This is a genomic window from Parathalassolituus penaei (assembly GCF_026626885.1).
GTDB lineage: Bacteria > Pseudomonadota > Gammaproteobacteria > Pseudomonadales > Oceanobacteraceae > Oceanobacter > Oceanobacter penaei.
This window is the reverse complement of record NZ_JAPNOA010000058.1, coordinates 1-115,343: the sequence shown is the minus strand read 5'-3', so window position 1 is coordinate 115,343 and position 115,343 is coordinate 1. Positions and strand designations below refer to the sequence as shown.

Sequence of the window (115,343 nt, the reverse complement as noted above, 5' to 3'; positions counted from 1 at the left end):
ACCAATATAGAGAATCCTTGTATATTTATACCATTAGATAGAGGAATCAGTGAAAAACGGATTGAGTCTTTTATTAAATGAGATATACAACCAATCCTGCCAAACCTGAAATGAATATCGCCATTTATTTTAGTCAAGTAAACAATTGCATAAACAAGCCAAACAACTCTCGCGAACAACATTGATAAAGCTACTACTACAAAATCTTTTGAAACACTAACAGCAACAATAGATGAAACCCACTCAATCAATCTTGAGTTAACATCCCAATACACACCTGATGAATAGCGGTCATAGCACCTAAAAACAGCCTGTATTAAATTTCCACTCAGAATCAAAATCACATTCAAGCAAAGCACATATACAACCACATAAGACGCATCATCAAAATAAAAAATCCCCCCACCCAAAACGAAAGCAGCACTCAGGATAATAAAAAACAACGTCAATGTCCCGCCAAACAATTCATTAACAGCTGCCCACTCTCCTCTTGCCGACAACATATTCATTTGATTGGAAACAACATTTGCAATACCAAAATCAGACATCGACAAATATGATGGAATAGCAACCAGAAGCAACCACTTACCATATTCTTCTGCAGACCAGAAGAAAAGAAATACAGGGACAGAAACCAATTGAATTACTATATTTACAACTTGACCATATGAATTAGCTCCAATTCCAGATCTAAGCCCCTTGAATGTTTCAAATATACTCACAAAGCTCTTCCTATTTTATATCTAGTAATCACAAAAAATTAAAGCCCCGAGAAATCAATCAAGACTTTTATAGTCTGATAATTTTATAACGATACACCTAATGCCCCTCCGAGTAACATATGTCCGCTCTGGCAAGAGTACAGTCCCAAACCTGCAATACCGAGCAATCACCACTTCGAGGGGTGGACTGCAAAGCGTTTATCAGTGCTGGTAAACTTGAACAGGAGTCGCTATTTTTCAGCATTTGCTGCTTTGCTCATATACTCTGGAGAAGAATGACCTTATTCCTACCGTAAGCAGAGCCATCAGTAATGACGAAAACCAGTCAGAAATAAGCACACAGACTCCTATTAACATTATATGGATGATCATAAGCAGACATGCTCATCAATTGAAATTTGTTCAAACTCAATTTTCAATAGATGTTAAATACACTGAATAACTTTGCGCGAGTGCTGCACTGCGTGTGTGCAAGGTGACAAACGCAGTGAAATGACGAGTCCTTTTCAAGTTCGTCAACACCGCTCAAATGCCTTTTGGAGCTTTCGGGATTGTGATGAATCACGATAAGCCAGAGCGGCACTGAGTTATTCAAAGGGGCCCAGGGAAAATTAAGCCTGTTCCCTACATGTATACACTGCTGCATTATTAATCATCAGCTCGGTGAGTACTACTGTGCTGACATAAATGGCAACCAATGCACCCAACGGGCTACTGGTTACCTGCAGCAGAACCGCGGCAATTTCCCGCGTCAGCCCTACCGAATCCACCGCAGCGCCCAAGGCAAACGCACAAGCGATAACCAGAAGCACCTGATAATCCACTGACTTGCCAGCATCTTCGTAGCTGATGCAACGCATGGTAAGCATGGCCATGGCAGCCAGAATCGAGCTTTCAAAAATCGAGATAAAACCGGTAGCTGACGCCAGAATCATGGCCAGAAAAATCAGGATAGCCGGAATTGCCTTGCGTTCGTCGGCGGCTGGCGGTGTGCCCAGCTTGCTGACCAGCAGAAAGTCACGACTGTTGCGGTAGCGCATCAAAAAACCTTTCTGGCCTTCGATCAGTAAGGTATCACCTTCACACAGAATGATTTCGCCAACCTTGCCGCTCAGGCGCTCACCATGGCGAGAAACACTTAACACAACGGCACTGTAACGATGGCGAAAGCGCGAAGCCTTGATTGTCAAACCAATCATAGGATTGGAAGGTGACAACACGGCTTCAAACAGCCGACGATCAGAGCTGTTACCATCGAGTTTGAAACGCTGCTCATCGGCCAGTGTCAGGCCATGAATAGTATTCAGCTCCAGAACTGACTGCGGACTACCAGCAAAGACAAGGCGGTCACCTTCCTCCAGCAAGGTACGAGGGCGAACAGCCGACAGGACTTGTCCGGAGCGCTCTATTTCTACCAGATACAGACCAGGCAAATTACGCAACCCTGCATCCTGAATACTTTTACGGATCAGCTCACTGCCAGGCTGGATCAACATTTCAACCAGATATTCCCGCACCTGATCAAACTGTTCGATTGAACTTTCACGCTTGGGTAACAGGCGCGGTGCCGCCCAATACATATACGCCAAACCTACCAGCGCAATTGGAATACCGACCCACGCCAGTTCAAACAGGGAAAAACCATGGTGCCCACTTTGTTTAACCAGGCCATCAACAACCAGATTAGTGCTGGTACCAATCAGCGTACAAACGCCCCCCAGAATCGAGGCGTAACTGACGGGAATCAGGATACTGGAAAGCTGAATAGAGAAACGTTTGCTCTGGTCCTGCAGCAAGGTGGTGAACATGGCCACAATTGGAGTGTTGTTTACAAAGGCGCTTAATACCACTGTGACAGGTAAAACCCGTATGGCGGCATCGTGCTGGTTTTTTGGGGTTCCAACCAGATACCGCCGAATCAATTGGGTTGCTCCTGCTTCTTTTAACCCCGCGACAACGACATACAGAGCGGCAATGGTAAAAATACCGGTGTTGGAAAATCCGGCCAGAGTTTGTGCTGGAGTGAGCGTGCCGGAGAGCAGCAGTACCACGGCGACAAAAATGAAGAGTTTTTCGGGGGACAGCAGGTTGAAGATCAGGCCAGCCAGAGTGAAGACGAGCAGAAACACCACCAGCCAGAACTGGAGTGCATCGATGCCTGTTGTTAACACATCCGTCAGAATCACGTGTTTTTCCTTAACCTTACAGCTCCTGACCCGCTACCAGTGCCGATAACGGGTCGTGTGGTGACTGACACAGTTCACCATATGTGCTTTCGGCGCATTGACAGACAACGCCGCATCAACGAAGAGGCGCTATTTTGCACGAAAAAAACACGGACGGCTAATAACTTGTAAGTTTATGTAACTTCCGTTGGTCAGTTGTGCACGCATAGCCGCCAATGAGGTGGCTAACGCTTTCTGGTGTGGCGTCTGCGTAGACAATACCAGCAGATTATGTGCAGTGCATCACACGTATAGGGTAGACGTTGAACATGATTGTGGCAGAGGTAGCCGGGAAGTTGTCGGCCGCGATTGGGTGAACACCGCCGCACGTTATCAACGCCAATCCGCAGGATCGCAGAGGGATTGGCGAGGCTTCGCGGCTAACAGCCGCTCCCACAAGCACTCGAGCCGCTCCACAAAACACCGTGATTATCGGCTAACAGCCGCTCTTATAAAAAACCGTTGCTGCAGGAGCGGCTGCAGCGAAGCTGTCAGCCGCGATCTCACGCCATGATCGGCAGCCAGGCGCTGCGGATATTGCCGTCTTTGGCGAAGCGCCGCAGGCCGGGAAAGACGGTGCCCATGTCGGTATCCTGCAACCCGAACCAGCTGGCGATGGCGGCGCTGGTTTGTTCGGCGGCAAGGCCCGGAATAACACGGCCACGCTGGTCGGCGACCATGTTGGGGCTGTTTTCTCGCAGATCCGGCATGTTGCCGTATACACCGCGTTTGACTGCTCCGCCCATCACCAGCTGGTGTCCACCCCAAGCGTGATCGGTACCACTGCCATTGTTCTGCAGGGTGCGACCAAAATCCGATTGGGTAAACAGGGTGACCTGTTTTTCGATGCCCATGCTGTTGATGGCAGTCTGGAACTTCCACAGCGCCAGGCTCAGATGCCGCAGTAATAAAGGATGCTTGTCGGCCTGTACCGCGTGGGTATCGAAACCGCCCAGGGTGACAAAAAAGATCTGACGGCTGAGGCCATCCGATCGGCCAATCTCAATCAGCCGCGCCACGCTTTCCAGCTGGGCGGTAAGGTTACCGGGCAGGTTTTCACCCAGCCCTACCAAACGGTTATCCGGCAGGTCAAACAACTTTTCATCGTATGGGCCTGTGATCTTGCTGTAGTCGCGGGTTTGTGGCCAGCGTTCATTCAGCATGCTGGTGATGTTCATCATGCGTTGTTGCTGGCTTTGCATATAACCACGGAAGCGATCACTACCACTGACCGCCAGCATTTGCTGGTAAGCATCACCCAGTGCTTGATGCATCTTGTTATCGCCTTGCATCCCCACCACCAACGGCGGCTTGCCAGGTGGCAATACCAGTTCCTGTGCCTGATGAGAGGCAAAAATCGGCGAGTTATTGCCCATCGAGATATTCAGGCCAAACGGGTGTGCGGCATTAATACCGCCCTGCCCCGACATCCACACATCCGCCAAGCGCCCGGCCCAGCCGTAGCGCACCATACGTTCGGCATTGGCGGTGGTGAGCACGCGCTGCTGGTGATTATGCGCATACAAGAAATACGGCAAACGTGCAGAAGCCAGCGTTTCACGAGTCACCGGCTCCACCAATGTGCCGGTGTTGGCGACCCAGGCCAGTTGCTGTTGTTGCCATAATAACGCCAGTTCCGGCGCACAGCCGTTAATGCCCCAGCCGGTGTTATCCAGTTCGTACAGTCCTTTGAAGTACGACTCGGCGGCACTGCCACTTTTATAAGCGTTGTAATCCGGCGATGACCATTGCGGCTGGCCATTTTGCAGATTCAGGCTCAGACGTTCTGCCGCAACCGCCAGCTCTGCCCGCCGTTGCTGGTAGGTCTGATAACCAAAACCAACACCGGGGCCTGCACCCTGTTCATCAGCTGCCGGAATCAACAGGTTCCAGGAGTCGTTGCCGCCGTACAGAAACAGGCACACCAGTGCTTTGTAATCGTCTTTTGGCCAGGGCGTTTTTTGCGGTGCGGCAAAACTCATTTGGCTGACGGAACCCAGCGCCATCAGCTTCAGCAAATCGCGGCGCGAAACCTTTATATCAGGTGTTTTCATGTGTGTTACCTCTGCACCCAATATTCAGGGCTCATCACCAGCAGACGGATGCTGTCACGCACCAGTCGGTTAGCCTCCATCGGCGCATTTTTGGGGTAAACCGCCGGGCCGTTCAGATAATCCAGCACTACCTGCCTTGCTTTGGGCGCCAGTGGCACCACCAACAAGCGGCTTTGCAGATCATCCAACAGTGCACTGATCGCTTCCTGACGCTGCAAACTGAACGCTGGGTTATTGAGGGTGGCAAAATCGCCATTACTGTCCTGTTCCAGATACTGTTCAAAGCGCTGGGCAATCGGGCTGGTGTCGATCTGTACATTGAGGTCGCTGTTAAAGCCGTTACGTTGCAGCTGCTCCGCGAACTGGGCGTTCTGGAATGGCAACCGCGCCTTGTCACGGCTGTTCAGCAACAGGTCGATGCGGTTGTTAAAACCACTGAGCGATTGCACATCCAGAATCGCAGCTTCGGGGGCTACATCATCGGTATCACGGAAACCTTCAGCCACTGGCTGAAAATCCGGCTCAAAGAAGTTGAATACCGATGGCGAGTTCAACGGATTTTGCCCAATCGGTAGGCGTTTGATCCAGTACACGTCATGAATCTGGCTGTTCTGACGGCTATTAAAAGGCGCGGCTGGCTGTACGTTCAGAGTGCGCAGCAAATGACTCATGGCCAGAATCGGTTCACGTAACTTCAAAGGCGGATTGGCGGCGCTCGTATCTGGGTTCATAACCGGCTGGCGCGCTTCCGGGTCAAGCAAAATAGCTTTTACCACCGCCGCCAGATCACCTTTTATCCCTTTGCCGTTGTTATCAAACACGGCGCTGACGCGTTTGACGTACGCCGCCGACGGATTTGATGTGACCAACCGTTGAATCAGCTGGCGGCTGACAAAGGGCGCTACTTCTGGACGGGCAAACAGGATATCCAGCGCGGCTTCAACGTCGTCTTTGCCTTTTAACCCCGCCGGAATGGTTTTCCCCAGCAGGGTTTTGGAATCGGTATCGTGGAATTTTTCGGTAAATTCCATTGGTGTCATCAGGTTGCCAACATTCAATCCCTTACCACCGTAGTACAGATTCCCCACCATATCCCAACCGGTAAACACCCGCGCCAGCTCCATCACATCCTGCTGGGTGTACACAGGCACTGGCTGACCTTTGGAATCCAGTCTGGTTGAACCATCCGGGTTGACCTGATAGAGGCCAATTGCAAACAGTTGCATCAGTTCACGGGCGTAGTTTTCATCTGGTGAGGTCTGTTTTTTCGGGTCGGCCTTGCGGTTACCGTGATGGGACAAAAACACCCCCATGGCCGGTGAATAACTCACCGCCGACAACAGTTCACGATAGTTACCAAAGGCATGTTGAAGTAACAGGTCTTGCCAGGCCGCTAACGCTTCAGCGCGAATGTTCAGATACCCTTCAGTGGATGACACCACCAGTATTTCACTGAGCGCAAAGGCTACTCGTTGTCGCAACTGGTCCGGAGCCGTCAACGCTTGCTCCCACCAGGCAGCGTTCTGATAAACCCATAAGGGGGAGCTACGCGGTGGGACAAATCCCATAGAGCCAAACCACGGTGTTACTGGTTCACTCATCAGGGCAATTTCTACCGTGCGATTCAGGTTGCTGGGCCCCAATGGCATGGCCAATTGCTGGTTTATCCAGCCTTCAATACCTTGCTGACGCACACTTGCCAAAGTTTGGGAATCGGGGCCAAAACTGGCCTGATTCAGAAAACGTACGGCCTCCTGAAGCGACTCCGGTTTTTCCGTCGAAATCATGGTGGCAGCGATTTTCTGGGGTTGGGCTGACAGGGGCTGCTGTGTTTGCGCCGCAACCGGAGTGCTCAAGCAAGCTCCCACTAACCAGACCACCAAAACAGCGACAGCAGGCTTATTGTGAACTCGCCCTGCATGCTGTTTAACACCGGCTAATCGATACCGGTTCGTTGGAAAATCAGAATCAAGACGATTCGAATCACAATACATACCCAACTCCTTTGGCTGCCAGAAACAGATTCTGGCAAGGGTGATGGTCATAATAGACAGGAGAATCAGACAGTAATTCCCATCATCTGTTTTTTACAATAAATCCTTCTGTAACAAAGAGTTGACGCCATAAAGTTGTCATACACACACACGGCACAAACACGCCAGAAGAGAGAATTTGCCAGATATTCTCGCGGCTTCCCGAGAATTTGCCCTGCATAAAAGTCTGGTTTTATCGGACACCTGCAGGAATTTGGTCATATTGTCAGACCCAAACAGAGCCCGTTTGTCGGGACCATTACCGCCAGTCGCATAAGCGGTCATTTATTGTCCATTTTTTTTGTAACCGCGCTTTTAATTGGTAGTAAGCCGACGTTACAATTCCAGCGAAATTCTTCCTTCAAGGGATTACCTAATCATGATCATGCGCAAAATCGCCGTAGGCGTGCTGTTCGGGCTGAGCCTGTCTGCACACGCCGCATTCACCTCTACCATGTCTCCAACTGAACTGGCCGCTGAATATGCCGCTCAGGCTGCTGCCTGTGGCAACAATTGTGATGCAGAAATTGCTGCTCAACTGGCTGATCTGGGCTACGGCGCCGCTGACATTATTGCTGCTGCTATCAGCGCTGGTGTTGATGCTACTGCGCTGATTGCTGCCGCTTCCAATGCTGCTCTCGACGCTGGCTCCAGCATCGAAGCAGTCATGGCAGCTGTGCTGGCCATTCCAGGCGTGAGTGCAGACGTAGCCGTTGCTGGTGTTACCCAGGCAGCTATCTCTCACAACATCTCCGTTGCCAGCGTAATGACTGCTGCTGTTAATAACGGCGTATCTGAAGTTGTGGTTGTTCAGGGGGTTGTTGAGTCTGGTGCCTCCAGTGAGGTAGTCAGTGCTGCTGCCAGTGCTGCTGGTATTCCAGCCACAGTCGTCACTGCAGGTACTGCCGCCGCCGCCACTGGTACTGGCGCAACTGGAGCTGGTGGTAACACCAACTCTGGCCGTGTGGTAGTAGTTCCACCAGTCGTTACCCCAACCGTTCCAACCGGAAACCAGGGCTGATTCTGGCTTAGTTACGGTTTGAAAAGCCCGGCTTGCCGGGCTTTTTTATTGCAGCTCACCACACGATTCGTCCCAGTACCATCTTCCTGTTGGTATACCGCGTCGTGCCGGGGTATAAACCAGCCTGAGTTTTCCGATTGTTTTGGATCTTTGCATGTCGCAATGGCGTAATTTCCAGATTGTTACCTTCCTGTTGCCCCTGCCATTTGGTGCCAACGTTGATTGGGCATGGCCCGTTTTTGTGGCTGCCATACTAATGATGTTGGGGCTGGAATTACGTTTCCGCTGCCAGCAGGCCGAAGAACGTTTTTTGACCGCACCGGTATGGCCAGAGCCATTACGCCGCAGTCGTTGGCTGATCTGGGCCTTGTTTCTCGTGCAGGCATGGGTGGCAGTGCAGTGGCTGGTGATCAGTAACACGCCCTACGACACCTTGAGTGGATTGCTGAAAGGCCTGGGTTACAGTGCTTGGTTTGTACTGGCCTTGCTCATGCTGGATCAGCGTTCACATCTGGAACGTATTATCTGGATTGTCTCTATTGCCGCAGCCTTTCAGGCGTTTTATGGCGCCATGATGGTCATGACCGGTGCCGAGATGGTGCTGTATCTCGATAAAGCTGCTGTTCGATCTCACGTTGGCAGTGCCGTGGGTACTTTTATCAGCCGTAACAATCTGGCCGGTTATCTGGAGCTGGCGCTGGCACTGGGCATTGGTTCACTGCTGGCACAGTCAGCCCGTTACGAAGGCAGCTGGCGCGCTCGTATTCGTCAGTTCACCGCTGTGTTGTTAAGTCCCAAAATTATTCTGCGACTGTTATTGGCGGTAATGGTCATTGGTTTGGTGATGTCGCGTTCGCGTATGGGCAACTCGGCGTTTTTTGCCAGTATGTCCATTACCGGTGTTCTGGCGCTGGTGCTGATGCGTCATAAAACCACCGCCACCACCGTGCTGCTGGGCAGCCTGCTGGTGATCGATATTTTTATCGTGGGCGCGTTTTTTGGTATCGACAAAGTCGCTGAGCGTATCGAGCAAACCTCTGCAGAATCTGAACAGCGAGATGAAATGACTTTGGATGCCTACAATATGTGGTTGTCTGCCCCAATTACCGGAATAGGCGCTGGTGGAACAATGGCTAACTCATCCCAATTTAAAAAAGCGACAACATTCCCACTATGGGTCGATCATCCCCACAACGACTTTATAGAGTTCCTGTCGGAATATGGCGCACCGGCGTTTCTGGCCCTGTTGGGGGTTGTACTCACGGCCTTGTGGAATTCGCTTGTTGCCATGCGCACACGCCGCAGTGATTTCTATCGAGGTATGGGCTTTGCGGCCTGTATGGGGATTATTGCGTACGGCATTCACTCTACCGTCGACTTTAACCTGCAGATTCCATCCAACGCTCTGCTATTTATGATGATTCTGGCAATCGCCCAGATTGCCCGTTATGCCCCGCATGAATCTTCCAGTGAAGTCGGTGACAGCAGTTCGCGTCGTTCTTCCGGACGTTCACGCCGTTCTTCCGGGCATTCGCGCAGCAGTCATGCCGGTTAACATGCTGGTTCACTCACTGCTGGTTAGCCAGTAGCGGTTTATTATGTATTCAGAGTTATTTGTGTCAGGTTGCCAGTTGTTATGAAAATCAAACCGCGAGTGTTGCGTCTACCCGTTAACGAAAGTGGTCGGGATTTTGTGGTAGGTGATATTCACGGTCACGTCTCACGCCTGTTCAAACAGCTGGAAGGGATGGGATTCGACCGCAATCAGGATCGCCTGATTTGTGTTGGTGACCTGATCGACCGTGGCCCGGAATCCCAACAGGCGCTGGCGTTGCTGAATGAACCCTGGTTCTTTTCGGTGTTGGGCAACCACGAATACCTGATGGTGAACGCGCTGCGTTATGGCAATAGCGAACACAAGATGTTGTGGTTAACCAACGGTGGTGAATGGATTGCCAGCACCCGTAAGGATCAGTGGGAAGGCTGGTTTAACCAGATTGAAGAACTGCCATTGGCCATTGAAGTGAGTAACCGGAACGGTGTTCGTTACGGGATTATCCATGCTGAGTTCCCAGCGGATCACTGGTCGCAACTGGAAACTCTCGACGATAAACAGACCCAGGCCGCGATCTGGTCCCGTGGACAGTTCAAGGCCCGTTCCGAGCATGTGGTGCCGGGTATTGATGTGGTGATTCACGGCCACAACGTCAGCGACGGTGAGTTACACCTGGGCAACCGGTTTTATATCGAGCCGGGGGCATTTAAAGGCAATGATTTTATTATAAAGGTGTTGTGAGAAAGCAACGCTTGATGCGGGAGCCGATGAGGTTGCCAGGTTTTCGGGGCTAACAGCCCCTTCTACCGTTTAAATGTTATTCAGCCCGCTGGTACGGCCGGGCCGCGAGATTCGTCAGCTCACCCGCACGCCCCACTCCATACGCCCCAGCATGTCTTCAACGTCTATGCCCTCTTCCCGTAACCGCGCCACCTTGTAACGCAGAGTGCGCGGGCTGATGCCAAGGCGTTCAGCGGCATCCTTGCGACTGGGTTCTTCACGCAGGGCCTGGACGATCAATTCCACTTCGCGGTGACGCAAGTCCTGACCAAGGTCGCTGTCGTCACGTTCCGGTGCGTCGGACAACACGGCATGGCTGCTGGTGACCGCTTCCGAACGAGGACGAACTCGGGGGACCGGTGTCATCAACAGATCCCCCGCAAACAAACGCGGGCCGTTTTGCATGATCAACGCCCGTTGCATGCAGTTATCCAGCTCACGGACGTTACCCGGCCAGTCATGATCAAGCAGACGTTGTTCAGCATCGGCACTGAGCTGTGGTGCCTGACGTTTCATCTTGCCGGAATGATGTGCCAGCAAACGGTTAGCCAGCGGCAGAATATCGTCTGGGCGCTGACGTAATGGCAGCCACTCCAGCGGGAATACGCTCAGGCGGTAATACAGGTCTTCACGGAAGTGACCTTCGGCGACGTATTCGGCCAGATCACGGTTGGTCGTTGCAATAATACGCACGTTGAGATCCAGCGGCCGTTTGCCGCCCAGACGCTCCACCTGCCGTTCCTGCAAAACCCGCAACAATTTGGCCTGCAGACCAGGCTCCATCTCACTGATTTCATCCAGAAGCAGAGTGCCATTCTGGGCCTGCTCAAACTTGCCTGCAGATGAGTTGTAAGCACCGGTATAAGCGCCCTTTTCATAACCAAACAGCATGGCTTCGAGCATGTTCTCCGGGATCGCCGCACAGTTAATGGCCACAAACGGGCCTTGAGGACGATCAGAATGCTGGTGAATGTAACGCGCCAGTACCTCCTTGCCGGTGCCACTTTCACCGGAAATCAGTACGGTGGTATCGGTCATCGCGACCCGTTCAGCCAGCTGTAGTAACTGCCGCGAACTGGCGGCCTGACACACAGGCTCTTCGATATTACGCCGCACCGGAGGACGACTGCTGTCGAATGGCCTCAGCAGGTTTTCAAGTTCGCGTAGCTCAAACGGCTTCATCAGGTAATCATTGGCACCCCGCTGCATGGCCTGCACCGCCTGATTAACGTCACCGTAGGCAGTCATCAGTACCATAGGTAACCAGCGATGACTGGCGCGTACCCGCTCCAGCAAATCCAGTCCGGTCATTTGTGGCATATTGATATCCGACAGGATCAGGTCGGGCAATTGACGCTCCAGTAAACGCCAGGCTTCATAACCATTGGCGGCCTGGATAACCTGATGCCCCTGAATTTCAAGGCTGTCGGTCAGGGCTTCGCGCAGACGTGCATCGTCTTCCGCCAGCAGGATAATCATACGGCACCTCCTGTTGGGACAACCCGGGTCAAAACGTTAGTCGTCAGGGGTAAATGCAGATTCACACGCAAGCCACCAAGATCACTGTCGGCCAGGGTCATCATGCCGCCGTGAGCACGCACAACCGCCTGAACCACTGCCAGCCCCAGGCCGGTGCCATTGGCTTTGGTGGTGGTGAAAGGTTCCATCACACGGATTTTCTGTTCCCGATTCAGACCCGGACCGTTGTCACTGAGGCTCAGCAGGATACCAGGGCTGTTCATATCACCGGTGGTGCGCACAACCAGCTCCAGAAGGGTTGGGCCCCGTGGTGATTCCGCATCACTGCAGGCTTCCAGCGCGTTATTGACCAGATTCATCAGAGAACTGACCAGCGCTTCACGATTGCAGCGCAGCGTCAGATCAGAGCAAAGATCGTTAATAAAACATTCAGCGCTGTGCTGTTGTAACGGCAACTCCATCGCTGCCGCCAGCTGCTCCAGCAACTCAGAAACCGTGCACTCATCCTGACGGGGCAAGTCCCCACGGGCAAAAATCAACATGTCACGTACCTGACATTCAAGGTGATGCAAACGCTCCAGCAGTTTGTTAGCGAAGCGTTCACGACTGGGTCCATCCAGTTCCGGGCGCGCCAGGTGCCCAGCGTACAGAGTCGCCGCCGACAACGGCGTGCGTACCTGATGCGCCAGCGAGGCGACCATACGTCCCATAGCCGATAACCGCTGGTGATGTGCCAGCTTGGCCTGTAACGCCCGGGTTTCCGTCATATCGGTAATCAGCACCAGCTGACCAGGCTCCTGCTGCAACGCGGTGGTTTGCAGGGATACCCGCCGCTCGTTAATGAGCGACACTTCATGGCCGTCATCACTACGAGGGGAAAAACAGCGACGAATGACATCGCGCCAGCGCTGCCCACACAAAGTATGGCCATATAAAGGTGACAACATGAGTTCAGCTGCCGGGTTGGCACGAGCGATCATGCCGTCACTATCAAGAACAAGCACCGCCGCCGGCAACAAGGTCAGCAATTGCTGTAACTGATGCGCCAGCGCTTCTTTCTCTGCCAGCTCCTGCATTCGTTGCGCCGATACCTGCGCCAGCTCACCACTGAGCTGTTCAACCTGATGTTCGAGCATGACGCAGGAATCCGATAATTGCCGCGACATCTCTGTATACAAACGCATGGCATCCTGTAGAGACTCTGGTTGCGAAGCCTCGGCCAAATTGGCCAGAACCGGATCATTCAACGCCGGTATATCACCAGTGTGCAGAATGGATTCTGCCAAAATTGCCTGCAGAGACTGGCTATCGGGTTGATAGACCCGTGAAGTCATCGCCGTTGCCATAACTACCTCGTTGCTGAACCTGGGACTTACGCCACTAGTCATGAAGACTGCCAAAAAACCGATGATGGATTTCCGACGCTATATCGAGTGTTCAGCAAGCCCTGTGCCAGCCATACGGTGAGACTTCAAGTGATTGATATCAATAGGGTTTTATAAAAGACAGATGTACCTGATGGACGCAAGGCCAATAAATTGGCGAAGAGATATAGAACGTCGGGCGTCGGGCGTCGGGCGTCGGGCGTCGGGCGTCGGGCGTCGGGCGTCGGGCGTCGGGCGTCGGGCGTCGGGCGTCGGGCGTCGGGCGTCGGGCGTCGGGCGTCGGGCTAACAGTATCTAGTCAGCACCCAATCCTCAGCACAACTCCACCCAGCGCAGCTGGCCACCGTTAATTGCCCATCTGGGCGAGCCGGGATTCACCGCAACGGCCGACCCGGCCGGGGCGGATGCCCCGCAAGGCCCTATTTTTCCCGATAGACAGGGCACAGGGATGTGCCATCGGGCCGGGGTCGAATAGCTGTCGGTGAAAACCGGAGACACGAGCCCAGTCGGGCAAAAGCAGGGGGAGGCCCGCCCGGCCGGGGGACAAGGTCCCCCACGAGGGCAAGCAGCCTGACCAATTAACAAGCCGAGTAGCCACCAGATCCGATCGCGGCCCAGCCAGACGCCAGACGCCAGACGCCAGACGCCAGACGCCAGACGCCAGACGCCAGACGCCAGACGCCAGACGCCAGACGCCAGACGCCAGACGCCAGACGCCAGACGCCAGACGCCAGACGCCAGACGCCAGACGCCAGACGCCAGACGCCAGACGCCAGACGCCAGACGCCAGACGCCAGACGCCAGACGCCAGACGCCAGACGCCAGACGCCAGACGCCAGACGCCAGACGCCAGACGCCAGACGCCAGACGCCAGACGCCAGACGCCAGACGCCAGACGCCAGACGCCAGACGCCAGACGCCAGACGCCAGACGCCAGACGCCAGACGCCAGACGCCAGACGCCAGACGCCAGACGCCAGACGCCAGACGCCAGACGCCAGACGCCAGACGCCAGACGCCAGACGCCAGACGCCAGACGCCAGACGCCAGACGCCAGACGCCAGACGCCAGACGCCAGACGCCAGACGCCAGACGCCAGACGCCAGACGCCAGACGCCAGACGCCAGACGCCAGACGCCAGACGCCAGACGCCAGACGCCAGACGCCAGACGCCAGACGCCAGACGCCAGACGCCAGACGCCAGACGCCAGACGCCAGACGCCAGACGCCAGACGCCAGACGCCAGACGCCAGACGCCAGATCCGATCGCGGCCCAGCCAGACGCCAGACGCCAGATCCGATCGCGGCCCAGCCAGACGCCAGACAAAAAACAAAACCCGGCAAAAGCCGGGTTTTGAGATGTTGCGAAGAGGTCACCACAAGTGCGAAACGGATCAGGCGTAATCCTTTTCCTTGCGCTGCAGGTTGTACTTACGCATCTTCTCAACCAACGTGGTACGACGAATATTGAGCTTTTCAGCAGCTCGGGCAACCACACCATTAGCATCATCCAATGCTTGCTGAATCAGAGAACATTCAAGATCTTGCAAGTATTCACGAAGATCCAGACCGTTCACCGGTAACAGGGCTGCATTATCCCCAGTAACAACCTGAGCCGAAGTGCCTTCAACCGATGCCAGTACCGGAGTATCCATAGCAGTTTCTGGCACCATAATTTCTTCACCACCGTCAAAGTGGCGGAATTTTTTCGGTAATTCGTTTACGCCCACAACACCGTACGGATACAGAATGGCCAAACGTTCAACCAGGTTGGCGAGTTCACGCACGTTGCCGTTCCACTCGTGACGGCAGAGCGACATGATAGCTGCCGAGTTGAAGCGGATAGAGCCGCGTTTTTCATTTTCCATACGGGCGATCAGTTCGTTGATCAACAATGGCAGATCTTCGACACGCTCGCGTAAAGAAGGCATTTCAATCGGAAATACGTTCAGACGGTAATAGAGATCTTCACGGAAAGTACCATCCTCAATCATCTTTTCGAGGTCCTTGTGAGTCGCTGCCACAATTCGCACATCGGCTTTTAAGGTTTTGTTGCTACCAACCCGTTCATAGGTATGTTCTTGCAGAACCCGCAGGATTTTCACCTGCATGGTTAATGGCATGTCGCCAATTTCATCCAGGAACAGGGTGCCACCTTCAGCCATTTCAAAACGGCCGGGGCGACTGTTGATTGCACCGGTAAACGCGCCTTTTTCGTGGCCAAACAGTTCGCTTTCCAGCAGCTCGGCCGGAATGGCACCACAGTTAACCGGAACAAATGGCTTGTTACGACGACGGGAATGGTAATGAAGGTTGCGAGCTACCACTTCTTTGCCAGTACCGGACTCACCCAGAATCATGACGCTGACGTCTTTATCAGCCACTTGCATAATGAGCTCACGCACCAACTGGATCTGGCGACTGGTCCCCACCAGGCTACGGAACAGCTGGATATCACGGCGTTCACCGCGGCCTTCGGCATGGGTGTACTGCTCGCGATACAGATGGCAACGATGCAGACTGTCGAGCAAACGATTATAAGATGGTGGAACGTCCACTGAACCAATCACAGAGCGACGTGCTCCCTCCACAACACGAGGAGGAATCGGGTCATTACCCAAAACGATGATGGGTGCACCTTTGTCCCAGCTGACGAGATCCTGAATCAGGCTGTTATATTGGGGAAGGTGACCATCACCAACCAGCACGGCAGTTACATCAATACTGCTGTCAGTCACCTGTTCAACAATCTTGCGCCAGTTACCTGAATGGCAGCTGATCACTTCTTCACCCAGAAAATCGAGAATTACTTTCATGTCATGACGACGACTTTCGTCGTCATCAATCAGCAGTACCTTGATTTCTCTCCACATCGCCCGCCTTCCTTTTTAAGCAGCTGATAGCTGCCAGAAACCTGTTTCGGAAATTGAAGCCTGTAACCTGGCACTTTAGAAGAACCCGATACGGCGTTCTTCATTACATAACGCTGCCCATCGCCACAGCCCAGCACTGATAGTCTTGTCTTCCGTGACCTGTGCTTGATCAGTTAAGTCGCTTATTCACAGACTGTCAAACTAATGACATATTTTTCTGCAAATCCGACAATTTTATAATTTGAACCAGACTATCCCGAAACAACATGTCTGACAATCCATCAAATGTATACAGAAAATCCCGATAACTGACATTCCTGTCGAGCCTTTACACTTCGGATTCAGGCCGATAAATGACCACCACCAAGAAAAGTTGCATCACCGCTTTTCACCATTTCAGCAGGATTCTGCCCTCGCAGATATTCCTCACGGATACCATCCCAGCCACGTTTGATTTCCATCATCAGCGACATTACCTCGTCGACCAGATCGATATCGTTGGCGCTGGTCGCCTGTAGCAAACGCCGGTTCATATAGTCGTACAAACGCTCAAGATTACTGGCGAGATCGCCACCCTGGCTGTGATTGAGGCTGGATTGCAAGGCACTGATGATTTCCATCACCCGCCCCAGCAAGTTGGCTTTGGTGACCATATCACCACGCTCGATTGCCCCCTTGGCCTGCGCCATGCGGGTCAGTGATGCCTCCATCAGAATCTGGATCAGGCGATGCGGATCGGCATCCATGATTTCGGAGGTGGAATTAACCTTCTGGTACTGATTGGCACCGGAATGATACATGTTGACTGCTCCTGTACTGGGCCTTGAACGTCTCAATAGTGTTATCGGCGCCTGTTGGCAAAGCTTTACCCGATCAGTGGCAATTGCCGCACAGCGGCATGTTTTGTCCGCTCATTTGCCTGTACAACCGTCGGCATATTGCCGTTGGCTTCATAAAAACTCATATATTTCAGTACTTTAGAAAATGGCACAAAGAATGCTCAACAACGGGATCAACCTTGTCAGAATAAATAGGTATGCCCATGGCCAGTGCTCTTTTACGCGCCAATGCGCCGATTCCCGCTGACTCCGATCTCGCCAACCGTTCGGCGCGTGAATGGAAAGACATCTGGCTGGCAGCAGCCGAGCTGTATCGCCAGGCCAACGACAATGCCAGTCCGTTGCTGCTGGAACAGGCTGCGCGCCTGGCGGGCGATGATAACGAATGCCGTTATCTGCCCTTGCTGAACCTGCGTGCGCGGATTCGTCTGCGTCAGGGTCATATTGGCCAAGCCTGGCAATGGATCAATCGTGGTCTGGCCATCAAGCCTGATAGCGCCAGTCTGTTGTACACCGCCGGTTTGCTGGCGCTGGAACAGAAACACTTGGCCGATGCCGAGCAATATTTCAGCCGCTCCAGCAAGATTTCGCGAGTGTCTACCCGCGCGCCGGTGTATCTGGCACACGTGCATTGGTTACAAGGTCGTACGGTTGAAGCATTTGAGGAATACCGCGAGCTGCTCCGTACCCGTCGTGATGATTTGCTGTTACGCAGCCGTTTGCTGATGGCAGCCAACGTTATCAGTGCGGATTATTATTTGCCGGATCTGGCACAAGACCTTCAGGAATATCTGCAATGGCCAGACATCGATACAGCGCAATTACGCAGCCTGACGCAATCGCTGCTGCACCATCAGTTTCAGGAAAACAGCAACCTGACGGTTGAGTGGCTGGCGGATAACCCGCTGCTGCAAACAGCCCTGCGTTATCTGTTACTGGCCGATGCTGGTCTGGAGAATCTGTTAACCCGACTGCGCGCCAGCATTCTGGGCAGCTGTACCACCAGCCTGGCGATTCCTCAGGCATTGCTGGTGCTGGTGATCAACATCGGTTGGCAAACCCGCCTGAACGAAGGTGCCTGGTTTGAGAGCAACCGCGAAACCGGCTTGTTACAGTCTTTGGAAATGCTGTGCCTGAAGCTGATCCAGCTTGATATCAGTGATACCAATGCCAATGACCATCAGGAACAGCAGCGCGCCATTGCTGCCGTCACCGCGCTGTTTCTGATGTATCGGCCACTGGCTCGCAGCAGTCTGGGTGAAGCCCTGGCCTCCAGCCGAATCGACTGGTTGTTGTGGCCGGAAACCCTGCGTCAACGGGTTCTGGACGAACTGGCTGAGCAGCAAGCCTTGCAGGAACAGGCTATCCGCATACCTTCGTTTGCGGCGGTTACCGACGAAGTGTCCTGCCGGGTGCAGGCGCAGTATAACCAGCATCCGTACCCGCGCTGGACCGATACCGGCACCTGGCAGGTGTCGTCTTACCCAGATACCCTGCGCCATCATTTCCCGCAAGCGCTGGCCGACTGGCATCCGGAACAACAACACAAGCCGCTGCAAATGCTGGTTGCCGGTTGTGGAACCGGCCGTCATGCCCTGCGTCTGGCTCGATATTTCACGCCGCTGGCCATTACTGCGGTAGACCTTAGTCATCAGGCACTGGCCTGGGGCCGTTTGCAGGCAGAACGGTTACAGCAGTCGGTGAACTGGCAACAAGGGGATCTGCTGGAAATTGGTCAGCTGGGTCGCCACTTTGATGTAATTGAATGTTCCGGCGTGTTGCACCACATGGACAACCCGCTGGCGGGTTTAAAAGCCCTGTCTGCCGTGCTGGCGCCCGGAGGGTTGATCAAGATCGCGCTTTACAGCCGTACTGCCCGGCGCCGTATTACCGAACTGCGCGAGCAGTTAAAACCCTTGCCGAGCACCGATGCCAGCCTGCGCAAATTACGTGGCCACCTGCTACAAGACCAGCAACACTGGCAGCAAATACTCAGCGCTCCGGATTTCTACAGCCTCAGTGCCTGTCGCGATTTGCTCTGTCATGAACAGGAATGGTTGTTTGATATCTCCGCCATCGAAAGCTGGCTTGAACAGGCAGGATTACAATGGGTTGGGATGCTGGCACCAGACCAGCACAACACGCAGCCGCAGAAACAGCAGCAGCGCCCTGGTGATCTCAGCCCAGCGGAGTGGGCCGAACTGGAGAGCCACAAGCCCGATTTGTTTGCCGGTATGTACCAGTTCTACGCCCGCAAATTGTAAGCGTCGGGCCGCGTTCGAATCGGGCGTCAGGCGTCAGGCGTCAGGCGTCGGGCGTCGGGCGTCAGGCGTCAGGCGTCGGGCGTCGGGCGTCGGGCGTCGGGCGTCGGGCGTCGGGCGTCGGGCGTCGGGCGTCGGGCGTCGGGCGTCGGGCGTCGGGCGTCAGGCGTCAGGCGTCGGGCGTCGGGCGTCGGGCGTCGGGCGTCGGGCGAACAGTATCAATCAACATCGGCTTCACCCAGCGCAGCTGGCCGCAGAATGCCCATCTGGGCGAGCCGGGATTCACCGCAACGGCCGACCCGGCCGGGGCATGGATGCCCCGCCAGACCCGTTGGCACAGGGACGTGCCATCGGGTCGTGGTCGAAAAGCCGTTGTCGGGGAAAACCGGATAAACGAGCCCAGTCGGGCAAAAGCAGGGGGAGGCCCGCCCGGCCGGGGGACAAGGTCCCCCAAGAGGGCAAGCAGCCTGGCAAATTAACAAGCCGAGTAGCCGTCGGACGCCAAACGACCAGTATCAATCAACACCGATTTAACCCAGCGCAGCTGGCCGCAGAATGCCCATCTGGGCGAGCCGGGATTCACCGCAACGGCCGACCCGGCCGGGGGACAAGGTCCCCCAAGAGGGCAAGCAGCCTGGCAAATTAACAAGCCGAGAGACGCAAAGCGCCAGACGTCAGATCCGATTGCGGCCCGGCCAGTTAACAAGCAGATTCGGGTTACTGATGAACCCGGGTAATCCAGTCTGGTAAATCCGCACGTACTACCGACTTGCGTTTTTCCATGGTCAGGCGGAACGCCAGCATAAATCCGAACTCATTAAACTCCGGCGACATACCGTAAAACATACCACCACCAATCTGGGCATTGGTATCCGCTTGCACCATTCCCATCAATTCCAGTCCCATGTACATACCAGAGCCAGTACTTTCCAGATACAACTCCGAGCAGTTGGTACTGCTCAATGGCAGTAAGGGCGAACAGTTCTGCTTGTGTTGCTGGAACCCCAGATCCATCTTGCCGGCAACTACAAAATCACCCAGATCACCACTGATGGCACTGGCCGTTCCGCCGTATTTGAAAAGCTGCTGCGGACTGAAGTAACCACCATGGCCGAGGGTAAACTTCGACAGGTTTTCGTCAAAACGCTGGAAGGTGAAATTGGGGCCAATACTCAATTCGTCCCAGGTATCTGAGGTCCAGATTTTTTTGGCTCCAGCACTGAACTCCATCATTTTGTTATCAGCCACCATGGTACCGGTGTAACTGGCATTCTTGATGGCCACTGACATGCCCATATCGTCTTTCAGATTCAGATAGGTACTGGCGAGGAAACCACTGGCGTCGACCCCCCCCCAGGCAACACCGCTGTATGGATCGTAAGCACCAGTGTAGGACAAGATAGATTCCTTCACCGGGTGTCTGAACATTTCCAGTTTCAGCGAGCCACGTGTCATGCGGTAATCAAGGCCAAGATCTCCCTGAGTACGAGCCCCCAGCGCCCCCTTGCTTGGGGTTTGGCCAAAGTGCAGATATGGAGCGATGCTGCCGTCATAACGATAACCAAACAGAATCTCGGTACCATTACTCAGTTCAGTCGTGGGTTCGTATTGATAGCTCTGATCCAGACCAGGGTAGGAACCAACAACTTCCGACTCACTCATGTTACCGGCACTGAGACTGATACCAGACAGCTCCAGCGAAGCACGATGGCTGCTGTAGCCACCTTCAACAGCCAGAATCGGTACACGTTGAGTATCAAGCTGACTCAGGCCACTGTCGCCTGAACGGAAGTGGAACAACAGACCACCTAACAGCGCTGGCGAGTTGATACCGGACAGACCAGGATACTTTTCCGGTGCCTTGGCATAAGCCTTGTGGTAATCACCGGCGTTGTAGGCTTCTTCACTGGAGCGGGTCTCCAGGATTTCTTTTAATGGCCCCTGTTCTTCACGAGCAGTGCGCTCCAGCCGTGACATGTCGGTTTCTTTCAGGCTGTAGTACAGACCTTCTGCCACATCTGGTTGCGGATCGTCCTTGTAAGCTTTCTCGAAGGCTACTGATGACTTGTCGTATTGTCCCAGGTGATAAGCCGACCAGCCATAAACAGCTTCGTCGTCAAGACTGCGTGGTGTGTATTGATCAGCTTCATCAAAATACTTGAGGGTTGCTTCGTAGTTTTCCTCGTTAAAGGCTGTCAGCGCACGTTGTGTCAGGATGCTGCCAAGCAAATCTCTCATCGTTGGGTCACGCAAATCGGTACGCGCCAGGGATTCAGCTTCGTCCAGTCGTCCTGTACTGGAATACAGGTTGGCCATAGCCTTTATAGACTCCGATGACGGCTTCCACTGGTTGGCCAGCCGGAACCAGCGCTCGGCTTCCGTCATATTGGAAGCCCGGAATTCGGCCCAGCCGAAAATCATAGCAAAACCGGCATCCTGGTCGGCAGTTACTTTACTTGCCAGATCCGGAATCAAAGACAGGACAATCGCATCATTACCTTCGCGAGCAGCAATTAACACACGTGAACGGGTCATATTGGCTTCAATCTCAGCCAATGAACGTTTGCTCATGCGGTTACTGCTACGTTGTTGCTCACGGGCCAGCATGGATTCCAGTGTGGGGGGATCCAGTTGCAGTTGCGCTCGCTGAAAGGTCTGCAGGCGCACGTTGTCACTGGCACAGGTATTCATGATATTGCTGTAAACGCGTTCAACCGCGTCTTTGTCACCACTGGCGTCGTAGGCATCAGCCAGGCTCCAGAGATTGTAGTATTTTTCGCAATTAAAATACGACGGTTGTTCCTGAGCCATTTTCTGAATCGCTGCCCAATTGGAAGTGGCTTTGGCACGTTCCAGCTGTTTACGATTACGGTTGTCATCCAGCAACTCGATCATCTTGGCAGGTGGATTCCATGACGGAGATTCCATCTTGAGTTCTGCAATGCGTTTTTCTACCTTGTCATACTCAGTCAGACGCATCCATTGCCACAAACGCAATTCTTCTCTACCAAGCGCTTCTGACACCGGATTGGAAACAGATCCCTTGCTGGCTTGTACCCTTGGTGTAGTCGTGGCTGGCACTGCTGTGACTGGAGCCTGGGTATCCAACGTCGGAATTTCATTACCAATCAGATTACTCTGACGAGCCGCACGCGACTCCATCACTTCATCCTGCAAATTAGGCAACGCCTGGGTCTCGGTGCCATCAACTTCGGCCTGAGCGGGGATAGAATCAAGCAAGACGCCAGCGGTTCCCAATCCCATCAACAGGGATAACAAGGTGCGGCGATGAGTATGCTTTCCTGTATTCATCGTGAGAATCGTTCCTGCATTGCCATGCGTGATAACAGTGTCAAGCTGGCCGAGTAATAATCCTGCCCGTTGAGATCTGCCGATATCATGGCCACCCCACCCGTCGTGTTCTTGCCCAGGGCTTTTTCAGTCAGCTCCCATACGGCACGGAAACCGGCCGGTGCCGGGTACTCTGCACGACTACCATTCTGCAAATCCACCCAGGCTGGCATCACGCCTGTTTTACTGGTGGTTTCCCAAAAACGGGCACTGTTACTGACAACGGATTCATCGTAGTCACCAGACCACACCAGATACAGAGGTATGCGCACAGCTTCATAGCCAAAGCGAGGAGGCCGATTGGCAGCCATTACCGGTTCTTTACCGGCTGGCAAATCAACCCAATCTGGTGGCAACGCCCAACTCCCCTGACTGACCTGATGCGTCAGGCGCTTACCCGACGCTATCAGTTCTCGCCAGAGAGGATCAGCAGTAGCGGTTGCAATATCCTCAAGCGCTGGATAAACCCAATACGCAAGATTGATCTGTGTCAGGTCGTCACTACTGAAACCTTCGGCTCCGGGTAACAACACTGTGTTGTTACCAACCGTTTTCACCAGCAATCGGCGGATATCTGCCACGATATTACGCGCCAATGCAGTGTATTCATCGTTACCCCAGGCACGCCCAGCCTGATACAGAGCCCAGGCAATTAACAAATCACCATCGGTAGCATTGTTTTTGTCTTGCACCCCTTCCTGCGGTGTCCAACTCCAGGCAAAGAGATAATCGTCTCGCACCTGCAGGTGCGAGCGAGTCCATTGCCATAGTGTATGAAAACCTGCTTCATCTCCCCAGGCCACCGCCATCATCATGGCGTACCCCTGCCCCTCACTATGGCTGATGTTTTTGTTACCAGTGTCCAATACCGCGCCATCCGTACTGACAAACTGGCTGCGATACTGCTGCCAGCCGTTATCCGTCATGGCTGCCGGCTTATCAGCTCCACAAGCTGTTAACAAAGCCACCAGCACACAGCCGATGATGCCCTTAAGTCCTGTCATTGATGATGTTTTTCCCTGAAACGTTGCAGCAACCAGCGAATAAAGAACGCCAGCACCAGCAGGAATGCAATCAATACGCCAATGAACAGTCCAGGGTTAGAGGAGAAATGAAAGATCAGACGATTTGAGAACCGTGGCTGACCCAGATAATACTTCTCACCGAGACTGCGGGCATATACGTCTTCCTCACCGGCTTTCCAGAGCGTGACATCGCCCTGCACATTACTCCAGATTTCCGGAGTGGTGAGTTCCTTGATAGTCGCATAGAGATGTTCAGCTGTCATTGCTGTCAGGAGTGTCACGGTTTCGCCGTACTGCCCATCACCAGAGAACTGCATAATCAGACCCGATTCACCCAGACCGTAGCCATCCAGTGTCGGATACACGTGGTTGATGTTCTCTTTACCGTATTCATCAGCGTTAATCCACAAACGTGATTCTGTTGAGCGGAACTGGTCACCCACACGGCTGTTGCGAGTAAAATCGAGAATGGATTCCTCACCCAGTTTCAGTGGTGCCAACTGGAACAATTTATCGTCGAGGGTTTTCACTGGCCCTACTGCAATCAGGTTTACATTGCTGCCGAGATTGTCATAACTGCCGATACGATAACTGAGATTGTTGATCGGATGGGTCGATACCTGTGCCAGCTTGCCCATAAAAGTCCAGGATGCTGCCATCACGGTGGAATCATTGCTGCCCAAACCAACAACGGTTGGTAACTTGTCATCGTGGAATGTGTAGGGATAACCGGTGTTGGCCATCAGCAGCATGTTTGGCATCTGCACATAGTCATCCAGGCCAGACATTTCGATGGTTGAGTCGTCGTATAGTGTAAACAACAGGTTACGATCGTTACGTACTTCACAGTCACCGGAATTGAACGTTGTCATTACCGCAGCAAATGTCAGCTTGTTCATACCGGGTTTAAAAGAGCGGGTCGGAATCGTAATGGTATGACGACGAACCGCCTCGCCATCAAGTTCGCTGAAACGAATAACGTTTTCAAACCGACCGTTAACGAACAGGTTCATTACCGAATCAGCCCGCATGCCCGCACCATAAGCAAAATGCAGATTGATTTCGACATTGCTGGTTTCGGCTACGTAGGCATCCGGTGGAATCATCAGGTCCAGTTCCGCGCTGCCACCGCCAGCACCTTGCATGGTGACGGTTTTAAAGCCAAAGTCATAAAAACGGTAGATCGTGTTCTGAGTAACCAGTGCCGTGTTGGAAAAACGCTGTAAATGGTCGGCTTTCAAGCCTTTGAAATTGGCATACGGTTGATCAGGCAACGGAAAGTTGATCATACCAATCAGACGTGCTGCCACATCCAGATCATCGGCATTAACACCAGATACCACCATGATGAAGTGGCCAGGGTCTTCGTCCTGGGCAAACACCCCAAGATATGCACCATCAACCGTTTTCGCCCATTCAGCACCCAATAGTGGCTGCAAATCGGTCTGGCGACCAATAATCACGACATCACGACCACCAAAGGTACTCTGATCAAGATATGGGAACAGATAATTGCGCAGACGTGTGTCAGACGGATTGTTATAAAAGCGAGCCAACTGATGGGAAACGATAGGAGGTTTGTATTCCAGATGCACCGCAGCACCTTGAGTCACCAGCGCTCCCAGCTTTGCAACATCAGCATCCGGGAAAGATGGTGTGACAATTGCCATTTCATAGTCGCCCAGCCAGCGACGATCAAACAGATTATCAAGCCGTGACAGTAGAGGCTTCACTGTCCCCAGCGCACCCTCAAAACGTACATATGAGTTGATAGTATCAACCTGAGTCCAAAGCTCAGGTGCCTCCGGGTTTTCACAGGTTGATACTTCCGGAGTTTTATCACCACCAATCAGAATCGGGGTGTAATGCTGGGCAACATAAAATGTAATTCTGTTGTAACCAGGTTTGAAGCGACTGGTTGGCAAACGAATGTCTGCAACACCTTCAGGTCGTTTGGGATCGAGGGGTAATTGAGCAACAACATCTTCGTTCAAACGTACAACAAGTTGTGAACGCCCCCCCACCAGACTGATGGAGTTGACATATTCGAGGTGCAATTGCACCCGATCCAGATTCAGACGCTCCGACATCGGAATGTAAACCGGATAAATGGTGCGCTCACCACGCAGATCAAGAGGAGTCGTCTGACCTACCAGTTTTGATAATGGAATCGTAAACATCGGAGGTGCGTCATCAGCCATCGTGCTCGCCGTACCTAACAGCAGTGAGCAAAACAGGCTCAGGGTGACCAGCAGGCCCCGGAGTGCAGCATTCATCAGTAAGCGTCTCCGCATCTTGAGGTTGTTATTACATTTGCGAGTCATTCATTGCTCCTGCTGCCCAGCCAGACGCCGAGAGGCAGCACTCCATGTGTCACGCCACCAGTGCCGAAAGTGGCCATTGGCAGACCGAATCCCGGATCCGAACAGAATCTTCAAAGTTTCTTTCACTGGCAGGTCTGGCTGACGAGAAGCACGTTCGGCAACCCAACGCTCACTATCACCATAAACCAGAGAGACCAGCGAACGTTTGTGTTCAATTTCTTCGAGGTTAACCTGCATCCCCACTTGCACCAGGCCGGATTGCAACAAAACAGCAGATGTAATGGTTCCCGGCAGGGTTACATCTCGTTTGAGCGCCGAATTGTACGCCTGCACTTCAATCTCCAGACCTTTGATACTCACACCAAGGCTGTCGATAAATTGCGGTCGCACCCGCAACCCCAGACCACCCGACGACATATCTGACACCACCCCCGGAATGGTCTTGCCATCAATTGTCAGCAGTGCCGGAATATCGGAACTGACCCGCGGCGTTTCACGTCTCTGTTTGAGTTCGTACAGGGCACCAATCGCACACACCAGCAACGAGAGGTTAAACATCTCCCAGAACATGGTGATCAGAATTACGTCCGTATCCTGTGGCAACACAAACAAACGAACGACACCGGCGCACAAGGAGGCGATATTAAACAGTAACATCCAGTAGAAAGGCCCAGCCAAAGAGGTAATAAAGTTCTCTTCAAGGAACTCCCCTTTCGGAGTTACGGCAAACTCGGGTGAACGGGGGCTGCGAATTACCTCAATGATCGCTGGCAATGAATACAAGGCCTGCATCAGCTCGTATAACTCTGATACCAATGCCCAGCGGTAACGACCAAACAGGTAATCGGTGACAATCAGAGCCCCAAGCAGGTGAGGTATTGCATACGCAAAGAACTCGGTCATGTTGGCCTCGTAAATCTTGAGGCCAAAAAACAGATAGGCTGCTGGCGCAAACAGAAATACCGTCCGTGCGAACGGGAAAAACCAGAAGCCTGAGCTACTGGTATAACAAAGCCGTTGCCACGGCCGCAGCCCCTTGAATAACAAAGGGTTCTTCAGAATAAAAATCTGCACCATGCCTTGCGCCCAGCGCATCCGCTGTACCACAAAACCGGAATAGGTTTCTGGCTGCAAACCGGCAACCATCGGGCGGTTAACATAAGCACTACGGTACCCGCGAGCATGCAGAAGGAACGCGGTTTCGGCGTCCTCCGTGATCGAGTCACCCGAAATACCACCTACTTCCATCAGGTACTTACGACGAATAAGGGCTGCCGAACCACAGAAAAACGATGCGTCCCAGAAATCCAGACCTTCCTGAATTACCCCATAAAACATTTCGTTTTCACCTGGCATCTTGCCGTAGGTTTCGAGGTTCTTTTCGATAGGGTCAGGGTTAATAAAAAAGTGCGGAGTCTGAACCAGGAATATCTTCGGATCGTTCACCGCAATCCCCACCGTACGCTGCAGAATATCCTGCGTAGGCACGTGGTCGGCATCCAGAATGAGAACAAACTCGCCGTTGGTATTGGCCAGTGCCGCGTTTACGTTACCAGCCTTGGCGTGGTTGTTCTTTTCACGAGTCAGGTAAGTTGCACCCAGACGTTCACACATGGCTTTTAACGTATCATGACGTTCCTGCGAGGTGCGCCGACGTTCAGGGTCATCAGAGTTACGACGCGCTACGGTTCCACCGTCGTCACACAGGCAGACATTCAGTTTGTCTTTGGGATAATCGATCTGCAATGCCGCTATGATCGTGATTTCAAGCATTTCCTGAGGTTCGTTATACGACGGGATCAGGATATCAACCGTGGGAATCTTGTCCGGATCAGCAGGTACCGGAATATGTTTTCGACGGCGCCCCTGAATATTTACAAAACTACCAAGAAAGGAAATAACAATACCGTAGAATTCGGCCATGAACAGAATAATCATACAGATAAAACTGGGCAGATCGTAATAGGTAATAGTTTCCTGCTGACGCCAGGCGAAATAACGCATGGAAACAAAAAATGCAGTTATTAAAATTAATATACGATAGAGGTTTCGACTGTCGATCGATCCCTGTTCGCCCTTGCGGGTTTCGCGATCCTCGAGCTTGCGCAACAGAATCACAATTACAACAAGGCCGTAAGCCAGTGCAGCCTGCGCTCCGGTGTCAACGCGCAGTTGAGCTATGTAAAGAGTGGCGGCAATGGCAAGAACGCCAAGAACAGCGATTGCCCAGCCTGGTAATCGGGACAGCACTGCAACCTCCTGTGACCAGTACATTCAGGGGATTAGCCCATGGACCTGCAACATGATAGCACCCTGCTGGATGCTAATAATTTTCACGTTCATCCTGATCCGGCGGCCGAGTATATCAGCCAAACCTGTTTTTAGAAGTATCAATGCAGAACTTCGACACCAGGCAATAGCCAGCATTCTTGATATGGCATTCTTATTTATTCAGGTTGATCGGCACGTTTACCTGAATATAAAGAATACATCACCTTCAGACAGGGTATTGTCAGACGATTTTGCGATCAACTGACAGAAGGCCAACTGACTGATTCAATCCTGAGTCTAGACCGTTTGTCCGGGGCTGCCAGTCACAACTGACGGCATTGAACGCCGAAGTAACAGATAACGATCACACTGTTTTGTCACTTCAGCCTGGGACACTCTGAATAATTCTGCACAGCTCTCGGCTCTGGCACCTTTATCCATGCAGTCGTGCGCGCCCTTCGAGGCTTTCGGGATGGTGATGGCCCGGTGTCGCCGGTTTTTCACGTAGCCCCCAGGACTTAGGGACACTCTGAATAACTCTGCACAGCTCTGCGCGAGTGCTGCAGCGCGTGTGAGCAAGGCGACGAACGCAGCGAAATGACGAACCAACCTGGCCGGGTCCTTTTCAAGTTCGTCAACACCGCTCAAATGCGCTGCAGCCCGCGCCCTTTGGGGCTTTCGGGATGGTGATGACTCGGTGTCGCCGGTTTTCGACGTAGCCCGCTATGCCATCAAACCGGCTTCGTGATTCATCACCATCCCGATAAGCCAGAGCGGGCACCGAGTTATTCAGAGGGTCCCTAGACAAAAGGGCCATCAAACCGGCTTCGTGATTCATCACCATCCCAATAAGCCGTGGCGGGCACCGAGTGATTCAGAGAGTCCTCAGAGAAGGAGAACCGCTTACAGCAACATACCTAACATCGAAGCGTATTTTTCCGGAACCACCACTCCCGGCTTAGGCAGATAGTGATTTAGCAAAGACTGCATCCAGGGACGCGACAGTTCTACTCGGCCGAAATTCAGGCGGGTGACATTACCTTCCTGCTCCAGCGAGTAGTCCAGCAAGGCCACTTCCAGAGCTTCCGCTTCACCATGCAGTTGCAACGTCATGCGCATGCTGCGTTTGTCCTTGTCGAGCTGCAGATCCAGCACCTTGCCAGCGTCACCCAGCTTTTTGTCGATAAAGGCCATCAGCCCCTTGATCACCATTCCCGCAAACACACATCACCTCCGGGTTTTACCACTGTTTCAGGCCGCTGCAACACGGCCGGGACCGGGATAATAACCACACAACCCCGCATAAACACGACATTTGGCTGCATTACTGACAATGCCCTGCACGTCTGTGCCAACGCGTCAGCAGTCGCTGCTCCCTGACGTCCACTCACGACAATTTGGCATCACACATATAGGAATGAAATTTTTTAACATCAACATTTGATAGTCGTTATCATTTAGATTATTGTTTGCCAAAATTTGACCCATGAGGACACATCCGTGGAACTTTTCGAATCTTTCCTTGCCGCCATCGGTGGCCCGGTTTCAGGCCTGATGCTGCTGATGTCAGTGGTCGCGACCTGTCTGATCCTCGCCAAACTCTGGGAACTGGCGGGTTATGGACGCAACAGCCAGCGGCTGGCCGACCAGACCCTCGAACAGCTGCGTCAGAACAGCGGCCTCAAGGAACGTAACGAAGCCCTGCTGCTGTTGCGCAACCGTCGCTCCCCTCGCCTGCAAGCCATGGCCGCTGTGCTGGAAGTTTCCCAAACCGGCGTAGCCATGGCAGATGTGCGTGAAGAAAGCATGCGTCTGGCCCGTAAGGCACTGAACCAGATGACCATGGGCCTGCGCCCTCTGGAAGTGATCGCCAACCTGGCACCACTGATGGGTCTGTTCGGTACGGTACTGGGCATGATTGAAGCCTTCCGCTCCATGGAAGCGGCCGGTTCCCAGGTAGATCCGTCGGTTCTGTCCGGTGGTATCTGGCAAGCCCTGCTCACCACTGCCGTTGGTCTGGCCATCGCCATTCCGGTTTCCCTGATCCATAGCGCCTTTGAGCGCGGTGCCGAGCGCGAAGCCAACGCCGCTCTCGACATCATGGAACAGCTGTTTCACCTGTTTGGCCAGCGCCATGAAGCCGGTATCAGCGCCGCCACTTCCGGTCAGGTACGTCGTGCATGAATGCCCTGATGCCGGCCCGTCGGGCCAAGCCCATCAGCCTGACGGCCCTGATTGATGTCGTGTTCATCCTGCTGATGTTTTTCATGCTGACATCCAGTTTCAGCCAGTGGGTGGTGTTGCCGCTCGATAGCAAGGCCGCCAGCCATGTAGCCAGTCAGGATGCTCCGCCACCACAACTGCTGGTGCTGAAAAACGATGGCAGCCTGATGTTGGCCAGCAATGGTGGTGATACCAGCAAGTCAGCTCCGGCCAGCCAGGACTTTATCGATCTGGATGCCGCGGTGGTTGCGATTGATAACGCCCGCGCGCTGGTTGTGATTCCGGAAGCCGACGTTGTGGTACAGCGCATCGTCGACAGCATGGCACGCCTTGGCACCCTGAACCTGCCGGGCCTGACCCTGGGTCAGAGCCTGCCAGCCGAAGAACCGACCGCGGTAGCGGAGAAGACAGATGCTCAACACCAGTAACGGTTTGCTGCCCGCTAAAAAAAGCCGTAACAGCGACGACAACATGATCCCGCTGATCAACATCGTGTTCCTGCTGCTGATTTTCTTCATGGTGGCCGGTCAGATCCGCGCCATGCCGGATGCCAGCCTGAAACTGCCCAAAGCCGAGCTGAGCAAGCCGGAAAGCAGTGACACGATCCGTCTGGAAGTCAGTGCCGATGGCCAGATGCGTCTGAACGGCGAAGCGGTTGATAACAGCACGCTGGAAAGCTGGCTGCAGGAACAGCAAGACCCACACAGTCTCGCCATCGCCCTGTTTGCCGACCAGCAGACTCGAGCTGCCGATCTCGAACCGGCGCTGACGCTGCTGCGCCAGTTCGCTCCGGGCTCACTGCGTCTGTATGCCGAAATGCCAGCCGACAGTGATTTGCCAGCGGCAACGCTGCCCGCTGACAGCAGCGCCACGGCCGAAGGAGTGCCACACGCATGAAAACACTGTTGCGTCGCACCCTGATTCTCGGGCTCGCCGTTGCCTTCCATGCCGCTGCCCTTAACTGGGCACTGGCCAGCCCAACTCTGGAAGATTCCGGAGACGCGGAAGGTGATGGTTTTAACGGTCTGGAAGTTGGCCTCGGTCAGGCGGGTTCGTTTGCTGACTCCATCAAAAAGCTGGGCGAAAAGCCTGCGGAACCGGACGTAAAACCGGAACCACCCAAACCACAGCCGCCCAAACCACAGCCGCCCAAACCGGTGAAAAAACCAGAGCCGGTCAAACCCAAACCGGACGTGGTGAAAAAACCGAAACAACCGGAACCCGTGGTCGCCAAAGCACCACCGATTCCAGTAGTCGAAACACCGGTCGCACCAGAAGCCACCTATCAGGTGGCCCAGGCCGAAGCCGTTGCCCCACAACCCGCAGAGGTTGCGCAACCGGCCCCTGCGCCAGTACCGGTTAACGCTGCCACCGCCACGGATGCAAAACCGGCGGCAGCCAGTGATGCACAGGTCAAAGGCTCTGGCCGTGGCGATCACAAAAGTGCTGGCGGTAAAGCTGGCAAGGGCAAGAACTACATCAGTCAGCTGATGCGCTGGCTGAACCAGTATCAGGTCTACCCGACCACTGCCCGTAAGAACAAACAGGAAGGCGTCGTCAAACTGCAGTTCAGCATCAACCGTAAGGGTGAAGTGTTGAGTGCACGGATTTACCAATCCTCAGGACACCCGGAACTGGATAACGCAGCCCTCGACATGCTCAAGGCTGCCAGCCCACTGCCGGAAGTGCCGGATGATTTTTATCCAGGACGCGATCAGCTGCCACTGGTCATTCCCGTTGAGTACTCACTGATTACCAATAACTCCTACAAGGACTAAGCAAGGAATTCGTATGAGCGACAAGAGCAACAGCCAGCGTACCCTGACGCTGCGCAAGGCCGTTATCCAGGCATCCGCCGTTTCCCAGGCTCAGGCTCTGCTGGGTGTACCTGCCATTCTGGCCGGTGCCCTGCTGATGCCACAGGCCCACGCCGCCGATGAAGAACCGATCATGCTGGACACCATGCAGATCGAAGAGCGCACCCTGGATACCAACCCTTACGCCGAAGCTGGCGCGCCATACAAGGCCAAGGTTTCCGGTGACGCCCGTCACGTCAAACCGCTGGCAGAAACACCGCAGACCATTACCGTTCTGACCCAGACCCAGATCCAGGAATCCGGCCGTACCGACCTCAAGGATATTCTGGCAGCCCAGCCAGGTATCAGCCTGGGCACCGGTGAAAACGGTAACGCCTTCGGTGACCGTTACGTTGTGCGTGGCCATGAAGCCCGTTCCGACGTATTTGTTGATGGCCTGAAAGACCCAGGTATGACCACCCGTGAAAGCTTCGCGACCGAACAGGTTGAAGTGACCAAGGGCCCAAGCGCGACCTTCGCTGGCCGTGGTTCAACCGGTGGTGCCATCAACAGCATTACCAAGCAAGCCAGCACCGAGTACGACTTCAACAAGGTCAGCGCTGGTGTTGGTACCGACGACTACCGTCGTGCCAGCCTCGACAGCAACGTTCGTATCAATGACGAAGCCGCCGTACGTGCCAACGTTCTGCACTCCTACACCGAAGTGCCTGATCGTGCCCCGGCCGACAAGGAACGTAACGGTCTGGCGCTGTCCGGTGCCCTGCAAGCCACCGACGACCTGAAAGTGGTGGCCGACTACTACCACCTGCAGGCGTTTGACCACCCGGATCTCGGCAGCTACATCGATAGCACCACTGGTCGACCAAACGATGATATTCCGGTTTATGTTCAGGATGAGGACTTTCAGAAGTCCCGCGTTGATACCGTCACCCTGCGTGCCGAGTACGACGTTAACGACGACGTTAAAGTCACCAACGCCATGCGTCACGGTACCACCAACAACGGTTACTTCGTGACCGGTGCCAACGGCACTACCCGTCATGCTACCGATACCGAAGCACCGGGTGTTGCCACCATTTCCACCAGTAGCCACCAAGGCTGGCAGGAAGTGGAATACTTCGCCAACCAGCTGAACGCCTATATCGACGCCGACATTGGCGGTATGGATCACGCGTTTGTTGTGGGTGGAGAATACTCCAAACACGACGTGCTGAACGGTGTGTACACCGCCACCGATACCGGCACCAGCAACTGTATCGTTGCAGGCCGTGGTGGTGCAGCGGCGGGTTACTGTCTGCTCGATGGCAACGGCGACGTAGTGGATAACATCAACAGCCTGCGCCAGCGTGATATCAGCAAGGGCACCTGGGACTCCAACTACCAGATCACCACACTCTCTCTGTACGTAATGGACACCATTGACGTTACCGACGAACTGAGTGTGTTTGGTGGTATCCGTGCTGACCAGTTCGACTACCGCAACGTCATCCAGTCCACCAGCACCCTGGTGAAAACCCCTTACGCCTACAGCGATACCCTGTGGAACGGCCATATCGGTGCCAGCTACCAGATCACTGACGAAGGCAACGTGTATGCAACCGTCAGCTCTGCGGCCAACATCAACGGTGGTGAGTCCGACGTTGGCAGCAGCTGTGGTTACGGCGGTCTGTGTGGTGACTCCACCATTGTGACGGGCAGCAAGCCAGAGAAAACCCGCAACTACGAGCTGGGTACCAAATGGAACCTGATGGACGAAAAACTGCTGGCGACTGCCGCGCTGTTCCGTATCGACAAACGTGATGTGATGGAACAGGCCGCTGACAGCACCGGTTATGAGTCTGCAGGTCAGCTGAACACCGGCGCCAACCGTGTACAGGGTGGTGAAATCGGTCTGACCGGTAACCTCACCAGCCGTCTGAGCACCCAGTTCGGTTTCGCTCTGATGCGTTCTGAAGTGACCGACAGCGCCACTGAAGCCAGCATTGGCGGCCGTCTGGCCAACTTCGCCAACCGCTCCGGTTTTGCCCAGCTGCGTTACCAGGCAACCGATGCCTTCAGCTTCGGTGGTACTGCCACCCACTCCAGCGAAGTGTATGCCGGTCAGCCTGACAGCCCAGCCTCTACACGGCACCTGCCGGCCTGGACTGTGTTTGATGCCTTCGCCAGCTACCGCTTCAGCGAACAGCTCAACACCCGTCTGAACATCAAGAACGTAACCGACAAGGATTACTACCTGGCGGCTTACCGCAGCGGTTCCTTCGCCTACATTGGTGATGCCCGTAACGCCCAGCTGACCGTTGAATACGAGTTCTGATTTCCCGGAACCCGTTTCAAAAGGCCCCGGCTTAACGGCTGGGGCCCGGTAATCTCCTGTAGTCAGTCTTGTAGTCAGTCTTGTAGTCACTCTTGCAGTAACTCTATGTAGTAACTCCTGAAAGACCCGGACGGGTGCTGTGACAGCACCCGTCTGCGCTTCCCCCGTGCCGCCGGGGCAGCGTATTCTCGTTGAACCGCCCTCTCCGGAACCTTCGCAGGACATATCCATGCCGGACAACCAGCACATCCAGAGCAGCCCTTACTCCCAGATTCCGGCCGGAATCGTCAGCCTCGCCGACTATGAAACCCATGCCCTGCCGATGCTGCGCACGGATATTCGCGAATACATTGATTCCGGTGTTGCTGATGAAATTACCCTGCGCCGCAATCGCAGCGCATTTGAACAGATCGGCATTAGCCCCTCGCTGCTGCAGGATTTTCGCCAGGCAAGTACCACTACCCGTTTACTCGGCTACCCCCTCGCCCACCCGTTGTTACTGGCACCGGTCGCCCACCAGCGGCTGGTGCATACCGACGGCGAGCTGGCCACCGTACGTGGTGCCGCTGCCCTCGATACACCCATGATCGTCAGCACCCTGGCGAGTTACCGCCTCGAAGACATTGCCGCCAGCGGCCACCCGAACCTGTGGTTCCAGCTCTACTGGCAACACAACCGCGAGAACAGCCTGGCGCTGGTCAAACGTGCCGAAGCCTGCGGTTATCAGGCCCTGGTGATTACCCTTGATGCGCCGGTCAATGGCCTGCGTAACCGCACCCAACGGTCCGGTTTCCACTTGCCCGCCGGTGTGATTGAAGCCAACCTGCAAGGCCAGCCACACCCTGCACCACGGCCACTCGATGCCCATGCCAGTGTGATTCTGAACGGCTTTATGGTGGATGCCCCGACACTGGCCGACCTGCAATGGTTACAGGCCAATACCCGTCTGCCGGTACTGGTAAAAGGCGTGATTAACCCGGCCGATGCTCTGCGTTTCAAGGAACTGGGAATGGCAGGCGTGATTGTGTCGAACCATGGTGGCCGCACCCTTGATGGCCTGCCCTCCACCATTGAAGTGATTGCCGCCTGTCGTCAGGCCGTCGGGCCAGACTTTCCGTTATTGCTCGACAGCGGCATTCGCCGTGGTACGGATGTATTCAAGGCGTTGGCGCTGGGAGCCAATGCGATATTGATCGGCCGCCCGCAATTACATGCGCTCACCGTCGCCGGAGCCCTCGGCGTCGCCCATATGCTGAAATTGCTGCGTGATGAACTGGAAATCACCATGGCTCTGGCCGGTACACCAACGCTGGCGGATATTGGCCCACAGTCACTTCTGAATCTGGCCAGCCCGCAGACGTTTGCGGCTTTCCAACCTTCTCTGTAGACGGAGTCACCATGTTATTACCGATTGAATCCCTGCTGAGCGCCGAAGAAGTACAACAGTGTCGGCAGCTGCTGTTTGCCAGTGAGTGGCAGGACGGCGCCGCCACCGCCGGTGGTTTGGCCCGCACCGTGAAGAACAACTTCCAGCTCGACGACAACAGCGACAACGCCCGTCGCCTGCAGGACTTTGTATTACACCGTCTGCGTCAGCATCCGACCTTTGTGTCTGCGACCCTGCCGGAACATATCTACCCACCCAAATTCAACCTGTACCAGAACGGTGGGCACTACGGTCAACACGTCGACAGTGCGGTCATGACCCTGGCCAGTGGTCAGGTGTTACGCACCGATGTATCTGCCACCCTGTTCCTGTGTGACCCGGACGACTACGACGGTGGTGAGCTGCAGATCGAAACCCGTTATGGCATGCAGTCGGTCAAACTGCCTGCTGGCAGCCTGATCCTGTATCCATCCCACAGCCTGCATCAGGTCACGCCGGTTACTCGCGGCCAACGCCTGTGTTCATTCTTCTGGATTCAGAGTCTGGTGCGCGACAGCCACAACCGTGAGCTGTTGTTTGACCTCGACCAGTCGATCCAGTCCCTCACCATTACTCACGGCAACGGTCACGAAGATGTGGTTCGCCTCAGCCAGATTTACCACAACCTGCTGCGTCAATGGTCGATGTCATAACCATCCGTTTTTGATATGGATGGGCAAATTGCCTTTGCTTAAAAAACCTGAAAAGTCGGTTTGAATGGCAAAACCACCCCGGAGCAGGAAATCTGCTCCTCACGTTGTCCCGATATGATACATTCACACCCGCCCGAAAAAAGTGCCAGATCAATACTGATATATCGGTTTTTGGCACCTTCACAGGCAACAGCCGCTTGTTTTTTGAACAAACGTAAACCCTGACGGCTACCTACTCACGACGCTTGGCCTATACGCCTTTCAGCAGAAAGAACAATGCGAATATACATTAGTAGAAACCGCATGATCGCCAGTTGTATGGAAGGCGTCGGCTGTGTATAAAGCGTCGGTTTCGGATCAGTTCAGCCCGTTGACAACCTTTGTACGCAAAACTTTCACAATAATGTGGTTGCCGCCCAAATGGGTCGGGCCAAAAGCCCGGGAACTGGTCGCGCATTGGGAGTCCCCCAAACTCCCTGATTAACGACTTTCTGATCAAAAGGCGAAATCGTAATGACTACACAACAGGTCGATGTACTCCTCGTAGGCGGGGGAGTCATGAGTGCGACCCTGGGTACCCTGCTCAGCAGGCTGGACCCATCGCTCAAGCTCACAATGGTGGAACGTCTGGATCACGTAGCCCACGAAAGCACCGATGGATGGAACAATGCTGGCACAGGACATGCCGGTTACTGTGAACTGAACTACACCCCGGAAGATGCCAAAGGCAACGTCAGCATCGACCGCGCTCTGAAAATCAACGCCAACTTCGAACTGTCTCTGCAGCTGTGGAGCTTCCTGGTCGAAAACGGCGGCCTTCCTGAGCCAACCAACTTCATCAACACCACTCCACATATCAGCTTTGTCTGGGGCGAAAAGAACGTTGCGTTCCTGCGTCAGCGTGCTGAGAAACTGAGCGCCCATCACCTGTTTGCCGACATGGAATACAGTGAAGATCCGGCCGTTCTGCGTGAGTGGATGCCGTTGGTTATGAATGGCCGTGACGCTTCCGAGAAGGTTGCTGCAACCCGTATCATGTACGGTTCTGACGTCGACTTCGGTTCCCTGACCCGTAACCTGGTCGCCCGTCTGGAAGAAAGCAGCCAGTTCAACCTGCTGCTGAACACCGAAGTGGTGGATTTCGAGCGTCATCGCAACGACAAGCGCTGGACCGTAACCGTACGTGATCGTAACTCTGGCAAAACCAGCATGATCAACACCGGTTTCGTATTCCTCGGCGCTGGCGGTGGTTCACTGCCACTGCTGCAAGCTTCCGGCATCGAAGAAGCCGACGGCTACGGCGGTTTCCCGGTATCTGGCCAGTGGCTGGTGTGCAAGGACGAGAAGATCGTTTCCCAGCACCACGCCAAGGTATATGGCAAAGCCGCGATTGGTGCGCCACCGATGTCCGTACCGCACCTGGACACCCGAATCATCAACGGCAAACCTGCCCTGCTGTTCGGACCATACGCCGGTTTCACCACCAAGTTCCTGAAAGCCGGTTCCAAGCTTGACCTGATCAAGTCTGTGAGCACTGACAACCTGTTCCCGATGATGTCAGTGGGTATTCACAACATGGATCTGACCAAGTACCTGATCAGTGAAGTTATGCAGTCTCACGAAGATCGCGTGGCGACCCTGCGCGGTTACTTCCCGGACTGCAAGGCCAGCGACTGGACTCTGGCTCACGCCGGTCAGCGTGTACAGGTCATCAAGAAAGACGCCAAGGGCAAAGGCAAGCTGGAATTCGGTACTGAACTGGTTTCCGCGGCTGACGGCTCTCTGGCCGCACTGCTGGGTGCCTCTCCTGGTGCATCCGTTGCTGCCTTCGCCATGATCGAAGTGCTGGAAAAATGTTTCGCCAGCCGTATGCAAGGTGAATGGAAAGCCGGTCTGAAGAAGATGATCCCGTCTTACGGTGAGTCTCTGATCGACAACGCTGAACTGCTGAAACAGACTCGTGAACGCACTCTGAGCGTACTGGGCCTGAAAAAGTAAGCATCTTCCGGTATTACAAACACGGCAGCTTCGGCTGCCGTTTTTGTTGGAGAGAGCGTGCGAGAGGCGAAGGATTGATCCAAATGAAACAGTGTCAGCACTGCTTCCTGGCACTCTGCTCACGGACAGAGAACATACACTTTCGGGTGTATGGAATGATTGAACCACTACAACTAGGGACACTCGGAATAACTCTGCACAGCTCTGCGCGAGCGCTGCAGCGCGTGTGAGCAAGGCGACGAACGCAGCGAAATGACAAGTCCTTTTCAAGTTCGTCAACACCGCTCAAATGCGCTGCAGCCCGCGCCCTTCGGGGCTTTCGGGATGGTGATGACTTTGTGTCGCAGGTTTTGACGTCGCCCCAGTATTTAGGCAAGAGGGCGATCAAACCGGCTTCGTAATTCATCACCATCCTGATAAGCCAGAGCGGGTACCGAGTTATTCAGAGGGGCCTGGCCAAATCAGGCATTCAAGACGCCCAGTCGATCACATCCTGCAGGTGCGACAGTGGCCGGCTGAAATAGAAACCACTGATACCGTCCACTCCACACTGACTGAGCGTAATCACGTCTTCAGACTGCTCCAGACCATCGGCCAGCACGGTGAGATCGAGTTTATGGCCAATCTGGATCATGGACTGCACAAAGAAGCGCTGGTCCTGGGCCAGATGCACGCCACGGTTGAGGCTGCCATCGAGACGTAACTGCGTCAGTGGCAGGCGTTTCATATAGGCAAATGCAGCGGTGCCGGTGCCGACCTGGTCAACCCCGAGTTTTACCCCCAGAGGCTTCAGACGTTGTCCAAGCGGCAGCAGCTGGTTTTCGATGTCGAGAATGCAGAACTCCGGTACTTCCAGCAGCAGGTGATGCGCCAAAGCGGAATGCTGTTCGAGCAGGTCGATCAGATGCTGTGGGAATTCGGCATCCAGCAATGAGGCTGGTGACAGGTTGATGCAGACCTTTATCGCCTCAGGCAACCGGGTATTGGCCAAATCAGTGAATACCTGGCGGACTACTGCAAGGTCAAACTCACCAGCCATTCCGTGTTGCTCCACCATTGGCCAGAAACGGGCAGCAGACAGCGATTCTCCTTGCCACTGAATACGGCTGAACACTTCTACCTGTAACAGCGGACGTTTGCTGCTGCCTTGCTGATGGCCAACCACTGGCATAAAACGCAGTTGCAACAGGTTGTCTTGCAATGCTTCACGCAGAATCTGCTGCCAGGTGGAGGCAGACCACTCACGGCGCTCTGGGTCATTTTCTTCGTCATACAACCAGGAATGGCCACGACCACTGCTACGCGCTTTGGCCAGCGCGGCATCGGCTTTGCTGAAGGCTTCTCCAGGGTTGTTGTGGTGGCCTTGCAGGAATACGCCGCCGATGTGGAATTGCAGTTCGTTACGTTGGGTCAGGGTGGTGGCGGCCAGCTGACTGGAGGTTTGCATCAGCAGTTCGCGGGCATGCTGGCGGTCGGCGCAGCTGACATAGAGGGCAAAATCGGCACCGGCATGGCGGCCACAGAGGCTGTGGTTGTGATCGTGATGCCAGTGATGCAAGGCGTCACCGACCTGACGAATCACGGCGTCACCAGCCTGACGGCCGTCACGCTGGTTAAAGGCCGCAAAACCTTCGATTTGTAACAGCATCAGCAGGCCGCTGTGTTCGTCATCGTCGTTGAGGAGGTGGCTGAAGCGTTGATCAAAACCACGGCGATTGAGGAGGCCACTGACGTTGTCGTGGAAGGATTCCTGCCGCAGCTGTTCGGTGGTGGTGGCCTGTTCCATAAACAGCGCATGTAACTTGCTGACCATTCGGTTCATGGCCAGCACCATACGTTTCAGCTCGCGGGCTTTGGGGATGTCCTGCTGGATTTTCCATTCGCGGTCGCAAATCGCCAGAGCCTGCTCTTCTACTTTTTGCAATGGTGCAAACAACCAGCGCAGCAGCATTTCGAGCAGTATCAGGGTGACAATCAGCACTGCGACAAACCAGAATAATTCGGCTTTGGCCATGTTCCAGAGGTTGCGATAGGCAAAATCGGGATGACTGAGCACGGTAACGGTGCCAAGGCGTTGCCAGCCGTTGGTAACATCGGTTTCCGCCGGTTGCTGGTCAAAACTGGTCATTCCCATAAACCAGGCGGGTGCTGCCGGAGATTCATAGGCCTGCAGTTCACGACGATGGATTTCCTGGCCTTCGGTGCTGACAAAACGGATTTCCGAAAAAAAGCCCCGATCGAACAACACATCGATCAGACGACTGCGTTCGACGGTGTCATCACCTTCGATCTGTGACATCGACAAAGCGAGGGCGGTAGCGGCGTCGTAGGCACGGGCATTCAGCTGGCGCTGGAACTGGTCATGAGCATGCATGAGGGTAACCAGCAGGTTGCCCGCCAGCAGTATCAGTACCAGCGCGCTGGTCAGCAGGGAAAACTGTTGTCTCAGAGTCATTGTTCTGTCCTTATAAATCCATGCCGATGCGTGCCATACGCACACGTAAATCTGTCCAGCGGTCGAGCTGGTTGGAGTTGCCGAGACGTGCGCCCAGCCCTTTGGATTCGGTTAACCACATGCCCTGACCATTAAAGCTGTACACGGGTTTGAGGTCACGGCGGGCCGTGGCCGGGCGAATACTGTTGGTCAGGTTGTCGAGAATCAGGGGCACAGCATTGGGTTTTTCATAATAGGCCAGCACCATATGGGCCTGGTTGAATTCCAGTGCCTTGACGTAAGTAATACGCAACTTGCTTTCGTCCATGCCCAGTTTGATCAGGCTGTAATATTTGCTGATCACGTAGTCTTCGCAGTCACCACCGTTGGTGCCGAGCATTTCATAAGGGGTGGCCCAGTAATCGATCTGGCGCCAATGCGTCAGGTCGTCGACAAACGGCACATTGCGGTTGAAGAAATAATTCACTTCTTCCAGCAGGTCGATGTCTTTTTTGGTGCCATTCAGATCCTCGAACATGTCGCGCCAGCGCTCCATGTTAATGCCACCCTTGCGACCATATTGCTTTGTGGCTTGTTCTATCAGTTTTTCGGCCACCCACACCGGTTTGTCGGCAACCAGTACCAGTGGTGCACCGAGCATCAGTAGCAAACAGCAGGTCCGGACAAGATTGTGTTGATACGGCAATGTCAGCATACGGCAGCCATCGTCAGAGGAGCGGATACCCGGCGGGCGGGCAAACTCCATTAACTATAGTCAGCGCAGGCAGGACGATTGGCGGGTCGGCAATGGATAGTCAGTTTAGACAGTTTTCGAGAGGGCCGTGGCGATCAGTGGTGTTGGACTGGCTCTGGCGGGCAGAGCCATGGTGTTGTGGTTAATGGCGGGCGCCGCCGCCAGCCCGTTCGCGCAGGTTGTTACCCTGCTGCTGACGCAACTGCTGGAAATTCTGCCGCAGTTGCTGGCGTTGTTCCGGGCTCATTTTCTGATAGGTCTGCCAGCGCTGGTTAGCACGATCACGCTGTTCCGGGCTTAACGAGCGCAAGCGTTCGAGGCTCTGGCGCAGTTCGGCTTTTTTGCTGTCATCCATGTTCTGCCAGCGTTCAAAGCGGGTACGGCTGTCCTGCTGTTGCTGGCTATTCATGGTTTGCCAGCGCTCAGCGCCACGAATCAGGCGTTGCTGGTCGGTTTCGCTGAGTTCGTTCCAGCGTGATGCCATCGGTGCCAGGGTGGTACGGGTTGCCTCGGACAGTTCATTCCAGTCTTTGGCTTGCACGGGCAGAGCCAGCAGGCATAACAACAGCCAGCCCAGTGGCAAACGCAGATTAATCATGGCTCGCCTCCTGTTGGTTGGCGGACTTACTGGTAGTTTGGGTGGTGATGGTCGTATGGGTAGTACTGCTGGTTTGGCTAGTACTGCTGGCCGACGCCGTGCTTTTGCCGGTGTCACGTTCCTGCAGTTCCAGCGCATCCAGCCATTCGCCGTCGACTTCAACCGCATCACCAAGAAACAGCAGCAGCTCCATATCCACCGCATTGCTGGCAGCGGATTCAGAAGCCGGGTCGGCTTGTACGGCAAACGGCATCCCCACACACATCATACTAACCAGCCTGGTCAGCCACAGGTGCCGGTGACAGCGATTCATCAGGTAATTCACTCAGCCAGAGGACAAAATCAAGGTCCTGCAGCATATCCCATTCCTGGTCGCTGAGTTGAGTGAGTTCCAGCCATTCGCTGCTTTCCAGATCGTAATCCCCTGTCATCAGGCGATTGCTGGTGGACGGCTGGGTCACGGCAACTGCCGCCGGTGTGGTGTCAGCGGTTGGCTGTAACCAGATGGCAGCAGCCATCACCACCGATGCGACCAGTCCGGCGGGAATCCACCAGGCAGCCGGTTTGTGGTGTGGACGCGTATCAAGCCCCTGCAGTTGCAGCCGTTGCTGGCGCAGGCGGGCGCTGATGTCATCAGGAATCTGGTCGAGGCTGTTATCCAATGCCTCGCAGGCCAACTGTTCGGCGCTGGCAGGTTCAAATTCATGCGGATGGGGATCAACCGGTTTCATGCTGAGCCTCCTGATCGTACTGGTGGTCGGCGCACAGGCGCTCCAGCTTCTGGCGCACCCGGTGCAAATGGGTTTTGACGCTGCCGTCGCTGATGCCCAGCGCGGTAGCGGTTTCCTGCACAGATAATCCTTCCCAGCAGCGCAGCAGAAAACATTGCTGTTGCTGCAGGGGTAATTGTTCCAGCAGGGCCAGCACGGCGTGTTGCTGGCGTTCCCTGGCGAGCGCCTGTTCGGGGCTGCGAAAGCGGCTGAACAGGTCATCACCATCATCATGATCGGTTTCCATATCACCGTCGGCCTCGTCCTGATGCGGATCGGTGGGTAACGGCTGGCGCCAGAACATCCAGCGCCGTTGCCGTTGTTGCTGGCGATGCCAGTCGGTCAGGCAGTTTTCCAGAATCCTGTAAAACAGCGGTTTCCATTCATCGCTGTGGCGCCCGCCGTACTGCTGAACCAGACGCAACATGGCTTCCTGAACCAGTTCGAGGGCGTCGTCGTCCTGCCGGGTGGCGAGTCGTGCCATCCGGAAAGCCCTTTTTTCAATCGACGCCAGAAACAGGTTCAGTTCCGGGTTCATGTTGACCAGTTCGTCTGGGGCTGGTGGAAGTCTGTGCCGCTGTTATCCGGACTGATTTCCACGGGCGCTGTTTGCATCGGTTTCCTCAGTGGTGGTTGCCGTATGATCCACCATTGTTGCTGTTGTGATCGCTGCTGTCCGAATCATTGTCGGAACCTGAGCTGCCGGAACGGGCGTTGCTGTGACGGCTGCGAATGCTGTCGCTGTGCTGGTTGCTGATGGTACCGATACGGACCATCACATGGGTAGCCGTCAAGACACCGGTGCTGCTGTCAAAGCTGCCGCTGGCACTGATGTGCGATACGGTTTCACCCGCAGTTGTGGCATCGCTGAGGGCGGTGCCAAGGGTTGTTACAAACTCGCTCCATATCAGCAGAGTAGTGGTGCCGTCGCTGGTGCGAATGGCAAAGGTGCCATCACTTTCACCGCTGATGCTGCTCACCACAAAGGACTCGATCAGGGAATCCGGCACGCCACTCAGGCTCAGGCGATCGACTGCGTCGGTGTTATCAATGATCAGGCTGCTGTCACTGATGGTGATCGCGCTGCTGCTGGCGCTGTCCCAGTGGCTGACATAGGTTGCGGTGCTGCTGGTAAAGCTAATTTCGTTGACGGCCAGAGCAGTGAAGTCGTAATCGCTGTCCGCTGCCCATTTGGTCGGGTAACCCTTGATGCTGACCCAGTCATCGTTGCTGAGGTTGCTGACATCCATCACGCCGATATCAATGCGGTAGGCACTCGGGTCGGCATCCACGGTGGCACCGGTGCCCGTGAAGTCATACTGGTCGACACTGCGGTTGTTGACGGTCAGCAGGTCGATGGTCAGCGGGTTAACGGTGCTGGTACCGGTCACGGTGCTCAGTTGCATACGGACCAGGCCGCTGCTGGCATCAAACTGGCTGTCGCCCATGGTGCCGGTGACCAGCACTTTCTGGCCAACACTGAGGTTGGCGATGGAGGCATCACCTTCGTAATAGCCGGTGACACTGGTGGTGTCGGCAATGACTACTTCGGTGGTGCTGCTGAAGGTGGTATCGGAACCATCACGCTCATGCACACTGTTACCCAGCGTCAGGGTGTTGTCGCTGCGGGCGATAATCGTGCCTTTCACCACGTCGTCACCGCTCCAGGCAACACCGGTACCGGCAATCACCTGACTGGCCGTGAAATTGCCATCGCTATCCAGCGTGCCGTATGCCAGCAGTGGTGAGTCCGCATCCAGCGCGGCAATCAGTTCCAGGCCGCTGCTGCCGGTGTACTCTGTACCGTCAATTTCGTAGAGGGTGTCGTCGCTGACGTTGCACACCAGCGTACCATAGTCACCTGAGCGCAGGCGGAGGGGACGAATTGCCAGTGTGATGGTGGCTGCGCTGCTATCTGCGCTGCTATCGACTTCAGAGAGCAGACCGCGCACCCGGTGTTCGCGCGTGTCATTCTGAGAAGCCACGACCATGAGAAAGGGTTCAACTTCGACCACCGCCGGGTCGTAGGAGAGCACTTCGTTGGAGGCGGCAAGGTCCATATCCAGAGTCAGACCGGCGAGTTCGCCGTCGGCTACGGTCAGGGGTTCATCGGTGTCCAGTTGCAGAGTGACATCCAGGCTGGTCAGTGCCTTGCCACTGCTGTCGACAGCGCTGGCGTTGTAGGTCACACCGTCTTCATCCTGAATCACCAGGCTGGCATTGCTGTAATCCAGATTCAGCACAACGCTGCTATAACTGCCTGTCGGTACGGACGACATGGCGAACAGTTCGCTCAGTTGCTGGTATTGTACGAAGTCGACTGGCGTAGCAGTGGCCAGCAGGTCAACTTCAGTGCCATCGGTGCGCACCAGGGTAATGCTGTTGAGGGTGACCTGATAGGTCACGAAGTCGGCTTCGGCATCGGTCAGGGCTACCTGAACGGTGCCACCGACGGTTTTGCTGGTGTCGGTTGTTGTATCGGTTGCGGTATCGCTGGAGCTGCTGTCGGAACTGGAGGTGCTATCGGCACTCGAATCGGTCAGGGTGCTGACGGAGCTGCTGTCAGAGCCGCAGCCACTCAGCAGTAATATCGCCATCGCCAGTGGCAGAAACTTGGTTTTCATGAGACTTCCTCGTCAGTGATAAACTGGATTTACAGCGCGCTACCGTTCATAACGCTGGTGCTGGCGTTTGGTTGACAGAGGTTGGCAATTTTTTTCACAACATGTGTGGGGAGTGACAGATGCTGGAGAGCATCCTGATCGGTTTTGTCGTATTGCCGCTGGTGATGATGGTATCCACCGCGTTTGCGAATCCGCCAGCGGGGGTAATTGCCTATACCTGCAAGGACAAGGAGGCACTGGTATTACTGGCCTACGACAATGGCAAGAATCGTAATGGCTGGGCACCGTTTGGTGGCCGTGCCGAAGAGGGGGAAACCATCGCCCAGACCGCCTCGCGGGAATTCCGTGAAGAAACCGGCTGTGTGTTCGCCGGGCCAACGCCCGAGCAGCTGGAAACCCAGCAACGCTCCCGTATCGGGCCGTTTTATACCTATGTGTCGCGGGTGAACTGGGTTGATCCGGTGATGATGGCGGCATCGTCCTGCGGTACACCGGGTGAGCGCAGCAAATGGGTGTGGGTGAATCTGGAGCAGCTGAATCAGGCGCTCGACAGCGGCAAGAATGTGGTCGATCGCGATAATCCGGTGGTGGAGTATCCGTTGTGGATCGCTGGTCGGGTATCCCTGCAGGTGGCGCGTTCGGATGGTCTGTTGCCGTCCAGCAGTGAGGTCTGTGTGGTGATGCCACCGATGGCTGGAGAGGAAACAGCAGACGCAGCGGAGTTGACGACCATTGCACCGATGGAAGGCAACACCATGCCGACTATTGTACCGGGACGTCCGCAGGCGGAAGCGCTGACCGTTGGCACACCAACCGAAATGGCCAGCGGCGAATAAACGCTGGCCGTTTCAGGTTAAGCATCAGTCGATATTCTTAGGCTTCGTTCTCGTATCGAATAGCCACACGACCTGCACGGCTTGTTAATTGGCTCTACCGTATGCCCTTATCGGGGACCTTGTCCCCCGGCCGGGCGGGCCTCCCCCTGCTTTTGCCCGACTGGGCTCGTATCTCCGGTTTTCACCAAAAACGGCGTTTCGCCCCCGGCCAGATGAGCATTGGGCAGCCAGCTGCGCTGGGCACATTCGGAAATAAATGATCAGGCTGTTTAAAAGTCCTTAACTGATCAGCATCAGGCCTTTTCAGTTATTTGGTTTCGGCTATTTATCTTCAACTATTTATCTTCAATAGCCACGCCGATCCGGCCTGCCAGCAGGTCATCAGCGGCCTGTTGCAAGCCATCAAAAAACGCCTCGCGCTCACGTAATTTGCGCACTTCCTGAAAAATCACACCTACTTCCGCTGAACGCAGCGACAAATAATGCAGCCATTGTTTCAGGCGGTCGGTGAGGTTCTTGTTGTCCAGATCCGGCAAGCGATCCGCAAGAGGTTTCAGCAGCTGCAAATGCTGCAGCCAGCTCATTGGGGTTAACGCTTCGCCCCGTTCACGTGCCTTGATCTGCAAGGCCAGATCCGGAATCGCCACCAGGCCGCGACCAATCATCAGCAGGTCGGAACCACTTTCGCGGCGACACTGGTCGGCATGATCCGGAGTCCAGATTTCACCATTGGCCAATACCGGAATCTTCACCTGCTCGCGAATACGGGCGATCCAGTCCCAATAGGCTGGTGGTTTGTAACCTTCGGTTTTGGTGCGAGCATGAACGGTTAACCACTGGATACCCGAGGCTTCCAGCGCACTGGCGTTTTCCAGTGCCAGGCTTTTATCCAGATAACCCAGACGCATCTTGGCGGTCACCGGAATATGCGCAGGCACTGCCGCTCGTACTGCCGACGCCACGTTAAACAGCACATCCGGATATTGCAGCAGCACTGCCCCACCCTGACTGCGATTGACGGTTTTGGCAGGACAACCGAAGTTCAGGTCAATTGCCGGTGCTCCCATGCTGGCAACCCGGGCCGCGTTGTCGGCCATCAGTTGTGGATGGCTGCCCAGCAACTGCACATGCACCGGTGTTCCGGCCTGGGTTTTGCCGCCGTTCAGGAGCTCTGGGCAGAAACGGTGAAATACCTTCGGCGGGTAGAGGGTCTGGCTGACGCGGATGAACTCGGTCACACAGTGGTCGATACCCCCCACGCTGGTGAGAATTTCCCGCAGATGGTGATCCATCAGGCCTTCCATGGGCGCAAGGGCGATATAAGGCCTGGTATCCGATACCAGATACGGGGAGCTGGAATTCACGATAAAACGGGTTCCGAAAGGGTTAAAAAGCGGGCGCGGAATTGGGAATTAAAATTTCCGCACTGTCAACCGAAAACCATTGGACTTTCGGATTATCCGAGGAGGCAGGGCATTATGACCTTTATTTCGGTTGGATATATCCGTTATAGGTCGCGGTAATAAAGGCGGTAATTCGCCACTTGAAGCCCCGCTTCCTCTTTACTGTTGATCAAGGCTTGATCTGCAGCGGTTGAAAGGCCTACCCCTTTTCAGTAGGCTCGATAGGGTTTTGCCTGCGGACGACTTCGCAATTGTCCAAAAGTTCAGGCAGATACACTACTAAAGTTCGCAACAACAATAACTCACAGGAGCCACTTGCATGTCTGAGCCAAGTCTCATCTCGCAAGGTCTGGAGCTCATGATTTTTGGTATGGGCGTGGTGTTCGTCTTCCTGACGATGCTGGTCTATGCCACCAATATCATGTCCAGTCTGGTAAACAAGATTGCTCCCGAAGTTGAAGTGGCACCGGCTCCAGCCCGGAAACCTGTCGCTCCGGCTTCCACCGGGATTGATCCGCAGCTGGTAAAAGTCCTGTCTGCAGCAGTGAAGGAACACCGTGCTCGTCAACAATGAGCCTGGAATATAACAACCATAAAACGTTCAAAAGACGTTAACGGAAGAAAAGGCCATCATTCATGACCGATTCCAAAAAACTCGGAATTACCGACGTCGTCCTGCGTGACGCACACCAGTCTATCCTCGCGACTCGCATGCGTATCGACGATATGCTGCCAATTGCCTCCAAACTTGATCAGGTCGGTTACTGGTCACTGGAGTCCTGGGGGGGGGCCACATTTGACTCCTGCATCCGTTTCCTCGGTGAAGACCCGTGGGACCGTATTCGTGCATTCAAGAAAGCAATGCCTAACACTCGTCAGCAAATGCTGCTGCGTGGTCAGAACCTGCTGGGTTACCGCCACTATGCTGATGATGTGGTTGAGAAATTCGTAGAACGCGCCGCCGTGAACGGTGTCGACGTGTTCCGGGTATTCGACGCCATGAACGACCCGCGCAACCTGCAAACCGCCCTCAAGGCGGTGAAAAAACAGGGCAAACACGCGCAGGGCACGCTGTCGTATACCACCAGTCCGGTGCACACCCTCGAAGCCTGGGTGGATCTGGCCAAGCGTATTGAAGACATGGGCGCTGACTCCATTGCCATCAAGGACATGGCCGGTGTTCTGACACCTTATGCCGCCTTTGAACTGGTATCGCGCCTGAAAGCCCAGACCGACCTCGAAGTGCAGCTGCATGCACACGCCACCGCCGGTCTGTCCGATATGACCATTCTGAAAGCCGTTGAAGCCGGTATCGACCGTGTTGACACTGCCATCTCTTCCATGTCCATGACCTATGGCCACACCGCGACTGAATCCGTGGTAGCGGCACTGGCGGGCACCGAGCGTGATACCGGCCTGAACCTGCATCTGCTGGAAGAAATCGCCGCCTACTTCCGCGAAGTGCGCAAGAAGTACGCGAAGTTTGAAGGCGCCCTGAAAGGCACCGACAGCCGTATTCTGGTGGCCCAGGTTCCGGGTGGCATGCTCACCAACATGGAAAACCAGCTACGCGAACAGGGTGCTGCTGACAAGTTCGACGCCGTGCTGGCCGAGATTCCACGCGTACGTGAAGACCTCGGTTTTATCCCGCTGGTGACTCCGACTTCCCAGATTGTGGGTACCCAGGCGGTGCTGAACGTTCTCTCTGGCGAGCGTTACAAGTCCATCTCCAAAGAAACCCAGGGCATTCTGAAAGGTGAATACGGTGCGGCACCGGCGCCAATGAACAAGGAGCTGCAGGCTCGTGTTCTGGATGGCAAGGAGCCAATTACCTGTCGTCCGGCGGACCTGATCGAAAACGAACTCGACAAGGTCATCGCCGACGTTGAAAAACTGGCGACCGAAAAAGGCTTCAAGCTGGCCGCCGACAAGATCGACGATGCTCTGACCTACGCCATGTTCCCGCAAATCGCACCGAAGTTCCTTGCCAACCGTGGTAACCCGGCGGCCTTCGAACCTGCACCAAAAGGTGCGGCGGAAGACACTTACACCATCAAGGTGGACGGCCACGAATACGTGGTGAAAGTAAACGAAGGTGGTGACGTCACTCATCTGGCGCCAATCAACGGCGCGCCAACCAGCCTGGCGGGTGGTGCGGCAGCGGCTGCTCCGGTTGCTGCTGGTGGTGGTGAGTCGGTAGCGTCACCGCTGGCCGGTAACATCTTCAAGGTACTGGTACAGCCTGGTGATCAGGTGACCGAAGGTGATCTGGTGATCATCCTCGAAGCCATGAAGATGGAAACCGAGATCCGTGCACCCAAGACCGGCACCATTGGCAGTGTGTCTGCCAAAGAAGGTACCTCGGTCAAGGTGGGCGATACCCTGTACACCATCGGCTGAGGAGTCTGACCTATGCAAAGTCTGATTAACCTCTGGCACGACACGGGTATTTACCATTTCGAAATCGGTCAGGGCATCATGATGCTGATCGGTTTTGTCATGCTGTACCTGGCGATCAAAAAGGGTTTCGAGCCACTTCTGCTGCTGCCGATTGCGGTGGGCACCCTGATGGTAAACATTCCGGGTGCCGGTATGGGCTGGTCGGCGGCGGAAACCGCCATTCGTACCGGTGATGCCTCCACTCTGGCACAGTTCCGCGAGATCTTTGGTCTGGCGGCTGATGCCAGCATGCAAGCGGTTCTGGATGCTTACCACCATGCCTCCGGCGCTGTGTATAACAAGGCGCTGGCACTGGGCGTAGCGGGCGGTTTTGATACCGGTATGCTGTACACCTTTTACAAGGTGACCATTGCCAGTGGCGTTGCACCGTTGCTGATCTTTATGGGTGTAGGAGCCATGACTGACTTTGGTCCTCTGCTGGCCAACCCGAAAACCCTGTTGCTGGGTGCTGCTGCCCAGTTCGGTATTTTCGGCACCCTGTTTGGGGCGGTATTGCTGACGGATCTGGGTCTGGTGGATTTCACCATCAAGCAGGCAGCGGCCATCGGTATTATCGGTGGTGCTGACGGCCCAACTTCGATCTTCATCGCCTCTCGTCTGGCCCCGGAACTGCTGGGAGCGATTGCGGTAGCGGCTTATTCCTATATGGCGCTGGTTCCGCTGATCCAGCCACCGATCATGCGTATGCTGACCACTGAGGCCGAGCGCAAGATCAAGATGGAACAGCTGCGTACCGTCTCCAAAAACGAAAAAATCATCTTTCCGGTGGTTGTACTGATTCTGGTAGCCCTGCTACTGCCGTCAGCTGCACCACTGCTGGGGATGTTCTGTTTCGGCAACCTGATGCGTGAGTCCGGTGTGGTTGAGCGTCTGAGCGATACTGCCCAGAACGCCCTGATCAACATCGTGACCATCTTTCTGGGCCTGTCAGTAGGCTACAAGATGAGCGCGGATGCGTTTCTGAACAGTCGTACCATTTTTATTGTTGTCCTCGGTCTGATCGCGTTCTCGATTGGTACAGCAGCCGGTGTGCTGATGGCCAAGCTGATGAACAAGTTCAGCAAGTCGCCAATCAACCCGCTGATCGGCTCTGCCGGTGTATCCGCGGTGCCAATGGCAGCACGGGTATCCAACAAGGTGGGTCTGGAAGCCAACCCGCAGAACTTCCTGCTGATGCACGCTATGGGCCCTAACGTGGCCGGTGTAATCGGTTCGGCGGTAGCGGCGGGTGTGATGATCAGTTATTTCGCCAATTGATGGCGGGGTGATTGTTCACCGATAAAAACGGCGCTACGGCGCCGTTTTTTATGCTGGTGTCTGGCGGCGACTCGGCTTGTGAATTGGCCAGGCTGTTTGCCCTCTTGGGGGACCTTGTCCCCCGGCCGGGTCGACCGTTGCGGTGAATCCCGGCTCGCCCAGATGGGCAATTAACGGTGGCCAGCTGCGCTGGGTGAAATCAATGTAAATGGATGCGCTGTTGTAGTGTGGGCATTTATGCCCACAAGATCGGACTCGACTCCAGACTCCAGACTCCAGACTCCAGACTCCAGACTCCAGTCTATATCCCCCAACAACTCCCGAGCTTCGCGGTTACCTGCTACAATCCGCGGCCGATTTTTCCCCACTGCGGACTTCCCATGAGCGAACGCGACGATATTTACCAGACTCTGCCGGGCAATGTTTCCGATTTCCGCTTCGATGCCGCGGTGGCTCGGGTTTTTCCGGATATGATCAAACGCTCGGTGCCGGGTTATGCCGAAACCGTGGCGATGTCGGGCATTATTGCGGGCCGTTACGCTCGTGATAACACGCATCTGTACGACCTTGGCTGTTCACTAGGTGCGGTCACTCTGGCGATGCGTCACGGTGTGCGGGCGGCGGGTTGCAAGATCATTGGTATCGATAATTCCGAATCCATGGTCGAACGCGCCAGTCACCATATTGCGCTGGATGACAGCAGCCTTGCCGGTACGGCGGTGGATGTGGAGCTGGCCTGTGCCGATATCCTGTCCTATCCGCTGGCCAATGCTTCGGTAACGGCGTTGAACTACGTGCTGCAGTTCATCAGCCCGGAACAACGGCTGGCGCTGCTCAAACAGATTCACGATGCCACCATCCCTGGTGGTGTGCTGATCCTGTCGGAAAAACTCTGCTTCGGTGACGAGGAACAGCAGGTTCAGGATGCCCTGCATCTGGATTTCAAACGTGCTAACGGGTACTCCGAACTGGAAATCGCCCGCAAGCGTTCCGCCATTGAAAACGTGCTGATTCCGGAAACCGAACAGGCCCATATTGATCGTCTGTACCAGGCTGGCTTCCGTCAGGTAGTCCGCTGGTATCAGTGCTTTAACTTTGTTTCATTCCTGGCCATCAAATGACCGACAGTAATTCCCCACTGCCAGCGGTTGATCCCGCCGAAGCCGCTACTATCCTGCCGTGGTTCGACGACCTGCTGGCGTACATGAACCGCGATGAAAAACGCTTTGAACGCTGGGCCAATATCCTGCCAGAGCAGCTCCAGCATGTGCTGGTCAGCCGTGAGCACGGCGATCAGGAACGCTGGCTGCAGGCACTGACCAGTCTGCCGATTCCGGCCGGTGTTGAATGTGACCTGCGTGCCGATGATCTGGCGATTCATGCGCCGATCAGCGATGCTACCGCCGTTGAGGTGGAACAGGCGCTGCGTGGCCTGATGCCATGGCGCAAGGGCCCGTTCCGTATCTGTGGTACCCACATTGATACCGAATGGCGTTCCGACTGGAAATGGCACCGGGTGTTGCCTCATCTGTCACCGCTGAAAAACCGTCTGGTGCTGGATGTTGGTTGTGGCTCCGGTTACCACATGTGGCGCATGCTGGGTGAAGGTGCCCGCCGGGTGATTGGTGTTGATCCTTCGCGCCTGTTCCTGATGCAGTTTGAAGCGGTCAAACTGATGGTCGCCAAGGCCCAGGGCAAACGTCCGGATGCTCACCTGTTGCCACTCAAGATGGAAGATATTCCGGCCGACTTACGGGTGTTCGATACCGTGTTCAGTATGGGGGTGTTGTACCACCGTCGCTCGCCGATCGAACATCTGGAAGAACTGCGCGCGGCGTTACGTCCGGGTGGTGAACTGGTGCTGGAAACTCTGGTGGCCGATGGCCCGCTGGGGTACAGCCTGATGCCGGAAGATCGTTATGCCATGATGCGTAACGTCTGGTTTATTCCGTCGCCGGAAACCCTGCTGTTGTGGTGCCGCCGCGCGGGTCTGCGCAATGCCCGTCTGGTCGACCTCAACCAGACCTCGCTGGAAGAACAGCGCAGCACCGACTGGATGCGTTACAAGTCGTTGCCGGATTTCCTCGATCCCGACAACCGTAACCTCACCGCTGAAGGTTATCCGGCGCCACTGCGCGCCATTGTCATTGCCGAAGCCTGATGCGACTCAACTGGCGGGTGTTGTGCCCGCCGGTTGCTGAATCCTGTGTTGGCGGGTCTGAAAAAACTCTTCCAGTCGTTCACTCGCCTGCGCCCCGAACAACAAACGGGCAATTTCCGCCAAGCCCGGATCATTACACAGCTGCTCACACGGGATGGTCAGCGCAATCATGGTGCGCCGCCGCAGGAAGTCTTCCAGGGTTTCGATCATTTCATCCCTTGCTGCCAGCATTACCTCAGCCCGTAACAAATCGTCATTACGTAGCACCGGCAACCATAAATCCGGGTCTTGAACCCCCCAGTGCAGAATGTCCGCCGCCGCCGGACCATAACGCCGCCACAAGCGTTCACTCAAAGGCTCCAGAGCGTCCGGGCGGGTATGTTCGTTAAGGCCGGTTGCCCAAGCAGCCGCCATGAAGTCATCACGTTGTTCAGGCCCCGCCTCACCTAACCACCCCGCACGTTCGTCTCCCAGCGCCAACCCCTGTTGTTTCAGTGCCGCACAAACCTCCTCCCCCACGTTCAGGCAGTCGGTCAGTTTACCGCCGTAAATGCCTAACCAGCCGTCACCATTCACCAGCTGATGGCGACGCGATAAATGCTGCCAGTCTGTCATTGAGGCGTTTGTGCTGGAAATATCGGAATCAGCAGGCACCACCAACGGCCGCACACCACAGCGTTCACTGATTACATCGGCCGCTACCAGTGGACGTGTCAGCGCCAGCAGACGGTTGATGTTATCCAGCACAAACTGGCGCTCGTCAGCACTGACCACCGCCGTGGGTGAATCCACCTCCACATCGGTAGTGCCAATACAGGTACGCTTGCCCATGGGAATGGCAAAAAACAGGCGGCCATCACTGGCAAAAAAAGCCAGCACCCGCTCCACACTGGAAATACGCGGTACCAGCAGATGAATGCCACGGGAAAAGCGATGGACAAACCCGCTGTGCAAACCACTGCGGCGATTGAAGTCATCCAGCCAGGGACCAGCGGCGTTGATGATAAACCGCGAGCGTACCAGCGCTGTGGCACCGCTGCGCTGATCACACACATGAGTGACCCAGCCGGTTACCGGCGCAGTCAGACTGGTATCCGGCTCACTGCCCTGCGCTTCCACATAATTGATTGCCAGCGCCCCACTTTGCACAGCACTGCGCACAAAACCGAAGGTAAAACGGCTGTCGTTATCCACCAGCCAGGCATCGGAATACTCCACCGCCTGTTGCGGTTCAGCGCCCGAGCTGGCAAACAAGGGTTCACGTTCGGCACGCTGGCTGGCACTGAGCCATTCGGGTCGCCGGGTTTTGCCAAACCCCATCAGCCAATACAACCAGGCACCGCTGTAAAACATCCAGGCCGGTTTGCGAAAGCCTTTGGGTAAGGTCGCCAGAAAACGGATTTCCCGTACCGACGACGGAAAACACTGCAACAGGCGGTTACGGCTCTGACACAGGTCGGCGACCAGACGCCAATCGCCGGACTCCAGATATTTGATGCCGCCCCACACCAGACAGGAACTGTTGGAGCTGGTTTCGCCACCAAAATCACCACGATCGAGCAAGGCAACCCGAACGCCACGCGCTGCCAGCGCAGCAGCGGCAACCGCGCCGTTGATCCCGGCACCAATCACCACTACATCCCAGGTATTGTCCGCCAACTGTTGCAGGCGTTCCGTGCGACTCATGACGGTCTCTCCTACAGGGTCACGCGCTGTACTGCCCGCGCCCATTCACCCAATAACTGCTGACGCAGGCTGTTATCCATGGCGGGTACAAACTCGGCGGTGCAATGCCAGAGGGCATCAAACTGCTCGAAGTCGCCGTACAAACCGGCTTTGCGTCCGGCCAGATACGCAACCCCCAACGCCGTGGTTTCAAGAATAGCGGGACGTAATACTTCTGTATCCAGCACGTCGGCGAGGAACTGCAGCATCCAGTTGTTGGCGACCATACCACCATCCACTCGCAATGAGGTCGGCCGCAAACCTTCGGCTTCCATCGCCGCAAACAGATCACTGGTCTGGTAACAGACGGCCTCAAGGGCGGCGCGCGCCAGTTCGGCTTTGCCTGCGCCACGAGTCAGCCCCACAATGGCGGCACGGGCATCGGGTCGCCACCAGGGAACCCCAAGGCCGGTAAAAGCTGGCACCATATAAACGCCTTTATTGCTGCTCAAACGTCGCGCCAGCACCTCGGTTTCGGCGGCCGAACGAATAATCCCCAGCTCATCCCGCAACCATTGCACCGCCGCACCGGCGATAAAAATCGATCCTTCCAGGGCATAGGCGACCTGGCCATCCAGCTGCCAGGCGATGGTGGTTAACAGGCGTTGGGTCGAAAGAATAGGCTCGGAACCGGTATTCAGCAGCACAAAACAGCCGGTGCCATAGGTGGCTTTGACTTCACCTTTGGCAAAACAGCATTGGCCAATCGCCGCGGCCTGCTGATCACCGGCAACCCCACAAATCGGGATCTCCTGACGGCAGGTCAGGCTTGGCAAGGTAGTACCAAAATCAGCGGCACAATCACGTACTTCCGGCAGCATGGCTTTCGGAACGCGGAAAATCTGCAGCAGGTCGTCGTCCCACTCACCGCGATGGATGTTGTAGAGATTGGTACGGCTGGCATTGGTGGCATCGGTGGCGTGTACTGCACCACCGGTCAGTTTCCAGATCAACCAGGTATCGACCGTTCCAAACAGTAACTCGCCCCGTTCGGCGCGCGCCCTTGCTCCTTCGATATTGTCGAGAATCCAGGCGATTTTGGTGGCGGAAAAATACGGGTCGATCAGTAAGCCCGAGCGCGACTGGATTTCGTGTTCCGGTACCTGCTGACGCAGACGTTCACATTCGGAAGCGGTACGGCGATCTTGCCAGACAATGGCGTTATACACCGGCTTGCCGGTTTCGCGATCCCACACCAGTGTGGTTTCGCGCTGATTGGTAATCCCCATGGCAACGACCCGGGTGTGACGGGCGCTGGGGCCTTGCAATACCCGCTCAATGGAACGCAAGGTGGTTCGCCAGAGATCTTCGGGATCGTGTTCAACCCAGCCATCTCGCGGGTAATACTGGTTAAATTCCTGATGCGCCGAGGTAATTTCCCGGGCTTGATGGTCGAACAGAATGGCGCGGGTACTGGTGGTACCCTGATCAATTGCCAATACGGCACTGTGGATATCCATAGATTCCTCCCCTGCCCGACTGCAGTTCAACTGTATACAGTCTAGCGCTGCTGCCAATAGCCTGAAGGATTTTGAATCACAGGTTACCGAAAAATTCAGTGCCGTTCGGCGTTTTGACCACGCAACTGCATACGCTGGCGTGCCTGGCGCTTTATGTACCAGCGCTGCGTGCCGGTCCACAGCATCCACACTGGCAACAACCCGCACAGCAACACCAGCCAGCGCCCGACCAGTCCGAAGGCTTCACCACTGTGCAACGGGTGTAACCAGCGCTGTACGGTAGCTCCGGCGTTGTCCTCAAAAGGATCGTGACGCATCAGTACCTTGCCACTGTACTGGTCGATGACCAGTCGGGTTTGCGGAAAACGTCGGCCCGGTTCACCGTCCTGATACAGACGCACCTGATACACACCGAGCATATCGGCCGGGGTTTCCAGCCAACGCAACTCCGCCTGCGGAAACTGCTGATGAGCAATCCTGATGGCATCGGCGGCCGTCACAGGCGTTGCGCTCATGGCCGGTTGTGAGCCATACAGCACTGAGTGATACATCACATACGGCGGTAACGGCGACACCCGGTTCGCCAACGAGTTGTACCAGCCCGGCGCATCCAGCAAGACTCCCGTAATAACCAGCAACAGCCACAGCGGCAGGCTGTAAAACCCTACCAGCACATGACGCTGCCAACTGGATACCGCCGGGTGTGCCGCTTGCCGCCATTGCAGGGCTTTACGCCATGACGACCCACGCCACCAGGCTTTGGGCCACCACAACCACAGCCCCACCAGCGTGAGCAGCAGCGTTACCAGCCCGCCCCAGGCCACCAGATTACTGCCGGTAGCCCCCAGCAACAGCTGGTAATGGAGGTTGTAAATCCAGGTCATCAGGGTCTGGCCCCAGAATCCCTGCCGTAATACGTCGCCGCTGCAGGGCTGAATCCACACCAGTAACGGTGCAAAACCAGCACCACGGGTCTCGACCGGATTCATAAAACGGGCGTTATAGGGCAAGCCCGGTTCCATGGGCATTTCCAGCCGCCAGCTGCCAATACGCTCCGGCAACTGCTGTTGCAAACCTTCCAGAATCCGCTCAGGCGGCAGGACTTCACATCCCGTAACGCTGGCGATACGCGAGTCGAGCAGTCGATCCAGGGTTGGATAAAACACCAGAATCGAACCACTCAGCCCCACCACCAGCAAGGGCAGCCCGAGGGCAAACCCTAACCAGCGGTGTAACCATAACCAGAACGCACGAACATAACGGCCAGACATAAACACTCATCAGAACTGCAGGTTAACCGCTGCCGTCACACTGCGGCGCTCTCCCGCTGCATGCAGGGTTGGTACATCGGCTGAGCCGTAGTACCAGACATATTCATAATAACGATCACCCAGGTTCTGCACCGCCAGATTCAGGGTCAAATCCGGGCGTGGCTGGTAATCAACATGGGTATCAAACAGCCAGTATCCACCAAAACGGCCGCTGCTGTTGGTGCGTTCCAGATAATAATTGCTCTGGCCACGGCTGCTGACGCCCACTACCCACTGATCCGCTGGCTGGTAATCCACACCGGCCGACGCCACAAAATGCGGAACGTGGTCAATTTCCTGACCGTCGCTGGCCGGACTGGAGGCATCCGCTTCAAGAATACGGGAGCGCTGTTGTGACCAGGCCATCCAGCTGGTCAGTTGTTCAGTCAGTTCAGCGTTCAGTTGCAGGTCGATACCCTGACGAAGGGTTTTTCCGATGTTTTCAGCATCGTTGTCGGCATCGCCCAGTTTGCTGCGCGCTTCGTTGTCGGCAGTTTGTTGCCACAGCGCCAGACGACCGCTGACACGCTTATGGTCGCCAAACTTCACCCCTGTTTCCCAACCGGTGTTGATAGAGGGTTTCAGATCATCCTGCTGGTTGATCTTGAAGGTTGCCGCTCCCATGCCCACCTGAAAGGTTTTACCCCAGTTGGCATACAGGCTGGTGCTGTCGACCAGCTGATAAATCAGGCTGAACTTGGGCTGGCGAATCAGGCCGTACTGGTTGATATCGGCACGAGTATCGTTCAGACGATTTTCAAAGCCACCATCCAGGCGGTCAACCCGATACGCAGGCACCAGCGTCAGGTCTTCACTTGGCATGATACGCCCCTGCACCCACATACCCTGATTGTTGAGCCAGTAACGCTGCTCGCGGGTATGGGTGATGTGCTCACGGGATACGGTGGCGTAACGGTTATTGAGGTTGTCCTGATGTTCAGCGCTGACACCACCCTCAACCGCCAGGTCATACAGGCTGTTCACCTGTGGTCGCCAGGTCAGGGTCGACAGAATCCCGCTGTGTTGTTCCTGAGCGCGACGTTCCTGCTGGCTGCTGTAGAAGGTAACCCAACGTTGGTCGTCGATGCGATTGACCCAGGTGCGTACTGCCAGCTCCAGCTCATCGTTGAGGCTGCTTTCCAGATGCACACTGGCCATGGTCATCGGCCGAACACCACCATCACTGGCGTTACGCGGCATTGACTGCCATGGGTCGTCTGCCACTTCGGCGGCGGTCAGATAACCCGGCTCGTCAGCTTCGGCGTTGGCGTGGCGCACGATGACACCCAGTCGGTAATTCTGCTCGTCCGGGGTGTAATACCACTTGCCGGACATGCTGTATTTTTCCTTGTGGGCATGCTCGCGTGAGCCATCACTGGCCTGCCAGCCCACAAAGGCGTTGGTGGCGTGGTTGCCATCATCACCGGCAGCGGCGACTTGCAGGCTGCGGTTGCCGAAGCTGCCAGCGCTGACGCGGGCTTCGTTGTAATCGCCGCCCTGACGGGTGTAGGCGCTGACGTTACCGGCGATATTGTAGAGGCCAAAGCGGGCGTCGTTGGTGCCGCGAACTTCTTCCAGATGGTCGATTTCCAGCGGCATCAGCGTATCGAGGTAACGCATGTTGCCGTCGTTGGTGTTAGCCGGAATATCGTCGATCAACAGTTTGACGGCGTTGATTTCGCCTTCACCGTTAAAAGCGCGGAACGACAGCTTGCCGGACTCGTTGCCCTGACCAAAACTGGTGAGCTGGACACCCGGCAGGTTACGAAACAGCTGCCAGCTGTCCTGGGGAATGTCCTGTTGTACCCGTTCGCCTTCCAGACGATCCACCGAGCTGAGCACGGTGGCGGACGTCAGGGCACCACCGGCAGGCGCTGTCACCACAATCTCGCCCACTTCGCCGACGCTCAGGCTGGTATTGGCGTAAGCGCTGTTCTGTACGCTCTCGGTAGCAGACGAAGCGGCGGCATAACTGCTGGTTGCTCCCAGCGCAGCAACACAGGTGGTCACAGATGCAGTCGCCACACGGACGGCCAACGGTGAGATTCGGAACAGCTTCACGGCAACTAACTCCCTGATAATGTTATTTGCCGCGCATTCTAGTGAGTTAAGGAATTTCCACAGCTGGACAGATTGTCGCAGCCCGGAAACAAAAACGCCCCGGCGGTGTCCCGCCAGGGCGCTTTTGTTAACAACAGTGATCAGGCGATCACAGGTGTTTTACTGCACCGATTTCGTACTCAACAGTGCCATTCGGAACCTTGATGTTCACCACGTCCCCTTCTTCCTTGCCAATAACGGCGCGGGCGATCGGAGAGTTTACGGAGATACGGTTTTCCTTGATGTTGGCTTCATCGTCACCAACGATACGGTAAACCACTTCTTCGTCATTAGCGGTGTTGATCAGCTCGACGGTAGAACCGAACAGAACCTTGCCAGTGTGCGGGATCGTTTTGATATCGATCACCTGCGCATTGGACAGCTTGCCTTCGATGTCCTGGATACGACCTTCGATAAAGCCCTGCTGTTCACGCGCGGCATGGTATTCGGCGTTTTCCTTCAGGTCTCCATGTTCACGGGCTTCGGCGATTGCTTCAATCACCTTTGGACGGTCTACCGTCTTCAGGCGTTGCAGCTCATCACGCAGAGCCTTTTCCCCTTCCACAGTCATGGGAAACTTTTGCATCTGCAAATACTCCTGATTGATCAGTGTTGGCTGGCAACCGCAGCGTGCAGTTCCTGCAGGCGGTGCACTTCTTTCAGGCCTTCAGATTTCAGTGCTTCAACAACGGCTTCTGCACCCGCCATGGTGGTGGTGTAGTAAACCTTGTGTTGCAGCGCGCTGCGACGGATGTCAGCAGAGTCAGAAATTGCCTGAGCGCCATCAGTGGTGTTCACGATCAGATCGATACCATCGTTCTTGATCAGATCAACAATGTGTGGACGACCCTGGTTAACCTTGTTGATGCGCTCGGAAGCCACACCGGCTTCTTCCAGCACACGGCGAGTACCATCGGTACATACCAGGCTGAAACCGCAATCAACCAGGCCTTTGGCCACGTTCACCAGACCTTTCTTGTCGGCTTCACGCACCGACAGGAAAGCAACACCACCTTCTGGCAGCTTGGCACCGGCACCCAGCTGGGCTTTGTAGAAAGCTTCGCCGAAGGTTTTGCCTGCGCCCATTACTTCACCGGTGGACTTCATTTCAGGGCCGAGGATCGGGTCAACGCCCTGGAACTTGTTGAACGGGAATACCGCTTCCTTCACAGAGAAGTACGGCGGAATAATCTCGCTGGTGAAGCCCAGTTCAGACAGTTTCTTGCCGGTCATGACCTTGGCAGCAATAGCAGCCAGGGAAGTACCAATACACTTGGATACAAACGGCACAGTACGGGATGCACGAGGGTTAACCTCGATCACGTAGATTTCGCCGTCCTGCCAGGCCAGCTGAGTGTTCATCAGACCGATTACGCCCAGTTCCATTGCCATGGCAGCAACCTGTTCACGCATCTTGTCCTGCACGTCTTTTGGCAGGCTGTATGGTGGCAGGGAGCAAGCGGAGTCACCGGAGTGAATACCAGCCTGTTCAATGTGCTGCATGATACCGCCGATCACAACCTGTTCACCGTCACATACGGCGTCAATGTCGATCTCGATAGCGCGATCCAGGAAGTAGTCCAGCAGAACCGGAGAGTCGTTGGATACTTTTACCGCTTCGGTCATGTAACGACGCAGGGAAGCTTCGTTGTTCACGATTTCCATGGCACGGCCACCCAGTACGTAGGATGGACGAACCACCAGCGGGTAACCGATTTCAGCAGCTTTCAGTACGGCTTCTTCCGGGGAAGTAACCGTCGCGTTTACCGGCTGCTTCAGACCCAGACGCTGGATCATCTGCTGGAAACGCTCACGGTCTTCGGCACGGTCAATCGCTTCCGGAGAAGTACCAATGATAGGTACACCGTTGGCTTCCAGTTCGTCAGCCAGTTTCAGTGGAGTCTGACCACCGTACTGAACGATAACGCCCTTCGGTTTCTCTTTTTCAACGATTTCCAGCACGTCTTCCAGAGTCACAGGCTCGAAGTACAGACGGTCGGAGGTGTCGTAGTCGGTAGAAACGGTTTCCGGGTTACAGTTGACCATAATGGCCTCGTAACCTTCTTCCTTGGCAGCCAGAGCGGCGTGTACACAGCAGTAGTCGAATTCGATCCCCTGACCGATACGGTTCGGGCCACCACCCAGTACGATGATCTTTTCACGATCAGACGGGTTGGCTTCGCACTCTTCCTCGTAGGTGGAGTACATGTAAGCTGTGTCGGTGGCGAATTCGGCAGCACAGGTGTCAACGCGCTTGTAAACCGGACGGACGCCCAGTTTCTGACGGTGCTTGCGGAAAGTCTTTTCGGTAATACCCAGCAGGGTTGCCAGACGGGCGTCAGAGAAGCCTTTACGCTTCAGACGGAATACCGCGTCGTAATCCAGCGCATTCAGGCTGCTGGCTGCGACCTTGGCTTCTTCCTTGATCAGATCTTCGATCTGCACCAGGAACCATGGGTCGATGGCAGAGTGTTCGTACACTTCAGCCACAGTCAGACCCAGACGGAAGGCATCACCCACGTACCAGACACGCTCGGCACCTGGAGTACGCAGTTCAGAGATCACCTTGTCACGGGAAGCCGGGTCGTTGGCATCCACTTTAGGGTCGAAACCGGTTGCCCCCACTTCCAGACCACGCAGGGCTTTCTGGAAAGATTCCTGCTGGGTACGGCCAATCGCCATCACTTCACCAACAGACTTCATCTGAGTGGTCAGACGGCCGTCGGCTTGCGGGAATTTTTCGAAGGTGAAACGTGGAATCTTGGTCACTACGTAGTCGATAGACGGCTCGAAAGACGCCGGAGTACGACCACCAGTGATGTCGTTGCTCAGTTCATCCAGGGTGTAACCCACGGCCAGCTTGGCTGCTACCTTGGCAATCGGGAAACCGGTTGCTTTGGATGCCAGAGCAGAAGAACGGGATACACGCGGGTTCATCTCGATCACGACCATACGGCCGGTTTTCGGACAAATACCGAACTGTACGTTGGAACCGCCAGTTTCTACACCGATCTCGCGCAGTACCGCCAGGGAGGCGTCACGCATGATCTGGTATTCCTTGTCGGTCAGGGTCTGTGCCGGAGCCACGGTGATGGAGTCACCGGTGTGCACACCCATGGCGTCGAAGTTTTCGATGGAGCAGATGATGATGCAGTTGTCGTTCTTGTCGCGAACAACTTCCATCTCATACTCTTTCCAGCCGATCAGGGATTCGTCGATCAGCAGTTCGTTGGTTGGCGACAGGTCCAGACCACGAGCACAGATTTCTTCGAACTCTTCACGGTTGTAAGCGATACCGCCACCGGTACCACCCATGGTGAAAGATGGACGGATGATGCACGGGAAACCGAGAGTCTTCTGAACTTCGCGGGCTTCTTCCATGCTGTGCGCGATACCGGCACGTGGACACTCCAGGCCGATTTTCTTCATGGCCTTGTCGAAACGGCTGCGGTCTTCGGCCTTGTCGATGGTGTCGGCGTTGGCACCGATCATCTCCACACCGAACTTGGCCAGTACACCGGCCTGTTCCAGACCCAGTGCGCAGTTCAGGGCAGTCTGACCACCCATGGTTGGCAGCAGGGCGTCTGGACGCTCTTTCTCGATGATCTTGGCAACAGCATCAATGGTGATTGGCTCGATGTAAGTCGCATCAGCCATTGACGGGTCGGTCATGATGGTGGCCGGGTTGGAGTTCACCAGGATGACCCGGTAACCCTCTTCACGCAGGGCCTTGCACGCCTGGGCGCCGGAGTAGTCGAATTCACAGGCCTGGCCAATGACGATTGGGCCAGCGCCAATGATCAGAATACTTTGAATGTCTGTACGTTTTGGCATTACTCGGTCAGTCCTGTGTTAGGCGTTTGCCTTGGCGGCGGTCATCAGATCAATAAAGCGGTCGAACAGCGGAGCCACGTCACGTGGGCCTGGGCTGGCTTCAGGGTGACCCTGGAAGCTGAACGCAGGTTTGTCGGTACGAGCGATACCCTGCAGGGTGCCGTCGAACAGGGACTTGTGGGTCGCTTTCAGGTTGGCTGGCAGAGTGGCTTCATCTACCGCAAAACCGTGGTTCTGACTGGTGATCATTACCTTGCCGGTTTCCAGATCCTGAACCGGGTGGTTGGCACCGTGGTGACCATGGCCCATCTTCACAGTCTCGGCTCCGGACGCCAGCGCCAGCAGCTGGTGACCCAGACAGATACCAAAGACCGGAGTACCGGTTTCCACAATCTCGCGAATCGCCGCGATAGCATAGTCACATGGCGCCGGATCACCAGGGCCGTTGGACAGGAACACACCATCCGGATTCATGGCCAGCACTTCAGACGCAGGAGTCTGGGCTGGAACCACAACCAGCTCGCAGTCACGCTCGGCCAGCAGACGCAGGATGTTGTATTTGACACCGAAATCGTAGGCAACCACCTTGAAACGGTTTTCGCGACGTTCACCGTAACCTTTACCCAGTTTCCAGTCAGCCTGGGTCCACTGGTAGGCTTCGGTGCAGCTGACCACCTTGGCCAGGTCCATACCTTTCAGACCAGGGAAGGCGCGGGCTTCTGCCAGGGCTTTCTGCTGGTTTTCTTCAGACCAGGCATCAGCACCTGCCAGGATGCAACCGTTCAGGGAGCCTTTTTCACGCAGAACGCGGGTCAGGCGACGGGTATCGATATCAGCAATACCCAGAACGTTGTTGCTACGCAGGTAGGTATCCAGAGACTGTTCACTGCGGAAGCTGGAAGCCAGCAGTGGCAGGTCACGGATTACCAGCCCTTTGGCGGCAATTGAGGCAGACTCCACATCTTCGGAGTTGATGCCGTAGTTTCCTACGTGTGGGTAGGTAAGAGTGACGATCTGGTTGGTATAGGACGGATCTGTCAGGATTTCCTGATAACCCGTCATCGAGGTGTTGAATACCACCTCACCGACAGACACACCCTCGGCACCAATGCTGGTGCCCTTGAACAGGCTGCCGTCTTCAAGAGCTAGAATGGCTGGCGTAGACAAAACTGTATCCCCGAACAAAGATAAACAGGCAAGCGGGTACTGGCCGGTACCGCATCTCTAAACAGTGCGTAAAAAAACGGGATGGCGGCGCAAGCTCCCCATCCCGCTCTTTTCGGAATATTCCGGCAGGTTCTCGGTTTTTTCCGGCAACTGCCGTAGATTAGTTGACCGCGAATTATACGGAATACTGCCAAACCTGTCCAACACAGGCTTGGATTGACAGGTTGATGGATCTTTACCTGTGTTCATGCGGTTACCAACGGTTACAAAGCAACATTCCCCCACCCCCTTGTTTACAAAAAGTTACATACATTTTAAAACCGTAATTCCCTTCCAACTCATGGTGATTGTTTTCATAGTAACGACATACCAGTTGCAACATAAGCAACCTGTTTCTGTCAGAAACAGGGGAATCCTGAATCAGGATCCCTGGACGACACGCTGAAGTATCTGAGAGGGATTGACATGCCTGTTGCTGTAGATGGTCGCCGCCGCCTGGCACCTGAAGAACGCAAACGCCTACTGCTTGATTACGCCATTGAAGCTTTTTCCCGTCGCGGCATCGGCCGTGGTGGTCATACCGATATCGCTGAAGCTGGCGGTGTATCCGTGGCTACCGTGTTCAACTACTTCAAAACCCGCGAAGTGCTGGTAACCGAAGTTCTGGACGAAATTGCTGCTTTTATGGAACAGATGGCCGAACAGGCATTTCGCCATGAAGATACTCCTGTCAATGCGATTGGCACATTCTTCAACAATATGCTGTACGCCTGCCAGAGCCATCCAGATCATATGCGTGTCTGGCTGGAGTGGAGCTCATCTCCACGAGAGGAAGTATGGCCACGTTACCTGAGCTTGCAACAGACCCTGCTGGAGATGCTGTCACAACAGGTTGAACTGGCCATTGCCGATGGCCTGGCTCGCCTTGAAGGCCTGCCACCACGCGAACGCGCAATGTGGATGCTGGGCAACAGCCAGATGCTGGTGACCATGATGCTGGATCCAATGGGTCGACCAGATAACATGGAAGACATGCTGAACCGCTGGCTCAATCACATGCTATTAACTATTAATGACTGATATCACTCCGGAGCTAACCGCACAGCTCCGGAGTGATTTGTCGCTGATCGGAAACCCGAGCCTGCGCGCGCCCAGCCCTGACAGATACAGTATCGCCCGACCAGCTCTGACGACGGTTAATCACCTGGCCCAAAAGCGGATGAACGCCAGAAACAACAAAGCCGGGAATTTCCCGGCTTTGTTGTTTCAAACCATCAGAACAGAGCAGGATCAGAAACCCAGCACATCCTGCATATCGTACAGACCGGCTGGCTGGTCCATCACCCACTGGGCTGCACGTACCGCACCACGAGCAAACGTCATACGGCTTTGGGCCTTGTGAGTCACTTCCACACGTTCACCTTCGGTCGCAAACATCACGGTGTGATCCCCGACGACGTCGCCACCACGGATGGTTTCAAAACCGATCTGCTTCTGTGGACGAGCACCGGTGTAACCTTCACGGCCATACACAGCCACTTCTTTCAGGTCCCAACCAAGGGTTTCAGCAACTACTTCACCCATACGCAGGGCAGTACCGGACGGTGCATCCACCTTGTGACGGTGGTGCATTTCAACGATTTCGATATCGCTGTCTTCACCCATCACACGAGCCGCCATACGCAGCAGGTTCAGACACAGGTTTACACCCACAGAGTAGTTAGGTGCGAACACAATGCCCATTTCACCAGCAGCAACTTTCATCTGTGCTTTTTGATCATCAGACAGACCGGTAGTACCAATCACGATGCACTTGCCGTGCTGACGGCAAAACTCGATGTTGGCCATGGTCACTTCCGGCATGGTGAAGTCGATCAGCACGTCGAACTGGTCAGCCACTTCTTCCAGAGAAGCAACGGCTTTCATACCCAGTGGCTGCAGGCCAGCAATAGCACCGGCATCAATGCCCAGCATCGGATCATCGGAACGGACAATGGCTGCGCCCAGAGTGGCGCCTTCAGCGGCTTCTACCGCCTGGATCAGCACGCGGCCCATGCGGCCAGCAGCACCGGTAATGGCAATTCGGGTCATCTTCGTATTCCACAATAAACATGGCCCGGACAAACCGGGCCATGGGAGTCAGTCTGATTAGTCGGTCTATAATCCCGGCAGATCAGATTTCTTCAAAGAACTTTTTCACGCCTTCAAACCAGCTCTTCTTCTGCGGTGAGTGTTTTTCACCACTGAGGGAAGCCTGGAACTGCATGAGCAGATCTTTCTGGTGATCCGTCAGGTTCACTGGAGTTTCTACCTGCACGCGGCACAGCAGATCGCCAGCAGCGCCACCACGAACCGGAGCAACGCCCTTGCCACGCAGACGGAACAGTTTGCCGCTCTGGGTTTCCGCCGGAATCTTCAGTTTGACCCGACCATCCAGAGTTGGCACTTCCAGCTCACCGCCCAATGCCGCATCCACGATGCTGATTGGCACGTCGCAGTACAGGTTACGACCGTCACGGTGGAACAGCGAATGCTCACGCACACTCACCTGTACGTACAGATCACCGGCCGGACCGCCCATGGCACCCGCCTCACCTTCACCGGCCAGACGAATACGATCACCGGTATCCACCCCCGCCGGAATTTTGACTGACAGGGTCTTGGTTTCTTCCTTCACACCACGGCCATGACAGCTGGTGCAAGGATCTTCAATAATCGTGCCCTGACCGCGACAGCTTGGGCAGGTCTGCTGCACCGAGAAGAACCCCTGTTGCATGCGGATCTGGCCCTGGCCATGACAGGTGCCACAGGTCTTGGGTTTGGTGCCAGGCTTGGCACCGGTCCCATTACAGGTTTCACAGTTGGTCAGGGTTGGAATGCGGATTTTCTTCTCAACACCACGAACCGCCTCTTCCAGAGTCAGTTCGAGGGTGTAACGCAGGTCGGAACCCCGCTGAGGACCACCACGGCCGCCACGACCACCGCCACCAAAGATGTCACCAAATACATCACCGAAAATATCGCTGAAGTTAGCGCCACCACCGTAACCGCCGCCACCCGCGCCAGAATCAACACCGGCGTGTCCGTACTGGTCGTAGGCTGCGCGTTTCTGCTCGTCACCAAGGACTTCATAAGCCTCAGTGGCTTCCTTGAACTTGGCCTCGGCTTCTTTGTCATCCGGATTACGGTCCGGGTGATACTTCATTGCCAGCTTGCGATAGGCTTTTTTGAGCTCCTTGGCGTCGATATCTTTGGCGACCCCCAGAACCTCGTAATAGTCTCGTTTGGACATAATGTTGTCTTGCCTCAGATGGGGGCTGACATTTCAGCCACTGGAGACGCAAGACGGGAGACAGCCCACCAGAGGTGAACTGACTCCCGTCTCCCATCCGTCGTATTACTTGTCTTTAACTTCTTCGAACTCAGCGTCTACGACATCATCATCCTGCTTGCCGTTACTGCCAGCATTGCCACCGGCGTTGCCACCCGCCTGCTGGCCTTCAGCCTGTTCAGCGTACAGTTTCTGAGCCAGCTTACCAGAGGCTTCAGTCAGCGCATTGGTCTTGGCTTCAATCTCGTCTTTGTCATCAGACTTGATAACCGCTTCCAGATCAGCAATGGCTTTTTCGATTGCTGTTTTTTCGTCAGCAGTGGCCTTGTCGCCAGCTTCCTGCAGGGTCTTCTTCACAGCGTGAATCATGCCGTCAGCAGTGTTGCGCGCCTGGATCAGCTCTTCAAATTTTTTGTCGGCTTCAGCGTTGGCTTCAGCATCACGAACCATTTGTTCAATCTCGTCATCGCTCAGACCGGAAGAGGCCTTGATCACGATGGACTGCTGCTTGCCAGTCGCCTTGTCTTTCGCGCTCACGTTCAGAATACCATTGGCGTCGATGTCAAAGGTTACTTCGATCTGTGGCATGCCACGTGGCGCTGGCGGAATGTCGGCCAGGTCGAAGCGACCCAGAGACTTGTTCTGTGCAGCTTGCTTACGCTCACCCTGAACCACGTGAATGGTCACGGCAGTCTGGTTGTCATCAGCAGTCGAGAACACCTGGGACTTCTTGGTCGGAATGGTGGTGTTCTTGTCGATTACCGGAGTCGCCACGCCACCCATGGTTTCGATACCCAGAGTCAGCGGAGTAACGTCCAGCAGCAGAACGTCTTTTACGTCACCAGACAGAACCGCACCCTGGATCGCAGCACCCACGGCTACCGCTTCGTCCGGGTTCACGTCTTTACGTGGTTCCTTGCCGAAGAATTCAGCCACTTGCTTCTGAACCATTGGCATACGGGTCTGACCGCCTACCAGGATCACTTCGTCGATCTCAGACACAGACAGACCGGAGTCTTTCAGTGCAATCTTGCATGGCTCCAGGGAACGCATCACCAGCTCTTCTACCAGGCTTTCCAGCTTGGCGCGGGTCAGTTTTACGTTCAGGTGTTTTGGACCAGTCGCATCAGCCGTGATGTACGGCAGGTTCACGTCAGTCTGGTTGCTGGAAGACAGCTCAACCTTGGCTTTTTCAGCGGCTTCTTTCAGACGCTGCAGAGCCAGTGGATCGTTGTGCAGGTCGATGCCGGATTCTTTCTTGAATTCGCCAGCCAGGTATTCGATAACGCGCAGGTCGAAGTCTTCACCACCCAGGAAGGTGTCACCGTTGGTAGCCAGAACTTCGAATTGTTTCTCGCCGTCAACGTCAGCCACTTCGATGATGGAAATATCGAAAGTACCACCACCCAGGTCGTATACCGCGATGGTGCGGTCGCCGCCTTCTTTATCGATGCCGTAAGCCAGAGCCGCAGCAGTCGGTTCGTTGATGATACGTTTTACTTCCAGACCCGCGATACGGCCGGCGTCTTTGGTCGCCTGACGCTGGGAGTCGTTGAAGTAGGCCGGTACGGTGATAACGGCTTCAGTTACTTTCTCGCCCAGGAAATCCTCGGCGGTTTTCTTCATTTTCTTCAGAACTTCAGCAGAGATTTGTGGTGGCGCGTATTTGTCGCCTTTCACTTCTACCCACGCATCGCCGTTGTCGGCCTGGATAATCTTGTACGGCACCATGCTGATGTCTTTCTGAACCACGTCATCCTTGAAACGACGACCGATCAGACGCTTTACAGCAAACAGGGTGTTTTTCGGGTTGGTAACGGCCTGACGCTTGGCAGACTGACCAACCAGTACTTCGTCATCAGTGTAAGCAATGATGGAAGGAGTGGTACGGTCGCCTTCAGAGTTCTCGATCACACGAGTCTTGTCGCCATCCAGGATCGCCACACATGAGTTGGTGGTGCCCAGGTCAATACCAATAATCTTGCCCATATTCGGTTTCTCCAGATCACGACCCGCTTGGGGGCGCGTTATCAAATTCGTTGATTCAGAAAAGATGTTTTTCTTGATGACTGCTATATGTGTCCGCCCAACGCGGTTTCAAGAGGCAGTCATCAGCAATTTTTTGCAGGGTTATCAGGCCTGCTCGTTGATGCTTGGACCACCCTTGGATACCACCACCATTGCTGGACGCAGCAGACGGCCAGCCAGGGTATAACCCTTCTGCATGACGGCCATTACGCTGTTCGGTGCCAGCTCAGCGTTTTCAATCATGGTGATTGCCTGATGCAGTTCCGGATTGAATGGCTGACCAACCGGGTCCACCACTTCTACCTTGAACTTGGCCAGCGCCGACATAAAACCATTCAGGGTCATCTCGATGCCTTCACGAATGGCAACGGTGGATTCGTCCTGTGGAGCAGCCGCCAGGCCACGTTCCAGGTTGTCGACCACAATCAGCATTTCGTTGGCAAATTTCTCAACGGCAAACTTGTGGGCTTTTTCCACATCTGCTTCAGCACGACGACGCACGTTTTGCATCTCTGCCTGAGTGCGCAGCATCTGATCTTTCAGGTCCGCAATTTCCTGACGAGCTGCAGCCAGCTCATCCCCAGTAGCGGCATCCGGTTCAACCGCTGCTTCTGCAGCGTCTGCGGCAGCTTCGGCTGCTGCGTTTTCCAGAGTTTCGTCTTGAACCTTTTGCTCATCTGCCATGGATTTTTCCTCTGTCGGTAAATGCACTGACACCTATATGGGGCTGTCTCAACACGATTCAAGGGGGAATTTTTCACGAGCACCCGATTTCGTTCCTTGACAGGCTCTGATACTGTATATAAAAACACTGGTTATACATTCAGATACCGGAGCCGCGTCATGCTCGTCCATCTGTCCATTCGCCAATTCGCCCTTGTAGAACATCTCGAACTCGAATTCCGCCGGGGGATGGCGGTCATTACCGGTGAAACCGGTGCCGGTAAATCCATTCTGCTCGATGCTCTAGGCCTTACCCTCGGTGATCGGGTTGACGCCGGCATGGTCCGCCGTGGTGCCGACAAGGCTGAGGTCTGTGCCAGCTTCGCCAGCAACGTGCAGGCACGGCGCTGGCTCGATGCTCACGACATTCCCGATGAAGACGACCTGATCCTGCTACGCCGGGTGGTATCTGCCGAGGGCCGTTCCCGTGGTTATATCAACGGCCGCGCAGCATCTGCCAACGACCTGCGGGAACTGTCACAGTGTCTGATTGAAGTTCACTCCCAGCATGCTCACCAGCGCCTGCTGCAAAAAGACACTCCACGGCAGATCATTGACGCCTATGGCAACCTGCGCAAACAGGCCGATACCGTCGCGGAATACTGGACCAGCTGGAACCATCTCGCGCGCAAATTACGCAGCCTGCAGGAAACCAGCGCCGAACTGCTGGCCCAACGCCAGCTGCTCGGTTATCAGGTCGAGGAGCTACGTCAGCTGGCCATTGGCGCGACCGAACTCGACGATCTCGAAACCGAACACAAACGCCTCGCCAATGCCGAATCCATGCTGCTCAGTGGCCAGCAGGCACTGGCTGCCAGCGCCGGTGATGAAGGCCGTGATGCCGGTGCCGTGCGGATGGTCTGGAAAGCCATCCAGCAACTCGACAAGATCGACGACCAGCACCCACGCCTCGACGAAGCCCGCGACCTCATGCAACAGGCCCATATCCTGCTGGAAGAAGCCGGTTCGTCGCTGCGCGGTTACCTCGAACAGGTGGACATCAACCCGCATCGCCTGCAGCAGGTAGAAGAGCGGCTGGGGGAAATCTTCAGCATGGCGCGCAAACACCAGATCCAGCCGCAACGCCTGTTCGATCATTGGCAAGAACAGGAAGCAGCACTGGCGGCCATGAGTCTGTCCGACGAAGACCTGGATGCCATGCGCCAGCAAGAAGTCGAACTGCATGACCGCTTTATGGAAGCCGCGACGGCACTCAGCGCCGCCCGCAGCGAAGCCGCAGCCCGCCTTGACCGTGATGTGTGCGGCCACTTTGAATCCATGGCACTGGGCAAGGCACGTTTTTTCACAGAGCTGCAAACCCTCGACAGTCAGCAAGCCAGCCGTCATGGCATTGATCAGATCCAGTTTATGGTGCAAACCAACCCCGGCATGCCCGCAGGACCACTGGCCAAAGTCGCCTCCGGTGGTGAACTGTCACGTATCAGTCTGGCGGTGCAGGTGGTTACCGCAGCAACCAGTGAAGTGACCTGTCTGATTTTCGACGAGGTCGATGTGGGTATTGGTGGTGGTACGGCCGAACGGGTCGGACGCCTGATGCGCTCATTAGGCGAACGTGGACAGGTCATGTGTGTAACCCATCAGCCCCAGGTCGCCGCCCAGGCCCATCAGCATTTTATGGTCAGCAAGATCAGCGGTGACGAGCAGACCCACACTCGCATTTGTGAGTTGAATGAACGTCAGCGCACCGAAGAAATCGCTCGTATGCTCGGTGGTGTTGATATCACTCACAACACCCTGGTACACGCCCGTGAAATGCTGGCACTGGTGAAACAGGGCTAACTCCCCTTTCGCATTTCAGACATCCATAAAANAAAAAAAAAAACACGACCGGGGTATACCCCGGTCGTTTTTTTATTCTGCAGAAAACTGCTGGCGCTGACCGCCACAAACGCTCGAGCGTTCTTATTTTTTCTTGCGAACGTACAGCACCAGGCTGTGCTCAACCAGATCAAAACCACGATCCGCCGCAATCTGGTGCTGCAGCTTCTCGATTTCTTCACTGGTAAATTCAATCACAGTGCCATCTTCCACATCGACCATATGGTCGTGATGATCACCGCGGTCGAGCTCAAACACTGAATGACCACCATCAAAATTGTGGCGAGTCACCAGTCCGGCGCTTTCAAACTGGGTAAGCACCCGATAAACGGTGGCGAGACCAACATCCTCACCCGCGTCAATCAGGGACTTGTACACATCTTCCGCGCTCAGGTGCGCATCCGGATTACTTTCCAGAATGCTCAGAATCTTGATACGCGGCAGAGTGACTTTTAACCCCGCTTTGCGCAACTCCATATTTTGATCGGACATTGCAACCTCGAATATTTCACAGCAACTTGGTTCATCGGGTATCATCGACCGCCCACGGCAGAGCAACAACATCTGCCTGAAATCGATCTGAGCGGACACTTCCGAATGACGCGAGCGACAATTCTGACCATTTTACTCGGTATTGCAACCCTTGGCGGCTGCGTTTTCCCGGGTGTACACAAACTGAACGTACAGCAGGGCAATATCGTGACTGCTGACATGCTCGAGCAACTGAAGCCAGGTATGACCCAGCGCCAGGTCGAGTTTGTCATGGGCACACCGGTACTGCGTAATCCGTTTGAAACCCAGCGCTGGGACTACATCTATACACTCGAGCAGCGCGACGTTGTCACCAAGGAATATCGAATTCAGGTGTTTTTTGACGCTAACGGACGTTATACCCATTACACAGGCACTCTGCCGGAACCTGAATTCCACGAAGACGTGGACCCAGGTCTGGAAACCCCGGACGACAAAGGCCCGGTTAATACTATCCAGCCAACTCCAGCCGGTTAAAAAGACAGGCTGCAAAGCCTGTCTACCATTGTATTATGCCCAGCCATTCGGCCGGGCGTAATCACTCAGCGTCCCTGCTGCCTGGTCATCTTCTTGCTCCAATGCTGTTACTTGTCGCCCTTGGCAGCACGATTCGCGCGCGCCTGCTTCGGATCAATCAGTAACGGCCGATAGATCTCGACACGATCACCATCCTGAACCTGCTCGGCTTCGGCATCACGTACGGCCTTGCCGAACACACCGAATTTGGCATCGGCCAGATTCAGCTGCGGAAACTCCCGCACAATACCCGACAGACGTGCGGCTTCTGCCACACTGCTGCCTGCTGGTACTGTTACTGCCAGAATCCGCTGTTTTTCAGGCAGCGCGTAGGCCACCTCAACTCGAATTGTTTCAGCCATATACAACCTTAGCGCGTTTGACGAACGCATCTACCATCATGTTGGCGACCTGCTTGAAAACAGCTCCGAGTGCCACACCAGTCAGCTTGTTGGTGACCTCGAACTCCATGTCCAGAGACACCTTGCAGGCCTGGTCAGACAACTTCTGGAAGTGCCAGACACCGTGAAAACGGGTGAACGGTCCATCCAGCAGCTCCATTTCCATTTTTTCAGGACGGACCAGCCGGTTGTGAGTACTGAAACTCTGATTCAGACCGGCTTTGGCAATCGTCAGTCGCGCTTCAATAAAGTCATCACCTTCATTGATCACCTCGGTGCTTTTACAGCCATCGAGGAACTCCGGGTAGCGACGTACATCGTTGACCAGATCAAACATCTGCTCAGCGGTGTACATCACCAGAGCGCTACGGGTAATCGTCGTCATGCAACCTCTGCTTGTTACAACCCGTGCACAAACACTGCCAGCACCGCCAGAGGAGACACCACTTTCAGCATCACTTGCAGCGCAGACAGGAACACAGGACTCAATCGGGACTCGGCGGCTACCGCTTCAACACGCATGAACCAGCCGACAAAAACGGCGATCAGAATACCACCAAGCGGCAGCATCACGTTAGAGGTGACGAAGTCCAGCCAGTCGAAGAAGGTTTTGCCACCCAGCTGGATATCCGACCAGAGGTTAAAGGAGAACACAGTCCCAATCCCCAGCAGCCAGGACAAAGCACATACCGCCAGAGTGGCGTGAATACGTTTGTAGCCTTTCTCGACTGCCCAGGCAACCGCAGGCTCAGCAATGGAAATGGCCGAACTCCAGGCCGCAATCACCACCAGCACAAAGAATGCAGCACCAATCAGACCACCAAATGGCAGCGCCGCAAACGCAACCGGCAGGGTCTGGAACAACAGCCCTGGACCGGCAGCCGGTTCCATACCATTCGAGAACACCACCGAGAAAATCACGATACCAGCAACCAGCGCGACCAGAGTGTCCAGCACCGCAACGGTCAGAACCGTTGAACCCATAGATGCCTGTTTTGGCATATAAGCACCGTAGGTCATCATCGCGCCCATACCGAGAGACAGGGTAAAGAACGAATGACCCAGCGCTACTACCAGACTTTCGGCATTCAGCTTGCTGAAATCAAAACTGAACAGGAATTCCAGAGACTTGCCAAAACCTGAAGTGGTCAGACTGTAACCCAGCAACAGAATCAGCATCAGAAACAGCATGGGCATCATCAGACGCACCGCGTTCTCAAGCCCTTTGTGAACACCACGAGCGATTACAAAACCGGTCATGGCCATAAACAGGGTGTGCAAAAACAGCAGCATGCCCGGATCACCCAGCAGACCACCAAACTCGGCACTGGCCACTTCAGAATTGGCGCCGCTAAACACACCGGTGGCCATTTTTACAACATACGCCAGCGTCCAGCCCGCAATCACACTGTAGAACGACAGAATAAAGAAACCCGACAAGGCTCCCATCCAGCCAATCCCCCGGAAGAATCGAGGCGCCTTTTCCGACACCGTCAGCTCCTTCATGGCGTTGATCGGGCTCATGCGGGTTTTACGACCCAGCATAACTTCCGCCAACATCACCGGAATACCGACCGCGAGGATACAAAGGAGATACATCAGAACAAATGCACCGCCACCGTTCTGCCCCGTGATATACGGAAACTTCCAGATATTTCCCAAACCAACCGCCGATCCGGTTGCCGCCAGTACGAACGTCCAACGATTGGACCATACACCGTGCATACCGGTTTTATCCGAATTCATGTTATATTTCCTCACTTTACCGTGGGCGCAATTGTCAGGGATTTGCACTACTGTCAGCAAGCCGCAGGCCATGACCCATCGCACTTCGGAATCAAATCCTGCCATTTTCGAGCGCCATCGCGGCCATTTATTGATCAGGCCATGCCATGAGTACCAAGAAAAAACCCAAAAATACCAGCGCCACCATTGCCCAGAACAAAAAGGCGCGCCACGACTACTTCATCGAAGACAAATATGAAGCAGGTCTGGTGCTGACCGGCTGGGAAGTAAAAGCCCTGCGCGAAGGCAAGGTTCAGCTGCTTGATTCATACGTGGAGTTCGAAAAAGGTGAGGCCTGGTTGACCGGCGCGCTCATCACCCCACTGAAACAGGCGTCCACTCACATCATTACCGAGCCACGCCGCCAGCGTAAGCTGCTGCTGCACGGACGTGAAATCGATCGTCTGGAACAGAACGTCCAGGCCAAGGGTTACACCTGCGTCTGCACCGGCCTGTACTGGAAAGGTCATATCATCAAGGCCGAGATTGCACTGGCCAAAGGTAAGCAGGCCCACGACAAGCGCGACAGCGCCAAAGACCGTGATTGGGCCAAACAGAAAGAACGTATTATGAAGCACAACGTGCGATAAACGCAGCAACGCTTGCAATCACACGCCAAGCGCTCATAATACCGACCAGTACCACTAGTTGGTAATCGGCACTTTCACGTGAGTCTTGCGTAGGACTCAGACGGAAAGCGGGCCTTGAGCCCACGCCACGGATACGGGGATGATCCGGATTCGACGTTGATTACAAAGCTATGGGTGCATGCCGAGAGGGTATAGCGATCTCGTAAATCCCCGTTGTACATTTTTATAGTCGCAAACGACGAATCTTACGCACTGGCGGCTTAAGCCCGCCTACCTCCGAACTCGGGTGCCTATAACCGGGGGACGAGGGCTAAGCCCTATAGGATCGCCTGGATGCTTCGCTCGGAGCTGAATGGTTAAACCCAATCGAGCTCGTTCCGAACGGCCTGCCTCTCGGCCCGTGACGAACTAAAACAATAGAGAAGGCTAAGCATGTAGATCCTCTAGTGGAGGATTGGCGGACGCGGGTTCAAATCCCGCCATCTCCACCAAATATCAAACCCCAGATGATTCTGTCGTCTGGGGTTTTTTATTGCCTGTTGTTTTTGCCAACCGATGGTTTCATGTTGTAGCGCGCCGCATTTTATTAGATTTTCTGCGCCATCTTTTTAGACACGCTCCCCTGCCCGTTCAGCCTCCAGCTTCGATACGGCTGCACCTTAAACAGCTTGCTGTTGAGGAGTTTGCGAGCCTTATTGTTCAGAAACTTCACGTACCGAAACTGGCGCATCACATGAACATTTGCCCGGTGCAGGTTTGCCTGCAAGTGTGCTCCACGGACACCACCCTTTCGGGTATTGGCCAGCTCGTGATTTACTCACCAACCAGCTAATAGAAACGACTCAAGTGACTACCGACATAGTCGAAGCTGCAAGCTTGGGAGACTACCCTCTACCAGTCCGAAGCCTTGCGAAAGACTGATAACGGCTGTGTAACATTTTCAAATACTTTTTTCTAAATTCCACCAAAGGCAAGTAACCGTCACCACCATCGTCACACAGGCAAATAAAGGTGATGGTTGTAATTATAGTGACGTGCTTGCTTATTGTTATGGCCGGGTGAAAACATGGTATGGGTTCTCCCCGCCCGTTTTCCCATACAGGGCAGAAGCGCAGTGGTTCGCTACCGACAGGCCGAGAACTCGAGTTCGCAGCGCAGTTCACACGTATCGGCTTGGAGCATGGTAACACCTGCCAATTCAACAATAGTCATTTAATGGTTAACTGACTAGACTGCTAACGATTTTAAACGACTCTATCCTTTCATATGGATGCCAATACCATGACCACGGAGCCTTGGGTCACCGCTCTAGACGTTGCCCAACACTTAGGCGTCGCCAAAGATACCGTTTACCGCTGGCGTGAACGTAAGGGGCTGCCCGCCCATAAAATTGGTCGACTGTGGAAGTTTCAGCTGTCTGAAGTGGATGAATGGGTGAGAACTGGTGGGGCGGCAGAATCTGCTGACGGAGCTAGCACAGAATGACCTCAAGCCGAGATGAAGCTCAGACTCGCAACCACATCATAGATTCGCAGCTCGCCCATGCAGGCTGGTCACGAAGTCGACGTACCCTCGTAGAGGAATTTCTGCTCAAAACAGCGGAACCCGAGAATACCTATAACGGCGACCAATTTGCGGATTACGTTTTGCTCGGATCAGACGGCAAGCCAATTGCTGTAGTGGAGGCTAAACGATCCTCACGCGATGAACTTGCCGGAAAACGCCAGGCTGCGGATTACGCAGATGCAATCAAAGCCAAATTTGGCAGCGATCCATTTATCTTTCTCACCAATGGCAAAGAAATTCAATTTTGGGATCGCACACGCTATGCGCCGCGAAAGATATCTGGTTTTTACACTCGAGATGATTTGGAGCGGCTGCGGCACCAGCATCAGTTCGCCGAATCACTTGGCAACGTGGCCATTAATGCCAACATTGCCGGACGCGACTATCAAAACGAAGCCATTCGTCGTGTCACTGAAGGCGTAGACGCCGCCAAGCGCAAATTTCTGTTAGTGATGGCCACTGGCACCGGCAAAACGCGAACTACCATTGCCCTGGTTGATACCTTGTTGCGCTCCAAGCGCGGGCAGCGAGTGCTGTTCCTGGCAGACCGACGAGAATTGGTACGGCAGGCTATGTCGGAGTTCAAATCTCATCTACCTAACGAAAGCCTGGCGCGCATCGAATCTGGCGAAACCTCTGGAGCACGCATCCAGTTTTCCACCTACCCCAGCATGATGCAGGAGTACTCACGCCTGTCAGTCGGTTATTACGACTTGATCGTTGCCGATGAAAGTCACCGCTCTATTTATCAACGATACAAGGCAATCTTTGATTATTTTGACGCTATTCAGCTCGGGCTTACCGCAACCCCAACCGATTACATTGATCACAACACTTTTGAGCTGTTTGACTGCGGCGACGGCGCACCCAGCTACTACTACAGCTACGAACAGGCCATTGCTGATCAGAACCTGGTGAACTATCGCGTGCTCGACGCACAAACCAACTTTCAGCTTCAAGGTATTCAGGGGGATGCACTGCCGGAGCCCTTGAAGCAGATGGCACGTGATCAGGGCGTAGATCTTGATGAGCTCAATTTTGATGGCAGCGACATCGAAAAAGGCATCATCAATCAAGGCACCAGCGATGCGATGGTGAAGGAGTTTATGGATAAAAGCCGCAAAGATGTTCGCGGTCTGCCGCACAAGTCGATTATCTTCGCCGTTAGTCACGCTCACGCCAAAAGGCTTTACGAAGGTTTTAATCGCCTGTATCCAGAACTGCAGCGCCAAGGTATGGCCGAAATTATCGATAGCCACATGGAGCGTGCTGACGCCACGCTGGACGATTTCAAATTTCGCACCATGCCGCGCGTAGCTATCTCCGTTGATATGCTTGATACCGGCGTGGACGTTCCAGCCATCCAAAACTTGGTTTTTGCCAAGCCTGTATTCAGCAAGGTCAAGTTCTGGCAGATGATCGGACGTGGCACACGACTACACATCGACAAGGCAACGGGTGAAATCAAGAAAGATTTTCTGATTATTGATCACTGGAAAAACTTCGCCTATTTCAAGCTCAAACCCGATGGTGAAGTGGATCACCCAAGCGAGCCACTGCCGGTGCGTCTGTTTCGCCTTCGATTAGAAAAATGGCAGCTATTACATGCCCAACAGCAAGACACACAAACGACCATTGCCGATTTGCTGACCATGTTGAGCGCCTTACCCCGCCACAGTATCAACGTGCGGCCGCACTGGGATGAACTCGACGCGCTGGCGCAACAGTGGCCGGCGCCCAGCCAAAGCGCGCTGGATAATCTGTCCAAGACCATTGCGCCTTTGATGCGCCTTGCGCCATTGGCGGGCTTGGACGAATTGCAGTTCCGTATCTGGTGCGAGCGCCTCACGGTCGCTTGGCTCAAGGGAGATGCAAACGAGCAAGCCAAGATACGTGAACGTATTCAGGAGGCGATTGCCAGTTTGGCTGACAACATCCCCGAGGTGCAGCATGTGGCTGAGCAACGCGCTTGGGTGCAATCTTCAGGCTTTTGGCAACACATAGATGCGACTCGTGTTGGCACATTGCAAGCCGTGTTCGCCCACTTGATGCGCTATCGCACCTCCACACCAAGCCGCACGGTCGAAATCAATCTTCCGGACAGCATTACCCAGCGTAGTTGGATCATTTACGGCCCAACCGGCGAAGGTGCTTTCGCGGAAAGCTATCGCGATCAGGTGGAAGCATTGGTGCGCCGACTGGCGGGCCAGTTACCAGAATTGGCCAAACTCAAGCAAGGTGAGAATCTTGATGACGATGAGCTAGAACGGATCAGCAACACACTGAACCAGACTGATCTATTCGTTACCGAAGACACCTTGCGCAAAGTCTTTGAAGCCCCAACTGCGTCGCTGGCTGACTTTTTACGCCACATACTTTATGAAGATGCGCATCTGCCTAACCGCGAGCAGCGCATCAATGCCGCCTTCGATGCATTCATTGCCGCTCACGGCTATTTGCGCGCCAATCAACTTAACTTCCTGCGTGCCGTAAAGGCCGCCGTTCTGCGCCACGGGCGCGTTACCCGTGCAGCACTGAGCGAACCACCGCTTTCACGCGTGGGCCGAGTGGAAACGCTATTTCCGCCGCAGGACATCGACGAACTTATCAGCCTCGCCAACCAATTGCTGGACGAGGCCGCCTGATCCATCAAGGAAATCCCTGAATGCTTGCACCGCATATCAAGAAAAAAGTTGACGAACTTTGGAACCGCTTTTGGGCGGCTGGCCTCACCAACCCCCTAGTAGCCGTTGAGCAAATTACCTATCTGCTTTTCCTCAAACGCCTGGAAGACATCGACCTCAAACGCCAGCAACGCGGCTTTTCCTCGATCTACGCGGGCTACGAGTCCTGCAAGTGGAGCTACATCCGTCAAGAGAAGACCAATCCTGGACATTTGATTGACGTGGTTTTCCCGTGGCTGCGCGAGCTCGATAAACATTTCAGCAGTGCCAGCGCTGACGGTACCGAGCTAGCCAGCCTCAATAACCGCATGGCTGATGCTTACTTTCAGCTCGACCCCAATAAAGGCAAGGTATTGAGCGACGCGATTGATGCCATCGATCAACTCTTCGCCAGAGCAGGAGAAGGCTCAGCCGCCCAAGACATCATGGGCGACACCTTTGAGTACCTGCTTAGCGAAGTCGCCACAGCTGGCAAGAACGGCCAGTTCCGTACCCCGCGTCATTTGATCCGTTTCATGGTTGAGCTGCTTGACCCCGAGCCCGGCCAGCGCGTTATCGATCCTGCAGCGGGTACAGGAGGTTTTCTGTTCAGCACCCAGCAGCATCTGATGCGCAAATTCTCCGCGCAAGAGAACCTCGTGCTGGAATGGGACGGTACCCCGCATCGCACTGATGGCGCAGCTGCTACACCGGAACAATATGCCGCCATCCACAACGGTGCCAACTTCGTCGGCCTTGATAACGACCGTACCATGGCCCGAATCGGCTGGATGAACCTGGTGCTGCACGACGTAACCGATCCGCACTTGCTGCAGGGAGACTCCCTCAGCAAACGCGAAGGAAAAGCCAGGCTTAAAGAATTGCTTGAGCCGGGCAGTTACCAATTCGTACTGGCCAACCCACCCTTTACTGGAACGGTTGACAGCGGAGATTTGGAGCCCGATACCGTGCTGTTCCCGCGCGTCGGTGGTGGTGGCAAGAAAAAGGACGATTCGATCACCAACAAAAGTGAGCTGCTTTTTTTGTGGTTGATGCTCGACCTGCTCGATATCGGCGGACGCTGTGCGGTGATCATCCCCGAAGGTGTTTTGTTCGGCAACACCGATGCCCACGTGCGCTTGCGGCGCGAACTAATGGCTGAGCATGTGGTAGAAGGGGTGATATCCCTTCCCGGCGGCGCCTTTCAACCCTACACCGGCGTCAAGACCTCGATCCTGATCTTTAGAAAAGTCACCCGGCGTGACGAAAAGAAAAAACTGCCCAGCAATACTGCTCCACTGACGGAACATGTTTGGTTCTATGAGGTGGAGGAAGACGGCTACTCAAAGGATGCCAAGCGCAACCCGCGCCCCGGCCAACAAAATGACCTATGGGATGCGCTCATCAAGTTCAAAGCCTGGATCGAGCAAGGTCGCAATGGCGCGCAATTCCATGAAAAGACCTTGCTGCAACCCAGCTTTCACACCGAACGCTGGCGTCAGGCCCTGCTGCGTGACACCGCCGATAAACTCACACCGGCAGGTGAAGCTTTCTCGGCCCTGCCCGACACCAGCATGTGGGATGGCCAGGTGTGGGGCATACACGAGCTGTTCCCTGAGCTTCCTGCTAACCCCAAAGAGGCAGAAAGCCAGGTTCGGAACCAAGCAAGCAAAGCATTAGGGGAGTTAGCGCACCGCTATTTTGCCCAGGCAACTAAACCGGTATGGGAAAAGTGGCGCGGTACAGGCAAAGGCAAAAAGAAATTCGATGCGGAAAAGGCACTCGGCGAATGGCAAAAAGCCATGAAGTCAGCCCAACAGGCATTTAATCGCAGCGCACGAGAATTACACAAATTCTTCGAGCCAGAAGACAGTGCCGCCCTGCCACTATGGAAAGAGATTGTTAAAGACATTCTCAATTCATCACTAAGTTTTTATGAGCACATCATGCGTGATGCGCCAAATCTCCAAATTACCGAATCGGAAAACGTTAGTGACCTTGATGCTGAAATACAGCCGATTGCGCGAGAGCTGGCAAAGATTGACGGTTTTGACGTCACCCTGCGAAGCCTGACCATAGACCAGCAAACCGATCTGAAAGAAGCCAAACATTGGGTCGTGCCTGTGCGCGCATGGGCGCGCAACGACGAGTGGCAAAGCACAGATGGCCAGCTGATCGGCTCACACGATGCCGATGGCATGGTGCGACCGACTTATGTGGAGGCGATGCTGGCCGAGGGGCTATACGACGACAAAGGCAAGCTCAAGGATGACCTGCTCCACCCGGATTGCATCGAGGCACGGGACTGGAACCTCTCTGCGGGGCAGTACAAGCCATTTGACTTCACCCAACTAAAGAGCGACAAGAGCGTGGCCGAGTTGATCGGCGCGCTTAAAACGACCGAGCAAGACATTATCAAAGGATTGGACAAGTTACTGTCGATGGTGGAGGGGCGGGAATGAAGTTGCCTGAAACTTGGGCACAAGCTCGGCTAACCGATGTTTGCGAGCTGAACCCTCGACTCCTTGCAGATCAGCGGCCAGAGGACGAAACAACCGTAACTTTTGTGCCTATGTCCGCTGTCGATGAACATCGCGGTGTGATAGACAAAGCCGAAGAGCGCACGTTCGCGGAGGTGGCAAAGGGCTACTCAAGCTTTCGTGAGCATGATGTGCTTTTCGCAAAAGTCACACCTTGCATGGAAAACGGAAAAGCTGCCATAGCTCGCAACCTGAAAAATGGTTTTGGTTTTGGCTCCACAGAATTTCATGTGTTGCGTTCGACCGAAGTTGTTCTTCCGGAATACCTATTTAGTTTTATTCGGCAGAAGGCTTTTCGGACGCGCGCAGCATCCGCGTTTGTGGGCACAGGAGGCTTACAACGGGTTCCACCTGATTTTCTTTCACGAGTAAAAATCCCACTCCCCACACTCCCTGAACAACAGCGCATCGTTGATGTGCTGCAGCAGGCGGAGAAGCTGGAGAAACTTAGACATGAGTTCGACGAACTTCTAGCTAGGGTCAAGCGGCAGCTGTTCATTGAAATTATTGGCGATCCCTTTACCAATCCGCTAGGGCACCAAAAGAAGCCGTTGGGTCAACTTATTAAGGTCAAGAGTGGTGACTTCTTACCCGCAAAAGATATGGCGTCAGATGGCGTCTTCAAGGTGTATGGAGGGAATGGAGTAAATGGCTTACACAATCACTACATGTTTGATGAGCGTAAGGTTGTGATCGGACGCGTAGGCGCATATTGCGGAGCAGTTCATCACACCGATCCCAAATCATGGGTAACGGATAACGCACTCTACATATCCGAAACTTTCGAGTATTTAAATGAGTATTATTTGGTAACTGCGCTCCAGCTAGCCAATCTCAACAGATATGCAGGACAGGCGGGACAACCGTTGATTTCAGCTAGTCGAATTAAGTCGGTTGAAATTCTTGTGCCGAGTAAGAGCATACAGAATGCCTATGCAGATGCAGTTCTTGCACTGGAAAAATTAGTGGTTACCAAGGAGAAGGCTGAGCGCCAATTTGCTGACTTGCTTGTCACATTAACTCAGGATGCATTGATAGGAAATCTTACCGCTCCGTGGCGCGATAAGCACTCTGAAGAAATCGCTGAGGCAGCTCACGCCAGCGACGTCTTGCTACGCGGGCGCGGAACCAAGTCCGCGTTAACAGACAAAGCCAATATCAGCTTGACGGTACAAAGTGAAGTCACCACCCGCCCCGCCCGGCACTGGTTGCTTAACGAACTCAGCGAGCTCCAGCGCCAAGTGCTAACCGCCTTCACAGAGTATTGCCAGGAGAGTGGTCAGCCCTTGCTGGTAGAAGACCAGGAGGTCTTTGCTCGCTTTTGCGATGACGCAATGGTAACGGAACGTTTACAAGCCTTTGGCCAATCCCATGGCAATCGCATCCGCCGCACCCTGAGCCAATTGGCTTCGCTGGGCTTGATCGCCAAAATCACGCTGCCAAAGCGAGACCTGGAAAACGACGAGCTGGATTATCTTAAAGCCTTCCGCCCCTTACGCCCGGAAGAATTCACCCGCATGGCCGATGTACAGATACTGCGTAAGGCATTGTCGTCCGGCGTTGACCAAAAGCACTACCATTTTGAAGTCCATCTAGACTACGAAACATCTGCACATGCGGGCGCAGCCGGAATGTTCCAGGTGACCTCCGTTGAAGATGAAGAGGGACAAGACTTCACCTACCTGGTGGACGTGGGCAAGCATTACGCCTCACTGGATGAGCTGAAAGAAGACATCGCCAGCGCACTCAAGGTAGAGACGCGACAAGTTGAGCTGGAGACTGTGTAATGCGCCTTCGCTACTTACGCCTACAAAACTACCCGCCAATATCGGACGTCAAGGTCTGTTTCGCCAGCGGCTCGCCGCTGGCGCGTGAATGCGCCATCCGCTTCGTCGTCGGCGTGAATGGCAGCGGGAAATCCAACCTGCTGCGGGCTGTCGCCGAGGTTTTCTTGGCATTAGCCGATGGGCAGCGAACCCTTTTCCCTGTGCAACTGGTCTATGAGCTTGGAAGTCGTGGCACATCCAACGCACGAACATTGGTCGTAGATTGGCTCGGAGATCGTCAGTCCGCGAGCTTGTGGATTGCTGACAAGTTTTCCTTCGCAGACAACCTGACTGCGGATCAATTCGAGCAAACGCTTGCGCGTTTTTCATCTGAATCCAGAGAGATTCCTTCGGAATTTCGGCCGCTTGTGCGCAAAGGTGAATGGCCCACGGGATCAGTGACACCGCACATCATAGCCTTACCTTCCGCAGTTCTGGCCTACAGCACCGGCGACCTGCGCCCCTGGCATTCGGTGTGGAATCGAAATCAGCGTGCAGATGGCTTACTCGACAGTAACGAGGATGCCCAAAGTGACGAACGCCCTGCAGGCTGGACCATCGCCCAGGAAAACGCCTTGCAAGCAGTGCAACAGACGGGAGGGAATGCCCAACGGCAGCCTCAGAAAGCAAACCTTGACGAGATGGCCAGCTTCCGCCGCCCGGTATTGCTAGACGCAACATTGCTGAAATGTGCGCTGCTGGCTGTGGCCTTGCCACAGGCCTTTGTGGAAACAAAGGACCATTCGGGGCGCGCCGATAACACAAATTCATTGCAAGAACTGCTGGAACGGGGGGGCTGGCACCATTTGGTTTCTGTCGCATTCCGGTCACGCGTGCAAGCCGATCAATGGGACAAGAAGCTGCGTGAAACGGCCCACGATTGGTGGTTGTGCGCCAGCGAAGTCATCGCCGAGCCGCATCCGCTGGAGCCGCGCCGTACCCTGTGGTTCGATGTCAAAGGCCCCTTTAGCGCGCAAGGCATGTCGTTCTTGTCGCCCGCCCACGATGAGCTGCAAACCTGTACTAGCCAAGGCGAAGCCTTATGGGCATTGCTTGGTGGAGCCAAGGACGCGAGTAGCTTTGAGCTTTTCACCCGTTTGTTGGAGCTGAATCAGGCTGGTTTATTTGATGATGTGCTGTTGCGCTTGCGCCGCACCCGAGCACCGATGGAAGGTGCTGATTCCAATTCGGCTGACATCGGCATATTGCGCTACGAGGAACTGTCGGACGGAGAGCAAATGGTGCTTGGCCGCATGGCGTTGTTTCACTTGCTGCAAGGCCAGCAAGACGCTCTGCTGCTACTCGACGAGCCCGAGACCCATTTCAACGATAAATGGAAACGTGAGATCGTCGATATCATCGATGACGCAATTGGCAACACCAGTAATGATGTATTGATCTCCACCCATTCAGCCATCGTACTCTCGGATGTGTTCAACAATGAAATCGTGATGGTGCAAAAAACGGCGAACGGGTCCACCGTGCGCAACGTAGACGAACCAACGTTCGCCACCGACCCCAGCGCGCTGATGATGACAGTGTTTGGTGCTGATGACAGCATTGGTAAACGCGCTCAGGAGTTCATCGAAGACAAGCTAAAGCAAGCCACCGGCACACCCGAAGAAATCGCCGATCTGGAGCGTCTGATCGCCCGAATGGGTACAGGGTTTTATCGCAGTGAATTACGTACCTTGTTGAATACTTGGCGGGGTGGCAATGCTTAAACCAATCTCTCAACCGTTATGTTGTGGGGCGCTCAATGCTTGTCTCGAATTGCAAATGCATTTGTTGAGGTGGCTTTGTAACCCATCAACCGCAGCAGCTGATGTAACCCAAGGCAATCTCGTCCCACCTATCGTACCAACCCAGATCGAAGCGAATTGGTTGTGGCGCTTTTTACATGGTCATAAGCAGACGCGACTCGAGCAGGCAAAACTGATTGCGGCAATGGCGTCTGACGAAAAACAAGCACTGCTTGATTGGGCCGATAGAGTAGTAGCCTTAGCCAATCAGTTTCAGCCAACACCCTTGCCCTGGCCCACCGCCTTGCCTGCGATCTCCGCTGAGTCGTGGACGGCCTTTAAGAATTTAATGGAGGCGTTTTATGAACGAGGCCTGAAAAGTGGGGTGCCTTACAAATCTAATGGCACGCCTGTAGCGGCCGGTGGCGTCTGCTACGCAGACTATGTTAAAGCATTTCGCGAAGTCCACCGTTTGAATCCTGACCCCGATGCTCAAGAGGTTTGCGTGCTTTGCGGTGGCCCGTTAGGCCAAACACCTGAAGTTGATCATTGGATTGCAAAGAGTGCGTTTCCTTTGCTCAGCGTCTGCGCCGACAACTTGCTTCCCATTTGTGGCGAATGTAATTCAACGGCGAACAAAGGTGAGAAGGATGTACACACCGCCGGCAGCTTCTCTGATTGGTTTCACCCCTATTTTAGGCCTGGGAATAGCGGGATACGAATCAATTATGTGATGCCAGAGCGCACAGCGCATTGCGTTGCCATTGCAATTGCTGATCAGCCCAAAGCCGATCATCTTGATCAGCTCCTAAATCTGTCGGTTCGCTGGACAAGGAAATTTAAAGCAGAATATTTGGCTAAGCAAAATGAGCTTTTTAACCTCAAACAACGTGGGAGAGGGCCGACTGACCTTGCTTCACTGCAGAATTACTTAACCGATTACCAAATCGCAATGGATGGGACTGGTCCCGACTACGAAGTCGGGCAAGCGTTGGCTGCAGCAATACTAGAGCCTTCTTGTCTTAAAGCGTGGCATAGCGAATTGGGTCTGGTCACCTAGCCTCAAGCAAACTCATCGAGCCCTGGCTTGAGGCTGGGGCAGCTCCCTGCTTTGAACCAATTCAGTTTTTGGATCTTCAATCTGTAAATAGGCGCCTTGCCACAAGACCATATAAAGACTACATTCAGTCCGACCTCAGACTGGAGCGCCACCATGCGCTATTCATCACAAGTCAAGCCGATCAGCTATCTCAAGGCCAACGCGGCCGAGGTTCTGACGCAACTCGCAGAGCAGCGCGAACCCATGATTATTACCCAGAATGGTGAAGCAAAGGCCGTCATTCAGGACGTCGCTTCATACGAAGAGACCCAAGAAACACTGGCGTTGCTTAAGATTCTGGCACTGGGTAATCAGGATGTGGTTGCTGGCAAGGTCAAGCCCGTGGCTGACGTTGCCGCCCGCCTCCGCGCCAAGAGAGCCTCCACCTGATGCCGGGCACCTCTGCCAGATTTGAGGTCCTGCTTACCGAAGGTGCTGAGCAGGACCTGGAAGCTATCTACGACTACATCTGTGACTTCGACTGCGTAGCCAATGCCAGCGCGGTTTTGGATGACTTAATGGTCGTTGTGGAGAGTCTGTCGAAATTCCCTGAACGTGGCAGCTACCCGAAGGAGCTGGTCGGTTTCGGAATCAAAGAATACCGCCAGACCTTCTTCAAACCCTACCGCCTGATTTACCGCATCGCAGGCAACCAAGTCATTATTTACCTGATTGCAGACGGACGCCGTGACATGCAATCCGCACTCGCACGTCGCCTGTTAGGAGCTTGACCAATAGTGGCCCCCAGCTAGGGCTCATAAGCTTGGGAATCGAGTCAGCACCTGCTCAACAGTCAGCCACCAAATATCAAACCCCAGATGATTCTGTCGTCTGGGGTTTTTTATTGCCTGTTGTTTTGCCAACCGATGGTTTCATCCACTTTACGGAAATCCCCCGGACTTAATGCCGGGTTGGCACCGCGGCTACCTGCAACGGCTCCCCTACCCGATTTCGCCCCAGAGGCACGTCAAGCTGATTGGTTTCACGCAAAGGCTGGCCAATCATTTCATCGTAGGCACTGCTCTGGCGCAGGCGCATCTCGGCGACAGGCCAGCCTTCAAACAAGGCCTGGATCGACACCAGATTATGGCTGCGCAAGAGCTTGCCCTGATTGTCGGTGACATACAGTTCACGGCCATCCAGAACAACCGACACCTGATACAGCATCAGGTCAAGAGAATGCACAACGAGGGTATCTATAAGCGGCTGGCGCTGAAGTTCACGCAGGCTGATTAACATGCAACACCTCATACAGTGGTTATTTTGTATAACCACTGTATAACAATTGCAGTATTTTGGAAGGCTTTATTTGTACAAGGACAGGTTTGTCAGATACGGGCAACGTCCACCGATACGCGCAATACCGGGTTTTCACCACCACCGTAAATCACCCCACACAATGGGGTAACGTCGTAGAAGTCACGCCCCCATGCAGTGACGATGTGTTGCTCGTGAGCCATACAGTCGTTGGTTGGATCAAACTCGACCCAGCCAGTCCCTGGAATAAACACGGACAACCAGGCGTGGCTAGCATCCGCCCCTACCATTTTTTCCTGCCCCGGTGGTGGCAGGGTTTCCAGATAACCGGACACATAACGGGCCGCAAAGCCCATGGAACGCAGGCAACCAATTTGTAGATGCGCAAAGTCCTGACACACACCCTTACGGGTCGCCATGACTTCGTGAATAGGCGTGGCAATGGTGGTGGCCGCCGGTGAGTAGGTGAATTCGGCAAAAATCTTGCGGGTCAGCTCAAGAGCAGCCACCAACAAGGGTTTGCCGTCCTCAAACAGTTCCTCGGCATACTCCCGCAGCTCATCCGACGCCTTGATCATGGGTGAATCCAGCAAGAACTCGCGCGCCAGCAAGGATTCAAAATCCGATTTGTCCATCAAGGCCGCACGAGCTTCACCACAGGTCATGCCCGGCTCTTCCAGATTGGCACTCTGCACCGCGGTGCGGACATCACTGGTCGAGGTAATTACCAGCTTTTTGTGCGGCTTCTGGATTTCGAAGTGGTAGGCCTGATTGCCAAAATAATCGGTACGACTGGCACTGAAAGCCGCCCCTGGCAACACGTCGATACGGCTCGACAGACATTGCTGACGCGGCGTATCACGTGGCGAGATATGGGCCATGTTGTAACAGTGCGAGACCCGGCTGTGATAAACGTACTCGGTGGTATGACGAATGCGGTACAGCACTTAAATGGACTCCCAGGCACTATGAACCAGTTGTTGTGAGGTTTCGCGGTGATCGAAGTATTTGTCGGTAATCAGGTCACTCAACCCTGACAACAGGGCCGAGATCTTTTTCATCAGTTCGTCGAGCTGACTGCGGGTAAAACCGTCGGCCTGACTGAGTTCGGCCAGTGACGACAGCTTGAGCAAGGACTCACATTCCAGAATCCGGCGCTCGTCTGCAGGCAGTTCATGCAACTGGGTTTTGCTACGCGGCAAGGCACGAATATGCAGACCCAGCTGTTCAATCTGATAAATCAGCGAACGCGGATTGGTGTTGTCCATCATCACCAGATCGAGGGTAGTCGGCACACCGATACGAGCACGATAACGACGACGGTGACTGATCAGTGCTTCCAGCGACAGCAACAAGGCTTCGCAAAGTTTGCTCTGATCCGACTCCGACAACACCGGCACCGCCAGTGACTTGATAGCGGTAGAAATCTGGTAACCACGCTCAAGACGGCGGCCCATATCCATAAAACGCCAGCCGAAGCCACGAATCATACTTTCCTGGGTCAGACCGGAGAGTGCCATCAGTGCCGTTACCAGAGGGTCCAGAGCCTCCTCAGGGGCCGATGCCAGACTGCCGGAGAAGTTGCGATCCAGCGTGGTCAGGGCATCACGAATATCGTTGATGACCCGGAAGGTATCCGACGACAGCAGTTCCTTGGTTTCATCCGCGCAATACAGCATGGAACGCAGATTGCCGGAGATACTGCGAATCACCAGACCGTTCTGGATAATGCCACGCAGGGCCTCTTCGGAACTCTGCCCCGCCGCTGGCGGTGTGGCAGTGAGCATGGAGACAGCATGCAACAACTGGTTCTGGGCCAGGTTGCTGATACGCTCTTCGCCGTTGAGCATCATAAAGGTGGTACGCAGCATCCGCAGTGCCGCTTCGGCACGCTCGGCGTAACGCCCCATCCAGAACAGATTCTCGACCACCCGGCTTGGCAAGCTGATGAGGTCGGCTTCGCGAGTACCCGGTTGTTCATCAATATGCTCGTTGTTGAGCATACGTTCCGGCTCGGATGCCACCACCCAGGTGTCCTTGGATTTCGATCCGGCCTGGCTGGTGATCATAAAGGAACGCTCGCCAAGACCAACACGGGTCAGACCACCCGGCATGATGGTGTAAGACGTATTCGAGGCTACCGCAAAACTGCGCAAGATCGCAGGGCGTGGTACCAGGGAATCATGATTAAACGTTGGCACATGAGACGCCTCGAGTACTGGTTGGGCCACGTATTGTGTCGGATCCGCCTTGATACGTGCTGCCAGCTGTTGCAAAGCAGCTTTACCCAATTCCGGACCGTAGGTACTACGACTGTCAGGTGACCGATATAAAGGCTTGATCACCAGATTTTCGAGATTGCCGAGCACATAAGACAAGTCCTCAGCTTCACCACACCAGTGGGTTTGTACCGATGGCAAACGTAATTCCCGGCCCAGCAACTGCTTGCTGATCTCTGGAAGGTAACGCAGGAATACCGGGTTTTCCAGCACTCCGGAACCCAGCGGGTTGGCAATCACCAGATTACCGGCACGCACAACCTCCAGCAGGCTCGCCACCCCCAGACGGGAGTCGCCACGCAGCTCCACCGGGTCACAGAACCAGTCATCAACCCGGCGCAGCAGTACATCGACCCGGCTCAGGCCATCCAGGGATTTCATCCACAGGAAACCGTTACGAACCACCAGGTCATCACTCTGGACCAGATGGAAACCCAGGTAGTTAGCCAGATAGGCGTGTTCAAAATAGGTTTCGTTATGCGCACCGGGCGTTAATACGGCCACACGCGGGTTGCTCTGATTTGGCGACAGCGACGTCAGCTTGGCACGCATACGCTGGAAAAACGCCGCCAGACGATGCACATGGCTATCACGGAACAGACTCGGGAATACCCGCGACATCACGTTACGGTTTTCCAGAGCGTAACCAGCACCACTTGGCGATTGGGTGCGATCCCCAAGCACCAGCATACGGCCATCCTGACCTCGCACCAGATCCACCGAATGCAGAATCAGCTCGTGATCACCAGGAATCCGCACACCCTGACAGGCACGCAGGAAACCCCGATGGGCAAACAGCGCTTCTGGTGGAATAACCCCCAGACGCACCAGATCACGCGGACCATAAATATCACGCAATAACAGGTTAAACAGCTCGGCCCGCTCGAGCAGACCAGCTTCAATACGTCCCCATTCATCACTGCTCAGTACAAACGGAACCAGATCAAGGTTCCAGGTGTGACTGCCACTGGCATTGGGGTCGCTATAAATATTGTAGGTAGCACCGTCGTCACGCAGGATTCGCAGCGCCTTGCTCTGGCGATCCGCAAATGCTTTCGGGCCCAGCTCGTTGATACTGTCGAGCAGATAGGTCCAATGCGGTTTCAGGTCTCCGGTTGCGGTGACCGCTTCATCAGCCAGTTCGGTATTGGCGCGATAACGCAGTTCTTCTGTAGCGCTGGTCTGTGATGGTGACAAGGTCTGCGACATGCAACAGCTCGCTTCCGGTAAAGGGTGAGTGCAAAAAATAGTCAATCGGCAAAAAAATGGCCGCAAAGGCGGCCATTATGACAGATCCGGCGGCAAGGCTCAGCCTTGCCGCAACACCCGGCCTTACGGCTGACGACGTAAGTCCAGAGTGTTTGGATAGTCGTTTGGCGACTCTTCCGGTGGTGGCGACATCGGACGTGGTGTGGTGTGCGGGAAGAACTTGCGCACCGCATCAATATCCGGACGAGCCGAGAACACACCCTGGGTGTGATCCACAGTGGAGAACCGGTTAACGCGACGGGATTCCGCCTCGAACGAGTTCACCGGGAAGGTGTCGTAACTGCGACCGCCCGGATGCGATACGTGGTAGGTACAACCACCCACCGAGCGTCCGTTCCAGGTGTCGATCAGGTCGAACACCAGTGGTGAATGCACACCAATGGTCGGATGCAGGGCTGATGGTGGTGCCCACGCCTTGTAACGCACACCCGCCACGTACTCGCCGTGACGACCGGTTGCTGTCAACGGTACACGACGACCATTACAGGACAACACATAACGGTTGTTAGTCATGCCGTACACTTTCACCTGCAGACGCTCAACCGAAGAGTCCACGTAACGGGATGTACCGAAGCTGGACACTTCTTCACCCAGCACGTGCCAAGGCTCAATCGCCCAGCGCAGCTCCACTTTTACATCGCCCAGTTGCACACGGCCGTAGTGCGGGAAGCGGAATTCCTCGAACGGCAGCAGCCATTCGGCGCGGAAGTCCAGGCCATGTTCCTGCAGGTCACGGGCAACTTCTTTTACGTCTTCCCAGATGAAATGCGGCAGCATCCACTTGTCGTGCAGCTGGGTATTCCAGCGCACCAGCGGCTGACGGTACGGTTCTTTCCAGAAACGCATCACCAGCGCGCGAATCAGCAGTGCCTGCACCAGCGCCATACGGCTGTGTGGTGGCATTTCGAAACCACGGAATTCCAGAATCCCCAGACGGCCAGACGGTGCACCCGGTGCAAAAAGTTTGTCGATACAGAACTCGGCACGGTGGGTGTTACCGGTTACGTCGATCAGCAGGTTGCGCATGATACGGTCCACCAGCCATGGCATGGCGGTTTCCCCTTTTGGCATCTGCTGGAAGGCGATTTCCAGTTCGTACAGACCTTCGTCACGGCCTTCGTCCACCCGTGGTGCCTGACTGGTTGGACCAATAAAGGCACCGGAGAACAGGTACGACAGACTCGGATGGTGCTGCCAGTAGGTCACAAAACTCTGCAGCAGGTCTGGACGGCGCAGCATTGGACTGTCAGCCGGGGTCAGACCACCCAGGGTAATGTGGTTACCACCACCAGTACCGGTGTGACGACCGTCGAGCATGAATTTCTCAGTGCCCAGACGGGATTCACGAGCCGCTTTGTACAGCTCGGTCATGGTGTTCATCATCTCATCCCAGTTATTGGCTGGATGGATGTTCACCTCGATAACACCCGGGTCCGGGGTTACCAGCAGTTTCTGCAGACGCCAGTCACGTGGCGGCTCGTAACCTTCAATGATCACCGGCAACGACAGCGCGGCAGCGGTTTCCTCGATCATGGTCAGCAAGGCAACGTAACTTTCCAGGTACGGCAGTGGCGGCAGGAAAACATGCAGCTTGCCATCACGAGGTTCGATACAGAGCGCGGTACGAACCACGTTGCGCCACATGGTGCCGGTCTGCTGGCCTTTCTTGCGAGCAGCCTGGATTTCTTCACTGGAAGCGGTTTGTGCCGCCACCGTCGCACCTTGCGGAGCAGGTGACACAAACGGTGCCGGGCCACCATGGCTACGTGCAGTTTCGAGAATTTCCTCGCGGGTTTGCAGCGGCTCGGTGGTGCGGAACGGGTCGGCCTGCTGGATCAGCGGCACTTCTTCCGACCATGGCAGGCCCTGCAGTGGCAGACGCAGACCCATTGGCGAGTCACCCGGAATCAGGGTGATACGACCACGGCGCAGTTCCCACTTGCTGGACGTCCAGCATTGGCCATAGAAATCCCACTCCAGCGGCAGCACGTAACCGGTCGGGGTTTCAAAACCCTGCTCCAGAACACGCGCCAGACGGCGACGTTCAAGGTCGTCCTTGGCAGTGGCGATACGGGCATCAATGTTGGCTGGCAGGTTCTGTTCCTGCAGCAGGTAGTGCAAACCATCTTCAAAGGCGGCTTGCCCATACTGGCTGTCGAGGTTCAGCAAACCGGTCAGGTGTTCGGTAAAACGGGTCGCATCATTGATGGTGTGACCGTAGTTTTTGTCGACACGGGCCAGCAGGTCCGGACGCAGCCACATTGGCTGGTTGTCCTTACGCCAGAACACACCCAGCGCCCAGCGTGGCACTTCTTCACCCGGATACCATTTGCCCTGACCGTAGTGCAGCAGACCTTGCGGAGCAAAGTGATCACGCAGACGCAGCAACAGGGTTTTGGCCAGGCTCAGCTTGTGCGCACCCAGCGCTTCGGTGTTCCACTGCGCGGATTCCATATCGTCAATGGAAACAAACGTAGGCTCACCACCCATGGTCAGACGGACGTCTTCCTGCTGCAGCAGTTTGTCGACTTTCTGGCCCAGGGAAATCACGTCAGCCCATTCGGCATCGGTGTATGGCTTGGTGACACGCGGGTCTTCGTGGAAACGGCTGACTTCGTTCTTGTAGTCAAACGTCACTTCACACTTGTCGGTGAAACCGTTAATCGGTGCGGCCGAAACCGGGTGCGGCGTACAGGCCAGCGGAATATGACCTTCACCCGCAAACAGACCGGAAGTCGGATCAAGACCCACCCAGCCAGCACCAGGCAGATACACTTCACACCAGGCGTGCAGGTCGGTGAAGTCTGCAGATGGACCAGCAGGGCCATCCAGTGGTTTTTCATCCGGGGTCAGCTGTACCAGATAACCGGAAGCAAAACGGGCAGCCAGACCAACATGACGCAGCGCCTGCACCATCAGCCAGGCGGAGTCACGGCAGGAGCCTTTGGCCAGTTCCAGAGTTTCCTCAGGTGACTGCACACCCGGTTCCAGACGAATGCAGTACTCAACGATGTTCTGCAGACTCATGTTGAGGTCTACCAGGAAATCGATGGTGCGACGTTCTTTCAGGTCGATGGCGTCAACGAATTTTTTGAACAGAGCGCCCTGCTCTTCCAGCTCCAGATACGGTTGCAGTTCCTTCAGGGTCTGCTTGTCGTAATCGAACGGGAATTTCTCGGCGTATTCTTCGAGGAAGAAGTCGAACGGATTGATCACCGTCATATCGGCGATCACTTCCACTTCTACCGACAGCTTGCGGGTTTTCTCCGGGAAAACGATACGCGCCAGGTAGTTGCCGTAAGCATCCTGCTGCCAGTTGATGAAGTGGTTTTTAGGCTCAATTTTGAGACTGTAGGATTCAATCGGGGTACGGCTGTGGGGGGCCGGACGCAGGCGGATCACGTGTGGTGACAGTGAAACCGGCCTGTCAAACTCGTAATAGGTGTTGTGTTCAATCGCAACACGAATGGTCATAACAGCTCCCGGGCTGGAAATTCATATACACCCGCGCCGACACAAGGTCGGCAGCGGGGATGATAGGCACAATTACTTATCGCTCAGAAACCAGGTGGTCTGGATCAAGCCATGAACTTCCGCCAGGGAAACCTGCAGATCGTTGAGGTCATCCCTGAAAGAAGCGCCGAACTCGTCGGCCTCCAGCAAACGGCTCACTTCACTGCGAATAGCCAGAGCACGTTCTACCACTTGTTCGGACTTCGGCAGACGCTTGCTGCGCTCAGCAATTTCGTTGGCACAGAAGGTCAGAGAACGCGGGAATTGTTCGTTACCCATCAGAAAGTCCACCACTGTGTCGCCCTTGATGGACGAACGCATGGCACGACGGTACGGCTGGTCAGCATTGAGGGAACGCAGAACGTTGCCCCAGATGATCTGACGGGCGTTAACGGCGTAATCGTCATCCTGAACCTGCTGGATGGCGGCAATACCGGCGTCGAGGTTACGGGTGGTCATGTCGGCACGCTCAACGTTCTGACCCAGCTGCAACATTTCCCAGGCTTCGTCACGTGTCATGTTGACGCTCAGCAGACCCACAATTTGCTGGCAGGTCTTGACGATGCTTTCGAGGAATTCATGACGCACACTGCGGTTAACACCGTGCGCCAGGCTTTCCTGCACAAACAGGCTCAGCTCGTTCACCATCTCCCAGGCTTCACCTGGGATGACGTCACGGGTAGTTCGAATGTTTTCGCGGATCGCTCGCAAGGAGTTCACAACCGAACAAGGGTTGTTGTCATCCCCCAGCAGAAACTTCACCACGTTGCGTTCGTCACGAACCGAATAACGGTTGTTGAAGTCCTCTTCCAGACTGTTGATCACAATCAGGTTATACCAGCCGAGGTTGACCCGACGCGGCAGGTCGAACATCAGCTTGTCGTAAATACTGAGCAAACGCGCAGTGCTCTCAACCCGCTCGAGGTAACGGGCTGACCAATAAATCCGTTCAGCTACCTTGGAAAGCATTATTCAATTCCTGTTCCGGTATCCACAATCCAGGTGTCCTTACTGCCACCGCCCTGAGAGGAGTTAACCACCAGTGAGCCTTTTTTCATGGCCACACGGGTCAGACCGCCAGTGGTGACGTAACTGTCACGCGACTGCAGCACAAACGGACGCAGGTCGAGGTGACGAGGTTCCACCTTGTTCTTGCCAACAATGGTTGGCGCCGTGGACAACGCCAGCGTTGGCTGGGCGATGTAGTTGCGCGGATTGGCCTTGATCAGCTCAGCGAAGGTTTCACGATCTTTCTTGGTCGAATGTGGCCCCACCAGCATGCCGTAGCCGCCCGATTCGTTGGCCGGTTTTACAACCAGCTTGTCGAGGTTGGCCAGTACGTATTCACGCTGCTTGTCGTCGTAACACAGGAAGGTTTCAACATTCGGAATCAGCGGTTCTTCGTCGAGGTAATAACGGATGATGTCCGGCACAAAGGCATATACCACCTTGTCGTCCGCCACACCGGCACCCGGAGCGTTGGCCAGAGCCACGTTACCGGCACGCCATGCACGCATCAGGCCACGAACACCCAACACGGATTCCGGATGGAATACTTCAGGGTCGAGGAACATATCGTCGATACGACGGTAGATCACGTCCACACGTTCCAGACCAGCGATGGTCTTCATGTAGACGCAGTTGTCTTCCAGCACCACCAGATCACTGCCTTCTACCAGTTCAGCACCCATGCGCTGTGCCAGGAAAGCGTGTTCAAAATAGGCAGAGTTGAAGATACCCGGAGTCAGCACCACAACCACCGGCTTTTCGACGTCACGAGGTGACAGCGCGGCCAGGGTATCGAACAGGTTTTCAGGGTAATCGCCCACTGGGGCAATGTTTACTTTCTCAAACACTTCCGGAATAACACGCTTCATGATCGAGCGGTTTTCCAGCATGTAGGAGACACCGGAAGGGACCCGCAGGTTATCTTCCAGTACATAAAATTGGCCATCCTTGTCGCGTACCAGGTCGGTACCACAGACGTGGGCCCAGACACCGAAACGTGGGCTTACGCCTTCACATTCCTTGCGGTAGTTGACGGACTGTTTCAGAACGAATTCGGGAACGATGCCATCCTTGAGGACCTTCTGCTCGTGATAAAGGTCATCAATGAACATGTTCAGGGCTTTCAGGCGTTGCTTCAGACCGGCGGCGGTTTTATCCCACTGGGTTTTGGAAATAACCCGCGGCAGGATGTCGAACGGCCATGCCCGGTCAATATTGCCACCCTCGGTATATACCGTGAATGACACCCCCATTTCCTTGATAGTGGATTCAGCAGCAATTTTTCTCGAATTGATATCTTCATCAGACAGGGTCTGCAGATATTCGATCAATTGTTCTGCGGGTTCGCGCGCGCATCCGGGACTACTGATAAGTTCGTCGTAGAACTCACCCGGTGCATAATCCTTCCACTCGATAGACATACTGCTCCCTGAGATCTGCCTTCAGGCTTATAAGTAATGACCAGCCCGGCCGGCGGCCGGAGCCCACCATTTTTACTGCATTTAGGTCGGAAAGAGTAAACCACTCTCCCCATACTTGTGCAAGCACGTACGGGGCCAACTCCAGCACAGGCGCAGTACAGATCAATATTGGCGACGATGGTGACAAATCATCGCCCCAATAAAAAGCAGGTAGTGAAATTACGGGCATATATTCGCACCAGTTCAGTGCATAAACATGATTGTCCAGTTTGTCAATGTTGACAACGATTATTGCCATCATAATGTCATATGTTTATCGAACTGGTCAGGAAATGAGCTTTAAAACCTGAAAACGGCATATTCATATCAATACCGGAACCGATTGATACTACTTGTATCATTTCATGCCAATGTCATTTTTGAAAAACGTCTGATACCAACATAACAGATCTGGCAAAGCCATGGGTTTACCAATCAGATACCCCTGAGCCTGATCACAACCCTTGAGGCGCAACAGCTCCATTTGCGAAAGATGCTCAATACCTTCCGCCAGAACTTCCAGATTCAGCGCATGGGACAGATCAATAATCGCGGAAACAATGTTGGCATCAATCGGATTGGTGGCAGCGCCGTTCAGGAACTGACGATCAATCTTGATGATGTCTACCGGCAAATGGCGTAAATACGCCAGGGATGAATAACCGGTACCAAAATCGTCAATGGCAATACGTACCCCCAGCAACTTCAGTGAACGTAACGCCGCCAGCGTGTCGTGGCCGCTGCCCATCAAATGGCCTTCGGTAATTTCCAATACAATTCGATCAGCGGGAAAACCAACAGAATTGATCAGTTTGCTAACGGTGAACACCAGTGATTCATCGATAAACTGGCGCGGAGAGATGTTGATCGACATGGTGAGCGGATTTCCCTCACGCTTGTACCAGCGTGAAGCCGTCTCAAATGCCTGAGTCATTACCCAGGCACCAATAGGGGCAATCAACCCACATTCCTCAGCGATGCTGATAAACGCGTCGGGAAATACCAGCCCACGTTCTGGATGATTCCAGCGAATCAGGGCTTCAACTCCGACCATGTGCCCAGTCGTGACATCCACCTGTGGTTGATAAAACAGCTCAAACTGGTTTTCCCGCAACGCCGTGCGCAGCTCGCTTTCGATTTTCAAACGCTGCAACGTGCGTTCGTTCATTTCTGCAGTAAAGAAACGGAACAGGCCCTTGCCGTCTTCCTTGGCCTGATACATGGCCTGATCAGCACAGAAAATCAGGCGTTCGGCATCCCCCCCGTCATCCGGAAACTGGGCAATACCAATACTACAGTTGATGTAGACCTCCTGCCCCATCAGCATAAAAGGACGAGAGATTGTCGCCAGTATTTTTTCCGCCACCGTAATCGCGGAACGCTGGTGATTTTGCTGCGGCAGCAACAACACAAACTCGTCGCCGGACCAACGTGCCACCGTATCACTGTCGCGACAGCAGGCCGTCAGGCGCTGGGCAACCTGATTCAGTAACTGGTCACCGGCTTCATGGCCCAGCTTGTCGTTCACACTTTTGAAGCGGTCAAGGTCGATAAAAAACACCGACAGATTCCAGTGCTGGCGACTGTGAGTACGAATTTCTCGCCCCAGAATCTCCAGAAACGAATATCGGTTACAAAGCCCGGTCAAACCATCAAAGCGGGCAATATGATACAACTGCGCTTCCGCCCGCTTCTTTTCGGTAATGTCCCTCACGAACACAAAAAAACGCCGAGGACGATCGGCAAAAGGAATACTGTTGGCGGTTACCGACAGTGGCACCGTGTTGTCATCCTCCAGCAAACCGGTCATTTCACGTTCATCATCGGTTGTGGGTAACAGGCGTTCGATATCATCGTCCGAATGTTCAGCCCCGAAGTAATCTCTGCCGATTTCACGAACCAGACTCCAGATCGGGCGCTGCAACAGCTTGTGTGGCAGCTGGCGGAAAATACGCGCCGCCGCCGGGTTGGCCTTGAGCACCAGACCGGAACGGTCAAAAATCAGAATACCGTTTTGGGTATTGGCAAACAGGGAAACCAGTTCGTGATCTTTTTGCTGCAGGTCCTGCACCAGCTGCGACAGCATGTTGGACTGCGTGCGCAATGCTCTCTCACGCATGTCCGATGAGCTGATATCAAAAATCGAAATCACGCAAAAACGGGCGTCGTCATCCGACTCAAAGGGTTTGATCAGAATGGACTGTACCATCCGTTCTGACTTGCGCAGACCGGTAATCAGACGTCGATGTAGAGGGAAACTGGCGTCCAGCAGGCGGGATGATAATACCGATGGGCTATTCATCTGCAGCGCCTTGTGAATGCCACGGCTGATACGGCTGTTGCGGATTTCCGGAAACAGATCTTCCAGAACCTGATCCATCGCCGACGCCTCAGCAATACCGGAACAGCGTTCCATCCACTGGTTCCAGAGCACAACTCTGCCGCCAGGTGCGAGTACCACAATACCTGCATCTATCAGGTTTATGATCTGGCAATATAAGCTGTTAACCATATTCATGGGACTGTCATATATGAATATTCAGACGCGTCCGGATGTGATCAAACAGCCGGGTAAGGGTATCCCGTGGCTGGAAAAACATGAGCTGGGCACGAGAGTTTTTACTCACCACAGTAAAGCTGATGGTCAAAAACAGCACCATGTCATCAAGTTCTCCAATCAGGGTCGCACTATCACGCAGATCGTTGAAGTAGCCGTATTCACAATGAGGAAGCTCAGTATTAATGCGTAGCCCCAATAAACTCGACAGTGCATAAATCACCCCTGACACAGCCACATTGGTGAGGTCGAGCAGCATTTCCTCTTCGGTAGCCGCAAACTCCACCAGACAATCTTCAGGATCGCCCAGTAAACCATTCAGCAGATTAAGACTTTCCTGTTCACTGAAGAACAGCAGGGCCTCACCCGAAATGTCGCCACTGAAGCGCTGCTGCACAAAAATGGCCTTGCCAGCATCACGCATACGTTCGGTAAATACCAATGCATCTGCGCGTGGCACCATGCTCACTTCCGGGACATGCAATTCAATCCGGCTGCTGGAAATTTCCGACAACTCATCAATCACGTGACCTAATCCAAGATTGAGGGATTCTGCCAGTACATCCAGTGATATGGCTTCTGCCTGTGCATTCATCCGCCACCTCTTACTCTGCTGTCTGACCAGCGAAAAAATTGCTGAGGCGTCCGACAAAACCGGGCACATCGTCGGGGCTGACCGCCTTGTTGATGAGGCAGATGCCCATCAGGTCAGCATCTTCTATCAGGTGAGATGAACGGTTACCGGTAACCAGTGCGATACGGCCAATCGGTACTCCGGCCTGCACCAGGCTACGAGCAGTGGCCAAGCCATCCGGTGGGGCCATATTGACATCCAGCAAATACCAATCAAAGCGGTACTGTTCAGCAGCTGCCAACTCCAGCGCCTGGCGGCCAGAACTGGCTTCCTGAAACATCGCTTCAGGCATGGACTCGCTGACGGCATTTTTCAGCATCATACGAGCATACAAACTGTCATCAGCGACCAGACACAATTGAGACATAAACAAATCCTGAGAGTCGATTCCTGTCATTTAACGCTAGACGAGGGAACCTGTTTCGCAAGATTTGTTGGTAATTTTGTTACTTTAATCCCTTTGTTTTGTAAAATTATTTAACAGGTTCCGCAGGAACGGAAACCGCATCGGGCGTGGCTTCCAGCAGTGTTTCAACACTGGCCAGCAAACTCCGGTAATCACCGCTCTGATCGGCTGCGTAGTTGAGGTTTTTGATCAGTCCGGTCAGGCGCGTGTAATACTGGCGGATCTCCTGTTTGCGCTCATGATCCCCCTCAGCGGTCAGTAACGGCTCCGATTTGAACACCCGTTCGACCAGTTCAAACTGGCGCAGTTGCCGTGCCATTGGCACCGACACATCGACGGCATCGTAGGCATCCTGTTGCAGATACACCATGTCGAGCAGCAGGGCTTTCTGGTAGAGAATAAAATCCTCTTCGGTAATCCCCTCTTCGCCCGTTACCTGCATCATGCGGCTGATATCGTCGCCCCGATGCAAATCGGCCAGCCGTGCTTCCACCCGCGCGCTCCAGCCTTTGCCAATGTGTTCGTTGTACCAGGGCTGCAACTGGGCGTGGTAACGCGACCATGACAACAACGGGTCTACCGACGGATAAAAGCGCCGATAAGCCCGTTCGGCCGACAACCCCAGAAAGGTTTTCACCGTACCCAGGGTCGACTGGGTCACCGGCTCCTCGAAGTTGCCACCAGCAGGCGATACCGTACCAATCAGGGTTAATGACCCCTGTTGGGATTTGCCACCCTGGTTACGGCTGAGTACTCCAGCGCGTTCATAGAGGTTGCGAATAGACGAGTCGAGATAGGCCGGAAAAGCATCTTCACCGGGAATTTCCTCCAGCCGTCCAGAGGTTTCCCGCATGGCCTGCGCCCAACGCGAGGTGGAGTCGGCAATCAGCAACACGTCATAGCCCATCGACTGATAATACTCGCCCAGCGTAATCCCGGTGTAGATCGACGCTTCGCGCGCGGCAACCGGCATCGACGAGGTGTTACAGAGAATAATGGTGCGATCCATCAGGGTGCCGCCGGTTTTCGGATCAGCCAGATTAGGGAATTCCTGAATGGTTTCCACCACCTCACCGGCACGTTCACCACAGGCCACCACAATCACGATGTCGACGTTGGAATAGCGTGAGATCAGTCCCTGCAATACCGTTTTACCCGCGCCAAACGGCCCCGGAATACAACCGGTGCCACCACGGGCAATCGGGAAAAACGTGTCTATCAGGCGAATGGTGGTGGTCAGCGGTGTTTGTGGGTATTCACGCTGGGCTTTGCCCAGACGCACCAGCGCCTGTGACAACGACTGCCGAATTGGCCAGCGTTGTTTCATGGATAACGGCCGACTTTCAGCGCGGCCGCCATCACAGCGTTGCAAGCGTGCCACCGGATCATCCAGGCGGTAACTGCCTTCCAGAATCCACTCCACCCGCCAGCGTCCCGGCCAGTCGAACGGCACCATAATCGGATGCTGGAAACGTCCTTCGGCAACGCTGCCAGCGGCATCTCCAGCCGTCACTTCATCACCGGCACGAATCAGCGGCTTGAATGACCACTGACGTTCTCGGTCGAGTGCAGCAACGTCGACACCACGCGGCAGGAAAGTGCCATATTGGGCGGCCAGGGTTTCCAGCGGATTCTGCAAGCCGTCGTATACCATTCCCAGCAAGCCCGGCCCCAGTTCTGCCGACAGCTGCTGGCCGCTTTGCACCACCAGATCACCCACACCAACACCGGTGGTGCTTTCGTACACCTGGGCATCGGCGCGAATGCCGCGTATCCGCAGAATTTCGGCCTTGAGCCATTCCTGACGTCCATCCGCCGCCAGCCGCGACGGCAGGATATAAATCACTTCGTTCTTGATCAGGGGCTGGTAGTCACCGTTGGCATCCACAAGGCTTTCGATGGTGACCAGATCGTCCTGCACCGCCACAATACGGGCTGATGGGGTATTGCCGTTCAGACTCATGCGGCATCTCCTCGGGAGGTCATCGCTGTTTGCCGGCCCAACCGGCACAATTCCTGAAAACGCTGACGCGCATCGCTGCTGTTGTAACGGGTCCAGCGATCAATCATGTCCCAGCGCAACACGTACAACATCACCGCACACAGGCTGTAATCACCTTCTCGATGAAAGCGCCCGGTAAATTGCCAGCACAACTGCAGCAGGCGTTTTTCCACCAGCCAGGGTTGCTGCTGGTGCATCAGCTGCAGAACCTCCGGCAGCCAGGGAAACGCCCGTTCCAGATGAAAATGCGGCTCCTGCCAGTTGCGTTCGATCTGCAGGCGATAACGACTGCAGGTCCACTCCCCGACTGGCGCTTGCGATTGGCCGTTTTCACGGGCCGCCAGCGCGGCAAACAGCGTGCGATAGTCGAGCACACCAGCCACCAGCGCCCGCAAGGAACGACTGCCGGGATAACCGTCATCGGGCAGAGCCAGCTGCTCCAGCAGATGTTGCTGGCGCAACACCAGCCGCTGGTTATTGGTTTCTACCGCCAATGCGCCCCAGTGCAGCACCGCTTCCATCTCGCCAATCAGGCGTTGTACATCCTCTGGCAGCACCTGTAACCGCCGCTCCAGACGCAACCGCGATATAGGCGTGCGCGCCGATTCCAGCAAGCCCTGATGGCGCGGCAGGCTGGTCAGCAGAGCAATGGCCTCGTCGCTGTGATTCATCATCGGATGATGCCATCGAGAATGGCGCGGAAACGCGGCTGCAAATAATCCAGCAGCAGGTCGGCAATGGCGCGGTCGCTGAGATCCACTTCAATCTGGTCATTACGCAGGATCAGATGAATACCGGCCTTGTTGTCATCGCGCGGTGCAAAGCTGACCCCTTCACGCAACATGTCTTCCTGCAGGGCAAACGCCAGATCAGCCACCGCACCGCTGCGAGCCGATTCCGGCGCGCGGCGAATATCATCCAGCCCCGGCGGCGTAGCAGGCAGCAGGATTTCCAGCTCGGCCTGATCTGGCAGGCCCGCCTGTTCGAGCTTGCGCGCCGCTGCCGCCAGCACCAGTTTTTCAAGAATGGGCGGACGCTCCACTTCTGCCCGCACCAGCCGCCCGACATCGGTGGCAAAACGTTTGGCCATCATGGCTTTCATATCCAGCACCAGATCGCGGAAGGCAATCTGCAGGGATTCACGAGCCGCCCGCTGTTCGCGTTCGATATCGGCCAGTGCCTGTTGGCGTTCGGCGTCTGCCTCCGTGCGCGCTTGCGACAGAATTCGCGCCGCTTCGGCCCGTGCTGCCACCACCAGTTCGTCGGCCTGACGTTTACCGGCGTCGATACCGTCCTGTTGCAAACGGGCAATCAGTTCATCCACCCCGGAGGAAATGATCTGGCTATCGGCTTTGCTCATGCTAAGGCTCCTGTCTGCGGAATTGCGCCCGCCAGCACCAGGGCAAAAATAAACACAAACACCCCGAAGCCTTCGACAATTGCCGCCGGTGCAATCGACATCCCGAAGATTTCCGGCTTCTCCTTGGCCGCGGCAATCGCGGTGGCACAGGCACGCCCCTGCCAGATACCGGTAAACATAAGAGTCAGACCAGCAAGAATACCGATCCCGGCCAGAGCACCGGCGTTATAGGCCTGCACCGGTTGCTGCAGGGTAAACATCAGCACAATGCCGTAAATCACAAACGAGGAAGGCAACACCGACAGGCCAATAAAACGCCCGTAACCACTGTCGGTATCCAGCATGGCGCCAATGGCGGCCTGCCCGGCAATGGCACAGCCGATCACACTGCCAATAGCCCCTAACGCTACCGGCGCAAATACGCCTGCCCAACCGAGGGCAATCACCAGTTCATTCATGCTCGATCTCCTCCAGACGGAACGGGCTGAAGGCATATCCCTCACCCGGCTCACCCCAGTTATAAAACTCGATAAAATTCAGACGAAGGCCATGTACCACACCACTCATAATGCCCAGCCCGAGGTTAATGGCGTGCCCCAGTAACAGAATCAGCCCTGCCTCCAGTACACCAATACCGCTGTCGGCATGCAGGCGGCTGATTGCCAGCTGGTTGAACGTTAACGCCAATGATGCGGACGCCAGCCCTAACGCAAACAGACGCATGTAACTCAGCACGTCACCAAATAACTTGCTGACATCCAGCAGTGCGCTGACGGCCTGAATACCTCCGCGCCACCAGCTCGCACCCTGCGAACGCCAGTTGCCGATCAGCACCATCAGGGCCGACAGTCCCAAACCGTCGAACAACAGTGGTTGCCAGTGGTTATCCAGCTGCCAGAAACCAACCCCCATCAGCATCATCAGAATCCAGCCCAAACGCCCCACCAGCAGTTGCCACGAAAAACGCTGACTGCGCAGCAAACTCAGATGCGCCAGCGTCAGATGCCCAATCCCCACCAGTACCGACAACAGCATCATCTGGCTGTAATGACCCACATCCACCACGACTGGCCACGCCAGCCAGCTGTTGGGTGGCGGTGCCACACCAAAATAACTGCCGACCAGCACACCCCAGACCAGCGCGCCGCCCGTCAGCCAGGCCATCAGCTGACGCAGATCCCGGGTGGTTTCCGAACGCCCCAGCCGTTTCCAGCCGAACAGCAACGGCAGCATCAGCAACAGTGCATAACCGGCATCCGCCAGGATCATGGCAAAGAACAGCACAAACGACAGGAACAGCTGTACCGATGGGTCCCAGCTGCCATACGCCGGTAACTGATAAAAACGCGCCAGCAGACCACCGGCGGCAAACCCCGGTGCCGGTTTGAGCAGGGTTGGTGGTTTTTCAGAGGGCCTTGGGTCGCGGGCTTGCCAGGCAAAACCGGTGTTGCGAGCCTGCTCATCAAAACTGGCCAGCTCTGTCGCCGGTAACCAGCCCTGCAGACTGAACAGGGGCTCATGGTCTTCGGTCTGGGCCCGTACATAACGCCACAACGAACGGCTGTCGGCGCGGGCCCGGAACTGCTGCAACAGGTTGAGATAACGGGTAAGGTCCTGGCGTTGCAGATACAGCTCTTCGAGGCGGGTTTCAGTGGCGTCGAGATCATCCTGCAACTGCCCAAGGGATCGACTGCCCAGATGCTCACGTGGCACCGGTAACAGATGCGCCGCTGGCTCGTTGGCGCTGATCAGCACCAGATAATAGAAACGGCTACTGCGACCCACGATTTGCCAGGGCACATCAACCTGCTGCAGAGCGGCATAACGATTCACCGGCAGGCGGTAAAACCACAGACGGAAATGCTCCACCATGGTATCGGCCGGAAAGCAGAAATTACCCCAGGGGCGCATCAGCTGAATCCGTTTCTGCAATTCATCGCGCTGGTCTTCGGTATTGCGCAGCTGTTCTTTCAGAGCCAGCACATCGTCGACGATATGATCCGGGTGAAAGCCCTGGAACTTCTTCAGTGGCCGCCGCGACACCGGGCTATGCGCCAGAAAGCGGATAGCTTCCTGTACCCGGCGCGAGCGTGGCGACAGAGGCAACTGGTCGGGATTGGCGCCGCTGTTGCTGGCAATGTGCAAACGCCCATAACGCTGCAGCACCGTCAGAATCGCGTCGCGGTCGGCCTGCCGCCCCACCAGATGAATGTGTTTGAGGGCAACAATACTCACAACCCCGACTCCTGTTCTCGCTGACGGGCCTTGGCGATTTTCGAGGTCACCACCGCTTCTCGCGCCTTGTCGTCCAGATAGATACGAATGGTGCGGATATGCTCACGGGTTTGTGGAATCAGCACCTTGTCGAACAGATTCATACGCTGGGTAACCTTGCGCAGGGCTTCATGAATCAGCAGCAAGTTGCTGGCAAGAATCTCGACCTGCAGCTGCATACGAATGGCTTCCTCCAGCCATTGCTGCAATACCGGCACCCAGTGTGGTCGCGCCAGCAAAGGGATGGCGGCCCGCTCAAAACGGACGGTTTCCAGTTCTTCCACCCAGACTCCGGCCAGATTACGGCGCAAACGCTCAAACGATTTGAGGCTCACCAACCCCTGCAAGTCGATTTCCTGAATCGCCAGCATCGGCAGCTGTTCGGCAACCCGGTTTTCGAGCATGGTCAAACGCTGCAGACACTCAGCCTGCGCCTGTTCGGTTTCTTTTACCGATTGCATCAGCTGCTGACGCTTGAGTTCCAGCGATGGCAAAAAGCGCTGATAAGTCGCCAGCTGTTGGCGTTGTTGCAGCAGGCTGGATTTGGATAACAGCAAACGCGCCACGTTTATGCCTCCGCAGACTCACGGCGTGCTGGCAGATACTTTTTCACCAGTTCGCTTTTCATCAGCAGCTGCTCCGGCTCAAAACAGTCGGCCATGATCTGCCAGCCAAGATCCAGCGCCTGCTCCAGCGGCATATCCACTTCCAGCGCCATAAAATGCTGACGGAACAGCTGGCCGTATTTCAGCAACTGCTGATCGTACGGATTGAGGTCAAACGCCATGGCCTGCTTCTGTTCTGCTTCAACTGCCGCGGAATAAAAACGGATCATGGTATTCATGACCTGACCGTGGTCTTCTCGGGTCTGTTTACCAATCACAAACTGCTTCAGACGCGACAACGAGCCAAACGGGTCCAGCTGGCCATTGTGCAAATAGAACTGGCCTTCGGTGATGTAACCGGTGTTATCCGGCACCGGATGGCTGACGTCATTCCCCGGCATGGTGGTAACTGCCAGAATGGTGACCGAGCCACCCTTGGCAAAATCACAGGCCTTTTCATACCGGCGCGCCAGCTGCGAATAGAGGTCACCCATGTAGCCACGATTGGACGGCACCCGTTCATTGGCGATTCCGATTTCCTTGAGGGCATCGGCATAGGCCGTCATATCGGTCAGCAGCACCAGTACCCGTTTGCCTTCTTCAACGGCAAAACGTTCCGCCACCGCTAGCGCCATATCCGGCACCAGCAAGCGCTCAACAATGGAGTCGGACGCCAGATTCACAAACATCAGGGTACGGGCAAAGGTGCCGTTGTCTTCGAAGGTCTTACGGAACAACCAGTAGTCGTCGAAGCCCAGCCCCATGCCACCAAACACCAGAATATCGGCATCCGCCTGGGTGCCAATTCTGGCCAGAAAGCGGTTGTAGGGTTCACCGGAAACCGAAAATACCGGGATTTTCTGGCTTTCCACCAGGCTGTTAAAGAGATCAATCATCGGCACGTTGGTGCGGATCATGCGTGATGCCAGCACCCGCCGCATCGGATTCACCGTAGGCCCGGCAATGTCGATACGAGCATCAAACTCCAGTGATGGCCCACCATCAATCGGAGTGCCTCGACCGTTAAACACCCGTCCCAGCACATTGCCGGAATAACTTACCTGCATCGGATGACCGAGGAAGGTCACACTGGCGGCGGTCGACAGCCCCTTGGTGGAGTCCAGCACCTGCAGGGATACCCGTTCATCGCGGATATCCATGACCTGCGCCAGACGACTGCCACTACCATCCGGTTCAGTCAGCACCGCCAGGTCGCCCAGCCGCACCTGTGGTGTATCACCGGCCGCAGGAACTGGTACACGTACCCGCACCAGATCACCAACAATGGCGATAACAGAACGATAGGATTTGCCAGCCGGGTTCATGCCTTGCTCCTGAATAGACGGGCTCAAAACGAGCGTTCCCTGATAACAGCTACAATGATGCCTGCCAGATACAACAGGACATTGACATGAGACAGACGAAACCGAGCCACGAGAAGCTTCTGATAAAATTCACTGTTCCAACTGTTCCCAGATCGCAGTTACCACATGCCAGGCCAGCAGCACCCGAGATGACTATCACACTTGTGATGACAGTCACAGATTGGGTATAGTCCCGGTTTCAAACACCGCAGTCGACGAACGGTAGCATCGTTCCATTGGCGGTCAGACTTGTGAGGTTTTCAGTGCAGCCACAGGCTCAACATTCCGCCCTGACGCTGGTTAGTGATGCCATCAAGCGTGGCGTTGATATCCAGATCCTGTTCTACAGCGATGAATACCTGTGCTCCACTAACCGGGTGCTGGCCATATTTGGCAGTAGTCGTCGTTATATTGCCCGTAATCTTTCCATCAGCACTCTATTGGCCGCCGATCAGCAGCATCTGATCAAGGTACATCCGATTACCCCAGGTTCGTCCATCGCGGATCAGCTGGACCAGCAGGCACGGCCAATTGACGAATTTTTCTGGCTGCTGGCTTATCGTATGGCGACAGATGGCCGTTTACTACCAGGCTGCAAGTCCCATGATCTGGTCTACCTGCAACGCTGGCCCAACTTTACTCGCCTGCCGCACACTCCGGCCATGGTACGCCTTGCAGCCCTTCTGGCCGCACGCCCAACACCGGTCGACGTTGCAGCTCGCACTCTCGGTATACCGATTGCCGAGGCCTTCCGTTTTTACAGCGCCGCTCGTTATGCCGGTTACACCGACACCCTCGACCACACCCCGAAACCGTTGCTGGCCAGCCAACCCAGTGCCAGTGATGCCAATGAACGTCGAGGAGTTATTCGCTCCCTCTGGCGCCGACTGATTCGTGCAGACTGAGGCACACTCAACAATCTGCACACCACTCCGCGCAGCTGGAGGGAATCAGTCCACATTCTGAACAGCTGGTGTTCATAAAAGCGCCAAACTGCCAACCGGTAACTGGCGGCCAGCCATACTTTTATCGACCATAATGCACAGACGCAGCTGATGGCTGCCAACGTTCAACCAGCAACGGACTCGCAGTATGGGAATGGCACAGCAGGTTTCGGATTTTCATCCCGATATTCTGGAAGAAGGCATTTTCCGGATCGCCCGCAAGGCATTTGATTACCACAAGGACATTCAGATTCTGTTCAGCAGTGACGAATACCTCTGCTCATCAGACCGTTACCTGGTGATTTCAGGCTCCACCGGCCGCTTTATTCTCAGCAATCTCAACTTCGACCAGATCGTCAATGCCAACGCTAACGACTATCGGGTGAGGGGACTGAAAGCCGGGTTGATTCCCGGAGCCCGTCAGGTCAGTCGTCCGGCTGATGAATTTTTCTGGCGTTATGCGTTTCAGTTGTCAGCGGGGCGTCTGTTACCGAGCTGTCGGAGTAACGACGTGGTACAGCTGCGTCACTGGCCCAACTTCACGCGCCTGCCCATCACTCCCAACAGTTACCGCATTGCGGCGCTGCTGACAGCACGCCCAACCTCAATCGATACCGCCCAGCGTCTGTTGCAGGTCAGCCATGCTGAAATTAACCAGTTCTATAGCGCCGCCTGGCTGGCCGGTTATACCCGCCTGTTTAACCGACCGCTGGATACTCCGGTGCAGTTCAAAACTCACGAACATATCGGCGTGATTCGTATGCTGCTGAACCGCTTTCGACGCCCATCGCGCTAATCCTGCTCGCCATTACTGACGCAGCCCTGAGCCGTACTCTTGTCGGCTCAGGGCATAATACACATAAATATCAGGGATATGCTGACCAGCAAGCACGAAATCCGGCAGCGCTCGACTATAATTCTCAAATAGCCGCCCGCCCCGGACCAAATCTCAGGAGTCTGAACGATCCTGCCGGTCCGGCTGACCGCCACCGGAACAACAATAATGACGACACCTCTCTCCATATCCGGAGTTTCTGGCCCTCACCTCATTAATAAAGGTCTGAGTCTGAAAGGCAAACTGATTGTGCTGTTTGTCCTGATCAAGGTACTTCCCCTGCTGTTTCTGGCATTTCTGGCCCGCGACCAGATACGCCAATTAGGACATGAATTACTGTCCAGCTTTGCAGAACAAGGTCAGCAAAGTGTACGTGCGCTGAATTCAGCAGCAGACGCTGCCATCGAAGATTCGGTTCAGGCTCTGGATAACAGTGCTCGTGATAATCTTGAACGAATGTCTACAGACACAGCCCGGGCCATCGCCGCGTTTTTGTACGCCCGTGATGCAGACCTGCGTCTGGCTGCGCAGTTACCGGCGAATCAGGACAGCTATCGCCAGTTTATGCTCAGCCGCCAATCAGCCTTGCCGATTGCTCCGGAATGGCAACTGAGTGCGGACGGCTCACAGTGGCAAATCCTGGAAAACACCAAAAACCATCACCAGACCCCGGTTAATCTGCTCGATAATCCGGATATTACCCAATTGCATTACCGTGAGCCCGAGGCTATCAACCAGACCAGCATGCAGCCTTTGTATCGAGAGCTGACCCTGATTGCACTCGATGGTCAGGAACGGCTGAAAATTCTTCGCGATGGCACACTCAGTCAGGAACTGCATAACGTGCAACAACGACAATACACCTTTGCTGGTTCCGAACACTATTTCAGTGAGTTGGCCGGACTCAAGGAAGGCGAGATTTATGTCTCTGAGGTAATTGGCGAATATCGCCCGGCGCATCTGATTGGCCTCTATACCCCGGCCACCGCGGCCAAAGCTGGCCTCAACTATCAACCGGAAGAGGAAGCCTATGCCGGTCCGGAAAACCCGCTGGGCAAACGTTTTGAAGGGATTGTGCGCTGGGTGATGCCGATTTATCACAACGGCCAGCGGCAGGGGTATATCAGCCTCGCACTGGATCACCAGCACTTGCAGGCCTTTACTGATTATCTCCGCCCGACCGCCGAACGTTACAGCACCAGTGGTGACGCCCGCGATGGTAACTACGCGTTTGTCTGGGATGAGCTGGGTCGTAACATCGCTCACCCGCGTCATTATTTTATTACCGGCTTTAACCGCCAGACTGGTGAACGCGAAGTGCCCTGGTTACCGGAAGAAGACTGGAACGCCTACCAGAACAGCGGCTTGCCGTTTTCCGAATTTTCACAACAACTGGCCAACTACGAAGATCAGGGCAATCATCGCATAGCCTCAAAGGACCAGGCTAAACAAGGGCTGGTTGGACTGGATTGTCGTTACCTCGACTTTGCTCCACAGTGCCGGGGCTGGATGGATCTTACCCGTGACGGTGGCTCCGGCTCGTTTTTGCTGATCTGGAGTGGCATTTCCAAACTCACGACCGTTGCCCCGATCCCCTATTTCACCAGCCAGTATGGCAACAGTTTGCGCGGCTTCGGGTTTGTCAGTATCGGCGCCAACGTTGACGACTTTCATCGCAGTGCCACCGAAACCCGTGAGCGAATCACCCATCAGATTGATCACTTCAGTACCAACCTGGAACTCAATAACCGCAGTGTTAACCAACGTGTCAACGAAACCATGACCTCCACCACTTCTCATCTAGGTCTCGTAACAGCTGCAATGACTCTGATGGTTGTCATGATCGCCATCTGGATAGCAGTGTACCTGTCGAATCAGATCCGACAGCTGATCAATGGTATTAACCGCTTTCAGCAGGGGGAGCGCAGTTTCCGCTTCGCCACCCGCAAACAGGATGAAATGGCGCAGCTGGCGACTGCCTTTGACGGTATGGCCGACAGCATCCAGAGCAATATCCAGTCACTGGAGACCGAAATTCGCCAGCGCCAGCAAACCGAAATCCTGTTACGCAAAATGCAAGACCAGCTCGAACACCTGGTCGATGAGCGCACAGCAGCCCTGACGGCGGCCAACGCGGAACTGCACTTCCAGATTGAAGAGCGGCGTCAGGCCGAATCACGGGCGCGCCATATGGCCGAACACGACCCGTTAACCGGACTGGCCAACCGTCTGAAATTTCAGGCACTGGTAGAGCTTGCACTGATCAACAATCGTGACCGCCGACAACGCTTGGTGCTGATGTTCCTCGACCTCGACCGATTCAAGTCAGTGAATGACACCCTTGGCCACCATATGGGGGACCAGCTGTTATGTCGGGTGGCACGAACTATTAGCCGTCAGATTCGTATGGCCGATACCGTAGCACGCTTGGGGGGAGATGAGTTTGCCATCCTGATGACCAATATTGCTGAAGACCAGACCGTCGAGCGCATTGCCAGCCAGATTATCGAAAGCCTCAATGAACCCTTCCTGATCGACGGCAACGCCATTCTGACCGGCACCAGCATTGGCATCAGCCGTTTCCCGGACGACGCCCACGACGCCGACCTGCTGCTCATTCAAGCCGACCAGGCAATGTATGCCGCCAAAAACGAAGGTGGAAACCGCTTCTGCTGGTATCACAAAATACCTCTGCTTCAGGCCTGACAAGTCGACGGGGGTCGGACGTCGGATGAATAGCATCCACCAGTACACCGATTTCACCCACCAAAGGTGGCTGCAAAATGCCCATCTGGGCGAGCCGGGATTCACCGCAACGGCCGACCCAGCCGGGGCATGGATGCCCCGCAAGGCCCGTTGGCACAAGGACGTGCCA

General features: G+C 54.9%; 87 protein-coding genes and 1 other RNA gene (1 of these 88 running past the window's edge). 35 read left to right on the top strand and 53 right to left on the bottom strand.

The window, feature by feature from the left end; genetic code table 11:
- The 4 genes from OUO13_RS17260 to OUO13_RS17245 all read right to left on the bottom strand — a co-directional run.
- A protein-coding gene (locus tag OUO13_RS17260; protein WP_283175146.1) for a lipopolysaccharide biosynthesis protein crosses the window boundary here: on the bottom strand, window positions 1-722 show its 5' portion. 529 nt of this gene lie to the left of the window's left edge; the window shows 722 of its 1,251 coding nt (coding positions 1-722); its start codon is at window positions 720-722; its stop codon lies beyond the left edge, outside the window.
- Between the two features lie 611 nt (window positions 723-1,333).
- On the bottom strand, window positions 1,334-2,908 hold the full coding sequence (locus OUO13_RS17255; protein ID WP_283175145.1) for a sodium:proton antiporter: 1,575 nt from the start codon (window positions 2,906-2,908) through the stop codon (window positions 1,334-1,336).
- 542 nt (window positions 2,909-3,450) lie between these two features.
- Window positions 3,451-5,001 (bottom strand): DUF1501 domain-containing protein, encoded by a 1,551-nt coding sequence (locus tag OUO13_RS17250; protein ID WP_283175144.1) that lies wholly within the window; start codon window positions 4,999-5,001, stop codon window positions 3,451-3,453.
- Window positions 5,002-5,006: 5 nt separating this feature from the next.
- Window positions 5,007-6,857, bottom strand: coding sequence for a DUF1800 domain-containing protein (locus OUO13_RS17245; RefSeq protein WP_283175143.1), 1,851 nt, complete (start codon window positions 6,855-6,857; stop codon window positions 5,007-5,009).
- Window positions 6,858-7,413: 556 nt separating this feature from the next.
- On the opposite strand from OUO13_RS17245, the gene OUO13_RS17240 reads away from it, so the two are divergent.
- The 3 genes from OUO13_RS17240 to OUO13_RS17230 all read left to right on the top strand — a co-directional run bounded on the left by OUO13_RS17240 (window position 7,414) and on the right by OUO13_RS17230 (window position 10,351).
- On the top strand, window positions 7,414-8,055 hold the full coding sequence (locus OUO13_RS17240; protein ID WP_283175142.1) for a hypothetical protein: 642 nt from the start codon (window positions 7,414-7,416) through the stop codon (window positions 8,053-8,055).
- Window positions 8,056-8,209: 154 nt separating this feature from the next.
- Window positions 8,210-9,610 carry an O-antigen ligase family protein gene (locus OUO13_RS17235; protein ID WP_283175141.1) on the top strand — a complete coding sequence of 467 codons (1,401 nt, stop codon included), beginning with the start codon at window positions 8,210-8,212 and terminating at the stop codon, window positions 9,608-9,610.
- Window positions 9,611-9,691: 81 nt separating this feature from the next.
- Entirely contained in the window at window positions 9,692-10,351 is a 660-nt protein-coding gene (locus OUO13_RS17230; protein ID WP_283175140.1) for a metallophosphoesterase, read from the top strand.
- Between the two features lie 114 nt (window positions 10,352-10,465).
- Here OUO13_RS17230 and OUO13_RS17225 read toward each other — a convergent pair whose 3' ends face one another.
- From OUO13_RS17225 to fliS, 5 genes are all read right to left on the bottom strand, one after another.
- Complete coding sequence (locus OUO13_RS17225) at window positions 10,466-11,869, bottom strand: sigma-54-dependent transcriptional regulator (RefSeq protein WP_283175139.1); 1,404 nt, start codon at window positions 11,867-11,869, stop codon at window positions 10,466-10,468.
- A complete protein-coding gene (locus OUO13_RS17220; RefSeq protein ID WP_283175138.1) occupies window positions 11,866-13,215 on the bottom strand; it encodes a sensor histidine kinase in 1,350 nt (449 codons plus the stop codon). Before OUO13_RS17220 ends, OUO13_RS17225 begins: the two co-directional genes overlap by 4 nt.
- Before the next feature lie 617 nt (window positions 13,216-13,832).
- On the bottom strand, window positions 13,833-14,597 hold the full coding sequence (locus tag OUO13_RS17215; RefSeq protein ID WP_283175137.1) for a hypothetical protein: 765 nt from the start codon (window positions 14,595-14,597) through the stop codon (window positions 13,833-13,835).
- Between the two features lie 50 nt (window positions 14,598-14,647).
- Window positions 14,648-16,126 carry a sigma-54-dependent transcriptional regulator gene (locus OUO13_RS17210; protein ID WP_283175136.1) on the bottom strand — a complete coding sequence of 493 codons (1,479 nt, stop codon included), beginning with the start codon at window positions 16,124-16,126 and terminating at the stop codon, window positions 14,648-14,650.
- A gap of 341 nt (window positions 16,127-16,467) precedes the next feature.
- A complete protein-coding gene (fliS, locus tag OUO13_RS17205) occupies window positions 16,468-16,926 on the bottom strand; it encodes a flagellar export chaperone FliS (protein ID WP_283175135.1) in 459 nt (152 codons plus the stop codon).
- A 242-nt stretch (window positions 16,927-17,168) separates the two neighbouring features.
- Between fliS and OUO13_RS17200 the strand changes: the two genes are divergently transcribed.
- Window positions 17,169-19,229 carry a methyltransferase gene (locus OUO13_RS17200; protein WP_283175134.1) on the top strand — a complete coding sequence of 687 codons (2,061 nt, stop codon included), beginning with the start codon at window positions 17,169-17,171 and terminating at the stop codon, window positions 19,227-19,229.
- 714 nt (window positions 19,230-19,943) lie between these two features.
- Here the strand turns inward: OUO13_RS17200 and OUO13_RS17195 are convergent.
- The 5 genes from OUO13_RS17195 to OUO13_RS17175 all read right to left on the bottom strand — a co-directional run bounded on the left by OUO13_RS17195 (window position 19,944) and on the right by OUO13_RS17175 (window position 29,421).
- Window positions 19,944-22,538 carry a cellulose synthase subunit BcsC-related outer membrane protein gene (locus OUO13_RS17195; RefSeq protein WP_283175133.1) on the bottom strand — a complete coding sequence of 865 codons (2,595 nt, stop codon included), beginning with the start codon at window positions 22,536-22,538 and terminating at the stop codon, window positions 19,944-19,946.
- Window positions 22,535-23,581, bottom strand: coding sequence for a family 8 glycosyl hydrolase (locus OUO13_RS17190; protein ID WP_283175132.1), 1,047 nt, complete (start codon window positions 23,579-23,581; stop codon window positions 22,535-22,537). The genes OUO13_RS17195 and OUO13_RS17190 overlap by 4 nt, the downstream gene beginning before the upstream one ends.
- On the bottom strand, window positions 23,578-25,926 hold the full coding sequence (locus OUO13_RS17185) for a cellulose biosynthesis cyclic di-GMP-binding regulatory protein BcsB (RefSeq protein WP_283175131.1): 2,349 nt from the start codon (window positions 25,924-25,926) through the stop codon (window positions 23,578-23,580). The genes OUO13_RS17190 and OUO13_RS17185 overlap by 4 nt, the downstream gene beginning before the upstream one ends.
- Window positions 25,927-28,176 carry a UDP-forming cellulose synthase catalytic subunit gene (gene bcsA, locus OUO13_RS17180; protein ID WP_283175130.1) on the bottom strand — a complete coding sequence of 750 codons (2,250 nt, stop codon included), beginning with the start codon at window positions 28,174-28,176 and terminating at the stop codon, window positions 25,927-25,929. It lies immediately after the preceding gene.
- A gap of 924 nt (window positions 28,177-29,100) precedes the next feature.
- Window positions 29,101-29,421 carry a hypothetical protein gene (locus tag OUO13_RS17175; RefSeq protein ID WP_283175129.1) on the bottom strand — a complete coding sequence of 107 codons (321 nt, stop codon included), beginning with the start codon at window positions 29,419-29,421 and terminating at the stop codon, window positions 29,101-29,103.
- Window positions 29,422-29,697: 276 nt separating this feature from the next.
- Between OUO13_RS17175 and OUO13_RS17170 the strand changes: the two genes are divergently transcribed.
- From OUO13_RS17170 to mqo, 8 genes are all read left to right on the top strand, one after another.
- A complete protein-coding gene (locus tag OUO13_RS17170) occupies window positions 29,698-30,381 on the top strand; it encodes a MotA/TolQ/ExbB proton channel family protein (protein WP_283175128.1) in 684 nt (227 codons plus the stop codon).
- Complete coding sequence (locus OUO13_RS17165) at window positions 30,378-30,848, top strand: ExbD/TolR family protein (RefSeq protein ID WP_283175127.1); 471 nt, start codon at window positions 30,378-30,380, stop codon at window positions 30,846-30,848. Before OUO13_RS17170 ends, OUO13_RS17165 begins: the two co-directional genes overlap by 4 nt.
- Window positions 30,832-31,317, top strand: a complete 486-nt coding sequence (locus OUO13_RS17160) for an ExbD/TolR family protein (RefSeq protein WP_283175126.1) — start codon at window positions 30,832-30,834, stop codon at window positions 31,315-31,317. Before OUO13_RS17165 ends, OUO13_RS17160 begins: the two co-directional genes overlap by 17 nt.
- A complete protein-coding gene (locus tag OUO13_RS17155; RefSeq protein WP_283175125.1) occupies window positions 31,314-32,198 on the top strand; it encodes an energy transducer TonB family protein in 885 nt (294 codons plus the stop codon). Before OUO13_RS17160 ends, OUO13_RS17155 begins: the two co-directional genes overlap by 4 nt.
- Before the next feature lie 13 nt (window positions 32,199-32,211).
- Entirely contained in the window at window positions 32,212-34,551 is a 2,340-nt protein-coding gene (locus OUO13_RS17150; protein ID WP_283175124.1) for a TonB-dependent receptor, read from the top strand.
- 229 nt (window positions 34,552-34,780) lie between these two features.
- A complete protein-coding gene (locus tag OUO13_RS17145) occupies window positions 34,781-35,938 on the top strand; it encodes an alpha-hydroxy acid oxidase (protein WP_283175123.1) in 1,158 nt (385 codons plus the stop codon).
- 11 nt (window positions 35,939-35,949) lie between these two features.
- Window positions 35,950-36,630: a Fe2+-dependent dioxygenase gene (locus tag OUO13_RS17140; RefSeq protein WP_283175122.1), complete on the top strand. Its 681-nt coding sequence runs from the start codon at window positions 35,950-35,952 to the stop codon at window positions 36,628-36,630.
- 513 nt (window positions 36,631-37,143) lie between these two features.
- Window positions 37,144-38,628: a malate dehydrogenase (quinone) gene (gene mqo, locus OUO13_RS17135; protein WP_283175121.1), complete on the top strand. Its 1,485-nt coding sequence runs from the start codon at window positions 37,144-37,146 to the stop codon at window positions 38,626-38,628.
- Window positions 38,629-39,097: 469 nt separating this feature from the next.
- Here the strand turns inward: mqo and OUO13_RS17130 are convergent, their stop codons facing one another.
- From OUO13_RS17130 to OUO13_RS17100, 7 genes are all read right to left on the bottom strand, one after another.
- The gene (locus OUO13_RS17130; protein WP_283175120.1) at window positions 39,098-41,083 is read right to left on the bottom strand and encodes an EAL domain-containing protein; all 1,986 of its coding nucleotides are present in this window, start codon (window positions 41,081-41,083) and stop codon (window positions 39,098-39,100) included.
- Between the two features lie 10 nt (window positions 41,084-41,093).
- Window positions 41,094-41,723, bottom strand: coding sequence for a transglutaminase-like cysteine peptidase (locus OUO13_RS17125; protein WP_283175328.1), 630 nt, complete (start codon window positions 41,721-41,723; stop codon window positions 41,094-41,096).
- 235 nt (window positions 41,724-41,958) lie between these two features.
- Window positions 41,959-42,414 carry a DUF3106 domain-containing protein gene (locus tag OUO13_RS17120; protein WP_283175119.1) on the bottom strand — a complete coding sequence of 152 codons (456 nt, stop codon included), beginning with the start codon at window positions 42,412-42,414 and terminating at the stop codon, window positions 41,959-41,961.
- Window positions 42,407-42,667: a hypothetical protein gene (locus OUO13_RS17115; RefSeq protein WP_283175118.1), complete on the bottom strand. Its 261-nt coding sequence runs from the start codon at window positions 42,665-42,667 to the stop codon at window positions 42,407-42,409. The genes OUO13_RS17120 and OUO13_RS17115 overlap by 8 nt, the downstream gene beginning before the upstream one ends.
- A 16-nt stretch (window positions 42,668-42,683) precedes the next feature.
- Window positions 42,684-43,145, bottom strand: coding sequence for a hypothetical protein (locus OUO13_RS17110; protein WP_283175117.1), 462 nt, complete (start codon window positions 43,143-43,145; stop codon window positions 42,684-42,686).
- On the bottom strand, window positions 43,132-43,722 hold the full coding sequence (locus OUO13_RS17105; protein WP_283175116.1) for an RNA polymerase sigma factor: 591 nt from the start codon (window positions 43,720-43,722) through the stop codon (window positions 43,132-43,134). The genes OUO13_RS17110 and OUO13_RS17105 overlap by 14 nt, the downstream gene beginning before the upstream one ends.
- 85 nt (window positions 43,723-43,807) lie before the next feature.
- The gene (locus tag OUO13_RS17100) at window positions 43,808-45,808 is read right to left on the bottom strand and encodes a DUF4382 domain-containing protein (protein ID WP_283175115.1); all 2,001 of its coding nucleotides are present in this window, start codon (window positions 45,806-45,808) and stop codon (window positions 43,808-43,810) included.
- 119 nt (window positions 45,809-45,927) lie between these two features.
- Here OUO13_RS17100 and OUO13_RS17095 point away from each other — a divergent pair, with 119 nt between their 5' ends.
- Window positions 45,928-46,644, top strand: a complete 717-nt coding sequence (locus OUO13_RS17095) for an NUDIX hydrolase (protein WP_283175114.1) — start codon at window positions 45,928-45,930, stop codon at window positions 46,642-46,644.
- A gap of 335 nt (window positions 46,645-46,979) precedes the next feature.
- Here the strand turns inward: OUO13_RS17095 and OUO13_RS17090 are convergent, their stop codons facing one another.
- Window positions 46,980-48,008: a tRNA dihydrouridine synthase gene (locus OUO13_RS17090; protein ID WP_283175113.1), complete on the bottom strand. Its 1,029-nt coding sequence runs from the start codon at window positions 48,006-48,008 to the stop codon at window positions 46,980-46,982.
- Between the two features lie 358 nt (window positions 48,009-48,366).
- Between OUO13_RS17090 and OUO13_RS17085 the strand changes: the two genes are divergently transcribed.
- From OUO13_RS17085 to cmoB, 5 genes are all read left to right on the top strand, one after another.
- Window positions 48,367-48,621, top strand: coding sequence for an OadG family protein (locus OUO13_RS17085; protein WP_283175112.1), 255 nt, complete (start codon window positions 48,367-48,369; stop codon window positions 48,619-48,621).
- Between the two features lie 62 nt (window positions 48,622-48,683).
- Window positions 48,684-50,447, top strand: a complete 1,764-nt coding sequence (gene oadA, locus OUO13_RS17080) for a sodium-extruding oxaloacetate decarboxylase subunit alpha (protein ID WP_283175111.1) — start codon at window positions 48,684-48,686, stop codon at window positions 50,445-50,447.
- Window positions 50,448-50,459: 12 nt separating this feature from the next.
- Entirely contained in the window at window positions 50,460-51,764 is a 1,305-nt protein-coding gene (locus tag OUO13_RS17075; RefSeq protein ID WP_283175110.1) for a sodium ion-translocating decarboxylase subunit beta, read from the top strand.
- Window positions 51,765-52,144: 380 nt separating this feature from the next.
- Complete coding sequence (gene cmoA, locus OUO13_RS17070) at window positions 52,145-52,885, top strand: carboxy-S-adenosyl-L-methionine synthase CmoA (protein WP_283175109.1); 741 nt, start codon at window positions 52,145-52,147, stop codon at window positions 52,883-52,885.
- The gene (gene cmoB / locus OUO13_RS17065; RefSeq protein WP_283175108.1) at window positions 52,882-53,925 is read left to right on the top strand and encodes a tRNA 5-methoxyuridine(34)/uridine 5-oxyacetic acid(34) synthase CmoB; all 1,044 of its coding nucleotides are present in this window, start codon (window positions 52,882-52,884) and stop codon (window positions 53,923-53,925) included. The genes cmoA and cmoB overlap by 4 nt, the downstream gene beginning before the upstream one ends.
- A 6-nt stretch (window positions 53,926-53,931) precedes the next feature.
- Here the strand turns inward: cmoB and OUO13_RS17060 are convergent, their stop codons facing one another.
- From OUO13_RS17060 to carA, 7 genes are all read right to left on the bottom strand, one after another.
- Window positions 53,932-55,611 carry a glycerol-3-phosphate dehydrogenase/oxidase gene (locus OUO13_RS17060; protein WP_283175107.1) on the bottom strand — a complete coding sequence of 560 codons (1,680 nt, stop codon included), beginning with the start codon at window positions 55,609-55,611 and terminating at the stop codon, window positions 53,932-53,934.
- Between the two features lie 11 nt (window positions 55,612-55,622).
- On the bottom strand, window positions 55,623-57,110 hold the full coding sequence (glpK, locus tag OUO13_RS17055; RefSeq protein WP_283175106.1) for a glycerol kinase GlpK: 1,488 nt from the start codon (window positions 57,108-57,110) through the stop codon (window positions 55,623-55,625).
- A 95-nt stretch (window positions 57,111-57,205) separates the two neighbouring features.
- A complete protein-coding gene (locus OUO13_RS17050) occupies window positions 57,206-58,381 on the bottom strand; it encodes a PepSY-associated TM helix domain-containing protein (protein ID WP_283175105.1) in 1,176 nt (391 codons plus the stop codon).
- Window positions 58,382-58,390: 9 nt separating this feature from the next.
- Entirely contained in the window at window positions 58,391-60,481 is a 2,091-nt protein-coding gene (locus OUO13_RS17045; protein WP_283175104.1) for a TonB-dependent receptor, read from the bottom strand.
- A gap of 148 nt (window positions 60,482-60,629) precedes the next feature.
- Window positions 60,630-61,106: a transcription elongation factor GreA gene (gene greA / locus OUO13_RS17040; protein ID WP_283175103.1), complete on the bottom strand. Its 477-nt coding sequence runs from the start codon at window positions 61,104-61,106 to the stop codon at window positions 60,630-60,632.
- Window positions 61,107-61,126: 20 nt separating this feature from the next.
- Window positions 61,127-64,354, bottom strand: coding sequence for a carbamoyl-phosphate synthase large subunit (gene carB, locus OUO13_RS17035; RefSeq protein WP_283175102.1), 3,228 nt, complete (start codon window positions 64,352-64,354; stop codon window positions 61,127-61,129).
- A gap of 18 nt (window positions 64,355-64,372) precedes the next feature.
- A complete protein-coding gene (carA, locus tag OUO13_RS17030) occupies window positions 64,373-65,521 on the bottom strand; it encodes a glutamine-hydrolyzing carbamoyl-phosphate synthase small subunit (protein ID WP_283175101.1) in 1,149 nt (382 codons plus the stop codon).
- Window positions 65,522-65,986: 465 nt separating this feature from the next.
- On the opposite strand from carA, the gene OUO13_RS17025 reads away from it, so the two are divergent.
- Window positions 65,987-66,601 (top strand): TetR/AcrR family transcriptional regulator, encoded by a 615-nt coding sequence (locus OUO13_RS17025; RefSeq protein WP_283175100.1) that lies wholly within the window; start codon window positions 65,987-65,989, stop codon window positions 66,599-66,601.
- A 210-nt stretch (window positions 66,602-66,811) separates the two neighbouring features.
- Here the strand turns inward: OUO13_RS17025 and dapB are convergent, their stop codons facing one another.
- The 4 genes from dapB to grpE form a co-directional block, all read right to left on the bottom strand.
- Window positions 66,812-67,612: a 4-hydroxy-tetrahydrodipicolinate reductase gene (gene dapB / locus OUO13_RS17020; RefSeq protein ID WP_283175099.1), complete on the bottom strand. Its 801-nt coding sequence runs from the start codon at window positions 67,610-67,612 to the stop codon at window positions 66,812-66,814.
- A gap of 82 nt (window positions 67,613-67,694) precedes the next feature.
- Entirely contained in the window at window positions 67,695-68,813 is a 1,119-nt protein-coding gene (dnaJ, locus tag OUO13_RS17015) for a molecular chaperone DnaJ (protein ID WP_283175098.1), read from the bottom strand.
- 105 nt (window positions 68,814-68,918) lie between these two features.
- Window positions 68,919-70,841: a molecular chaperone DnaK gene (dnaK, locus tag OUO13_RS17010; protein WP_283175097.1), complete on the bottom strand. Its 1,923-nt coding sequence runs from the start codon at window positions 70,839-70,841 to the stop codon at window positions 68,919-68,921.
- Between the two features lie 144 nt (window positions 70,842-70,985).
- Entirely contained in the window at window positions 70,986-71,564 is a 579-nt protein-coding gene (grpE, locus tag OUO13_RS17005; protein WP_283175096.1) for a nucleotide exchange factor GrpE, read from the bottom strand.
- Between the two features lie 159 nt (window positions 71,565-71,723).
- Between grpE and recN the strand changes: the two genes are divergently transcribed.
- Complete coding sequence (recN, locus tag OUO13_RS17000) at window positions 71,724-73,403, top strand: DNA repair protein RecN (RefSeq protein WP_283175095.1); 1,680 nt, start codon at window positions 71,724-71,726, stop codon at window positions 73,401-73,403.
- 123 nt (window positions 73,404-73,526) lie between these two features.
- On the opposite strand, the gene fur is transcribed toward recN, so the two are convergent.
- Window positions 73,527-73,934: a ferric iron uptake transcriptional regulator gene (fur, locus tag OUO13_RS16995; protein WP_283175094.1), complete on the bottom strand. Its 408-nt coding sequence runs from the start codon at window positions 73,932-73,934 to the stop codon at window positions 73,527-73,529.
- Between the two features lie 105 nt (window positions 73,935-74,039).
- Here fur and OUO13_RS16990 point away from each other — a divergent pair, with 105 nt between their 5' ends.
- Window positions 74,040-74,450, top strand: coding sequence for an outer membrane protein assembly factor BamE (locus OUO13_RS16990; protein WP_283175093.1), 411 nt, complete (start codon window positions 74,040-74,042; stop codon window positions 74,448-74,450).
- Window positions 74,451-74,557: 107 nt separating this feature from the next.
- Here OUO13_RS16990 and OUO13_RS16985 read toward each other — a convergent pair whose 3' ends face one another.
- Genes OUO13_RS16985 through OUO13_RS16975 form a run of 3 tightly spaced genes read right to left on the bottom strand, consistent with a single transcriptional unit; the run spans window position 74,558 to window position 76,636 of the window.
- Window positions 74,558-74,851 carry an RnfH family protein gene (locus OUO13_RS16985; protein WP_283175092.1) on the bottom strand — a complete coding sequence of 98 codons (294 nt, stop codon included), beginning with the start codon at window positions 74,849-74,851 and terminating at the stop codon, window positions 74,558-74,560.
- Entirely contained in the window at window positions 74,844-75,275 is a 432-nt protein-coding gene (locus tag OUO13_RS16980) for a type II toxin-antitoxin system RatA family toxin (protein WP_283175091.1), read from the bottom strand. The genes OUO13_RS16985 and OUO13_RS16980 overlap by 8 nt, the downstream gene beginning before the upstream one ends.
- Before the next feature lie 14 nt (window positions 75,276-75,289).
- Window positions 75,290-76,636 carry a sodium-dependent transporter gene (locus tag OUO13_RS16975; RefSeq protein ID WP_283175090.1) on the bottom strand — a complete coding sequence of 449 codons (1,347 nt, stop codon included), beginning with the start codon at window positions 76,634-76,636 and terminating at the stop codon, window positions 75,290-75,292.
- A 146-nt stretch (window positions 76,637-76,782) separates the two neighbouring features.
- Between OUO13_RS16975 and smpB the strand changes: the two genes are divergently transcribed.
- From smpB to OUO13_RS16920, 11 genes are all read left to right on the top strand, one after another.
- Window positions 76,783-77,265, top strand: coding sequence for an SsrA-binding protein SmpB (gene smpB / locus OUO13_RS16970; protein ID WP_283175089.1), 483 nt, complete (start codon window positions 76,783-76,785; stop codon window positions 77,263-77,265).
- 135 nt (window positions 77,266-77,400) lie between these two features.
- Window positions 77,401-77,756, top strand: a transfer-messenger RNA (tmRNA) gene (ssrA, locus tag OUO13_RS16965).
- Complete coding sequence (locus OUO13_RS16960; RefSeq protein ID WP_283175088.1) at window positions 77,720-78,097, top strand: hypothetical protein; 378 nt, start codon at window positions 77,720-77,722, stop codon at window positions 78,095-78,097. Before ssrA ends, OUO13_RS16960 begins: the two co-directional genes overlap by 37 nt.
- A gap of 434 nt (window positions 78,098-78,531) precedes the next feature.
- On the top strand, window positions 78,532-78,750 hold the full coding sequence (locus OUO13_RS16955; protein WP_428982358.1) for a helix-turn-helix domain-containing protein: 219 nt from the start codon (window positions 78,532-78,534) through the stop codon (window positions 78,748-78,750).
- A complete protein-coding gene (locus OUO13_RS16950) occupies window positions 78,747-81,476 on the top strand; it encodes a type I restriction endonuclease subunit R (protein ID WP_283175086.1) in 2,730 nt (909 codons plus the stop codon). The genes OUO13_RS16955 and OUO13_RS16950 overlap by 4 nt, the downstream gene beginning before the upstream one ends.
- A gap of 20 nt (window positions 81,477-81,496) precedes the next feature.
- On the top strand, window positions 81,497-83,956 hold the full coding sequence (locus OUO13_RS16945; RefSeq protein ID WP_283175085.1) for a type I restriction-modification system subunit M: 2,460 nt from the start codon (window positions 81,497-81,499) through the stop codon (window positions 83,954-83,956).
- Window positions 83,953-85,821: a restriction endonuclease subunit S gene (locus OUO13_RS16940; protein ID WP_283175084.1), complete on the top strand. Its 1,869-nt coding sequence runs from the start codon at window positions 83,953-83,955 to the stop codon at window positions 85,819-85,821. The genes OUO13_RS16945 and OUO13_RS16940 overlap by 4 nt, the downstream gene beginning before the upstream one ends.
- Window positions 85,821-87,584 carry an AAA family ATPase gene (locus tag OUO13_RS16935; RefSeq protein WP_283175083.1) on the top strand — a complete coding sequence of 588 codons (1,764 nt, stop codon included), beginning with the start codon at window positions 85,821-85,823 and terminating at the stop codon, window positions 87,582-87,584. The genes OUO13_RS16940 and OUO13_RS16935 overlap by 1 nt, the downstream gene beginning before the upstream one ends.
- A complete protein-coding gene (locus OUO13_RS16930; RefSeq protein WP_283175082.1) occupies window positions 87,577-88,662 on the top strand; it encodes a hypothetical protein in 1,086 nt (361 codons plus the stop codon). Before OUO13_RS16935 ends, OUO13_RS16930 begins: the two co-directional genes overlap by 8 nt.
- Before the next feature lie 153 nt (window positions 88,663-88,815).
- Window positions 88,816-89,091 (top strand): type II toxin-antitoxin system Phd/YefM family antitoxin, encoded by a 276-nt coding sequence (locus OUO13_RS16925; RefSeq protein ID WP_283175081.1) that lies wholly within the window; start codon window positions 88,816-88,818, stop codon window positions 89,089-89,091.
- A complete protein-coding gene (locus OUO13_RS16920) occupies window positions 89,091-89,432 on the top strand; it encodes a type II toxin-antitoxin system RelE/ParE family toxin (RefSeq protein ID WP_283175080.1) in 342 nt (113 codons plus the stop codon). The genes OUO13_RS16925 and OUO13_RS16920 overlap by 1 nt, the downstream gene beginning before the upstream one ends.
- 169 nt (window positions 89,433-89,601) lie before the next feature.
- On the opposite strand, the gene OUO13_RS16915 is transcribed toward OUO13_RS16920, so the two are convergent.
- The 16 genes from OUO13_RS16915 to OUO13_RS16840 all read right to left on the bottom strand — a co-directional run bounded on the left by OUO13_RS16915 (window position 89,602) and on the right by OUO13_RS16840 (window position 110,677).
- A complete protein-coding gene (locus OUO13_RS16915) occupies window positions 89,602-89,940 on the bottom strand; it encodes a DUF6482 family protein (protein WP_283175079.1) in 339 nt (112 codons plus the stop codon).
- A gap of 89 nt (window positions 89,941-90,029) precedes the next feature.
- Window positions 90,030-90,905 carry a transglutaminase family protein gene (locus OUO13_RS16910; RefSeq protein WP_283175078.1) on the bottom strand — a complete coding sequence of 292 codons (876 nt, stop codon included), beginning with the start codon at window positions 90,903-90,905 and terminating at the stop codon, window positions 90,030-90,032.
- On the bottom strand, window positions 90,906-93,446 hold the full coding sequence (locus OUO13_RS16905; protein ID WP_283175077.1) for a circularly permuted type 2 ATP-grasp protein: 2,541 nt from the start codon (window positions 93,444-93,446) through the stop codon (window positions 90,906-90,908).
- Window positions 93,447-93,569: 123 nt separating this feature from the next.
- Complete coding sequence (locus tag OUO13_RS16900) at window positions 93,570-96,980, bottom strand: transglutaminase family protein (RefSeq protein ID WP_283175076.1); 3,411 nt, start codon at window positions 96,978-96,980, stop codon at window positions 93,570-93,572.
- Window positions 96,981-97,052: 72 nt separating this feature from the next.
- Window positions 97,053-97,988, bottom strand: coding sequence for an alpha-E domain-containing protein (locus tag OUO13_RS16895; RefSeq protein WP_283175075.1), 936 nt, complete (start codon window positions 97,986-97,988; stop codon window positions 97,053-97,055).
- Entirely contained in the window at window positions 97,988-99,448 is a 1,461-nt protein-coding gene (locus OUO13_RS16890) for a circularly permuted type 2 ATP-grasp protein (protein WP_283175074.1), read from the bottom strand. Before OUO13_RS16890 ends, OUO13_RS16895 begins: the two co-directional genes overlap by 1 nt.
- A 397-nt stretch (window positions 99,449-99,845) precedes the next feature.
- Window positions 99,846-101,999 (bottom strand): putative bifunctional diguanylate cyclase/phosphodiesterase, encoded by a 2,154-nt coding sequence (locus OUO13_RS16885; RefSeq protein ID WP_283175073.1) that lies wholly within the window; start codon window positions 101,997-101,999, stop codon window positions 99,846-99,848.
- 13 nt (window positions 102,000-102,012) lie between these two features.
- Window positions 102,013-102,639 (bottom strand): hypothetical protein, encoded by a 627-nt coding sequence (locus OUO13_RS16880; RefSeq protein WP_283175072.1) that lies wholly within the window; start codon window positions 102,637-102,639, stop codon window positions 102,013-102,015.
- Between the two features lie 10 nt (window positions 102,640-102,649).
- Window positions 102,650-103,045, bottom strand: a complete 396-nt coding sequence (locus OUO13_RS16875; RefSeq protein WP_283175071.1) for a response regulator transcription factor — start codon at window positions 103,043-103,045, stop codon at window positions 102,650-102,652.
- 106 nt (window positions 103,046-103,151) lie between these two features.
- The gene (locus tag OUO13_RS16870) at window positions 103,152-105,047 is read right to left on the bottom strand and encodes a V-type ATP synthase subunit A (protein ID WP_283175070.1); all 1,896 of its coding nucleotides are present in this window, start codon (window positions 105,045-105,047) and stop codon (window positions 103,152-103,154) included.
- Window positions 105,044-105,760, bottom strand: coding sequence for a DUF2764 family protein (locus tag OUO13_RS16865; RefSeq protein WP_283175069.1), 717 nt, complete (start codon window positions 105,758-105,760; stop codon window positions 105,044-105,046). The genes OUO13_RS16870 and OUO13_RS16865 overlap by 4 nt, the downstream gene beginning before the upstream one ends.
- A complete protein-coding gene (locus OUO13_RS16860; RefSeq protein ID WP_283175068.1) occupies window positions 105,757-106,446 on the bottom strand; it encodes a hypothetical protein in 690 nt (229 codons plus the stop codon). The genes OUO13_RS16865 and OUO13_RS16860 overlap by 4 nt, the downstream gene beginning before the upstream one ends.
- Window positions 106,443-106,904: an ATP synthase subunit C gene (locus OUO13_RS16855; protein WP_283175067.1), complete on the bottom strand. Its 462-nt coding sequence runs from the start codon at window positions 106,902-106,904 to the stop codon at window positions 106,443-106,445. The genes OUO13_RS16860 and OUO13_RS16855 overlap by 4 nt, the downstream gene beginning before the upstream one ends.
- Window positions 106,897-108,681, bottom strand: coding sequence for a V-type ATP synthase subunit I (locus OUO13_RS16850; RefSeq protein ID WP_283175066.1), 1,785 nt, complete (start codon window positions 108,679-108,681; stop codon window positions 106,897-106,899). The genes OUO13_RS16855 and OUO13_RS16850 overlap by 8 nt, the downstream gene beginning before the upstream one ends.
- Window positions 108,678-109,286, bottom strand: a complete 609-nt coding sequence (locus OUO13_RS16845) for a V-type ATP synthase subunit D (RefSeq protein ID WP_283175065.1) — start codon at window positions 109,284-109,286, stop codon at window positions 108,678-108,680. Before OUO13_RS16845 ends, OUO13_RS16850 begins: the two co-directional genes overlap by 4 nt.
- A 2-nt stretch (window positions 109,287-109,288) precedes the next feature.
- On the bottom strand, window positions 109,289-110,677 hold the full coding sequence (locus OUO13_RS16840; RefSeq protein ID WP_283175064.1) for a V-type ATP synthase subunit B: 1,389 nt from the start codon (window positions 110,675-110,677) through the stop codon (window positions 109,289-109,291).
- A 263-nt stretch (window positions 110,678-110,940) separates the two neighbouring features.
- Here OUO13_RS16840 and OUO13_RS16835 point away from each other — a divergent pair, with 263 nt between their 5' ends.
- The 3 genes from OUO13_RS16835 (at window position 110,941) to OUO13_RS16825 (ending at window position 115,174) form a co-directional block, all read left to right on the top strand.
- On the top strand, window positions 110,941-111,594 hold the full coding sequence (locus tag OUO13_RS16835; RefSeq protein WP_283175063.1) for a hypothetical protein: 654 nt from the start codon (window positions 110,941-110,943) through the stop codon (window positions 111,592-111,594).
- A 193-nt stretch (window positions 111,595-111,787) separates the two neighbouring features.
- Complete coding sequence (locus tag OUO13_RS16830) at window positions 111,788-112,429, top strand: hypothetical protein (RefSeq protein ID WP_283175062.1); 642 nt, start codon at window positions 111,788-111,790, stop codon at window positions 112,427-112,429.
- A 207-nt stretch (window positions 112,430-112,636) separates the two neighbouring features.
- Complete coding sequence (locus tag OUO13_RS16825) at window positions 112,637-115,174, top strand: diguanylate cyclase domain-containing protein (RefSeq protein WP_283175061.1); 2,538 nt, start codon at window positions 112,637-112,639, stop codon at window positions 115,172-115,174.
- Window positions 115,175-115,343: the final 169 nt, after the last annotated feature.

What these genes read in the sequence shown, in the direction of transcription:
- OUO13_RS16825 (WP_283175061.1), top strand. Translation starts at nt 112,637, where the DNA reads ATGACGACACCTCTCTCCATATCCGGAGTTTCTGGCCCTCACCTCATT.
- OUO13_RS17190 (WP_283175132.1), bottom strand. Translation starts at nt 23,581, where the DNA reads ATGACAGGACTTAAGGGCATCATCGGCTGTGTGCTGGTGGCTTTGTTA.
- OUO13_RS17120 (WP_283175119.1), bottom strand. Translation starts at nt 42,414, where the DNA reads ATGATTAATCTGCGTTTGCCACTGGGCTGGCTGTTGTTATGCCTGCTG.
- OUO13_RS16895 (WP_283175075.1), bottom strand. Translation starts at nt 97,988, where the DNA reads ATGCTTTCCAAGGTAGCTGAACGGATTTATTGGTCAGCCCGTTACCTC.
- OUO13_RS17110 (WP_283175117.1), bottom strand. Translation starts at nt 43,145, where the DNA reads ATGAAACCGGTTGATCCCCATCCGCATGAATTTGAACCTGCCAGCGCC.
- OUO13_RS17105 (WP_283175116.1), bottom strand. Translation starts at nt 43,722, where the DNA reads ATGAACCCGGAACTGAACCTGTTTCTGGCGTCGATTGAAAAAAGGGCT.
- dapB (WP_283175099.1), bottom strand. Translation starts at nt 67,612, where the DNA reads ATGACCCGAATTGCCATTACCGGTGCTGCTGGCCGCATGGGCCGCGTG.
- greA (WP_283175103.1), bottom strand. Translation starts at nt 61,106, where the DNA reads ATGCAAAAGTTTCCCATGACTGTGGAAGGGGAAAAGGCTCTGCGTGAT.
- OUO13_RS17225 (WP_283175139.1), bottom strand. Translation starts at nt 11,869, where the DNA reads ATGATTATCCTGCTGGCGGAAGACGATGCACGTCTGCGCGAAGCCCTG.
- OUO13_RS17085 (WP_283175112.1), top strand. Translation starts at nt 48,367, where the DNA reads ATGTCTGAGCCAAGTCTCATCTCGCAAGGTCTGGAGCTCATGATTTTT.
- fliS (WP_283175135.1), bottom strand. Translation starts at nt 16,926, where the DNA reads ATGTATCATTCCGGTGCCAATCAGTACCAGAAGGTTAATTCCACCTCC.
- grpE (WP_283175096.1), bottom strand. Translation starts at nt 71,564, where the DNA reads ATGGCAGATGAGCAAAAGGTTCAAGACGAAACTCTGGAAAACGCAGCA.
- OUO13_RS16985 (WP_283175092.1), bottom strand. Translation starts at nt 74,851, where the DNA reads ATGGCTGAAACAATTCGAGTTGAGGTGGCCTACGCGCTGCCTGAAAAA.
- OUO13_RS17185 (WP_283175131.1), bottom strand. Translation starts at nt 25,926, where the DNA reads ATGACTCGCAAATGTAATAACAACCTCAAGATGCGGAGACGCTTACTG.
- OUO13_RS17140 (WP_283175122.1), top strand. Translation starts at nt 35,950, where the DNA reads ATGTTATTACCGATTGAATCCCTGCTGAGCGCCGAAGAAGTACAACAG.
- OUO13_RS16830 (WP_283175062.1), top strand. Translation starts at nt 111,788, where the DNA reads ATGGCACAGCAGGTTTCGGATTTTCATCCCGATATTCTGGAAGAAGGC.
- OUO13_RS16990 (WP_283175093.1), top strand. Translation starts at nt 74,040, where the DNA reads ATGACGCGAGCGACAATTCTGACCATTTTACTCGGTATTGCAACCCTT.
- OUO13_RS16980 (WP_283175091.1), bottom strand. Translation starts at nt 75,275, where the DNA reads ATGACGACGATTACCCGTAGCGCTCTGGTGATGTACACCGCTGAGCAG.
- OUO13_RS16855 (WP_283175067.1), bottom strand. Translation starts at nt 106,904, where the DNA reads ATGAATGAACTGGTGATTGCCCTCGGTTGGGCAGGCGTATTTGCGCCG.
- OUO13_RS17210 (WP_283175136.1), bottom strand. Translation starts at nt 16,126, where the DNA reads ATGTGGAGAGAAATCAAGGTACTGCTGATTGATGACGACGAAAGTCGT.
- cmoA (WP_283175109.1), top strand. Translation starts at nt 52,145, where the DNA reads ATGAGCGAACGCGACGATATTTACCAGACTCTGCCGGGCAATGTTTCC.
- OUO13_RS16885 (WP_283175073.1), bottom strand. Translation starts at nt 101,999, where the DNA reads ATGGTTAACAGCTTATATTGCCAGATCATAAACCTGATAGATGCAGGT.
- OUO13_RS17160 (WP_283175126.1), top strand. Translation starts at nt 30,832, where the DNA reads ATGCTCAACACCAGTAACGGTTTGCTGCCCGCTAAAAAAAGCCGTAAC.
- recN (WP_283175095.1), top strand. Translation starts at nt 71,724, where the DNA reads ATGCTCGTCCATCTGTCCATTCGCCAATTCGCCCTTGTAGAACATCTC.
- OUO13_RS16955 (WP_428982358.1), top strand. Translation starts at nt 78,532, where the DNA reads ATGGATGCCAATACCATGACCACGGAGCCTTGGGTCACCGCTCTAGAC.
- OUO13_RS16945 (WP_283175085.1), top strand. Translation starts at nt 81,497, where the DNA reads ATGCTTGCACCGCATATCAAGAAAAAAGTTGACGAACTTTGGAACCGC.
- OUO13_RS17230 (WP_283175140.1), top strand. Translation starts at nt 9,692, where the DNA reads ATGAAAATCAAACCGCGAGTGTTGCGTCTACCCGTTAACGAAAGTGGT.
- OUO13_RS17165 (WP_283175127.1), top strand. Translation starts at nt 30,378, where the DNA reads ATGAATGCCCTGATGCCGGCCCGTCGGGCCAAGCCCATCAGCCTGACG.
- OUO13_RS17200 (WP_283175134.1), top strand. Translation starts at nt 17,169, where the DNA reads ATGGCCAGTGCTCTTTTACGCGCCAATGCGCCGATTCCCGCTGACTCC.
- dnaK (WP_283175097.1), bottom strand. Translation starts at nt 70,841, where the DNA reads ATGGGCAAGATTATTGGTATTGACCTGGGCACCACCAACTCATGTGTG.
- OUO13_RS17235 (WP_283175141.1), top strand. Translation starts at nt 8,210, where the DNA reads ATGTCGCAATGGCGTAATTTCCAGATTGTTACCTTCCTGTTGCCCCTG.
- OUO13_RS16875 (WP_283175071.1), bottom strand. Translation starts at nt 103,045, where the DNA reads ATGTCTCAATTGTGTCTGGTCGCTGATGACAGTTTGTATGCTCGTATG.
- carB (WP_283175102.1), bottom strand. Translation starts at nt 64,354, where the DNA reads ATGCCAAAACGTACAGACATTCAAAGTATTCTGATCATTGGCGCTGGC.
- OUO13_RS16905 (WP_283175077.1), bottom strand. Translation starts at nt 93,446, where the DNA reads ATGTCGCAGACCTTGTCACCATCACAGACCAGCGCTACAGAAGAACTG.
- OUO13_RS17125 (WP_283175328.1), bottom strand. Translation starts at nt 41,723, where the DNA reads ATGCTCGGTGCACCACTGGTACTGGTTGCCGACAAACCGGTGTGGGTG.
- cmoB (WP_283175108.1), top strand. Translation starts at nt 52,882, where the DNA reads ATGACCGACAGTAATTCCCCACTGCCAGCGGTTGATCCCGCCGAAGCC.
- OUO13_RS17240 (WP_283175142.1), top strand. Translation starts at nt 7,414, where the DNA reads ATGATCATGCGCAAAATCGCCGTAGGCGTGCTGTTCGGGCTGAGCCTG.
- OUO13_RS16950 (WP_283175086.1), top strand. Translation starts at nt 78,747, where the DNA reads ATGACCTCAAGCCGAGATGAAGCTCAGACTCGCAACCACATCATAGAT.
- OUO13_RS16860 (WP_283175068.1), bottom strand. Translation starts at nt 106,446, where the DNA reads ATGAGCAAAGCCGATAGCCAGATCATTTCCTCCGGGGTGGATGAACTG.
- fur (WP_283175094.1), bottom strand. Translation starts at nt 73,934, where the DNA reads ATGTCCGATCAAAATATGGAGTTGCGCAAAGCGGGGTTAAAAGTCACT.
- OUO13_RS16975 (WP_283175090.1), bottom strand. Translation starts at nt 76,636, where the DNA reads ATGAATTCGGATAAAACCGGTATGCACGGTGTATGGTCCAATCGTTGG.
- oadA (WP_283175111.1), top strand. Translation starts at nt 48,684, where the DNA reads ATGACCGATTCCAAAAAACTCGGAATTACCGACGTCGTCCTGCGTGAC.
- OUO13_RS17220 (WP_283175138.1), bottom strand. Translation starts at nt 13,215, where the DNA reads ATGGCAACGGCGATGACTTCACGGGTCTATCAACCCGATAGCCAGTCT.
- OUO13_RS17050 (WP_283175105.1), bottom strand. Translation starts at nt 58,381, where the DNA reads ATGTCTGGCCGTTATGTTCGTGCGTTCTGGTTATGGTTACACCGCTGG.
- OUO13_RS17060 (WP_283175107.1), bottom strand. Translation starts at nt 55,611, where the DNA reads ATGAGTCGCACGGAACGCCTGCAACAGTTGGCGGACAATACCTGGGAT.
- dnaJ (WP_283175098.1), bottom strand. Translation starts at nt 68,813, where the DNA reads ATGTCCAAACGAGACTATTACGAGGTTCTGGGGGTCGCCAAAGATATC.
- OUO13_RS17145 (WP_283175123.1), top strand. Translation starts at nt 34,781, where the DNA reads ATGCCGGACAACCAGCACATCCAGAGCAGCCCTTACTCCCAGATTCCG.
- OUO13_RS16940 (WP_283175084.1), top strand. Translation starts at nt 83,953, where the DNA reads ATGAAGTTGCCTGAAACTTGGGCACAAGCTCGGCTAACCGATGTTTGC.
- OUO13_RS17075 (WP_283175110.1), top strand. Translation starts at nt 50,460, where the DNA reads ATGCAAAGTCTGATTAACCTCTGGCACGACACGGGTATTTACCATTTC.
- OUO13_RS17025 (WP_283175100.1), top strand. Translation starts at nt 65,987, where the DNA reads ATGCCTGTTGCTGTAGATGGTCGCCGCCGCCTGGCACCTGAAGAACGC.
- mqo (WP_283175121.1), top strand. Translation starts at nt 37,144, where the DNA reads ATGACTACACAACAGGTCGATGTACTCCTCGTAGGCGGGGGAGTCATG.
- OUO13_RS16870 (WP_283175070.1), bottom strand. Translation starts at nt 105,047, where the DNA reads ATGAGTCTGAACGGCAATACCCCATCAGCCCGTATTGTGGCGGTGCAG.
- OUO13_RS17100 (WP_283175115.1), bottom strand. Translation starts at nt 45,808, where the DNA reads ATGAAAACCAAGTTTCTGCCACTGGCGATGGCGATATTACTGCTGAGT.
- OUO13_RS17155 (WP_283175125.1), top strand. Translation starts at nt 31,314, where the DNA reads ATGAAAACACTGTTGCGTCGCACCCTGATTCTCGGGCTCGCCGTTGCC.
- OUO13_RS16930 (WP_283175082.1), top strand. Translation starts at nt 87,577, where the DNA reads ATGCTTAAACCAATCTCTCAACCGTTATGTTGTGGGGCGCTCAATGCT.
- OUO13_RS17195 (WP_283175133.1), bottom strand. Translation starts at nt 22,538, where the DNA reads ATGAATACAGGAAAGCATACTCATCGCCGCACCTTGTTATCCCTGTTG.
- OUO13_RS17130 (WP_283175120.1), bottom strand. Translation starts at nt 41,083, where the DNA reads ATGACTCTGAGACAACAGTTTTCCCTGCTGACCAGCGCGCTGGTACTG.
- OUO13_RS17250 (WP_283175144.1), bottom strand. Translation starts at nt 5,001, where the DNA reads ATGAAAACACCTGATATAAAGGTTTCGCGCCGCGATTTGCTGAAGCTG.
- OUO13_RS16890 (WP_283175074.1), bottom strand. Translation starts at nt 99,448, where the DNA reads ATGTCTATCGAGTGGAAGGATTATGCACCGGGTGAGTTCTACGACGAA.
- OUO13_RS17095 (WP_283175114.1), top strand. Translation starts at nt 45,928, where the DNA reads ATGCTGGAGAGCATCCTGATCGGTTTTGTCGTATTGCCGCTGGTGATG.
- OUO13_RS17115 (WP_283175118.1), bottom strand. Translation starts at nt 42,667, where the DNA reads ATGCCGTTTGCCGTACAAGCCGACCCGGCTTCTGAATCCGCTGCCAGC.
- OUO13_RS16865 (WP_283175069.1), bottom strand. Translation starts at nt 105,760, where the DNA reads ATGATGAATCACAGCGACGAGGCCATTGCTCTGCTGACCAGCCTGCCG.
- OUO13_RS17150 (WP_283175124.1), top strand. Translation starts at nt 32,212, where the DNA reads ATGAGCGACAAGAGCAACAGCCAGCGTACCCTGACGCTGCGCAAGGCC.
- OUO13_RS16925 (WP_283175081.1), top strand. Translation starts at nt 88,816, where the DNA reads ATGCGCTATTCATCACAAGTCAAGCCGATCAGCTATCTCAAGGCCAAC.
- OUO13_RS16880 (WP_283175072.1), bottom strand. Translation starts at nt 102,639, where the DNA reads ATGAATGCACAGGCAGAAGCCATATCACTGGATGTACTGGCAGAATCC.
- OUO13_RS16920 (WP_283175080.1), top strand. Translation starts at nt 89,091, where the DNA reads ATGCCGGGCACCTCTGCCAGATTTGAGGTCCTGCTTACCGAAGGTGCT.
- smpB (WP_283175089.1), top strand. Translation starts at nt 76,783, where the DNA reads ATGAGTACCAAGAAAAAACCCAAAAATACCAGCGCCACCATTGCCCAG.
- glpK (WP_283175106.1), bottom strand. Translation starts at nt 57,110, where the DNA reads ATGGATATCCACAGTGCCGTATTGGCAATTGATCAGGGTACCACCAGT.
- OUO13_RS16935 (WP_283175083.1), top strand. Translation starts at nt 85,821, where the DNA reads ATGCGCCTTCGCTACTTACGCCTACAAAACTACCCGCCAATATCGGAC.
- OUO13_RS16915 (WP_283175079.1), bottom strand. Translation starts at nt 89,940, where the DNA reads ATGTTAATCAGCCTGCGTGAACTTCAGCGCCAGCCGCTTATAGATACC.
- OUO13_RS16900 (WP_283175076.1), bottom strand. Translation starts at nt 96,980, where the DNA reads ATGACCATTCGTGTTGCGATTGAACACAACACCTATTACGAGTTTGAC.